The following is a 95,914-nucleotide window of genomic DNA, read 5'->3' as shown; positions in this document are numbered from 1 at the left end:
CGGGGGGAAAAGGCGGAGCCTTGTCCCCCGGGACGGCGCAACGCCAAAGCCGTGAAGCGCGGACCGGCAGCCGCCCGCGTCATCCCGGGCGGGCCGTATCGGGAGCCGGGCTCGGAAGGCCGGTTCGCCAAGGGCGAAGGGTTGCCGACGGCGGGCTGTCTTCCTCAGGCCCCCGCCAGCACCAGCAGCACCCCCGCCACCACCGTCACCGCCCCGATCACCTCCGAGCGGGTGAAGCTTTCCCGCAGGTAGAAGCGCCCCAGCGCCATGGTCATCAGGATCTCGACCTGTCCCACTGCCCGCACCAGCCCCAGCGGCGCCAGGGCGAAGCCGGTGAACCAGCAGGCCGAGCCCAGTGCCGAGAGTGCCCCCACCGGCGCCGCCTTGCGCCAGCCGCGGAAGACCGCGCGCAGATGTTCCGGCTCGCGCCACAGCATCCAGCCGCCCTGCATCAGCGATTGCAGCGTGGTCATCACCGTCAGCGCCACCAGCGCCCCGCGCACGGCGTCCGTGCCCGGAGGCAGCATCGCCATGGCCAGCTTGGTGAACATGCCGGTGGCGGCGAAGGCCAGTCCCGCCCCCAGGCCGCAGAGCGCCGCCGGCTGCACCGTGGCGCGCAGCAGGTCGCGCGGCCCGCTGGCCTTGCCCGCCAGCGAGAGCACCAGCACCCCCGCCACGCTGACCAGCACGCCGAGCCAGGCCAGAGGCCGCAGCACCTCACCCAGCACCAGCGTGCCCAGGATCGCCCCCTGCATCGCATCCGTCTTGCTGTAGGCGGTGCCGACCACGAAGTTGCGGTAGCCGAAGCTCATGATCAGCAGGTTGGTGCCGAGGATCTGCACCAGCCCGCCCACCAGCGCCCAGCCGAGGAAGCCCCAGCCCGGCCGCGGCATCCCGCCGCCCAGCAGCAGCCAGTGCAGCAGCAGCAGCGTCAGCGCCGTGGGCGCGCCATAGAGGAAGCGCACCAGTCCGGCGGCATTCACCGACATCGTGCCGCGCAGCCTCTGCTGCATCGCCGTGCGCCAGGACTGGAAGAAAGCGGCCCCGAGCGTCGCCGGCAGCCAGAAGACGGAAAGGATCACACGGACATCCAGCGGAAGGGGAGGCGGTGGCCCGCCATCCCGGCAGGCTAGGCAAATCGCGCGCCGCCAGGCATGGCCCGGGCCGGGACCCAGCCATCCGCGCCCGCCTGCCCCGTCCGGCCTGTCCGGGGCAGGCTGTCCCATCCTGCCCTGGCGAACCGCTCCTCCTCGGGAACCTTCGGCCATTTCGGCGTTTCCTATCCGGGCGGCACGTGCCAGGGAGGGCAGGGACCGCAAAGGCAAGGAGGGAGGACCGGACCGATGGAGGGACGCGCCAGCACCACCGCGGCGGCCAGTGGGAAGGCCAGCTTCGAGACGGACATCCCCGCGCGACTGGACCGCCTGCCCTGGTCGCGCTTCCACTGGCTGGTGGTCGTGGCGCTCGGCATCACCTGGATCCTGGACGGGCTGGAGGTCACCCTTGTCGGCTCGCTCGGCGGCGCCATCCACAACAGCCCCGTCCTGCGCCTGACCGAGACCCAGATCGGCCTCAGCGCCTCCGCCTACCTCATCGGCGCCGTCCTGGGCGCCCTCTTCTTCGGCCGCCTCACCGACAGCCTGGGCCGCAAGAAGCTCTTCACCGTCACCCTGCTGGTCTACATGGTGGCGACCATCGCGACGGGCTTCTCCTGGAATTTCTGGAGCTTCGCCTTCTTTCGCTTCCTCACCGGCGCGGGCATCGGCGGCGAGTACGCGGCGGTGAACTCCACCATCCAGGAGCTCATCCCCGCCCGCCGCCGCGGCGTCACCGACCTGGCGGTCAACGGCACCTTCTGGGCCGGCGCCGCCTTCGGTGCCCTGGGCGCGGTGGTGCTGCTCGACCCGCGCGTGATCGACCCGGAGATCGGCTGGCGCCTCGCCTTCGGCATCGGCGGCGCCCTGTCGCTCATCGTGCTCTTCCTGCGCCGCTGGATCCCCGAAAGCCCCCGCTGGCTGATGACCCATGGCCGGCAGCACGAGGCCGAGCGCATCGTCGGCGACATCGAGGACTGGGTGCGCGACAACCGCGGCCCGCTGCCGGCGGCGGAACACCGCACCATCCGCCTCACGCCCCGCACCCATACCAGCCTGCGGGAAGTCGCGGCGACCATGTTCCGCACCTATCCGGAGCGTTCGGTCCTGGGCATCGTGCTGATGGCCTGCCAGGCCTTCTGCTATAACGCGATCTTCTTCACCTATGCCCTGGTGCTCACCCGCTTCTATGGCATCGAGCCCAACCATATCGGCTGGTTCATGCTGCCCTTCGCGGTTGGCAACCTGATGGGGCCGCTGCTGCTCGGCCATTTCTTCGACAGCATCGGCCGCCGGCCGATGATCACCGCCACCTATGCCCTGTCCGGCATCCTGATGGCCGCCACCGGCTATGCCTTCGCCCAGGGCTGGCTTTCCGCCTGGGAGCAGACGGCGGCCTGGACGGTGATCTTCTTCTTCGCCTCCGCCGCCGCCTCGGCCGCCTATCTTACCGTGGGCGAGAGCTTCCCGCTGGAGATGCGCGCCATGGGCATCGCCCTCTTCTATGCCTTCGGCACCGGCATCGGCGGCGTCGCCGGCCCTGCGCTGTTCGGCGCGCTGATCGAAGGCGGGGCGCGCGACAACATCATGTGGGGCTACATGCTGGGCGCCGCGCTGATGCTGATCGCCGCCGCCACCGAATGGAAGCTGGGCTTCGCCGCCGAGCGCCGCTCGCTGGAGGATGTGGCGACGCCGCTGTCGCGGGCCGCGGAATAGCCGCCGCCGTCGCGGATCGCGGCTTTTCCCGTGCCGTTCGTCTTGCGGCATCCCCTGGGAAAGCGCCTCCTCTCCCGGCCTTCGGGCTTTCGCTGGTGTCTGTGGACGCTGTCAGGGCCATAGGTTACGCGGGAGGGCAGGCGCCCGCATCGCCTGTCCTCCTCCGCATCGCTGCCCGAGCGAAAAATGGGCAGCCTGAGCGGGGTGTGTCCGCTTGGCAGGCGGGCAACCTGGACTGCCACTGGCCTGTGGCTGGCCGCCCCGTGCCTCCGCCGCCTAAGCTGCGCCGGGGTACGTACGGAGGAGGATCGGGCGGATGATGGCGGAAGAAGGCTACGTCACGGATCTCGCCCCGGTCGTCATCCTGCTCGGGGCGGCGGTGGTGGCGGTCCCCGTCTTCCGCCGCCTGGGCCTGGGCTCCGTGCTCGGCTACCTCGCCGCCGGCCTCGCCATCGGCCCCTTCGGCCTGCGCTTGGTGGCGGAGCCGGGGGCCGTGCTGCACATCGCCGAGCTCGGCGTGGTCATGTTCCTCTTCATCATCGGGCTGGAGATGCAGCCCTCCCGTCTCTGGAGCCTGCGGCGGGAGATCTTCGGCCTCGGCGTCGCCCAGGTCTGTGCCTGCGGCGTCGTGCTGACCGCCATCCTGTGGCTCGCCGGCTTCGCCCCGGCCGTGGCCTTCGTGGCCGCCATGGGCTTCGTCCTCTCCTCCACCGCCATCGCCATGCAGGTGCTGGAGGAACGGGGCGAGGTCTCCACACCCGCCGGCCAGCGCATCGTTTCCATCCTGCTGCTGGAAGACCTGGCCATCGTGCCGCTCCTCGCCCTGGTCGCGATCCTCGCACCGGGCCATGAGGCGGAAGGCTCGCGCTGGGTTTCCGTCGGCCTCGCCCTGCTCTCGCTCGCCGCCCTGGTCGCGGCCGGCCGCTGGCTGCTGAACCCGATGTTCGCCCTGCTCGCCCGCGCCGGGGCGCGGGAGGTGATGACCGCCGCCGCCCTGCTCGTCGTCCTCGGCGCTGCGCTGGCCATGGAGCTCGGCGGCCTGTCCATGGCCATGGGTGCCTTCCTGGCCGGCGTGCTGCTCTCGGAATCCACCTTCCGCCACCAGCTCGAAACCGACATCGAGCCTTTCCGCGGCATCCTGCTCGGCCTCTTCTTCATGGGCGTCGGCATGAGCCTCGACCTCGGCGTGCTGCGCAGCGACGGGCTGCTGATCCTGGCCGGCGTGGTGCTGCTGATGCTGGCCAAGTCCGCCATGGTCTTCCTGGTCGCCCGCCTCTTCGGCGCCGGAACGCGGGAGGCCGTGCGCCGCGCCGCCGTGCTCGCCCAGGGCGGCGAGTTCGCCTTCGTCCTCTACGCCGCCGCCGGCGGCGCCGGGCTGGTCGATGCCCGCACCGGCGCCATGCTCACCGCCACCGTCATCCTCTCCATGGCGCTCACCCCGCTCGCCGTGCTGCTGGCGGAGCGGTGGCCGGAACGCGACGCCCCCTCGATGGAGGGCATCGAGCGCGCCGAATCCCTGCACGGCGACGCGCTGATCATCGGCTTCGGCCGCTTCGGCCAGGTCGCCAGCCAGGCCCTGCTGGCGCGCGGCTTCACCGTCTCCACCATCGAGACCGATGTGGAGATGATCCGCGCCGCCGCCCGCTTCGGCTTCCAGGTCTACTACGGCGACGGCACCCGCCTCGACGTGCTGCGCACCTCCGGCGCCGGCCGCGCCCGCGCCATCCTGGTCTGCACCGCCGACCGCGCCACCACCGACCGCATCGTCACCCTGGCGCAGGAGGAATTCCCCCAGGCCAGGCTCTATGTCCGCGCCTATGACCGCGGCCATACGCTGGATCTCATCAAGCGCGACGTGGCCTTCGAGGTCCGAGAGACCTTCGACGCCGCGCTCGCCATGGGCCGCGCCGCGCTGGAGGGGCTGGACGTACCGGAGGAGGAGGCCGCCGGGATCACCGACGACGTCCGCCGCCGTGACCGCCAGCGCCTCGACATCCAGCTCTGCGATGGTCTGCTGGCCGGGCGGGAACTCATGTACGGCAACCGCCCCGTCCCCGGCCCGCTGATCCCGCCCCGCCGCACCGGCCAGCCCCTCAACCCCGAGGCCGAGGCCGCCATGCGCGCCGCCGAGAACGCCCGCGCCGCGGAGGATGCCCAGGAGACTGGAACCGGACGCTGATCCGTGCTTCAGGGCTTTGGCGTTGCGCCGTCCCGGGGGAAAGGCGCTGCCTTTCCCCCGGACCCCCTATCCGCCAGGACCCTGCGGGCCCTGGACCCGATGAGTTGGTTCTCGCTGTGGCCGGATCGCGCCGGAGAGCATGGCTCTCCGGCGGACTGCCGATGCCACCCGCGCGGACACGATGTCTTTCTATTCGGGTGCCCCGCGTCGCCACCTGCTCCCAGGGATCAAGCCGCAGGCTGGCGGCCACCATGGAGAGCCAACGCAAGCCCCGGGGTCCGGGGACCGGCTTCGGTCCCTGGCGGAGTGGGGGTCCGGGCGGAGAGGCGGCGCCTCTCCCCCGGGGCGGCTGCCAGCACGGCACGGTCAGGAAAGGCCGTCCTCCGCGTGAACCCGGTCGCATGCCCGGGACAGGCGATGGCATGCGGCTTGCGTGGCATTCGCCGGCCGACCGGCCATCCGGAACGAGGAAACCCGTGCCATGCCCATCAAGCCTGTCATCCCCGCCGGTTCCGGCAAGCCGCTGGCGCCTTATTCCCCCGGCGCCATGGCGCATGGCGTGCTCTACGTCTCCGGCACGCTGCCCTTCGACAAGGACAACAACGTGGTCCATATCGGCGATGCCGCCGCCCAGGCACGCCACGTGCTGGAAACCATCAAGGGTGTGGTCGAGGCCGCCGGCGGCACCATGGCCGACATTGCCATGAACCATATCTTTCTCACCGACTGGGCGAACTACGGCGCCATCAATGCCGTCTATGCGGAGTACTTCCCCGGGGACAAACCCGCCCGCTATTGCATCCAATGCGGGCTGGTGAAGCCCGACGCCCTGGTCGAGATCGCCAGCGTGGCCCATATCGGCCACCCTGCGTGACGGCGCTCCGCCACGAGGTCACCGGCAGGCCCGGCGCCGCGGCGGTGGTCCTGTCCGCCGGCCTTGGCGGCCTCGCCGGCTTCTGGAAGCCGCAGCGCGCCGCGCTGGAGGAACATCTCCAGGTCGTGGCCTTCGACCAGCGCGGCACGGGAAGCAACGCCGGGCCCCTGCCGGGTGCCTATGCCATCGCCGACATGGCCGATGACGTGGTGCGGGTTCTCGACGCCGCCGGCATCGCCCGTGCCCATTTCCTGGGCCACGCCCTGGGTGGCCTGGTCGGCCTCGAACTCGCCCGCCGCCATCCCGGACGCCTCGCCCGCCTCGTCGCGGTCAATGCCTGGGCGAAGGTGGAGCCGCATTCCGAGCGCTGCTTCGACATCCGCCTCGGCATCCTGGAAGCGCAGGGTCCTGCCGCCTATGTCGCGGCCCAGCCTCTCTTCCTGCATACCGCCCCTTACATGGCGGAGCATTCCGGCAGGATGGATGCCGAGATCGCCCGGGGCATCGCCGGCTTCCAGGGCGAGCGCAACCTCCGCCGCCGCATCGCCGCCCTCCGCGCCTTCGATGCCCGCGCCGACCTACCTGCCATCGCCGCGCCCACCCTGGTCGCGGCCTCCCGCGACGACCTGCTGGTGCCCTGGACCGCCTCCCGCCACCTCGCCGAAGCCCTGCCCGATGCGAGGCTCTGGCTCACGGAGCACGGCGGCCATGCCTTCACCGTGGAGCAGCCGGAACCCTTCAACCAAGTGCTGCTGGACTTCCTGCTGGCGGGCTGATGGCCTCCGACCGTTGAAAGGCAGCGCCTGCCCCTGGGGGCCGCCTCGCTATTCCGCCGCTTCCGCCGCCACCGCGGCCTTCGGCGGTGGCGGCAGGCGGCGCAGCAAATAGAGCATCAGCACCATGGCCGGCAGCGCGGCCAGGGTGGTCGTGATGAAGAAACTCTCCCAGCCCAGCCGGGCGGCGAGCCAGCCGGAGGAGCCACCGATCGTGTGCAGCGGCAGGGCCGCCAGCGAGGACAGCAGGGCATACTGGGTCGCCGTGAAGGACCGCCTGGTCAGGCTGCCGAGATAGGTGAGGAAGGCCGCATCGGCGAGGCCGCCGGTCACGTTCTCCACCCCCACCTGCAGCCACAGCATCCCCATGTCGTGCCCGGCCCGCGCCAGGGCCACATACATCAGGTTGGACAGCATCTGCCCCAGCCCGGTGACCACCAGCGCCTTGGCCACGCCGATGCGCCGGATCAGCCAGCCGCCCGCCAGCGCGCCCAGCAGCGTGGCGAAGAGCCCGAAGACCGAGGAGACCTGCGCCACGTCGAGGCGCGAGAAGCCGAGTTCGCGGTAGAAGGGCGTGGTCATCACATGCGCCAGCGCCTCCCCCAGCTTGTACAGCGCGACAAAGCCCAGGATGGCCTGCCAGGCCGGGCGACGCATGAAGTCCAGGAACGGGTCCACCATGCCCGAGCGCATCCGCCGGGCCCAGGGCAGCGCCCGCAGCGCCACCTCCGCCGGTCGTGGCGCGAAGCCGGTGGCGACGAAGCCCACCATCAGGATCAGCGCCGCGCACATCGCATAGGCCCCGGCCCATCCGGCGAAGCCCACCGTGGCCAGCGCCCCGGCCCCCGCCACCAGCAGCGCGCCGCGATAACCCCAGACATAGCAGGCCAGCCCGTAGCCCTGCTGCGTCTCCTCCAGCACCTCGATGCGGTAGGCGTCGATGACGATGTCCTGCGAGGCGGACAGGAAGGCCACCAGCACGGCGAGCGCCGCCATCCAGCCCGGATGCTCCACCGGATCGGTCAGCCCCACGCCCAGGATGGCCAGCGCCAGAAGCGGCTGGATCGTCCCCAGCCAGCCGCGCCGCCGCCCCCAGCGCCGGAACAGCGGTGGCGGCGCCTGGTCCAGAAGCGGCGACCACAGGAACTTCAGCGAATAGGACAGGCCGATCAGCGCCGTCAGTCCGATGGCGGTCAGGTCCACCTGCGACTCGGCCATCCATTGGCGAAGGACGAAGGCGGTCAGCGGAAAAGGAAGCCCGGCGGAAAAGCCGAGCGCCAGCATGACAAGGAAGCGGCGGTCGATGATCTTCACCGCCCCAGCCTGCCCCAACCCGCGCGCCGCTGGAAGCGCCACGCCGCGCCATCCATCGCGCGGCTGTCCGGACCAGGGCGGGTGTGGCTGTTCCGGCCGCCGGAACAGCCTGCGGGACGCGGCCTCTTACGCCGCCATGCGCGCGTCCCTCAGCGCCTCGTAGGCCTCCCGCACCGTGGCGGGCCCATGTGCCCGCTCCAGCCGCCGCACGGTGAAATGCGCCCGCGCCACGTTCCGGAAATGCTCCAGGAAGGAAATGTTGATCGCCGCCCCGGCCGCGGCCCCCAGCACCGGCACCGCCTGGGCCGAGAGCTTCAGTCCCACCGCGGCGGCGAAGCGCCCGGCGATCCGCGCCAGGAAGCCCGGCATCACCGCAGCGCCCAGGTTGGTCACCGCATTCGGCAACACCTGCGCCAGGGCGATGCGGGCGGCGAAGTAGCTGCTCTGGGCCGGGTCCTCGTCCAGGTCCTCGCTGCCCAGGGCGAAGACCTTCAGGCATTCCGCCTGCACCATCGGGTCGGTGAGGTCCTCGCCCTGTTCCGCCGCCTCGGAGGCGATCTGGCGCAGCAGGATGGTGGTGGTGACCGGCAGTTCCGTCAGGGTTCCCGCCAGGCCGAAGGCCCCGCCCGCGACGCCGGAGGCCGCCGCCAGCCCGCGATGCAGCCAGTCCGGCGCCAGCCCATGCGGCGCCCGCCCGGGCCTGGAGCGCAGCGCCGCCTTCCAGGCGGCCTCGATCGCCCGCCGCACGGCGCCATCCACGCCCGACTGCACGAATTCCGGCAACCGGCGCTTCAGCGCGGAAACGGGCGTGCCCGCCATCGCCGCCATGCGGGCGGCGATGGATGGGTTCTCCAGGATCCGCACGGCTCCGGCCAGTTCGGCGCGGGCCTCGGGGGTGAGCGGCGCGGCGGTGAGGGCGGTGGAAGGGGATGTGTTCATCTCGGCATGCAAATGGCCCTGGCGCCCCCCGGTTTCAGCAGGCCGCGCCGGCGAAACCCGGTTTTCGCAATCCCTCTCCCCACGGCTCCCGTGTCCCGCCGGCCACGCCGCCCCACCGTTCCGCTTCCGCACCTCCGCCGCGGCGGCCCCCGTGCCGTCCGCCACGCCTTGTTGATGCCGCGATCCCGGTGCATGCGGAGGAGGATGGGTGCCGAGGGGGAACGAGTCGTCGCCTGTGGGCTGTGGCCTTGCCGCAACCATTCCGAAGCCATTCCCCCGCTATAGCCTGTCCCGGGAGCGGGACCGCGCCACGAGCCGTCCCATGGCCCGTGGTCCTTCCCGGCGCCCGTTCCCCCGACGATCCGGGGGATCGTCGGGTTTGACCATTGGGGGAGGTCATCGGAGGACCATGGCGAGACGCGCGCTCTCCCTGTTGCCGCTCCTGCTGCTGCTCTCGGCCTGCGGCCCGCCCGCCTATACCAGCCGCTTCGTCTGGGACGGCCGGCGCGGCTATGACGGCAACGGCGACTACGGCTACGACACCGCCGCGGCCGGGGCCTCCCGCGCCGAGGCCAGCAGCTATCTCTCCCACGCCGCGCGTTCCTACCGCGCGCCCGGGCCCGAGGGCGATCCCTGGGGCCCGCATGTCCGCGAGGCCGCCAGCCGCTTCGCGATCCCGGAACGCTGGATCCGCGAGGTCATGCGCCAGGAATCCGCCGGCAATCCCACCGCCACCAGCCGGGTCGGTGCCATGGGGCTGATGCAGGTGATGCCCGCCACCTACGACATCCTGCGATCCCGCTACGGCCTGGGCTCCGACCCCTACGAGCCGCGCAGCAACATCATGGCCGGCGCCGCCTATATCCGCGAGATGTCGGACCAGTTCGGTGCCCCGGCCTTCCTCGCCGCCTACAATGCCGGGCCGCAGCGCCTTTCCGACTACCTTGCCGGCAACTCCGAACTGCCGGGCGAGACGATCAACTACCTCGCCCGCATCGCCCCGCGCCTGGGCACGGAGGTCGCCATGACCGGCCCGCTCGCCGGCTTCGCCACCGGCTCGGGCACGGCCTATGCCTATAACGACCCGGCCAACCGCGCCTATGACGGTGGCGGGCTGGTCACCGCCTCTGCCCCGACGGGCAGTTACACCGGCATGGGCGGCGCCTCCCAGGCCGGCCGCGCCCCGGCCGGCACCCGCCTGGCCAGTGCTCGCCGCCCGGCCACGGGTGCCTACGCCACCCCCGGCTACGCCTCCGCGCCACCCGGCCCTGCGGCGGAGGACCCCGCCAACCGCGCCTATGAGGGCGGCGGCCTGGTCACGGGTGGCGGCGCCTATGCCTATGACGACCCGGCCAACCGCGCCTTCGACGGCGGCGGCCTCGTCACCGCCTCCACCCCGACCGGCAACCGGACCGGGGAGGAGGGAAGCAGCCCGGTGATCCCGGCCGCCTACGCGGTCCGGGAATCCGCCTACGCCTCTCCGCCTCCAGCCCTGTATCCGAACGTCCCCACGGAGTCCCGCGGTTCCCTCCCGTCCTGGACCGGCACCGCCCAGGCCGCCGAGGCACCGCCGGTGCAGCGCCCGGCCGCCGCGCCTCCGGGCACCCTGGCCCTGCCGGCCCGCTATGGTGGTGGCATGGGGGGAGGGGGCGGCTGGGGCATCCAGGTCGGCGCCTTCCCCGACCCCGCCATCTCCCGTGCCGCGCTTTCCGTCGCCCGGTCGCGCACCGGCGGCCTGCTGGCCAGCGCCCGGGACAGCATTACCCCGGTCAGCCATAACGGCACGCTCTACCGCGCCCGCCTGACCGGCCTTTCCGCCGATGGCGCCGGAAGTGCCTGCCAGCGCCTCCAGGGCAGCGGCATGCCCTGCTTCACCGTTCCGCCGGGCTCCTGAACGCTTCCGGCGCCTGGCGGCGCACGGATGACCGGTTCGGGGGCGCGTTTTTGCCTTTGCTCCCGGGGACGCGGCGCCGGCGGGGAAACCTTCCCGGGAGGTGTCCTATTCCCCGCCCAGCATGCTGCCGCCGACGGTGCGGGACTGGCCCCGGAAGGTGGCGACGACCTGCTCCTGCTCGTCCAGCACCAGGACATCGTAGATCCCGCTGCGCCCGGCCTCGGCGAGGCGCCGGGCGCGGGCGGTCAGCACCGTGCCGGCCGTGACGGGGCGGATGTAGTGGATGGTGCAGGACTGGCCGACCGTGAGGCGGTCGAAGCTGTTGCAGGCACAGGCGAAGGCCGAATCCGCCAGGGTGAAGATGAAGCCGCCGTGGCAGTTCTGGTGGCCGTTCAGCATGTGCGGCACGATCCGCATCGACAGTTCCGCCTCGCCGGGCGCCACGCGCAGCAGCCGCATGCCGAGGCCGCTGCTGGCCGGATCGCGCTCCAGCATGGCGGCGACGCACCGTTCCGCCAGGCGCTGCGCCGGGTCCTGCGCTTCCATCTCCATTCCGGTTCCTCCTGGCGTCGTTTTCACCGGTCGCCCGGTCAGGGATACTCTGCGCGTCCGGCCAGGGCGGGACAAGACGGCCGCGATCCGGCCGGTTCCGTGCCGGCCCCGCGCTGGCTATGCAGGGGGAGATGTCCTCCCCGTTCCTCGAACCGATCCTGCGCCACCTGAACAGCGAGCCGTCGCGCACCTGGTCGTTGGTCATCACCTTCTACGGCGACGCCATCCTGCCGCGCGGCGGCTCCGTGGGGCTGCAGACCCTGGCCGAAGTCCTTGGTGGGATGGGGGTCAACGATGCCGCCGTGCGGGCCGCCGTGTCGCGCCTCGCGGCGGATGGCTGGCTGGAGCGGCGGCGGCTGGGACGGAACAGCTTCTACCGCCTCGCGGAAAAGGGCGCGGGAACCTTTGCCGAGGCGGCGCGGCGCATCTACGGCCCGCATGCGGCCGGGGTGGAGGATGACCGCTTGCGCCTGCTCCTCCTGCCGCCGGAGATGGCGCGGGAGCCGGCGCGCGAGGCGCTGCGGGCGGCAGGCTATGGCGCCGCGCTGCCGGATCTCTGGCTGGCGCCCTGGGACCGGACGGTTCCCGCCGAGGCCCGGACCGCGATCGCGCTGGAGGCGCGGGCGGGAACGGCGGAGGCGAGGCGGCTGGCTGCCCTGGCCTGGGACCTGGAGGGTATCGCCGCCAGCTACCGGCGCTTCCTGGAACCCTTCGGAGAGGTGTCGGGGCGCATGCCGGAGGCCGGGCTCCCGGGGCTGGAGTCGCTGGTGGCGCGGCTGCTGCTGATCCATGAATACCGCCGCGTGGTGCTGCGCGATCCGTTCCTGCCGCACGGCATGTTGCCGGCGGACTGGCCAGGCGGGGAGGCGCGGCGGGCCTGCGCCGATCTTTACGCCCGGCTCCTGCCTGCCTCCGAGGCCTGGCTCGATGCCCATGCGGCGGACGAGGACGGGCCGCTGCCCGCGCCGGGAGCGGAACTCTGGCGGCGCTTCCGCGATGACATGTGACGAATAATCCTTGAAGACATAAATTCCGTCACATATGATCCTCCCAACCAAGGACGTCAGGGAGGCCGGCCATGTACACGCAGGCGCTCAACCAGAAGGACGAGCCGCGCGACATCCCCCTGCTGGAGGATGCCGGGGCGGCTGCGCGCTTCCAGGCGCGTGTCGATGCGGAGGAGCGCATCGAGCCGAACGACTGGATGCCCGAGGCCTATCGCCGGACGCTGGTCCGGCAGATCTCCCAGCACGCGCATTCCGAGATCGTCGGCATGCTGCCGGAAGGCAACTGGATCACCCGCGCCCCCTCCCTGCGCCGCAAGGCCGCGCTGCTGGCCAAGGTCCAGGACGAATGCGGCCACGGCCTCTACCTCTACGCCGCCGCCGAGACGCTGGGCGTGACGCGGGAGGAGCTGACGGAGCAGCTTCTCGCCGGCAAGGCCAAGTATTCCTCGATCTTCAACTATCCGACCCTCACCTGGGCGGATATCGGCGCGATCGGCTGGCTGGTGGACGGCGCGGCGATCATGAACCAGATCCCGCTCTGCCGCTGCTCCTACGGCCCCTATGCCCGCGCCATGATCCGCGTCTGCAAGGAGGAAAGCTTCCACCAGCGCCAGGGCTACGAGATCATGCTGACGCTGTGCCGCGGCTCCGGGGAGCAGAAGGCCATGGCGCAGGACGCGCTGGACCGCTGGTGGTGGCCCTGCCTGATGATGTTCGGCCCGCCGGATGCGGCCAGCCAGCATTCCGACCAGTCCACGCGCTGGAAGATCAAGCGCTTCTCCAATGACGAACTGCGACAGCGCTTCGTCGATGCCACCGTGCCGCAGGCGCGGTATCTCGGCCTGGTCATCCCCGATCCGGAGCTGCGCTTCGTGCCGCCCCCGGCCGATGCCCCGGAAGGCGCGCAGGGCCACTGGCAGTATGGCGCGATCGACTGGGCGGAGTTCAAGCAGGTCCTGGCCGGCAACGGCCCCTGCAACCGCGAGCGCCTGGCCGCGCGCAACAAGGCGCATCGCGAGGGCGCCTGGGTGCGGGAGGCCGCGCTGGCCCATGCGGCCAAGCGCAGCGCACGCCGCCGCGCCGCGGCCTGAGCGGAGGGAGGAAGCCATGAAGGAACAGGCCACGCCTCTTTGGGAGGTCTTCATCCGCAGCCGCAACGGCCTGTCGCACAAGCATGTCGGCTCGCTGCACGCGGCGGATGCCACGCTGGCGCTGCAGGCGGCGCGGGACGTCTATACGCGGCGGGGGGAAGGGCTCTCGGTCTGGGTCGTGCCTTCCAGCGCCATCACCGCCTCCGACCCCTCGGAGAAGGGCATGATGTTCGAGCCCACCGCCTCCAAGATCTACCGGCACCCGACCTTCTACGAGGTGCCGGACGAGGTCGGGCATATGTGACGCGGCGGGGGGAAGGAAGCACACATGGCCACGAGTTCGATCCGTGTCCGCGAGACGCCGCCGGTGCTCCATGCCCTGCGCCGGGCGGATGACGCGCTGGTCCTGGGCCATCGCCTGTCGGAATGGTGCGGCCACGCGCCGATGCCGGAAGAGGACATGGCGCTGGCCAACATCGCCCTCGACCTGATCGGCCAGGCGCGCTCGCTCTACGCCCATGCGGCGGTGCTGGGCGACGAGGGGCATGACGAGGACGGCTTCGCCTATCTGCGGGAGTCCGGCCAGTACCGGAACCTGTTGCTGGTGGAGCAGCCGAACGGCGATTTCGCGCGGACCATCCTGCGGCAGTTCCTCTATTCCGCCTTCGCCGATCCCTATTGGCGGGCAATGATGCGCTCCGCCGACCCCACGCTCGCCGCCATCGCCGCGAAGTCGGAGAAGGAGAGCGCCTATCACCTGCGCCACAGCGCGGAATGGGTGATCCGCCTGGGTGACGGCACCGCCGAGAGCCATGCCCGCGCCGCCGAGGCGCTGGCGCTGCTCTGGCCCTATACCGGCGAGATGTTCGAGGCCGATGCGGCCGAGCGCGCGCTGATCGAGGCGGGTGTGGCGGTGGACCCGGCCACGCTGCGCGGGACCTGGCTGGCGACGGTGCGGGAGGTGCTGGAACAGGCGACGCTGTCCATGCCCGCGCCGGAGGCCTGGATGCAGAGCGGCGGCCGCAGCGGCCGGCACAGCGAGCATCTGGGGCACCTGCTGGCGGAGATGCAGCATCTCCAGCGCACCTATCCGGGCGCCGTGTGGTGAGTGCCGCGGAAACCCTGCGCGACCGTGCCCTGCGCGCCGCGGCGGAGGTGGTGGACCCGGAGATCCCCGTCCTCACCATCGCCGACCTGGGCGTGCTGCGCGACGTGCGGGAGGTGGATGGTGCGGTGGAGGTGCTGATCACCCCGACCTATTCCGGCTGCCCGGCGATGAACATGATCGCGGTGGAGGTGGAGATGGCGCTGGAGCGCGCGGGCATTCCGCGGGCGCGCGTGCGCACGGTGCTGTCCCCCGCCTGGACCACGGACTGGATGACCGAGGAAGGGCGGCAGAAGCTGCACGACTACGGCATCGCCCCGCCCGGCCGGACAGGCGGGCGGCGTGCCCTGTTCGGGGAGGAGGATGAGGTGGCCTGCCCGCGATGCGGCTCCGCGCGCACGGAGCGGATCGCGGAATTCGGCTCCACCTCCTGCAAGGCGCTGTGGCGCTGCCTCGCCTGCCGCGAGCCCTTCGACCATTTCCGCTGCCACTGAGGACGCTTTCATGTCGAGCAGCCTGCCGCGCTTCCACAGCCTCCGCGTCGCGGACCTGCGGCGCGAGACGCCGGATGCCGTCTCCATCGCCTTCGAGGTGCCCGAGGCGCTGAAGCCGCTCTACGGCTTCAGGCCGGGCCAGTACCTGACGCTCCGGCGGGACTTCGAGGGCGAGGAGGTCCGCCGCTCCTATTCCATCTGCTCCGGCCCCGATGACGGGGAACTGCGCATCGCCGTGAAGCGCGTGGAGGGTGGCAGCTTCTCCGGCTGGTGCAACACGGCGCTGCGGGCGGGCGATGCGCTGGAGGTGATGGTACCGACCGGCCGCTTCGGCATCGCGCCGGAGCCGGGGGAGGCGCGTCTGCATCTCGGCTTCGCGGCAGGGTCGGGCATCACGCCGATCCTTTCGATCATCCGCTTCCTGCTGGCACGGGAGCCACGCAGCCGCTTCTTCCTTTTCTACGGCAACCGCACCGCTGGCGACATGCTGTTCCGCGAGGCGCTGGAGGAGCTGAAGGACCGTTTCCTCGAACGCTTCTCCGTCTTCCATGTCCTGTCGCAGGAGGAGCAGGACCTGCCGATCCTGAACGGACGGCTGGATGGGGAGAAGGTGCGCCTGCTGCTGCGCCACCTCGTGCCAGCCGCGGGCGTGGACCATGCCTTCCTGTGCGGCCCCGCCGGGATGAGCGAGGATGTCGCCGCCACGCTGCGCGAACTCGGCATCCCGGAGGAGCGCGTGCATGTGGAGCGCTTCGTCTCCGCCTTCGACGGCCGCCCGCGCCGTGCGGTGGTGCCGAAGCCCGCCCAGGACGCACCGCCCGCGCACACCGCCGCGCTGATCGTCGATGGCAAGCGGCGCGAGGTGCCCGTGGCCGAGGGCGAGGCCGTGCTCGACGCCGCGCTGCGGGCGGGGATGGACCTGCCCTATGCCTGCAAGGGCGGCATGTGCAGCACCTGCCGCGCCCGGGTAGTGGAGGGCACGGTGGAGATGGAAGTCAACTACTCGCTGGAGCCCTGGGAGATCGAGGCCGGCTATGCCCTGACCTGCCAGGCGCGCCCCACCAGCGCGCGCGTGGTCATCGACTACGATCAGATGTGACGAGTTCCGGCAAGGCCATCTTGCTGGGAGCGCCATCCAGCACGAGGCCGACCGCGAGGCGGGCATAGTCCTCCCGCCCGAGCGGGCCGCCGGGGCGGAACCACATGTAGTTCCAGTTCAGCATGCCGAAGAGCGACATCGTGAGCGGCTTCAGCAGCAGCCGGTTGCCGGCGAGGTCCGGCCTCGCCGCCAGCAGCGCCTCGGCGAAGACCGCGACGAGGCGGCGTTCCAGCGCCACCAGCTCGCGCTTCTTCTCCTCCGGCAGCAGGCGCAACTGCCCGATCTGCACCTGATGCGCCGCATCCGCGCCGGCATAGGCGCCGAGCAGCGCCACGGCGAGGTCCTCCAGATAGCGGCGCGGCGGCGCCCCGGGCTGCGGCGAGACGGCCTCCACCACCTCCACCAGCTCCTCCAGGTGGAAGCGGATGATGTCGTGCAGCAGTTCCAGCTTGTCGCGGTAGTAGTGGTAGAGCAGCGCCTTCGACACGCCGCAGGCCTGGGCGATCATGCTGGTCGAGGCGCGGTCATAGCCGTGCTCGGCGAAAAGCCGCGCGGAGCGGTCCAGGATCGCACGGCGCTTGTCGTCATGGTCGGATGCGCGCGGGCGGCTCATCGGCAATTCCTGCTGCGGATCGGGACACCGGCCGGAATCCGGCCTGGGTCCTGTCGTGTCAAGCTTCCGGCCGCGCCGCCATGGCCGGGAGAGGGCAACGCCTCCCCGGTGGCGGGGGGAGGCAAGGCCTCTCCCGCGGGGCTGTCGCGAAAACGCACCCCTATCCCCGCCGGTCGATCACGCGGCGGATCTTGCCGATGGAACGTTCCAGCGTGCCGGGCTGTTCCACCACGACGCGGGTGGTGATGCCGACCATGTTCTTGATCAGGCGGACGATCTCCCCGGCCTCGTGCAACATGCCCTCGCCGTCCCAGTAGCCGCCCTGGCATTCCACATGCACCGCCATCTGGTCGAGCCGCCCCTCGCGCGTCAGGTGGATCTGGAAATGCCCGCTGCACCAGTTCTGGCCGAGCAGGATCTCCTCGATCTGGGACGGGAAGACGTTCACGCCGCGCAGGATGATCATGTCGTCGCTGCGGCCGGTGATCTTCTCCATCCGCCGCATGCCGGGCCGCGCCGTGCCGGGGAGGAGGCGCGTGAGGTCCCGGGTGCGGTAGCGGATGACGGGCATCCCCTCCTTGGTCAGGGTGGTGAAGACCAGCTCGCCCTTCTCGCCATCGGGCAGCACCGCGCCGGTGCGGGGGTCGATCACCTCGGGCAGGAAATGGTCCTCCCAGACATGCAGCCCGTCCTTGGTTTCCACACATTCCTGCGCCACGCCGGGTCCCATGACCTCGGACAGGCCGTAGATGTCCACCGCCTGCATGTCGAAGGCCTGCTCGATCTGCTGGCGCATCGCGTTGGTCCAGGGCTCGGCGCCGAAGATGCCGATCCGCAGCGAGCTCTGCCGTGGGTCGAGGCCCTGGCGGTGGAACTCGTCCAGCAGCGCCAGCATGTAGCTGGGCGTGACCATGATGATCCCGGGCCGGAAGTCGTTGATGAGCTGCACCTGCCGCTCGGTCATGCCGCCGGAGACCGGCACCACGGTACAGCCGAGCCGCTCGCCGCCGGCATGGGCGCCGAGCCCGCCGGTGAAGAGCCCGTAGCCATAGGCGTTGTGCAGCATCATCCCCGGCCGCCCGCCGGCGGCATGGATGGAGCGCGCCATCAGGTCGGCCCAGCGGTCCAGGTCCCCCTGGGTATAGCCGACCACGATCGGCTTGCCCGTGGTGCCGGAGGAGCCGTGCAACCGTGCGATCCGGTCCCGCGGCACGGCCAGCATGCCGAAGGGATAGGTGTCGCGCAGGTCGGTCTTCACCGTGAAGGGGAATTTCGCGAGGTCCGGCAGGTCCCGGAAGTCGCGCGGATGCACGCCCGCGGCGTCGAACTTCGCGCGGTAGAAAGGGACGTTCTCATAAACGTGGTGCAGCGTCCGCGCGAGGCGCTCGCGTTGCAGCGCCTGGATCTCGGCCCGGCTGGCGCCTTCCACCGCGTGCAGGAACGGGACGGGGGCAGCGCTGCCGGACGGTTCCGTGGCCAAAGGGGTGCTCAGGCTTGGGGCGCTCATGGTTTCCGTTCCTCCAGGGGCCTCTTGGCGAGGGCCATTGTCGCGAAAGCCTATCCGGCGCGGCCGGTGAAGCGCGGCGGCCGCTTCTCCAGGAAGGCGCGCACGCCCTCGGCGTAATCCGGCGTTCGCCCGGCCCGGCGCTGCAGGTCGCGCTCCAGGTCGAGCTGCGCGGCGAGCGTGTTGGTGGCGGAGGACTCCAGCGCCTGCTTGGTCAGGGCCAGGCCCTGGGTCGGCTGGGTGGCCAGACGCGCCGCCAGGGCCTCGGCCTCCGGCATCAGCGCCTCGTCCGGCAGCGCGCGCCAGATCATGCCCCAGGCCTCGGCCTGTCGTGCCTCGACGGGTTCGCCCAGCAGCATCAGCGCGCGGGTCCGTGCCTCGCCCACCAGGCGCGGCAGGGTATGGGTGCCGCCGGAATCCGGGACCAGGCCGATGCGGGCGAAGGCCTGGATGAACTTCGCCGAATGCGCCGCCAGCACGATGTCGCAGGCCAGGGCGATATTGGCCCCGGCCCCCGCCGCCACGCCGTTGACGGCGCAGACCACCGGCTTGGGCAGGCCGCGCAGCCGGCGCACCAGGGGGTTGTAGAGGCGCTCCAGCGTATCGCCGAGATCGGGCGGTCCGTCCTCGCCCCGCCGGTCGCCGAGATCCTGCCCGGCGCAGAAGCCGCGACCGGCGCCGGTCAGCAGCACGGCGCGGCAATCGGCATCGGCGGCGGCCCCGTCCAGCGCCGCGGCCAGGGCGGCGTGCAGTTCCTCGTTGAAGGCGTTGAGCTTGTCCGGGCGGTGGAGCGTGATCTTCCGCCAGCCTCCCCGGTTCTCGACCAGCACCGTGTCGCTCATCGACGCGTCTCCCCCCTATGATGGCGCGGGCTTATGCCGCCCGTGACCATTTTCCTGTTTTATTGACCGTCTGGACGGTCGATTAACCCCCCGGCGCCTGTCTCCTGTCAATGACGGATCGCGTGCTGGCTGATCTCGTGCTGTGCGGTGCAGCAGAGGAACTCCCGAGGAAAAGCTTGCATTGACCGTCCGGACGGTCAAATAATTTTCGCCATCCCCATCGCACTGCCGGAACCGCCAGGCCAGGGAAAGGGCCCGCAGAGCCCGGAACGACGGGATGTACCCAGGGGAAGGAAACCGTGCCGATGCCGCTCACCCTCCGCAGCTATGCCCAGGACCGCTGGATCGCCCCCTCTGGCCCGGGTGCCGAGATCCGCGGCGCCGTTGATGGCCGGGTGGTGGCCACGGCCTCCAGCGCGGGCCTGGATTTCGCCGCCATGGCCCGCCATGCGCGGGAGGCGGGCGGCCCCGCCCTGCGCCGCCTGGGCTTCCATGCGCGGGCGGAGATGCTGAAGCGCCTCGCCACCTTCCTCGGCGACCGCAAGGAGGCGTTCTACGAGCTCTCCTTCGACACGGGCGCGACACGGCGCGACAGCCTGATCGACATCGACGGCGGCATCGGCACGCTCTTCGCCTATGCCTCGCGCGGCCGCCGCGAGCTTCCCGCCGGACGCTTCGTGGTGGAGGGCGAGGTCGAGAGGCTTTCGCGCAACGGCAGCTTCGCCGGGCTGCACATCCTGTCGCCGCTGCAGGGCGTGGCGGTGCATGTGAACGCCTTCAACTTCCCCTGTTGGGGCATGCTGGAGAAGCTGGCGCCCGCGATCCTGGCCGGCATGCCGGTGATCGCCAAGCCGGCCACCGCCACCGCCTATGTCGCCCATGCGGTGGCGGAGGCGATCGTGGCATCCGGCCTCCTGCCGCCGGGCGCCTTCCAGTTCGTGGCCGGCGGCACGGGCGACCTGCTGGACCATCTGACGGGGCAGGACCTGCTCTCCTTCACCGGCTCCGCCGCCACCTCGGTGAAGCTGCGCGACAACCCGGCGGTGTCGCGCAACGCGGTGCGCTTCGTGGCGGAGCGGGACTCGCTGAACGCCGCCATCCTCGGCCCCGACGCGACGCCGGAAACACCGGAATTCGACCTCTTCGTGAAGGAGGTGGTGCGCGAGATGACGGCCAAGGCCGGGCAGAAGTGCACCGCCATCCGCCGTATCCTGGTGCCGCGCGAAAGGGTCGGGGCGGTGGCGGAGGCGCTCGCCGCCCGGCTGGGCAAGGTCACCGTCGGCGATCCGCGGCGCGACGACGTGCGCATGGGGCCGCTCGCCAGCCTGGACCAGCGCCGCGACGTGCGCGCGGCGGTGGCGCGCCTCCGGGCCGAGGCGACGATCCTTTGCGGCGATCCGGACCATTGCGAGGTGCTGGGCGGCGATGCGGAGAAGGGCGCCTTCATGGCCCCGGTGCTGCTCCATTGCGAGCACCCGTTGCAGGCCAGCCTGGTTCATGAGCTGGAAGCCTTCGGCCCCGTGGCGACGCTGATGCCCTATGACGGGGTGGAGGAAGCCGTCGCCCTGGCAAGGCGCGGCGAGGGCAGCCTGGTGGCTTCCGCCTTCTCCTACGACCCCACGGTGACGGCGGAGCTGGTGGCGGGGCTGGCGCCCTATCACGGCCGCCTCTTCCTGCTCGACCGCGACAGCGCGGCGGAATCCACGGGCCATGGCTCGCCCTTGCCGGCGCTGGTGCATGGCGGCCCCGGCCGCGCGGGCGGCGGCGAGGAGATGGGCGGCCTGCGCGGCGTCTTCCACCACATGCAGCGCACGGCGCTCCAGGCCTCGCCCGCCAAGCTCGCCGCGCTGGGCGAGGGATGGATCAAGGGCGCGCCCACGCGCATCCCGGAATCCCATCCCTTCCGCCTGGACTACGACGCGCTTTCCGTCGGCGACACGGTGGAAACCGGGCCGCGCACCATCACGCTGGCGGATATCGAGCACTTCGCCGCATTCACCGGCGACAACTTCTACGCCCATATGGACGAGGCGGCGGCGAAGGCGAACCCCTTCTTCCCCGGCCGCGTCGCGCATGGCTACCTGATCCTGAGCTTCGCCGCCGGGCTCTTCGTCGATCCTGCCCCCGGGCCGCTCCTCGCCAATTACGGGCTGGACCGGCTGCGCTTCCTCAAGCCCGTCTCGCCCGGGGATTCGATCCGCGTGCGGCTGACCGTGCAGCGGAAGAACCCCGCGCGGAAGCCGGAATACGGCGAGGTGCGCTGGGATGTGGAGGTCTTCAACCAGGAGGACGAGACGGTGGCGCGCTACGAACTCCTGACCATGAGCGCGCGGATGCCGTGAGCGCGAAGGATGGCTCGCCGGTGCGGCGGTGTGTTGGGGGCAAGTCGCTGCCTCGCCCCGGCACTCCCTCCTCGGTCCCTACTTCGCCAGGACACGGCGTGCCCTGGTCCCGGTTCGTTGGCGCCTGCTGACACCGGATCGCGCCGGAGGGCATGGCTCTCCGGCGGACTGCCGGCACCGCCAACGCTGACAAGGTGCCCAGTCTTCTTTCCGGGAGCCCCGCCTTTCCACCTGCTCCCAGGGATCAGGCCGCAGGCTGACTGCCGCCACGGGAACCCACGAAAGCTTGGGGTCCGGGGACCGGCTCCGGTCCCCGGCGGAGAGGGGGGCCGGGGTGAGAGGCGGCGCCTCTCCCCCGTGGGCCAGCCACGGGTGCGACGCCGCGGCCCGGCTTTGCGGCTACTGGCGGACCCAGCGGATATCCGGTGAAAGGCGCCCGCCGTCGATGTGGCGGGAAAGGGTGTGCAGCCGGATATAGGGCGAGCTGCGGAATTCCGGATCGTTGAACCCGATCCGGCGCAGGCCCTCAATCAGCCCGGCGATCGCCTCGTCCAGCGTCACCTGCGGCTGGTGCTGCGGCGCCAGCTCACGGAACAGGCCGAAATCCACGCGGTAGGAGCGACGGTCGGGCGGGGCGTCGGTGTTGATGCTCACCTGCGTGCCGGGAAGCTGCGCCGCGACTTCCTGCGCCAGGTCGCGAACCTGATAGTTCCACGGCTCGCTGCCGGCATTCACCACCAGGAACGGGCCGCCATTCTCCGGCTTGCGGGTGGCTGCCCATTCGATGGTGCGCGCCATGTCCTTCACATGGATCAGCGGGCGCCAGGGCGAGCCGTCGCTCAGCACCGTGATCCGGCCGGAGGTCAGGGCGCAGGCCACGAAGTCGTTCAGCACGAGGTCGAGGCGCAGCCGGTCCGACATGCCGCAGGCGGTGGCGAAGCGCAGGCAGGTGACGGTCATGTCGCCCGCGTCGAACTGGCGCAGCCCGTCCTCGGTGCCGACCTTGGAACGGGCATAGGCGGTCAGCGGGTCGGTGCTGTCGCCCTCACGCTTCGCGCCTTCCGAGGCCGCGCCATAGACGCTGCAGGAGGAGGCGAAGACGAAGTGCTTCACCCCGGCATCACGGGCGAGCTCCGCCATCTTCAGGCTGGCGCGGTAGTTGATGGCCTCGGTGGGCGCCTCGAAATTCTTGCCCATCGGGTCGTTGGACAGGGCGGAAAGGTGCACCACCGCATCCACACCCTTCAGCAGGATGGCGGGAAAGGCCCGCACGTCGCCGAAATGCTGCGCGTCCAGCAGCACCTCCGGTACGGCGTCGGGGGTGGTCAGGCAATGGGCGAACAGCCCGCTGTCGAAGCCGATGAGTTCGGCCTGCGGGAAACGCTGCCGCAAGTGCCGAACCAAGACAGGGCCGACATAGCCCATGTTGCCGGTGATCAGAATGCGCATCCTGGTCCTTGCCCCTGATGGAAGCTGCCATGCCCCGTGAGGAGGGGCGCCATGGAAACCGGGCCGGGCAGCACGGGCCGGGTCTCCTCCGTTGAAAGCCGCATCCGCTTCAGGCCCGTCGCGCGGTGCCGAAACGGCGCAAGTGCCGCACGCCCGGCAGGGCGGTCAGCACGAGGTGGTAGAGGGTCTTCGGCAGGTCCTGCCGCCAGGCGTAGTGCCCGGACAGGAGCACGCGCACCGCCTCGCGCCGCCGACGGCCCAGGGCATGCTCCAGCACCGCCTGGGGCGCGAGATCCCGCCAGAGCCGATCCCGGGCCTGGGCCTCGGCGGGCGACAGGTCGTGGAGGCTGGCGAGATGGTCATAGAGGCGCGCCACGACATCGCCGCTCATCCCGGTCTCCTGCCGCGCCGGGAGGCGGTGGAGGCTGGTCGGCCGGTCGATGAAGGAGAAGGCGTGGCCGCGATACGCCATGGCCAGCCGGATGCCGAAATCCGTGTCGCCCGCCAGCCCGACCTCGGACACGTCGCGGTAGCCGATCTGCCTCGCGACATCGCTGCGGATCAGGACGCCGTCGCGGGGGATCTGCCGCCACAGGGCGCAGACCAGCAGGTCATAGCGGGTCCCGGCCTCGGCGGCGATCCGCCGGTGGCGCCCGTTGTGGCGCGCCGTGTCCTCGGCAGAGAACTCGCCGGAGGCCAGGATGCAGTGCTGGAGGCCATAGGCGGCGACCACGTCCGGATTGGCGCGGTAGGCGGCGTCCAGCGCCGTGACGGCGCCGGGCAGCAGCGCGTCGTCGTCCTGCAGGATGACCAGCCTTTCGCCCCGCGCGTGGTCGATCAGCCGGTTCAGGCAGCCGTTGAGGTCGGTCGCCAGCCGGCTGCGGCAGTGGCGGAGGGTGATGCCGTCCGGCAAGGGCAGGGTGCGCAGCAGCCTGCCCACCTCGTCGCCCGGCGAAGCGTCGCAGACATCGATCTCCAGGGGGCGGTAATCCTGTTCCAGGCAGGAGCGCATCGCCTGGAGCAGCGAGGGCCGGCCGCGGGCCGGGATGCCGATGGTGATGAGACCGCTCATGTCCTGCACCTGCACCTGCACCTCCCGTCCCTCCGCTCCGTTCCGCACGCGATCCCTGCCTGTTTCCGGACATGCCATGGGCAGGCTCGCCGCCTGCCCATGGCTTCGGGCCTCAGAGGATCTTCAGCTCCGGGATCGGCACCACGAACTTCCCGCCCCATTCGCGGATCGCCGCCATCTGCTCGACGATCTCGTCCTTGAAGTTCCAGGGCAGGATCAGGACGTAGTCGGGCTTGGCGTCGAGGATCGCCTGTGGCGCCTTGATGGGGATCCGTACGCCCGGCAGGAGATGGCCCTGCTTGTGGTGGCTGCGGTCCACGGTGAAGGGGACCAGCTCCGGACCCACGCCGCAGTAGTTCAGCAGCGTGTTGCCCTTGGCCGGGGCGCCGTAGCCGGCGACGACCTTGCCCTCGGCCTTGGCCTGGATCAGGAAGCGCAGCAGATCGCACTTGATCTTGACCGTGCTGGCCGCGAAGGCGCGATAGGCGTCGAGGCCGTAGAGCCCGTAATCCTTCTCGGCATCGCGGATCTTCTGTACCGAGGGCAGCTCAGGAAGCGCCGTGTTCCCGGCATGGCGCGCGAAGACGCGCAGCGAGCCGCCATGCGTCGGCACTTCCTCGATGTCGAAGACGGCCAGCCCGTGATCCGCCAGCGCCCGCTCCACCGCCAGCAGCGAGAGGTAGGAGAAGTGCTCGTGGTAGATCGTGTCGAACTGGTTCTCCTGCATCAGCTTCAGCAGATGCGGGAACTCGAAGGTCACCACGCCGTCCGGCGCCAGGAGGATGCGGAAGCCCTCCAGGAAGTCGTGCATGTCGGGGACATGCGCCAGCACGTTGTTGGCGGCCATCTGCTTCGGCGCGTGGCCGGCGGCGCGCAGGCGACTGGCCGTCTCGGCGCCGAAGAAGGCGACCTCGGTCGGGATGCCCTTGGCGATCGCCTCCTGCGCCACGTTGGCGGCCGGATCGACGCCGAGCACCTTGATGCCCATCGCCTTGAAGTACTGCAGCAGGTAGCCGTCGTTGCTGGCGATCTCGACCACCAGCGAATCCGGCGTCAGGCCGAAGCGCTCGGTCATGCGCTTCGCATAGGTCTCCGCATGGCGCAGCCAGGCGTCGGAGAAGGAGGAGAAGTAGAGGTAGTCGCCGAAGATGGCCTGCGGCGTCTCGAACTCGGAAAGCTGCACCAGCTTGCACTCGTCGCAGACAAAGGCGTGCAGCGGGTAGAAGGGCTCCATCGCATAGGCACGGTCCGCCGGCACGAAGGAGTTCGCCAGCGGCGACATGTTGAGGTCGGAGAAGGTGGTGCGCAGCGGCGCGTTGCAGAGGCGGCAGCAGCCGGCCTTGGCCGCACCCGCGATAAGCTGTTCGGTCATCACGTTGTCCATCGTTGCGCTTCTCACCAGACCTTCCAGGGTGCCCGGCCGGTGGCCCAGAGCTCCTCCAGGTGCTTCTTGTCCTTCAGCGTGTCCATCGAGTACCAGAAGCCCATGTGCTTGTAGGCCATGAGCTCGCCATCGCGGGCCAGGCCCTCCATGGGGGTGCGTTCGAAGATCGTGCTATCGCCGTCCAGGTAGCGGAACACATCCGGCCCGAGCACGAAGAAGCCGCCATTGATCAGGTTGTTGTCGCCCAGCGGCTTCTCGCGGAACTGGGTCACGCGGTCGCCGTCGAGCTCCAGCGAGCCGAAGCGGGCGGGCGGCGGCACGGCGGTGACGGTGGCGTGGCGGCCATGGGCCTCGTGGAAGGCGACGGCCTGCCGGACGTCGAGGTCGGTGACGCCGTCGCCATAGGTCATGCAGAAGCTTTCGCCCTCCAGATGCTCGCGCACCCGGCGGAGGCGGCCGCCTGTCATGGTCTCGATGCCGGTATCGACCAGGGTGATCTTCCAGGGCTCCGCCGTGTGCCGCAGCATGGTGGTCGTGCCCGAGGTCAGGTCCACCGTCAGGTCCGAGGCATGCAGGTAGTAGTCGGCGAAGTACTGCTTGATCATGTGACCCTTGTAGCCGAGCGGGATCACGAATTCGGTGATCCCCGCCGCGGCATAGATCTTCATGATGTGCCAGAGGATCGGGCGGCCCCCTACCTCCACCATCGGCTTGGGACGGGTGTCGGTTTCTTCCATCAGGCGCGTGCCGTAGCCGCCTGACAGGATGACCGCTTTTCTGACCATGAACCGAACCTCTCTCGGAATTCGCGACGTTGCCCGGTGGAAGCGCCCCACCGGCGCGTTCCAGCTTCGTTGGACAAGCGATTTAAAGAGACGATACCGAGAGGCGAGCCAAAATTCTAGCCTGATTTGCGCTTCAACAACTTTTCCATGACCTAATCTCATAAATGACACGTTCTTCGCGGTTTCGTGATGGCTGCCGGAAGCATTCCGGGCCTGCTTTGCCGGGAAAATCGCCGGAACAGGCGGTTGGAACCGATTCGGCCACAACCTCGCCTTGCCGGCGCCCGCGTGGAGACCAACGCCACGCGAGCCATGTCGGCCCCACGAGGGCCGGTCCCGGCCGCTCGCCCTCCGGAAGGAACCGGGCCGGCAACGGCTTTTCCGGCTGGACTTCGCGGCGGTCCGTGACGACCCTACCGGCATCGCCGGGGAACCCGCCATGAAAGTCGCCGTGTTCAGTGCCAAGCGCTACGACCGGGTCCTGCTGACCGAGGCCAACCGCAGCCATGGCCACGCGCTGACCTTCCAGGAGGCGATGCTGGGGCCGGATACGGTTGTCCTGGCTGCCGGCTACCCGGCCGTCAGCGTCTTCGTGAACGACCAGGTGGATGCCGGGGTGCTCGCTGCCCTGGCCAGGGGCGGCACCCGGCTGGTTGCCACCCGCTCGACCGGCTTCAACCAGATCGACCTGGAGGCTGCCCGGGAACAAGGCATCCGAGTGGTCCGGGTGACAGTCTATTCACCCTATTCCGTGGCAGAGTTCGCGGTCGGCCTGCTGCTGACCCTGAACCGCCGCATCCACCGGGCCTACGAACGCACCCGCGGCGGCAATTTCGAGCTGGACGGGCTGATGGGCTTCGACCTGCACGGCCGCACCGTCGGGGTGATCGGCACCGGCAAGATCGGCAAGGTCTTCGCCGGGATCATGCGCGGCTTCGGCTGCACCGTCCTGGGCTACGACGCCTATCCCGCCCCGGAGTTCGAGGCGCTGGGCGGCCGCTATGTCCCGGTGGACCAGCTGATGCGGGAAAGCGACGTCATTTCCCTGCACTGCCCGCTGACACCCGAAACCCGCCATATCATCAACGAAGGCAGCCTGGCCGTGGTGAAGCCCGGGCTGATCCTGGTGAACACCAGCCGCGGCGGGCTGGTGGACACCAACGCGGCCATCGGCGCGCTGAAGAACGGCCTGCTGGGTGGCCTGGCCATCGATGTGTACGAGCAGGAGGCCGACCTGTTCTTCCGCGACCTGTCGAGCGACATCATCGCCGACGACGTGATCCAGCGCCTCGTCTCCTTCCCCAACGTGCTGCTGACCGGCCACCAGGCCTTCTTCACCCGCGAGGCGATCGGCACGATCTGCGCGACCACGCTGGACAGCATCAGCGCCTTCGAACGCGGCGAACCCCTGGTCAACGAGATCCGCGCCCCGGACTGAGGCGGCGGCCTTTCCTGGCTGCGTTGCGCTTCGAGCCCGCCTCCGGGGGGGAGAGGCGCCGCCTCTCCCCCCGGCCCCGCCACTCCGCCGGGGACCGAGCCGGCCCCCGGGCCCCGGGCCTCGGACCCCGGGACAGCGCAACGCCGGAGGCTTGGTGCCCAGGGCATCCGCCGGGTCCGTTTCTTGCTGTGCGGTGGAAGTCTGCTACAGCCTCTTTCCGAGGCCGCACCGAGAGACCGTCCATGACGCTGCACGTCGCGCTGAACCACCGCACGTCCTACCGCTATGACAGGCCAGTCAATCTCGGCCCCCAGACCATCCGCCTGCGGCCGGCGCCGCATGCGCGCACGCCGATCGTCTCCTACAACCTGACGGTCGAGCCCAAGCCGCATTTCATCAACTGGATGCAGGACCCGTCGGGCAATTTCCAGGCCCGGGTGGTCTTTCCGGAACGGGTCACGCATTTCGACGTGACGGTGGACCTCGTCGCCGACATGGCGACCATCAACCCCTTCGACTTCTTCCTGGAGCCCCAGGCCGAGACCTGGCCCTTTGCCTACGACCCGGTCCTGGCGGAGGAGCTGGCGCCCTATCGCCGCATGGACACGCCCGGGCCGCTGCTCCAGGCGCTGATCGACGGAGTGCCGAAGACCGAGCAGCGCACCGTGGACATGCTGGTGGGGCTGAACCAGAAGGTCCAGGGGCAGATCGCCTATATCGTGCGCATGGAGCCCGGTGTCTGGTCACCGGAGGAGACGCTGGGCCATGCCCGGGGCTCCTGCCGCGACAGTGCCTGGGTGCTGGTGCAGCTCCTGCGCAACCTGGGCTTCGCCGCCCGCTTCGTCTCCGGCTACCTGATCCAGCTCACCGCCGACGTGAAGTCCATCACCGGCCCCGCCGGGCCGGAGGCCGACTTCACCGACCTGCATGCCTGGTGCGAGGTCTATCTCCCCGGCGCCGGCTGGGTCGGCTTCGACGCGACCTCGGGCCTGATGGCCGGGGAGGGGCATATCCCGCTCGCCGCCACGCCGGAGCCTTCCTCGGCCGCGCCGATCAGCGGGCTGATCGAGAAGTGCGAGACCGTCTTCGACTTCTCCATGTCCGTGACCCGCGTGGCCGAGACGCCGCGCACCACCCGCCCCTACACCGAGGCGGCATGGCAGGGCATCCTCCAGGCGGGGCGGGAGGTGGACCGGCAGCTGGAGGCCGGCGGCGTGCGCCTGACCATGGGCGGCGAGCCGACCTTCATCGCCGCCGACGACATGGACGGCGCCGAATGGAACACCGACGCCCTGGGCCCGACCAAGCGCGCCTATGCCGGGCGGCTGATCCGTCGCCTGGCGGAGCTATGGTCGCCGGGCATGGTGCTGCAGCACACGGTGGGCAAGCACTATCCGGGCGAGCAGCTGCCGCGCTGGGCGCTGCACTGCCACTGGCGCAAGGACGGCGAGCCGGTCTGGACCGACCCCTCCCTGCTGGCATCGGATGACGACCGCGACGACGCCACCGCCGCGGATGCGAGGCGCTTCGGCCAGGCGCTGGCGGAGCGGTTGCAGGTGGACCCCTCGCTGGTCCAGGGCGCCCATGAGGACATCCACTACTACCTGTGGCGGGAGCACCGGCTGCCCGCCAATGTCATCGCCGAGGATGCGAAGCTCAAGGACCCGCTGGAGCGCGAACGCCTCGCCCGCGTCTATGGCCAGGGGCTGAACGCCGAGGCCGGCAGCGTGCTGCCGCTGCGCCGCATCGCGATGGACGGGGTGAAGCGCTGGCAGTCCGGCCGCTGGTTCATGCGCGGCGACCATATCTTCCTGGTGCCGGGCGACAGCTCCATCGGCTTCCGCCTGCCGCTGCAGAGCCTGCCCTGGGTCAGCGACGGCCGGCGGCCGCTGGAGGTGGAGCGCGACCCCTTCGCCCCGCTCGGCACCCTGCCGTCGCATCCGCGCCATGCCGGGCAGCCGGTGCAGCATGTCGGCCGCGGCGGCAATGGCGGCCCCGGCGCGGCGCCCTTCGGCCCGCTGGGCCAGCGCGTCGCCGGACCCGGTGGCGGCGACGGGCTGGAGGGGCCCTATGCCAGCGATCCCGGCCCGCTGCCGCGAACCCGCGGGCTTGGCCTCGGCGGCAATGGCAGCGGCAACGGCTACACGCCCCCGGCGGCGGACTGGCGGCCGGAGGTGGGACGCGAGGAGCCGGATGTCGTCCGCACCGCGCTCACCGTCGAGGCGCGCGGCGGCATCCTGCACGTCTTCTTCCCGCCGCTCACCGAGGCCGAGGACTGGCTCGACCTCTGCGCCGCCGTCGAGGACACCGCTGCCGAATTCGGCCGCAAGGTCTTCCTGGAAGGCTATCCGCCGCCGCGCGACCCGCGCCTGCTGTCCTTCTCCGTCACCCCGGACCCGGGCGTGATCGAGGTGAACGTGCATCCTTCGGCGAGCTGGAACGAGCATATCGAGCGTTCCGAGCAGCTCTACGAGGAGGCGCGGCAGATCGGGCTGATCGCCGAGAAGTTCCTGCTCGACGGCCGCCATGTCGGCACCGGCGGCGGCAACCACGTGGTGATGGGGGCCGAGCGCGCGGCGGACAGCCCCTTCCTGCGCCGGCCCGACCTGCTGAAGTCGATGCTGGGCTTCTGGCACAACCACCCCAGCCTCTCCTATCTTTTCAGCGGCCTCTTCATCGGCCCCTTCTCGCAGCACCCGCGCGTGGACGAGGCGCGGGAGGACAGCGTGAACGAGCTGGAGATCGCCTTCGGCGAGGTGTCGCGCGACCGGCCCACGCCGCCGTGGCTGACCGACCGGCTGTTCCGCAACATCCTCGCGGACATGACGGGCAACACGCACCGCACCGAGTTCTGCATCGACAAGATGTACGCGCCGGAAAGTTCCTCCGGCCGGCTCGGGCTGGTGGAGTACCGCGCGCTGGAGATGCCGCCGCACCACCAGATGTCGGCGGCGCAGATCCTGCTGATGCGGGCCTGCATCGCGGCCTTCTGGCAGCGCCCCTACGAGCGCCGGCTGGTCCGCTGGGGCACGCGGCTGCATGACGACTTCATGCTGCCGCATTTCGTGGAAGAGGATTTCCGCGACGCGCTGGAGGAGCTGCGCGGCCTTGGCGCGCCGCTCGACCTGGAGTGGTTCCGGCCGCATTTCGCGTTCCGCTTCCCGCAGATCGGCGAAGTCTCGCTGCGCGGCATGAACCTCGACCTGCGCTATGCCCTCGAACCCTGGCATTCCCTAGGCGAGGAACCCGGCATCGGCGGCACGGTGCGCTATGTGGACAGCTCGCCGGAACGGGTGCAGGCGCGCGTCAGCGGCTGGGTGGACGAACGCTTCATCCTGGCCTGCAACGGCCGCGCCGTGCCCCTCACCGCGACGGAGCGGCAGGGCGAGTATGTCGGCGGCGTGCGCTTCAAGGCCTGGAACCCGCCCTCCTCGCTGCATCCCACGGTGCGGGCGCAGTCGCCGCTGGTCTTCGACATCTACGACCGTTGGACCGGGCGTTCCCTGGGTGGGCTGACGCATCATGTCTCCCACCCCGGCGGCCGCAACTACGACACCCGGCCAGTCAATGCGAACGAGGCCGAGGCCCGCCGCCGCACCCGCTTCTTCGCCTTCGGCCATACGCCCGGGCCGATGGCGGAGCCGGTGCTCTCGGTCGGGCTGGAGCATCCGCGCACCCTGGACCTGCGCCGCCCGGTCTGACACACCCGTCCGCCTTACGCCGGGGGCGCGCCGGGGAGCCACGCTCTCCGGCGACTGCCAGTACCGCCAGCGCAGGCAGGGTGCTTTTCTTTCTTCTTCGGGAGCCCTGCGTCTCCACTTGCTCCCGGGAAGCAACCCTTCGGTCTGACGGCAGCCACGGAAACCGACTCAAGCCCGGGGTCCGGGGACCGGCTTCGGTCCCTGGCGGAGAGCGGGCTGGCGGGAGAGGCAGAGCCTCTCCCCAGGGGACCGATCAGGAAGCGGAACAGCCAGAGAGCCCGCCGCCCGCAGGATCACTTTCCCGGGTGGCACTTCCCGGACCGGCCCTGGTTCTGCCGCCAGGATCGACCCAGGGCGGGAGGGTTTCCATCAGGGCCCTTGTTAGTGCGAGTGGTTCTCATTAAAACGCGCCTCCGAGTGGATGGGCCCTCTTTCCGGGGCATGACCGGCCGCGAGCGAACGTGGGTCTGGGTTCATCCGCGCGCACAAGGGCCGACCTTACCGGTCGTCCATCAGGATCAGCGGACGGAACCACGCATGATGACGCACCCGACGACGCTTCCGGCTCCTTTCGGGCTTTCGCGGCGTTCCCTGCTGGGCCTGGTGACCTCGGCCGCCGTGATGAGCCGCATCGCCCCGGCCTTCGCCGCGCCGGCGATCGGCGGCAACCGCCGCATCGCGCCGGGCCTCTACGAGATCGTGGTGAACCCGACCACCAATCGCGTCTATGTCGCCGCGGCCGGCCAGCGGGGCGCCAACGACGCCAGCATCATGGTGCTGGATCCCGTGACGCTGGAGGCGAGCTCCGCCATCGAGCTGCGGGACGAGCCGGCCTTCGGCCTCGCGCTGAACAACAGGACGCAGACGCTCTACACCACCAACACCCGCAGCGGCTCCGTCTCCGCCATCGACCTGCGCGACAACAGCGCGGTGAAGATCAGCGAGGGCGAGGGTGCGCATCTGCGCCAGGTGCTGGTGGACGAGGACAGCAACACCGTCTACGCCTCCGCCTTCGGCGCGAAGGAGAAGCCCAGCGCGGTCTGGATCATCGACGGCGCGACGAAGAAGGTGGCCGGCACGGTTGGCGACCTGAAGGGCGGCATCTCCGGCCTGGCGCTGGACAAGGCGGGCAAGCGCCTCTTCGCCGCGGCCATGGGAGATAACGAGATCGTCGAGATCGACCTCGCCGGCCGCGCCGTGAAGCGCCGCTTCGCCTCCGGCGGCGAGAGGCCGGCCAACCTCGTCTTCGATGCCGCCAATGGCCGCCTGCTGGTCACCAACCAGGGCAGCGGCGACGTGACCGTGCTGAACGCCGCGGACGGCAAGCTGCTGAACACCGTCAAGACCGGCGAGGGAGCGCTGGGCATCACCCTGTCGCCCAACAACGGCCTGATCTATGTCGCCAACCGCGGCGCTGGTACGGTCAGCGTGATCGACGGCAAGAGCCTGTCGGTGCTCGCCAGCCTCGCCACCGGCACGCATCCCAACACGGTCGCCGTCGATCCGCGCACCAACTTTGCCTATGTCACCAACAAGGCGAAGATGTCGCCGCGCGGCCAGCCGCCGGTCGAGGACCCGAACGGCGACACCGTCACCATCATCAAGCCCTGAGCGGCGGGGACGGGTGATGGGGGACGGATCGATCCCGGCGGAGGGCGGGGCTTCCCCGTCCGCCGCCTCCGCTGGGCGGGCCACGGGCTTCGCCTTCCTGTCCGGGCGGCGGCGCCTGCGGGGGGACGGGATGGCCGGCCTGTTGCCGCGCGGCCCGGCGGCGACGCTGGGCGAGCGCGTGCGCGGCTTCTTCCGTGCGCAGCCGGAGGCCCCGCTGCTGGCCGGCGCGCTGCCTTTCGACCGCGCCGCCCCGGACTACCTGACCGCGCCCCGGCGGGTGGCGGAACCCGCCGGGGCTGCCGCCCCGCCCGACGCGGTCGCCCCGCGCTGGTCCCTGCGTCCGGAGCCATCGGCGGCCGTCTATGCCGCCTCCGTCTCCCGCGCGCTGGAGGCCATGGCGGCGGAGCCTGCCCTGGCCAAGCTGGTCCTGTCGCGCCGCCTCCTCGCCACGGCGGACCGGGACATCGACCCGGAGGCCCTGCTGCGCCGGCTGGACACCGACCCGGCCGTCACCGCCTTCCTGGTGCCGCTGCCGCCCGCCGGGGGCGGCACGCCGCGCCTGTTGGCCGGAGCGACGCCGGAGCTGCTGGTCGCCCGCCGGGGCCGTGCCGTCCTGTCGCATCCCCTGGCCGGCTCCGCGCGGCGGGAGGCCGATCCGGCGGCCGACCGCGCCGCCGCCGAGGCGCTGGGCCGTTCGGGCAAGGACCGGCGGGAACATGCGCTGGTGGCGGAGTTCATCCTCGACATGCTGGGCCCGCATTGCCGGAACCTCGCCGCGCCGGAGGGCACCACCGTCACCGCCACCCGCAGCATGTGGCATCTCGGCACCCGCATCGAGGGCGAGCTGAAGGACCCCGATACCTCCGCCGCCGACCTCGCCGCGCTGCTGCACCCCACCCCCGCCGTCTGCGGCGTGCCGCGCGACCGGGCGGCGGAGCGCATCCAGGCGCTGGAAGGCCATGACCGGGACTTCTACGCCGGGGCGGTGGGCTGGTGCGACCGCGACGGGGATGGCGCCTGGCATGTCTCCATCCGCTGCGCCCAGATTGCCGGGAACCGGGCGCGGCTCTATGCCGGGGCCGGCATCGTGCCGGGCTCCGATCCGGAGGCCGAGGCGCGCGAGACCGCGGCCAAGTTCCGCGCCATGTTGAATGCCCTGGGCGTGCCGCCAGGGCAGGAGTTCGATGCATGATCCCCCCCGTGGCCCCCTTGCGCCAGGAATGGCCGGAGGCATTCGCCCGGCGCTACCGCGAGGCGGGCTACTGGCGCGGCGAGACCTTCCCCGGCTTTCTGCGCCAGCGCGCGGCGGAGCATCCGGACGCGGTGGCCATCGTGGACGGCGCACGGCACTGGACCTATCGCCATCTCTGGGAGCGGGCGGAGCGCCACGCGGCGGGCTTCCTGAGGCTGGGCCTGCGCCCCGGCGACCGGGTGGTGGTGCAGATCGGCAATGTCGCGGAGTTCTTCTCCGTGGTCTTCGGCCTGTTCCGCGCCGGGATGATCCCGGTCTATGCCCTGCCGGCGCACCGCATCACCGAGATCGCGCATTTCGCCCGCCGTGCCGAGGCACGGGGCTATGTCACCATGGAGCGGGCGGACGGCTTCGACTACCGCACCCTGGCGCGGGCGCTGCGCGCGGAAGTGCCGGCGGTGGGGCATGTGGTCATCATCGGCGCGGCGGAGGAATTCACCGCGCTGGAGGATTGCGTGGCCGAGCCGCGCGACGTGGTGGGCGGCCTGCCCGCCGATCCGGATCCGTCCTCGGTCGCCTTCCTGCAGATCTCCGGCGGCAGCACCGGGCTGTCGAAGCTGATCCCGCGCACGCATGACGACTACATCTACAGCTTTCGCGCCAGCAACGGGATCTGCGGCGTCACGGCGGAAAGCGTCTTCCTCGTGGCCCTGCCGGCGGCGCATAATTTTCCGATGAGCTCGCCCGGCCATATGGGCGCGCTCCATGCCGGCGCGCGGGTGGTGCTGAGCCCCAATCCGAGCCCCGAGACCGCCTTTCCGATCATCGCGCGGGAGCGTGTGACCATCACCGGCCTCGTGCCGCCGCTCGCGCTGCTCTGGATGCAGGCGGCGCCGAACACGAAGCACGACCTCGGCAGCCTCAAGGTGCTGCTGGTCGGCGGCGCGAAATTCACGCCGGAGGGGGCGAAGCGCGTGCGCGCCACGCTCGGCTGCACGCTGCAGCAGGTCTTCGGCATGGCGGAGGGGCTGGTGAACTACACCCGCCTCGACGATCCCGAGGAGATCATCGTCAACACCCAGGGCCGCCCGATCAGCCCGGATGACGAGGTGCTGATCGTGGACGATGCCGGCGAGCCGGTGCCGGAGGGCGAGCCCGGGCACCTGCTGACGCGCGGCCCCTATACGATCCGCGCCTACCACAACGACGACGCGGCGAATGCGCGCTCCTTCACCGGGGACGGCTACTACCGCACCGGCGATATCGTGCGCCGCCTGCCGGGCGGCTATCTGGAGGTGCAGGGCCGGGCGGGCGACCACATCAACCGCGCCGGCGAGAAGATTTCGGCCGAGGAGGTGGAGGACCATCTGCTGGCGCATCCGAACGTCTTCGACGCCGCCATCGTCTCCGTGCCTGACCCCTATCTGGGCGAGCGCATCTGCGCCTTCGTGATCCCGCAAGGGGAGAGGCCGAAGCCGGCGGCGCTGAAGGCCTGGATGCGGAGCCGCGGCATCGCCGATTTCAAGGTGCCGGACCAGGTCGTCTTCGTGGAACGCTTCGCCACCACCGCGGCGCTGAAGATCAGCCGCAAGGAGCTGCGCGCCCGGCTGCGCGCGCAGTTCCTGGAACAGCAGGAATCGTGATGTCGAGTGCCAAGGGCCTGCCGCGCATCCCCGCCTATCCGTTGCCGCGCGCGGAGGAGCTTCCCGCGCCGCGCGCGCCCTGGCGGCTGGAGCGCGACCGCGCCGCGCTGCTGGTGCATGACATGCAGCGCTATTTCGTCGGCCCCTTTACGCCCGACGAACCGCCGATCGAGCCGGTGCTGGCCAATATCCACGCCCTGGCCGCCAAGGCGCGCCGGGCCGGCATCCCCGTCTTCTACACGGCGCAGGAAGGCGACCAGGACCGGCGCGACCGCGGGCTGCAGGCCGATCTCTGGGGCCGGGGCATGAGCTGGTCGCAGGACCATCAGCCGATCCTGGACGAGCTGGCGCCGCAGCCGGACGATTTCGTGCTGGTGAAACATCGCTACAGCGCCTTCCAGCGCAGCAACCTGGAAACGCTGATGCGCGCGCGCGGCCGCGACCAGATCATCGTCTGCGGCATCTACGCGCATATCGGCTGCCTGCTGACGGCGGCGGAGGCCTTCATGCGCGATATCGAGCCCTTCTACGCCGCCGATGCGGTGGCCGATTTCTCGCGCGAGAAGCACGACATGGCGCTGCGCTACGTCGCCGATGTCTGCGGCGTGCCGATGACCACCACGCAGATCCTGGAGGTCCTGTGAGCCACGCCCCGCTGACCAGGGAGGGCATGCGCGCCGATATCGCGCGCCTGCTGCACGAGGACCCGTCGGAGATCGGCGATGATGACAGCCTGATCGACCTGGGCCTCGATTCCATGCGGGCGATGAACCTTCTCCTGCTCTGGAGCGAGCGCGGCCTGTCGCTGGATTTCGGCGAGTTCGCCGAGGAGCTGACGCTGAACACCTGGTGGGCGATCGTGGAGCGCCGCCAGAAGGCGCAGGCCGGGGGCTGAGATGGGCACGGCCCCCCAGCCGCCCCTGTCCTGGCTGGGGCTGACCGAAGCCCAGGCCGGACTCTGGTACGCACAGCGCCTGGACCCGCAGAACCCGGTCTTCAACACCGGTCAGTTCATCGCCCTGCACGGGAAGCTCGACCTCGGCGCCTTCCGCGCCGCGCTGTCCCAGGCCGTGGCGGAGTCCGAGGCGCTCTGTCTGCGCTTCGAGGAACGCGACGGGCAGCCGGTGCAGGCCATCGATCCCGCACTGCGCCCGGAGGTGAAGGTCATCGACCTGTCCGGCGATCCGGAGGGCGAGGCCAAGGCCCGTGCCGCCATGCGCCACGACATGGACACGCCGCGCGGCCTGAAGGGCGAGGCGCTGGCGGCGGAGCGCATCTACCGCCTCGGACCGGAGCGGCATCTCTGGTACCAGCGCGTGCACCACCTGGCGGTGGATGCCTTCGGCACCGAGCTGATCACCCGCCGCACCGCCGCCCTCTATGCCGAGCGCCTCGGCGGGCCGGAGGTGGGATCGCCGCCGCCGGGGCTGGAGGCCGCGCTGGGCGAGGATGCCGTCTATCGCGCCTCGCCGAGGCGCGAGGCCGATGCCGCCTATTGGCGCGAGGCGATGGCGGGGCTGGGCGAGGTGGCGAGCCTCGTCCCCGGCGCCGCCCCTTCCGGCCACCACGCCATCCGCCTCGCCCGCGCCGTGGAGGGCGGCGTGGTGGAGCGGCTGCGCGCGCGGGCGGAGGTCACCTCGCTGCCCTGGCCGGACATCCTGTCCGCCCTGATCGGCGCCTATCTCCGCCGCCATGCCGGGGGCGGGGAGGCGGCGATCGGGCTGGGCTTCATGAGCCGCCTCGGCAGCCCGGCGGCGCGGTTGCCCTGCATGCTGATGAATGTCCTCCCCGTGCGCCTGCCGGTGCCGGAGGACGCGCCGCTCGACGAGTTCCTGGCCGCCTCCGCGAAGCGCTTCGCCAAGGCGCGGCGCCACGGGCGCTATCGCGGCGAGCAGATCCGCCGCGACCTCGGGCGGATCGGTGCCGGGCGCCGGCTCTACGGCGCCCTGGTCAATATCCTGCCCTTCGAGGAGGCGCCGGACTTCCCGGGCCTCGCCACGGAGATCGAGATCCTCGGCACCGGGCCGGTGGACGACATCACCATCACCCTGCGCGGCGATGCGCGCGCCAGCCGGCTGCGGCTGGAGCTGGAGGCCAACCCCGCCCTCTACGACGAAGCGGCGCTTGCGGCGCATGCGGAGCGGCTGGTGCATTTCCTGGGCGCCGCCCTGGGCGCGGACAAGCTGGCCGATGTGCCGACCGCCACGCCGGCCGAGGCCGCCTGGGCGCTCCGCACGCTGAACGCCACCGCCCATCCCGTGCCCGACACGACGCTGGCCGCGCTGATCGAGCGCCGGATGGCCGAGACGCCCGGGGCCATCGCGCTGGAGGGCGAGGGCCGTCGCCTCACCTATGCGGAGCTGGAGCGCCGCAGCCGTGCCCTGGCGCTGGAACTGCGCGCGCGGGGTGCCGGGCCGGGCCGCGTCGTCGCCGTGGCACTGGAACGGTCGCTGGCGCTGGAGATCGCGCTGGTGGCGATCCTCCGCGCCGGGGCGGCCTATCTGCCGCTGGACCTTTCGCACCCGCCCGCGCGCATCGCCCGTATCCTGGCCTCCGCGCAACCGGTGCTGGCCCTGGCGCCCCCGGGGCAGCCGGCGCTGGAGGGCCTGGCCTGCCTGCCGCCGGAATCCTGGCACCTGGACAGCGAGGCATCCTTGCCGCCCGGCCCGGAGCCTGGCGACCTCGCCTATCTGCTCTACACCTCCGGCTCCACCGGCGAGCCCAAGGGCGTGATGGTCGGGCACCGGGCCATCGTGAACCGCCTGGAATGGATGCGGCAGCACTACGGCTTCGGCCCGGGCGACCGCATCCTGCAGAAGACGCCAATGACGTTCGACGTCTCGGTCTGGGAGTTCTTCCTGCCGCTGCTCAGCGGCGCCACGCTGGTGATGGCCCCGCCCGGCGCGCACAAGGACCCCGCGGCGCTGGCGGCGCTGATCCGGGACGGCGGGATCACCACGGCGCATTTCGTGCCCTCGATGCTCGCCGCCTTCCTGGCCGAGCCGACGGCGCGGGGCCTATCGCCGGCCCGCGTCTTCTGCTCCGGCGAGGCGCTGCCGCCCGAGCTGCGCGACCGCTTCCACGCCACGCTGCGGTCCGAGCTGCACAACCTCTACGGCCCGACCGAGGCGGCGGTGGATGTCTCCTTCTGGCCCGCCGGGCCTGAGGACCGCTCCCGCCCCGTGCCGATCGGCTTTCCCGTCTGGAACACCCGGCTCTACGTGCTGGACGAGTCGCTGCGCCCGCTGCCGCCGGGCGTGACGGGGCAGCTCTTCATCGCCGGGCGGCAGCTCGCGTGCGGCTATCTCGGCCGCGACGACCTGACGGAAGGCGCCTTCCTTCCCGACCCCTTCCATCCGGGCGAGCGGATGTACCGCACCGGCGACCTTGCCAGCCTGCGCGCGGACGGGGCGATCCTGTTCCATGGCCGCGCCGACGACCAGGTGAAGCTGCGGGGCCTGCGCATCGAGCTGGGCGAGATCGAGGCCGTGCTCGCCACCGCGCCGGGCGTGGCGCAGGGCCGCGTCGTGGCGCGGGAGGACAGGCCGGGCGACCGGCGCCTCGTCGCCTATCTCGTTCCGGGCGAGGGCTATGCGGCGGAGGCGGTGCGCGCCCATGTGGCGGCGCGCGTGCCGGACTACATGCTGCCCGCCGCCTTCGTGGCGCTGGAGGCGCTGCCGGTGAATGCCAGCGGAAAGCTGGACCGCCGCGCCCTGCCGGCGCCGGACTATGGCGGCGAGACCGGACGCGAGCCCGTCACGGAGACCGAGCGCCGCCTCGCCGCCCTCTTCGCCGAGGCGCTGGGCCTGCCGCGCGTCGGGGCGGAGGACGACTTCTTCGCCCTGGGCGGCCATTCCCTGCTGGCGGTGGAGATGACCCTCCGCATCCGTGAGGAATGGGGCTGGGACCCCGGGCTGGGCGCGATCTTCGAGCATCCGGCCGTGGCCGCGCTGGCCCGGGTGATCGACGAGGGCGCGCGCGTCGCCGATACCGGGCTGGGGCCGCTGATCCGCCTTTCGGATGGCGATCCCGCCCTGCCGCCCCTCTTCGTGGTGCATCCGGCGGGCGGCATCTCCTGGTGCTACGGCACCCTGGCCCGCGCCCTTTCGCCGCGCCGTGTGGTCTATGGCCTCCAGGCCCCGGCGCTGGAGGCATCGCAGCCCCCGCCCGAAAGTCTCGATGCGCTGGCCGCCGACTATGTCGCGCGCATCCTGGCGGTACAGCCGGCCGAGGGGGAAGAAGGCGTGGTGCATCTCCTCGGCTGGTCGGTGGGCGGCATCATCGCCCAGGCCATGGCGGTGCGGCTGCGGGCGCTGGGCCATCCGGTGGGGCTGGTGGCGCTGCTCGACGCCTATCCGGCGGATGTGTGGCGCGACCAGCCCGATCCCGGACCGGAAGGCGGTCTCCGCGCCCTGCTGGCCATCGCCGGGCACGATCCGGAGCGCCTGCCGCCCGGTCTCGTGCTGACGCGGGAGGCGGTGACGGAGTTCCTGCGCCGAGGCGACAGCCCGCTGGGGCGCCTGCCGGAAGCAGCGCTGGATGGCGTGGTGCGCGTGGTGCAGTCGAACAACCGCCTGGTGCGCGGCCATGTTCATGGCCGTTTCGACGGGCGGCTGACCCATGTCCGGGCGGCGCGGGACCATCAGGCGCGGCTGGAGATCCGGCCTGAGCTCTGGCGTCCCTACGCGACCCGGCTGGAGGTGCTGGACATGCCGGCGCTGCACCAGGAGCTCGTGGGCGAGCGCATCGTGGCGCGGATCGCCCCGCTCCTGGCCGAGCGGATGGCCCGTTTCGAGACGGAAGGAGGAAGCGGATGCGCGGCAGCGGAATAGCGGGACGCATCGCCCTGGTCACAGGCGCCGGCGGCGGCATCGGCGCCGCCGTGGTGCGGGCCCTGCGGGAGGAGGGCGCGCGCGTCGTCGCCACCGACCTGGACCCCGCCGCCATCGCCCCCGGCGAGAACATCCGGGCCGAGGCCCTGGACGTCACCGACAGCGCCGCGGTGGAGGCGCTGGTGGAGCGGGTGGAGCGCGACTGGGGGCCGGTCGATCTCGGCGCGAGCGTCGCGGGCGTGCTCTCCACCACCCTGGTCACGGAGACCACGGATGCCGAATGGCGCCGCGTCTTCGCGGTGAACGCGGAAGGTGTGTTCCACATCTCCCGCGCCCTGGCCCGGCGGATGCAGCCGCGGGGGCGCGGCAGCCTCGTCACCGTCAGCTCCAATGCCGCCGGCATCCCGCGCCATGCCATGGCGGCCTATGCGGCCTCCAAGGCGGCGGCGACCATGTTCACCCGCTGCCTGGGGCTGGAACTGGCGCCCCACGGCATCCGCTGCAACATCGTGGCTCCCGGCTCGACGCTCACGCCGATGCAGACGGGGATGTGGTCGGATGCGGACGGCGCGGCGCGGGTGATCGCGGGTGTGCCGGAAGCCTTCAAGACCGGCATCCCGCTGGGCAAGCTCGCCACGCCGGAGGATGTCGCGGAGGCGGTGGTCTTCCTGCTTTCCGACCGCGCCGGGCATATCACCATGACCGATCTCTACGTCGATGGCGGCGCGACGATGCGCGCGTAAAACCCCTCCGCCGCGGCCGGGGGCGGGCAACGCGCCGCGCGGCGGGGATCGAGGAGTTCACGACGAGCATGGCCGAGGTCAGCCTGCCCGGGACCACAGCGCTGGCGCTGGACGGCCCCTCGGGTGCCTATCGCATCTTCCTGTCCGTCCCGCAGGCACCCCCGCCTCCGGAGGGCTTCCCGCTCCTGGTCCTGCTGGATGCCAATCTCTGCTTCGGCACCGTGGCGGACCTGCTGCGGCAGGGCAGCTTCCGCCCCGGCGTGTCGCGCCTGTGCCCGGCCGTCGTGGCGGGCATCGCCTATCCGACCGACCAGCCGCTGGACCGTCTGCGGCGCAGCCTGGACTACACGCCCGGCCCCTCGGTGGAGGGCCCCGGGCGCGGCGCCCCGAGCGGCCCCCCCACCGGCGGGCGGAATGCCTTCCTGGCCTTCCTGCAGGAACAGGTGAAGCCGCTGGTCGCCGCGCGCCATCCGCTGGACCCGGCGCGGCAGGCGATCATCGGCCACTCCCTGGCGGGCTTCTTCGCCCTCGACGTGCTGGCGCAGGACCCGGCCTGCTTCTCCGCCTATCTCGCGATCAGCCCCTCGGTCTGGTGGAACCGGCCGCGCCTCATGGCCGGGCTGGAATCCCGGAAGGGCAACGGCCTGGCGCCCCGGGCCTGGATCGGCGTCGGGGAATGGGAGGAGGCGCTGGCCCCCTGGGAGGACACCCTGCCGGACCGCGAAGCCACCGACCGCCGCCGCGCCTCCCGCGCCATGGTGGGGAACGCCCGGACGATAGCCGACACCATCGCCCGCCGCTTCGGCCCGGCCGCGCGGGTGGAGTTCGAGTGCCTGCCCCGGGAGACGCATATCTCCGCCGTGCCGGTGGCGCTGAGCCACGGGCTTCGCTTCCTGCTGGGGCCCGAGGGATTCGGCGGGCCGTGACCGTTCCGCTCCGTGGCCGGTCCCCGGGGGAGAGGCGCCGCCTCTCCGCCCGGACCCCCTCTCCGCCGGGGACCGAAGCCGGTCCCCGGACCCCGGGCTTTCGTGGGTTCCCGTGGTGACCGTCATCCTGGGGCTTGGTCCCTGGGAGCAGGTGGAGAGGCGGGGCTCCCGAAAAGAAGGACACCGTGTCCGCGCTGGTGGCACCGGCGGTCCGCCGGAGAGCGATGCTCTCCGGCGCGATCCGGCGTCAGCAAGAGCCAACTCACCGGGTCCAGGGCCCGCAGGGTCCTGGCGGATAAGGGGGTGCGGGGGAAAAGGCGGAGCCTTGTCCCCCGGGGACAGAGCAACGCCAAACATGGAGCGCAACCGGAAAGCCATCACCCTGCCGGACCGCGCCTCAGCCTGGCAGGGCGGCGATGGCCTGGATCTCGAAGCGCATGCCCGGCGCGACCAGCCCGGCCACCACGACGCTGGCCCGGTTGGGATAAGGCGGCTGGAAGAATTCGCGATAGACCTCGTCCACCGGGGCCATGTCGGCCGCGTCGAGCAGGTAGACGGTGGCCTGCACCACGCCGTCCAGGCTGCCCCCCGCCTGCTCCATCGTCCGGCGCAGGTTCTCCAGGGCCAGCCGGGCCTGTTCCCGGATTCCCGCCTGGAGGATCGTGCCATCCGGCCGCACGGGGCCATGGGTGGTGAAGATCAGCCCGCCGCTGCGGATCGCCCAGGCGAAGGGCTGCCGCGGCTCCGGCAGGCCCGCATCGATCTCCTGTCTCATCGCCTCTCCTCCATGCCCAGCAGTTCCGCGATGCCCCGGCCCAGGGGCGAGGACGGGTCGCCCGCATCGTCCAGCAGGCTGAAATGCGTGTGACGCGGCAGGAGCCGCCACTCCACCGGGCAGCCGGCCTCGCGCCAGTTCCAGGCCAGCAGGCGGCCCTGCTCCTGGAAGGCGACAGGCTCGCGCTCGCCCACCGCGACCAGCAGGGGCAGCGGGCGGGCGGGGTCCTGGCGCGCCGGGCTGAGCGCCGCCGCCGCCGCCTCGTCCATGCCCACGGCCTCGTTGACATAGCTTCGCCGGACCGGCTCCAGTTCGAAGACGCCGGACAGCAGCGCCAGGCCGCGCAGCGGCACCGCCGCGCCGATCTGGGTCATGGCGGCGAGATGCGCCCCCGCCGAATGCCCCGCCACCACCACCCGCCCCGGATCGAAGCCCAGGGTGGCGGCCTCGGAGAGCAGCCAGGACAGGCCGCGCCGCGCCTGCGCCACGATGGCGGGCAGCGTGACCTCCGGCGCCAGGGCATAGTCCATCACGGCGACATCGACGCCCGCCTCCACCCAGCCGGGGGCGAGGAAGCCGGATTCCTCCTTCGAGACATGCTGCCAGAAGCCGCCATGCAGATAGACCAGCAGCGCGCCGGAGGGATTCGCCGCGCGGAAATAGTCGATCCTTTCGCGCGGGTGCGGTCCATAGGCCAGGTCGGAGCGCAGGCGTCCGGCGTGGCGGGCCTTGACCAGGGCGGTGCGCCGCCCCCAGTCCCCGATCACCGCCGGCAGGGAATCCACGAAGAGGCTGGGGCTGTAGTCGCGGTCCAGCTCCTCCCGGCTGCGGGCGGAGGACAGGAAGAGCGAACTGGTCCGGGAAAGGGTCATCGGGTCCGGCGCATCGGGGGTGACGGTGCTATCCTGGCCGCGGTCACGGCCGGCCGCAAACCGGCACCCTTTTCCAGCCCCGATCCGGAGCCCGCCCCGATGAGCGCCCCGACGAATGCCTCCCTGAGCTCTCCCACGGACTCCCCCGGGGCCGAACCCCTGCCCAGCCGCGTCACCGAGGGCATCCACACCGATTTCGCGCGGAGCATGGGCTATGGGGAGTACCTGCGGCTCGACCTGCTGCTCTCGGCACAGCAGCCACTCAGCACGCATCACGACGAGATGCTGTTCATCACCATCCACCACGTGCAGGAAGTCTGGCTGAAGCTGATCACGCACGAACTCGGCCTGGCGCTGGATTCCATCCGCCGCGACGCGCTGGACCCGGCCTTCAAGGCGCTGGCCCGGGTCTCGCGCATCCAGTCGCAGATGATCGGCGCCTGGGACGTGCTCTCCACCATGACGCCGGCGGACTATCTCAGCTTCCGCGGCGTGCTGGGCAAGTCCTCCGGCTTCCAGTCCTTCCAGTACCGGATGCTGGAATTCCGCCTGGGCGCCAAGGACGCGAAGATGATGCTGCCGCACCGGCACGACACGGCGGCACACGCGGCGCTGGACGCGGCACTGCGCGCGCCGAGCCTCTACGACGAAGCCATCCGCCTTCTGGCACGGCGCGGCTTCGCCCTGCCGGCGTCGCTGCTGGAGCGCGACCTGACGCAGCCGCACCGGCACAGCCCGGAACTGCAGGCGGCCTGGCTGCGGATCTACCGCGAGGCGGAGACGCATTTCGATCTCTACCAGCTCGCGGAGGAGCTGGTGGATGTGGAGGATTCCTTCCAGCAATGGCGCTTCCGCCACATGAAGACGGTGGAGCGCATCATCGGCTTCCGCGCCGGGACCGGTGGTTCCGCCGGCGTCGCCTTCCTGCGCACGGCGCTGGAACGCTCCTTCTTCCCGGAGCTCTGGCAGGTCCGCACCGAGATCTGACGCGCGCCCATGAGGCATCGTCGCGAGAGGTTGAAGCACCCCCCGCATGGACGCGTGGGACGGGCCGCCCCATAAGTCCGCGGCAAGTTATCGGGCAAAGCCGGGAGACTCGAATACTTGTGATCGACATGAACGATTGGTCACACGGAGTATAACTCATGAATTCGGTCTCCCGCCGGAACGTCATCGCCGGAACCGCCGCAGCCGCCGCCCTGGTGCCCGCCGCGGCGGGCGCGCAACAGGCCGCGCAGACCCCGCAGCCCAGCCGCGCCCCCAACACCGGCGGCACCGATCCCGGCCCGCGTGACCTGTCGCGCACGCGGCAGAATCCGGACATGCTGAACCCGCCCTCCACGGATCACGGGACGCTGCCGAACCTCCGCTTCTCCTATGCCGACGCGCATGTGCGGCAGGAAAGCGGCGGCTGGACGCGGCAGGTCACGGTGCGCGAGCTTGGCGTGTCGCAGGACATCGCCGGGGTGAACATGCGCCTCAATGCCGGCGGCGTGCGCGAGCTGCACTGGCACAAGGAGGCCGAGTGGGCCTACATGCTCTACGGCAGTGCCCGCATCACCGCGATCGATACGCAGGGCCGGCAGTTCGTGGACGATGTCGGCGTCGGCGACCTCTGGTACTTCCCCGGCGGCATCCCGCATTCGATCCAGGGCCTGGGCGATGACGGCTGCGAGTTCCTGCTCGTCTTCGACGACGGGCATTTCGACGAGGACAGCACCTTCCTGATCAGCGACTGGTTCCGCCGCGTGCCGGCCGAGGTGCTGGCCAAGAACTTCGGCGTGCCCGCCAATCTCTTCGGCCATACGCCGAGCCCGGACGAGCTCTATATCTTCAAGGCGGACAAGCCCGGGCCGCTGGCGCAGGACCGCCTCGATGGCGTGACGCAGGTGCCCTCGGCCGGGAGCTTCAGCCACCGCATGCTGGCGCAGGACCCGATCCGCACGAAGAGCGGCACGGTGCGCATCACGGATTCCTCCGTCTTCAAGGCCTCGAAGACCATCGCCGCGGCCCTGGTGGAAATCGAGCCCGGCGGGCTGCGCGAGCTGCACTGGCACCCGAACACCAACGAATGGCAGTACTACATCGAGGGGCAGGCACGCATGGGCGTCTTCGCCGCCTCCGGCCAGGCGCGCACCTTCGACTACGTGGCGGGCGATGTCGGCTACGTGCCCTTCGCCATGGGCCACTACGTCGAGAACACCGGCAGCACCACCCTGCGCTTCCTGGAGATGTTCCGCAGCGACCACTACGCCGACCTGTCGCTGAACCAATGGATGGCCCTGACGCCGCAGCAGCTCCTGCAGTCGCACCTGCATCTGGACAAGCAGGTGATCGGCGCACTGCGCCGCGACAAGGCACCGGTCGTGCCGGCCTGATGCGCAATGCCGCCCGGCCGTGGATGATGGCCGGGCAGCATTGCGCCGTCCCGGAGGAAAGGCGCTGCCTTTCCCCCGGAACCCCCTATCCGCCAGGACCCTGCAGGCCCTGGACCCGACGAGCTGGTTCTCGCTGCGGCCGGATCGCGCCGGAGAGCCTGGCTCTCCGGCGGACCGCCGGTGCCACAGGCGCGGACAGCATGTCTTTCTCTTCAGGTGCCCCGCGTCTCCACCTGTTCCCGGGGAGCAACCCACAGTCTGACGGCTACCACAGGCACCAACGAAAGCCCGGGGTCCGGGGACCGGCTCCGGTCCCCGGCGGAGAGGGGGTCCGGGGTGAGAGGCAGCGCCTCTCCCCCGGCGGCCAGCCACGAAGCGCAACGCAAGAACAGGGGAAAAGCGGCGGGTCGGATCAGCCCATCGATGGCACGATCGTCCCCGGCTGCGTCAGGGGTGCGCGCGTCAGCAGGTCGGCGAAGGTGAGCAGGAAGAGGAAGGCGAGCCACAGCATCGTGGCGCAGGCGGCGATCCGCACCAGCGGTATCGCGTCGCGCAGCTTCATGAAGAAGACGCCGATCAACACCGTCTTCACGCCGGAGATGCCGAAGGCCACCGCCGCACTCCAGCGACCGAGCGGCACATAGGCGAGGCCGAGTGTCGCGGCGAGCAGCAGCATCAGCGCCAGCCACAGCGGCAGGGTCGCGCGCAGGATGTCGCGCGTGCTGCGCGGACCGGCCTCGGCTAGGCCGTGCGGCGCGGTCACGAGCGTCCCCCGAGATAGAAGAGCGGGTAGAGGAAGACCCAGACGATATCGACCAGGTGCCAGTAGAGCGCCACCACCTCATAGGCCGGGCTGCGCAGCGCGCGGCGGCGCGTCCAGGCCTGCCAGCCCAGCCAGCCGACCACGCCCAGCCCCGCCGTCATGTGCAGCGCGTGCAGCGCGGTCATGCCCCAGTAGAAGCCGAAGAAGATCTGCGAGGCCGGGTCGGGCAGCGGAAAGCCCGGCCCGGGCACGAGACGCTCCGTGATGTCCTTGTGGTACTCGAAGCCCTTCACCGCCAGGAAGGCCAGGCCCAGCAGCAGCGTCAGGGCGAAGCCGCGCAGGGCCGTGCGGCGCAGCTCCGCCTGGGCGGCCTCGGAGGCGATCGCCATGGTCAGGCTGCTGGTCAGCAGGATCGCGGTGTTGAGCGTGCCCAGCACCACGTCCGTCTCGTGCCCGGCGGCGGCGAAGGCCTGCGGATGCAGCGCCCGGTTCGCCACCACGGCCATGATCAGCCCGCCGAAGAGCATCGCCTCGCTGCCCAGGAAGATCCAGATGCCGAGGCTGGAGCCCAGGCGCTGCCGGTGCAGGCTCTCCCAGGGTTCGCGGATCGGATCGGGCGCGGGCGCCGCGGGGAGGTCCGCCGCGCTCACCGGGGCTCGTCCTGGTTCCGGTGCGGCTCCTCGGTGCGGCGGTCCGGCCCGAAATCCTCGTCATGGTAGACGTAGGGGCCGGTCTTCACGACCGGAGGGACGCGGAAATTGTCGCGCGGCGGCGGCGAGGTGGTCTGCCATTCCAGCCCCGTGGCGTTCCAGGGATCGTTCCCCGCGCGCTGCCCGCGGAACAGCGACCAGGCGAGATAGCCCATCGGCAGCAGATAGGCTCCCGCCAGCAGCACCGCGCCGCAGGAGGACATGACGTGATAGACCTGGAACTCCGGCGGATAGGCGCCGTAGCGCCGGGGCATGCCGAGATAGCCCATGATGAACTGCGGGAAGAAGGTGAAGCCGAAGCCGAAGAACATCAGGATGGCGGCGAAGCGCGCCCAGCCATCCGGGTAGAGGCGCCCGGTGATCTTCGGCCACCAGAAATGCAGCCCGCCATAGAAGGCCGTGACCGCGCCGCCCACCATGATGAAATGGAAATGCGCCACGACGAAATAGGTGTCGGTCACGTGCACGTCGATCGGGATGGAGGCCAGGAACAGCCCGGTCAGCCCGCCGATGGTGAAGAGGCCGATGAAGCCGATGGCGTAGAGCATCGGCGACTCGAAGACGATCTCGCCCCGGTAGAGGGTGAAGGTCCAGTTGAAGACCTTGATGGCCGAGGGCACGGCGATGACGAAGGAGAGGAAGGAGAAGACCAGCGAGGCATAGAGCGACTGCCCCGAGACGAACATGTGGTGGCCCCAGACCAGGAAGCCGATCACCGAGATCCAGAGGATCGCATAGACCATGAAGCTGTAGCCGAAGATCTGCCGCCGGGCGAAGCAGGTGACGATCTCGCTGATCACGCCGAAGGAAGGCAGGATCATGATGTACACGGCCGGGTGGCTGTAGAACCAGAAGAGGTGCTGGAACAGCAGCGGGTCGCCGCCCCGCGCCGGGTCGAAGACGGGCAGGCCGAAGGCGCGCTCGGCGAAGATCAGCAGCAGCACGGCGGTCAGCACCGGGGTCGCCAGCACCATCACCAGGCTGGTGCCGTAGATCGCCCAGACCAGCAGCGGCAGGCGGAACCAGTGCATCCCCGGCGCGCGCAGCATGTGCACCGTGGCGATGAAGTTCAGCCCCGTCATGATGGAGGAGAAGCCCACGGCGATCACCGCGAAGACGGCGGCGAGCACGTAGGAGTTGGAGAACATCGTGGAATAGGGCGTGTAGAAGGTCCAGCCCGTGTCCACCCCGCCGGCGATCAGCGCATAGACCAGGAAGGCGCCGGCGCCGACGAAGAGATACCAGGAGGACAGGTTCAGCCGCGGAAAGGCGAGGTCCTTCGCCCCGATCATCAGCGGCAGCAGGAAGTTGCCCAGCGTGTTGGGGATGGAGGGCACCAGAAAGAACCAGACCATCACCGTGCCGTGCAGGGTGAACATCCGGTTGTAGGTGTCCGCCGACATCAGGTCCTGCTGCGGCGTGAAGAGCTCCATCCGGATCGCCACCGCCCCCGCCCCGCCAATGAAGAAGAAGGCGGTCAGCGCCGCCGCGTAGAGCAGGGCGATGCGCTTGTGATCGGTGGTCAGCAGCCAGGAGGCGATGCCCCGTTCCGCCGTCAGGTAGCTTTCCTCTTCCGCCGGGCGGGCACGGGGCGCCATGGCGGCGTCGGCGGCGATGTCGCTCACGGTGACTTCTCCTCCCGCAGGGAGCGGATATAGGCGACGAGGCGCTGCAGCTCGTCCTCTCCCACCAGCCCGGCGAAGGAGGGCATCAGCGGCGCGAAGCCGGCCACGACCTGCTTCGCCGGCTGCAGGATGGAATCGCGCAGATAGGCCTCGTCGGCGGTGACGAAATGCCCGTCCGAGAGCGGCACCTGGCGGCCGTAGAGCCCCTCCAGCCGCGGCGCGTGGACGGTGGCGCTGCCGGCATGGCAGCCGGAGCAGCCGAGCGCGGTGAAGAGCACCCTGCCCTCCCCGGCCAGGTCGTCGGCCTCCGGCTGCGCCGCCAGCCACCGCGCGTAGTCGTCCGGCTCCAGCACCGTGACCGTGCCGCCCATGCGGGCGTGCAGCGTGCCGCAGTACTCGGCGCAGAAGAGCTCGTAGGTGCCGGGCTTGGTGGGGGTGAAGCGCAGCTCGGTCAGGCGGCCGGGCAGGACGTCCTGCTTCACCCGGAAGGCCGGGACGAAGAAGGAATGGATCACGTCCTGCGAGGTCATGATCAGCCGCACCCGCTGGCCCAGCGGCACGTGCAGGGCGTCGATCTCCTGCGCCCCGTTGGCGTGCCGCGTCTTCCACATCCACTGCTTGGCCTGGACATGGATCTCCACCGCGTCCCCCTGCTCCGCGCCGCCGAAGGACAGCATGGTGGCGCCGCCCCAGGCGAAGAGCACGAGCGCCAGCAGCGCCGTGGCCACGGTCCAGCCGACCTCCACCTCCCGTTGCAGGATCTCCGGCAGCGGCCCGCGCGGCGCCTTCGAGCCGCGGCGATAGCGGATGGCGAAGCCGAGCAGCAGGCAGGTCACCAGCAGCAGGATGGCGCCCGAGAGCACCAGCATGATCACCACGATCAGGTCGGTGCGCTGCGCGACGTCCGAGGCGGCGTCGGGCCAGAGGCGGAACCCGCTCATGGGCGCATCCCGCCCGGCACCCGCCGGCGCGAGACGAGGAACAGGAACAGCCCCAGCCCGCCCAGGGTCAGCACCGTGCCCATCGTCAGCGCCCGCTTCACCACGCCGTTGTAGATCCCGTGCGCCGGGTCGAGCCCGTAGCAGAGCAGGCGGATGCGGTCCCCCAGCGTGCCGACGCGGCCCTGCGAGGCCTCCACCAGCGCCAGCCGCAGCACGCCGGGATCGGGCGCCAGCCCGTCCAGCAGGCGCGAGACATGCCCGTCGCCGGTCAGCACCAGGATACCGGTGGGATGGGCATAGCGGTCGGCCTCCCTGTCGAACTGCGCCCGGTAGCCGAGCGCGGACTGCACCTCGGCCAGCGGGACGGCCGGGCCGGTCAGGAAATGCGTGGCGGCCAGGAGCTCCGGCGGAAGCCCGCCCAGATGCGCCGCCTTCATCGCCCGCGCCTCGGCCGGCCCATCCCGGGAGCCCAGGGCGATGGCGAGCGACACGACGTCCCGCCCCGGCCGCAGCCCGGTCTCCGCCAGGGCATGGGCGGCGATCCCGAGCGCCGGGCCGCAAAGCGTGACGCAGGTGAAGTCGGCCAGCACCAGCACCGCCGGCAGGCCGTGCTGGAGGGCGGCGGGCGTGACATCGCGCCCGTCCTCGTCCCGCAGCGCCAGACCGGGCGGCAGGCGCGCGCCCGGCGGCGGCGCCAGCTCCACCTCGGCCAGTTGCGCCTCGGTCAGGGCCGCCCGGGCCGGGCCGGCCAGGGCGAGCAGCAGCACGGCCACCAGGAAGCCTGGCCGCATCCGGGAAAGCCTCATGGCCCCGCCTCCCCCCTGCGGGCCGCCTCGGGGCGCACCGGCAGCGGCACACCCGGCTCCGGCGCCTCCAGCGGCCCATAGGCCTCCGCGCCGCGCCCGGCCTGGATCTCCATGGCCCGCTGCACCGGGATGCGGACCAGGCCCCGCGCCCGGTCCACCCAGCCGTAGCCCTCCAGTCCCTGGCGCTGCTCCGCCAGGAAGCGCGCGAGGTCGCCGCGCGGATCGGTCTGCAGTTCCGGCGCCGGGAAATCCTGCGGCGGGGGCGGCTGGTTGGTGCGGATGCCGGTGCGGCTATAGACCCAGAACAGCCCGCCCATGCCCAGCAGCAGGAAGAGCAGCGTCCCGAACCCCACCAGCAGCACCGCGCGGGGGTACAGGTCCAGCGGCTCGCGCGTGCGGATCTCCTCAGCCATGGCGCAGCCCCTCCCGCGCCGGCGCGGCGGGGCGCCGCAGGCGGGGTGCCAGCACGCCCCGCACCAGCCCGGTCCAGGCGCCCCCCACGGCGACGAGGCCGAGGGCCCCGCTCAGCAGGCTCCAGGCGCCGAAGCCCGGGCCGGCCAGCCAGAGCAGGTGCAGCCAAAGCCCCGCCAGCACCCCCAGCCCGATGCGGGCCAGCGCCCCGGGGCTCCGCCGCCAGGAACGCAGCATCGGCCCGCAGAGCGGCAGCAGGCCGGACAGCAGCAGCGCCGCCGCCAGCACCCAGGGCCAGGGCGCCTCCCGCCGCAGCAGGAACCAGGCGGCCTTGTCCGGCAGGTTGCCGTACCAGGCGGTGAGGTACTGGACATAGGTGAGGTAGAGCGTGCCCAGCGCGGCAGCCACCAGCATCCCGGCGAGATCCCCGGCCCGGCCCGGCTCGCCGCCGCCGGCTTCGGGCCGCAGGACGGCCGCCCAGGCGAGGCCCGCCAGCATCTGCATCACCAGCAGCCCCAGCGCGAAGGCGGTGGAGTGGTAGCGCGGGTCGATGGACAGCAGCCAGTCCACCGACAGCATGGTGAGCAGCACCACATGCAGCAGCAGCGCCACCGCCCCCAGCGCCGTCCGCGCCGCGCCGCGCAGCAGCACCAGCAGCGGCGCCAGGGCGGACCAGAGCAGCAGCGAGACCCCGCCGCGCAGCAGGGCGCCGGGCGGGTTCAGGTAGAGCGCCGCCACATCCGCATGCAGGACCCGTGACGGGTCCGCCACCCAGGGAAAGAGCGCCGGCATGGCGAAGGCCAGCGGCAGGGCGAGCAACAGGAAGAGCGGCAGCGCCGCCACGGCGGGCACCAGCGCCCCGTCCAGCGCCGCGCCCCAGTGGCCGCCGGTAAGGGCATGCACCGCCAGCAGCACGAAGGCGCCCAGGGAGATGCCCAGCCAGAAGAGCAGCCCGGCCAGCCAGCCCACCGCCGCCAGCCCCGGCGAGAGCAGCAGGCCCCAGCCGAGCAGCAGCAGCGCCGCCACAAGGCTCGCCAGCACCGGATGCCAGCCGGAAAGCAGGGCAGGCGCCCTCAAGGCCCCGCCTCCCGGATTGCCCCGGCGGCTTCCGGCGCCTCGGCCAGGGTGGCGTGGCGGGAAAGCTGCAGCGTGCGGAGATAGGCCACGATGGCCCAGCGGTCCTCGGGTGGCACGCGGGCGGCATAGGAATACATCACGCCATAACCCTCGGTGATGACGTCGAAGAGATAGCGGGCGGGCACCGCGCGCAGGCGGCGGGTGTGGAAGGAGGGCGGCGGCGGGAAGCCGCGCTGCACGATCATGCCGTTGCCCTCGCCCGACAGGCCGTGGCAGGGCGTGCAGAAGATGCCGAACCGCTCCTGCCCGCGCGCCAGCAGCGCCGGGGTGACGGGCGGCGGCGCGAGGGCGGCGGCATCGCGCGCCCGGTCGCCCCGCGCCACCGTGCCGGCCGGGATGGGGCGCGCGGTGGTGCCGTCCTTCCAGACCCCGGTCTGCTCGTAGGTGTCCATGCGGCGCTGCTGCGCCATCTCCTGCTTGCAGCCCCCCAGCAGGAGAGACGGCAGGAGCAGCGGCAGCAGGAGGACCGGCGCCCTCACGCCGCCACCGCCCGCACGGAAAGCGGCCCGAGCCCGTCCAGCAGCGCCGCGAGGCGCGCCTCGTCGGCCCGTGGATCGGCCACGGAAAGAAAGAAGCGGTCCTGGCTGGCGCGCTCGAAATCCTTTGCCTCGAAGAGCGGATGGTGCAGGCGCGGCAGGCCGCTGGCGAAGAAGAACCCGGCCACCCCGGCCAGCACCGCGGCCAGGATGCCGCCCTCGAAGCTCAGCACCAGATAGACCTGCCAGGCATGGTGCGGCCGCCCGCCGACCAGCAGCGGATAGCCGTGCACGGAGGCGTACCAGCACATCAGATAGGCCAGCGCCGCCCCCGCCAGCCCGGCGGCGAGCATCAGCACCCGCAGCCGGGAGCGCGGCAGGCCCAGCGCCTCGGGCAGCCCGTCCACGGCAAAGGGCGTGTGCGCGTCGATCGGGTGCAGCCCGGCCTCCCGCGCCCGCCGGGCGGCGGCCAGCAGCGTGTCCGGATCGCGGAACTCGGCGAGGAGCAGCGGCGGCGGGCTCATCCCTCCCGCCTCCGCCGGTGCAGCAACTTGCCCATGTCGTGCATCGCCACCACCGGCAGCAGGCGCGACGCGGTCAGCATCAGCAGCGCGAAGAAGCCCAGCGTGCCCGCCAGCAGCCCCCAGTCCCAGGGCGTCGGGTGGAAGACGCTTTCCGTCGCCGGCAGGTGCGTGTGGGACAGCGTGTTCCAGATGATCAGGATGCGTTCCAGCCACATGCCGATGTTCAGCACCACCGCCACCAGCACCACGAACCAGATCCGCCGCCGCAGCGCACCGATCCAGAAGAGCTGCGGCACCAGCACGTTGCAGGCGAGCATGGCGAGGTACAGGGCCGTATAGGGGCTGTTGAACAGGAAATGCAGGTGCGCGCGTTCCGACGCGTCGCCGCCATACCAGTCGTTGAACCATTCGGTGCCATAGGACAGGCCCATGGCCAGCGCCCCGGCCAGCACCACCCGCGCCATCACCTCGAAATGGCGCGGCGTGATCACCGCCTGCAACCCCAGCCCCCAGCGCATCGCGGCGGCAAGCACGATCACCATGCCGAACCCGGAAAAGAGCGCGCCCACCACGAAATAGGGCGGAAAGATCGACTCCGACCAGCCCGGCATCAGGCTCGCCGCGAAATCCAGCGCCGCGACGCTGTGCACGGAAACCACCAGCGGCAGGGCGATCATCGCCATGGCGCGGTACACCGTGTCGTGCAGCTGCCAGTGCCGGGCGGAGCCGCGCCAGCCCAGCGCCAGCACGCCATAGACCCGCCGCCCCGCCCGCGTCTGCGCCCGGTCGCGCAACGTGGCGAGGTCCGGGATCAGGCCCAGGAAGAAGAACAGCACCGAGAAGACCAGGTAGGCGACGATGGAGGCGGCATCCCAGACCAGGGCGCTGTCCCATTGCGGCCAGAGGCCCATCGAGTTCGGATAGGGGATCACCCAATAGGCGCGGTAGGGCCGGCCCAGGTGCAGGATCGGGAACAGCCCGGCGATGGAGACGGCGAAGATCGTCATCACCTCGGCGAAGCGGTTGATCGCCGCGCGCCAGGGCTGCCGTGTCAGCAGCAGCGCCGCCGAGATGAAGGTCCCCGCATTGCCGATGCCGATCCACCAGACATAGTTGGCGATGGGGAAGCCCCAGACCACCGAGGTGTTGTTGCCGAAGATGCCGATGCCCTGGGCGAAGAGCCAGGTGATGATGGCGGCCATCATCAGCGTCACCAGCAGGGCGAGCAGGAAGGCGATGCGGTAGCGTCCGCCCGCCTTCTCCCGCAGCAGCGGGTCGGCGACGGTGCCGACCAGGGAGCCGTAGCTGGCCTCGCGCGGCAGCAGCCCGTCGGTGGCGCCACTCATGCCCCGTCCTCCAGCCCCGGATGAGGGTTTCGCACGGCGCCGAGATAGGTGGTGCGCGGCCGCGTCCCGAGCTCGCCCAGCAGCGCGTAGTGCTGCGGCTCCCGCCGCAGCGCCGCCACGGCGGAGCCCTCCGCCTTCAGGTCGCCGAAGCCGATGGCCTGGGCCGGGCAGGCATTCTGGCAGGCGGTGCGCACCTCATCGGCGTGGAGCGGCCGGTCCTCCTTCTCCGCGACGCGGCGGGCGGCGCTGATGCGCTGGGTGCAGTAGGTGCATTTCTCCATCACCCCGCGCGCCCGCACCGTCACCTCCGGATTGTGCTGCGCGGCCACCACCGGATCGCCGAGGTTCGCGTATTCCTGCCCGTCATTATAGCCGAAGAAGTTGAAGCGCCGGACCTTGTAGGGGCAGTTGCCCTGGCAGAAGCGGGTGCCGATGCAGCGGTTGTAGACCTGCACGTTCAGCCCCTCGCTGTCGTGCACCGAGGCCGCGACGGGGCAGACCGGCTCGCAGGGCGCCTGCTCGCAATGCATGCAGGGCACGGGCTGGAAGCCGGGGCGCGGGTCCGCCTCCGCCTCGCCCTGCCAGTAGGTGTCCACCCGCAGCCAGGCCATGTGGCGGCCCCGCGCCACCTCCTCCGGCCCGACCACGGGCACGTTGTTCTCCGCCTGGCAGGCGATGACGCAGGCGTTGCAGCCGATGCAGAGCGTGGTGTCGATCACCATCGCCCAGGCCGGGAAATCCGGGGCGGGTTGCCGGGGCAGCAGGCTGGGCAGCAGGCTGGGCGGCGTGGCCGACGGCGGCGCCTCGCGCCCGGCCAGCTCCTCCAGGCCGAAGGCGCGGAACAGGCTGTGCCGGTCGCCCTCCAGCCCATGCGCGTCGAGCGGGCGCAGCACCTCGCCCCGGTGGCCGGTCTTCGCCAGGGCGAGCCCCGCGCCGCCCCAGGGCGCCCGGCTGTCGCGCAGCGCATAGGCATCCGCGCCCAGCCCGTCGCCGATCGAGCCCGCCCGCCGCCGCCCATAGCCGAGGCTGAGCGCCGCCACGCCCGGCGCCATGCCGGGCAGCGGCAGGACCGGCGCCTCCAGCCGCCGCCCGCGCCAGTCCAGCGCCACCCGGTCGCCCGCCTCCAGCCCGCGCCGCCGCGCTTCCTCGGGCGCGAGCAGCAGGGCATTGCCCCAGACCTGCCGGGTCAGCGGCTTCGGGCATTCCTGCAGCCAGGCATTGTTGGCGAAGCGCCCGTCCCAGCAGGCAGGGTCGGGGCGCAGCGCGAGGACCAGCCCGGCCTCCGGCAACACGGCGCGGAGTTCCGGCAGGCGCGGCTCCGGCGGCGCCACCGGGGCGGGCGCGCTGTCCGGCAGCACCCCGTCATGCAGCGCCTGCCGCCACCAGTCCTCGAACTCCGCCCCGGGCCCCGTGCCCCGCCAGGTGGCGCGGAGCTCCGCATACGGGTCGCTGTCCAGCCGCCCGAGCAGCGCGGCCAGGGCCTGGGCGGGCGAGACCGTGTCGTGGAGCGGCTTGATCAGCGGCTGCGCGAGGCTGGCCGTGCCCTCCGTGGCCCGGGCATCGCCCCAGTCCTCCAGCGGATGGGTCATCGGCACGTGCCAACGGCAGGCGGCGGCGGTCTCGTCAAAGGAGCCGCCGAGATGCAGGGTGAAGGCGCCGCCCTTGCCCAGCGCCTCCGCGAAGCCGAGATCGGCGGGCGCGTCGTAGACCGGGTTGCGGTCCAGGATCAGCAGCGTCTCCACCGCCCCGCCGCGCAGGGCCTCCGCCAGCGCGGCGAGGTCCTCCGGCGCCCGCTCCGCCAAGGGCTCGCGGTACTCCACCGGGGCGCCGAGACGGTGGTTGGCCCAGTGCGCCAGCGCCTGCACCTCCGGCGGCTGCCAGGGGCCGGCCAGCACCAGCCCTTCCCCGGGGCGGGCCCGCAGATCGGCCAGCGCGGCCTCTAGCCAGCGCGCCACGGCGGGGTCCAGGGCCGGGGCCTCCAGCGGCGCGCCCAGCCCGGCCGCCAGGGCGATGGCGAGGTCCCGCAGCCCGGCGGGCGGCAGGGCGAGGCGGTGATCGGCCTTGGCGCCCGTCAGGCTCGGCACGGATTCCGCGACATAGAGGCGCGAGAAGTCCCCGGACTGCCCCCTCCGGGCCTGCCGGTGCGCGGCGAAGCCCCGCGCGTGGCGTGGCTGGTCCGGCCCGGGGCCGAGCGGATCGGCATCCAGCGCCAGGATGGTGGTGGCCCGGTCCAGGCGCGGCAGGGCGGAAAGCGGCCGCCCGAAGGCCAGCGCGGCGCCCGCGCGGAGGTTCTCCTCCCCCACCGGCTCATGCGCGTGCCAGCGCAGGCCCGGGAAGCGGGTACGCACATCGCCGATCAGCCGCAGCAGGGTGGGCGAGGTGAGGTGCCCCGTCAGCAGATGCAGCCCCGCCCCGCCACGCGCCTCCGCCTTGCGGATCTGCGGCAGCAGGGCGGTGAAGAGCGCGTCGCGCGGCGCGATCCGGATGCCCTGGCGCACAGCGCGGGAACGGTCCGGGTCATAGAGCGAGAGGATTGCCGCCTCGGTGAAGGCATCCGTGCCGCCGAGGCTGCCGGGATGCGCGGCATTGCCCTCCAGCTTCACCGGGCGGCCCTCGAAGCAGGTGGCGATCACGCCGCGCGCATAGCCGTTCAGCGTCAGCGCCGTGGCATAGCGCATCGGCACGCCGGGGACGACGTTCTCCGGCTGCTCCACATAGGGGACGATCTCCTCCGCCGGCTGGCCGCAGGCGGTGAGGCTCAGCGCCGTGCCCAGCAGCGCCAGCCCGGCCCGGCGCCGGCTCATCACCGGTCCGCCCTCCGGAATATCGGACGGAGGATCGCTCAGCGGTGGCAGCGGGAGCATTCCGTCAGCCCTTCCGTCTGGATCATGTAATGGCGGATCAGCGCCTCGCCCTGCCGCCGCCGGTCGGCGGGCGGCGTCCAGTCCATGCGGGTGATGGCATCCTCCGGCCGCAGGTTCGGCGCCGGGTCGCGGTGGCAGTCCAGGCACCAGCCCATGGTCAGCGGCGCCACCTGCCGGACCTGTGGCATCCGCCCGATATCGCCATGGCAGGTGGCACAGCCGACGCCGTTGTGCACATGCACGCTGTGGTCGAAGAAGACATAGTCCGGCAGGCGGTGGACGCGCTGCCAGGCGATCGGCACATGCTTCGCGAGGCTTTCGCGCACCGGCGCCAGGATCGCGGCATTGGTCCAGATCTGCGAATGGCAGGTCATGCAGGTCTCGGTCGGCGGTACCCCCGCGAAACGGGATTCCGTGACGGAGGTGTGGCAGTAGCGGCAGTCGAGGCCGAGGCTACCGACATGATGCGCGTGGCTGAACTGCACGGGCTGTTCCACCACCATGTCCTGCCGCGTCACATGCGCGGTGAAAGGCAGCCAGAGCAACAGGCCGAGCCCAGCCAGGATGAACAGAAGGACACCCAGCAGCCCGGCGCGGGCCAGCGTGTCGGCCTGGGGAGAGAAGATCTGCGGCACGGCGCCGGTCAGGAGACGGTGGACGGGCCGTGGCCGGACAGGCGCGCCCGCGCGGGGGATGGCGGGCGTGGGCCCATCGTGAATCGCATCGTGACGTTCGGTGATCCGTTGTTGCGGCGAGGCTGAACCAGCCATCCGCGGATGAGAACGGGCCTGCCCGCCCCGGCCGATCAACAGGATGAGATGACGGGCACGGAAACCGGCCTGCCTCGCGTGGTGGTGATCCGGAACGCACTTCCGCCGTCGCCCGCCAACCCCCTGGCCCGCCGCGGCAGCCTCGGGCTATGAGGGGGCCGGCCCCCGGAAGCTGGCCGGCGGCCCGGTCGCGACAACCGTCAGGAACCGGCGGGAACGCGGCCCCCATGCCGTGGCGCGGACCGGGCCATGCCCGGCGGCACGCCCGCCCGGCCTTCACCAGCCATCGGACGCCACATGACAGCCACGCAATATATCCTGACCCTGTCCTGCCCCAACCGGCCCGGCATCGTGGCGGCGGTGGCCGGCTGCATCTTCGAGCACGGCGGCAACATCCGCGAGGCGCAGCAGTACGACGACACGGAAAGCACCCGCTTCTTCGCGCGCATCACCCTCGACCATCCCGAGGACCGGCTGGACCTGGCGGCGCTGCGGCAGGGCTTCGGCGCCGTGGCGGAACGCTTCGGCATGGCCTGGAGCCTGCGCGACCGGGGCGAGCGGCAGCGCGTCATGCTGCTGGCCTCCCGCTTCGACCACTGCCTCGCTGACATCCTCTACCGCTGGCGCATCGGCGAGCTGCCGATGATCCCGACAGCCATCGTCTCCAACCATCCGCTGGAGACCTATGCGCATCTCGACTTCGCCGGCATCCCCTTCCACCACCTGCCGGTGACGAAGGCGAACAAGCGGGAGCAGGAGGAGCGGATCTGGTCGCTGGTGCAGGAGACCGGCACGGACCTGGTGGTCCTGGCGCGCTACATGCAGATCCTCTCCGACGACCTCGCCGGGAAGCTGGCCGGGCGCTGCATCAACATCCACCATTCCTTCCTGCCGGGCTTCAAGGGCGCGCGCCCCTACCACCAGGCGCATGCGCGCGGCGTGAAGCTCATCGGCGCCACGGCGCACTACGTCACCGCCGATCTCGACGAAGGGCCGATCATCGAGCAGGACGTGGAACGCATCAGCCACAACGACACGCCCGATGACCTGATCCGCCAGGGCCGCGACATCGAGCGCCGCGTCCTGTCCCGCGCCCTGCTCTGGCAGCTCGAAGGACGCATCCTGCTCAACGGCAGCCGCACGGTGGTGTTCCGCGACTGATCCGGCCCCGCATATGGCGTCCCGGCGAGCATGCACTCCATGAGTTGAGCAGCGGCGGGGTTCGCAGGTGGGAATACCGGACTAGGCTCCATCCCCCATCACACGGAGGCCAGAAGAACCTCGATGAAACGATCCCTGCTTCCCGGCCGCGGCGCATTCCTGGCCCTCGCGACGAGTGGCCTGTTCGGCCTCGCCGCCTGCGCCGATCCCTCCGCCCCCCCGCAAACCGCCACGGCCCCCGCGCCCGCGAATGCCGCACCAGCAGCCCAGCCCGTGGCCGCCACGCCGGATCAGCCCCTGGAAGGCGTCGCCTGGCGCCTCACGCAACTGGACGGGAAGCCTGTCTCCCCCGGCCAGAACCAGCGCGCCCCCTTCCTGCAGTTCGACGCGCAGAACAAGCGGGTTTCCGGCTCCGGAGGCTGCAACCGCCTGACCGGCACCTATCTGTCCGGACCGGGCACGCTGCGGATCGGCCCCGTGGCCAGCACCCGCATGGCCTGCCTCGACCGGGACACCGGGGAACGCGAGAACCGCTTCTTCGCCGCGCTGGAGGCGGCCAGGGGCTACCGGATCGCCGGGCGCGTGCTGACCCTGACCGATGGCGGCGGCCAGACCCTGGCGGTGCTGGAGGAAGCGACGCTGCGCTGAGGCGGATGCGGGCGGCGTCCGGATGCTTCCATCCGGACGCGATCCGCCCTAGCGGCCCAGCCCGTCCCAGAACTCCTTCACCTTGGCGAAGAAACCCTCGGATTCCGGCGAGGACCGGTCGCCCTCCCGCGCCTCGGCCTCGAACTGCTCCAGCAGCTCGCGCTGGCGGGGGGACAGGTTCTGCGGCGTCTCGACGCTGACCTGCACGTACATGTCGCCGCGCGCCGCCGAGCGGAGCACGGAGAAGCCCTTGCCGCGCAGGCGGAACTGGTCGCCCGCCTGGGTGCCCTGCGGGATGGTGACGCGGGCGCGGCCGCCATCGATGGTCGGCACCTCCACCGCCCCGCCCAGCGCCGCCTGGGTCATGCGCAGCGGCACGCGGACGAAGATGTTGTTGCCGTCGCGCACGAAGAGCGGGTGCGTACGCACGCCGATATCCACATAAAGATCGCCCGCGGGCGCGCCGCGGAGCCCGGCCTCGCCCTCGCCGGACAGGCGGATGCGCGTGCCGTCCTCGACACCCGCCGGAACGGTGACGTTGAGGGTGCGGTCGCGCTGCACGCGGCCGGCGCCCTGGCAGACCTTGCAGGGGTTCTTCACCGTGCGGCCGGTGCCGCCGCAGGTCGGGCAGGTGCGCTCCACCAGGAAGAAGCCCTGCTGCGCCCGGACCTTGCCCGCGCCATGGCAGGTGGCGCAGGTCTGCACGGAAGCCTTGCCGCCCTCGGCGCCCGAGCCGTCGCAGGCCTCGCAGGCCACGGAGCTGGGCACGCGGATGGTCTTCTTGACCCCGGCGAAGGCTTCCTCGAGGCTGATCTCGATGCTGGTGCGCAGGTCCGACCCACGGCCCGCCGCCGCGCCGCCCCGGCCACGGCCGCCGCCGCCCGCGCCGCCGCCGAAATTGGCGCCGAACATCTGCTCGAAGATGTCCTCGAAGGGCGAGCCGGCGAAGCCGCCGCCGCCAAAGCCCCCGGCCCCGCCGCCACCCCCGCCCTCGAAGGCAGCATGGCCATAGCGGTCATAGGCGGCGCGCTTCTCGCCGTCCTTGAGGACGTCGTAGGCCTCGTTGAGCTCCTTGAACCGCGTCTCGGCGCCCTTGTCGCCCTGGTTGCGGTCCGGATGGTACTTCATGGCGAGCTTGCGATAGGCCTTCTTCAGCTCGTCCTCGCCCGCGTCACGGGCACAACCCAGAATTTCGTAGTAATCGCGCTTTGCCATCGTCGTCCCGTTCGCAGGGCGGGCCTGGTCCGGCGATCCCGATCACCGAACCGGCCAATTTTCCCTGTGGCCTGCTGATCCGCGGCTGCCGCGGGCAGGACACCAGAGGCGCTTCATAGCAAAACGCCCGGCCCGGGGGGCAAAATCCCCACGGGCCGGGCGCCGTGCCCTACAGCGCCGGCAGGCCTCTCAGCCCGTCAGCCCTGGTTCTTCTTGTTGTGGTCCACGTCCTCGAACTCGGCGTCCACCACCTTGCTGCCGTCGCCCGGCTGGCCCCCGGCCGCACCACCGGCGCCCTGCCCCGCGCCCGGCGCGCCCTGGGAGGACGGGCCGGAGGCACCCTGGGCCTCGGACTGGGCGCGGTACATGGCCTCGCCCATCTTCATGGCCGCCGCGGACAGCCGCTCGGTCGCCTGCTTCAGCGTCTCGGCATCGCCGTTCTCGCGGGCCGACTTCGCCGCTTCCAGCGCGCCCTCGACCTCGCCCTTCTCCGCCGCGCCGACCTTGTCGCCGGCCTCGGCCAGCGTCTTCTCGGTCTGGTGGATCAGGGCCTCCAGGTTGTTGCGCGCCTCGACCGCCTCACGCCGCTTCTTGTCCGCCTCGGCATTCGCCTCGGCGTCCTTGACCATGCGCTCGATGTCGTTCTCGCTCAGGCCGGAGCGGGCCTGGATCTTGATGTTCTGCTCCTTGCCGGTGGCCTTGTCCTTGGCGCTCACGGAGACGATGCCGTTCGCGTCGATGTCGAAGGTCACCTCGATCTGCGGCACGCCGCGCGGCGCGGGCGGAATGCCCTGCAGGTCGAAGTTGCCGAGCAGCTTGTTGTCCGCCGCCATCTCGCGCTCGCCCTGGAAGACCTTGATGGTCACCGCCGTCTGGTTGTCGTCGGCGGTGGAGAAGGTCTGGGACTTCTTCGTCGGGATGGTGGTGTTGCGGTCGATCAGCCGGGTGAACACGCCGCCCAGCGTCTCGATGCCCAGGCTCAGCGGGGTCACGTCGAGCAGCAGGACGTCCTTCACCTCGCCCTTCAGCACCGCGCCCTGGATGGCGGCGCCGATGGCGACCACCTCGTCCGGGTTCACGTTGCGGGCGGGCTCCTTGCCGAAGAACTGCTTCACCGTCTCGATGATCTTGGGCATGCGGGTCATGCCGCCGACCAGGATCACCTCGTCGATCTCGTTCGCGGCGAGGCCCGCATCCTTCAGCGCGTTGCGGCAGGGCTCCAGCGTCCGCTGCACCAGGTCATCGACCAGCGCCTCCAGCTTCGCGCGCGTCAGCTGCAGCACGAGGTGCTTCGGGCCGGTCGCGTCGGCGGTGATGAAGGGCAGGTTGATCTCGGTCTGCTTGGCCGAGGACAGCTCGATCTTCGCCTTCTCGGCGGCCTCCTTGAGGCGCTGCAGGGCGAGCTTGTCGCCGCGCAGGTCGATGCCGTTCTCCTTCTTGAACTCGTCGGCCAGGTAGTCGATCACCCGCTGGTCGAAGTCCTCGCCGCCCAGGAAGGTGTCGCCATTGGTGGACTTCACCTCGAAGACGCCGTCGCCGATCTCCAGCACGGAAACGTCGAAGGTGCCGCCGCCGAGGTCATAGACCACGATCGTGCCGGAGTTCTTCTTGTCGAGCCCATAGGCCAGCGCGGCGGCCGTCGGCTCGTTGATGATGCGCAGCACCTCGAGGCCCGCGATGCGGCCGGCCTCCTTGGTGGCCTGGCGCTGGGCGTCGTTGAAATAGGCCGGGACGGTGATCACGGCCTGGGAGACGGGCTCGCCGAGGTAGTTCTCGGCCGTCTCCTTCATCTTGCCCAGGACGTAGGCGCTGATCTGCTGCGGCGCCATCTTGTCGCCGCGCGCCTCCACCCAGGCGTCGCCGTTGTCGGCGCGCACGATGTGGAAGGGGGCGAGGCTCTTCTCCTTCTGCACCATGGCGTCGTCGAAGCGACGGCCGATCAGGCGCTTCACGGCATAGAGCGTGTCGGTGGGGTTGGTCACCGCCTGGCGCTTCGCGGCCTGGCCGACCAGGCGCTCGCCATTCTTGGTGAAGGCGACCATGGAGGGCGTCGTGCGCGCGCCCTCGGCATTCTCCAGCACCCGGGCCTCGCCGCTTTCCATGATGGCGACGCAGGAATTCGTGGTGCCGAGATCGATGCCGATAACTTTGCTCATCCGTCTCTCCTCTGCGGCGGATCGGGACGGCCCTGCTCAGGCGCCGTGCCGGTCCCCATTTGCTCGGATGTGGGGAATTGGTTCGGACCGGGACCGGTCCGCGACCAAGGATGTATTGTTCCAGGGCTTTGGCAACAAGAGGGCAACACCCGCAAAGCGGCCCCTCCTTGCGCGCTTCCCGCGAGTCAGACCCCCGGATTCCGCCGGAAACCGCCGGTCAGGGCCGGGATGGCCCGAAAGGCGGTCCAGGAGGCGGCGCTCCGGCAGACGGCGGGGCGGCCGGGCCGGGGCCTGCTCCGCGGAACAGGTAGAGGACGCGCTTGCCGTTCCGCGGGTCCCGCGCCTCGCCCACCGGGCGGAAGCCCAGCCTCGCATGGAAGGCGAGGCTGCCGGGGTTGGGCGGGTCCAGGTTGACCTCGCAGCCCACGCCGCAGCGCCCGGCGGCCAGGAGGCCCGCCGCCAGATCCTCGTAAAGGCGGCGGGCGATCCCCTGCCCGCGGGCCGCGGCGGCGACGGCCACGCGGTCCACATAGACCGCACCCGGACGATGGCGGTGGACCCAGCCATGGTTCGGCCCGCGCAGCGGCAGGCCAGCGAAGGCGAGCAGGAAACCCAGGGGCCTGCCCGCCTCCCCCACCGCGACGCGGGCGCGGAAGGCGCCACGCGCCAGATCCGCGAATCCCGTCTCCCCGACCGCGTTCAGCTCCGCCGCATGGGCGTCGTTCAGCCTGGCCAGGGCGGGGATGTCGGCGGCCCGGATGTCGCGGCGGCGGATCAGGCCGGCTTGCCCGCGACCACCACCATGGCGGGGCGCAACAGGCGGCCGTTCAGCGTCCAGGCCGGGGTCCAGGCCTGGATCACCGTGCCCGGCTCCACGCCCGGCGGGGCCGGCTGCTCGGCCATGGCCTGGTGCAGCGCCGGGTCGAAGGGCCGGCCGGCCGCCTCCACCCGCTGCACGCCATGGCGCTCCAGCATGGAAAGGAAGGAGCGCTCCACCCCCTCGAAGCCGCCGCGCAGCTTGCCCAGCAGCTCGGGCTCGCCCGGCTCGGGCTGCGGCAGGGCATCGAGGCCCCGGCGCAGGTTGTCCGCCGCCTCGGCCACGTCGGTGGCGAATTTCTGGATGGCGTAGTTGCGGGCGTCCTCCACCTCCTTGCGCTGGCGGTTGCGGGCGTTCTGGGCCTCGGCCTCCGCCCGCATCCACTTGTCGCGCAGGGCGGCGAGCTCCTCCTCCAGCGCCGCGACGCGCTCCGATTCGGGCTGCGGCGGCAAGGCTTCCGCGGCCTCCCCCGCCTCCGGGGCCGGTGTCTCGTGGACGGGAATGGCGATGTCGTCCTCGGGGTGGGCCTGGCCTTGCCGCTCAGCCTCGGAAGGGTGCTTCCAGTTCGAATTGCTCATGAAAAATCCAGGTCGTCCGTGTGGGGCACCGGTCCATGCGGGACCGGAAACATGTCCTGTCCCACCTAGGGTCCGGAAGCCTTCGCGGCAAGGCGCGGGCTTGGCGGAGCGGGGCAGCGGGCTCATCTTCCCGGTCCACATGACCGAGCCCTCTCCCGAGATTTCCCCGATGGCCGAGCGGATCGAGGCACGGCTGGAACGCCTGGACCTCGACCCCGCCAGCGCTACGAAGAAGGCGGGACTGCCACCCGGGAGCATCGAGCGCATCCTGACGGGACAGGCGCCCAGCCCGCGCGGCACGCCGCTGCGCAAGCTGGCGGAGGTGCTGGAATGCTCGGTCTCCTACCTCGTGGGGCTGGACCCGGACGCCCCGCCCCCGCCCGAGCTGCTGGCGGAGGAACAGGGGGATTTCGGCCTGCTGTCCGGCGACCAGGAAGCCCTGCTGCGGGCCTATGGCCGGCTGGACATGGCCTCCAAGCAGGCCCTGCTGCATGTCGCCCGGAAAATGGCCGGACCGGAGCCGGAACCGGAGGCGAAGCCGGCCAGGAGCCGGCGCAAGGCCTGATACGAACGGCGGCCCTTCCCTTCACCCATGGGCTCCGGCGTGGTTTCGTCTGGCCACCCCCGGGGGAGAGGCCCTGCCTCTCGCCCCGGCCCCCTCTCCGCCAGGACCCTGCGGGCCCTGGACCCGATGAGTTGGTGCTTCCGGCAAAGGCCGGTGCCGGGGGCCGGTCCCGCAGGGCTGGTGCACGCGGCAGTGCCGGCAGCGGAAGAAAACACCCTTTCCCATGCTGGTGGCGCCGACAGCCCGTCGGAAAGCCATGCCCTCCGGCGCGATCCGGCCACAGCCAAGGCCGGAGAACGGAAAGTCCAGTGTCAAACATGTGCGTTTGACCAGGTTCCTGGCGAAGGCAGAGCCCTCCCCTCGGGCCAAGAGTACCCTCGCCGGCCTCACCGCCACCCGGACAGGTCACGGCCACCGCAAACGTTCCTTGCTTCCCTGCCCGCCCGGCGATATAGGAATATAATCAACGCCACCCCTTTGCAGCGTCGTCTGCCCCTGTGGCGGTCACTTGGCCAACCCTACCCGCCACCCAGGACAAAGCCCTGCACCTGCCAAGCCGCATAAAGGACTAAAAACCTAAAACACTAAAATCCTAAAGCGTCACAGCCGGTGACGATAACCTCCGGGGCACGGGGGCATGGCAAAGACCCACCCCCTGACCCGCGGATACGAAGCGCGGCGGCCGTCACGCCGGACGAAGGCGCCGGACGAGACGGACCAGGAAGGGCAGGAAGGCGAGCGCCAGGGCCACCAGGGCCACCCACTGGGCGGGGCGCAGGCCATAGCCGAGGGCCAGGTTGGCCCGCAGCACCAGCGCGGCGGGGACGCGGGTAGCCAGGGCGTACCAGCCGTATTCGATGACGGCGGTGCCGAGGGTGGCGAGGGGCACGAGGGCAAGCAGGGGCAGGAAGCCGGTCCGCCGCGTGGCCGGAAGCAGGCGCCAGAGGATGAGCCAGAGCAGGAAGCCTGCCATGAGCACGGCCTCGGAGACATCGACCTTCGACTGCATGAAGAAGTGCAGCGCGCCCAGGCCGGCGATCGGGAAGACCAGCCGGTGCAGGCGCTTCCAGTTGCGGCCCATGCGGCGGACCGCGGCGTCGGTGGAGGTCCAACCCAGGACGCAGAGGCCGAGCACCGCCGCGAAACCGATGGTGAGGTAGGTGCGCTTCAGGATCTCGCCGGCGACGTGGAGCAGGTCGAAGCGCTGGTCGATCACGTAGAGCATCAGGTGCGCCAGGGCATAGGCCAGGGCGGCGAGGCCCAGCATCCGCCGCAGCACCACGACACGGGGCCATTCCGCCAGGTAGCGCAGAGGCGTGACGGCGAGCGAGATCAGCAGGAAGCGGATGGCCCAGAGGCCGGTCTGGTGCGTCGCCTCCATATAGGGCTCGGCGCCGAGCGTGCCCGTGCTCCAGCGCAGCCCGGCGATCAGGCCGGGCAGCAGCGTGGCCAGGAAGACGGCGGTCTTGAAGGGCGAGACGCGGCCGCCCCGGTCCAGCCAGGGCCAGGGAGCCACGGAAGAAACGGCCCGGGAGGAACCCCGGGAAGCCGGGCGGCCCGCCTCGGCGGGGGCGCCTTCCGGGCGGGTGCCCCCCGGGCGCGGGCGGCGCGGGCGGGTGGCCCCCGCGGGAAGGTCGGGCGGAGGGCCCGGGGAAAGGTCGGAGGACATGCCGCGGCCTCAGTTGGACGGGGAAACGCCGTCCTTGGCGACCGTGACGCGGGTTGCGGTAAGGCGGCCCTCGGCGTCGCGGGTGGCGCCGAACATCACCGCGGCGCCGGGCTTCAGGTCCTCGCGCGTGGCGGGGACAGGGGTGACGACCGGCGTGCCGGGCGGCACATGGATGCGCAGCGTCTGGCCCTTGTAGGCCATGGTGAGTTCGCGGCCGGAGGTGGCGGAGACGGCGGCATCGACCGTCGCATTGGTCATGCTGGTGCCCGGCAGGTCCCAGGGATAATGCCCCTCGCCGACGCCGCGCATCGCCTCGGGAAAGACCTGGACGGCGCGAGCCTCCAGAGTCGCGCCCTCGCCCGGCACGCCGACGATGCCGAGATAGTCGCCAGGCTTGATGCTGGAAAGCTCCACCGGCCTGGGCGAGACGACGGTCAGGTTGCCGGCGAGGGTCACGGGCAGCGTGTCGCCGTCGCGGCTCTTCACCACCATCGAGGCACCCTCGACCGAGACGATGCTGCCCCGGATGCGGACGGGCGCGGCCTGCGGGGCGGTGCCCGGCTGAGCCAACCCAGGGGCCACCCCTTGCGCCAGGGCCGACACCGGCCATGCCTGCGGCAGGACGGCCAGGGATGCGGCCAGGACCGCGGGCAGGATGCGGGAAGAATCGGGCATCGGCGTTCGGAAGCTCCAACGGCGGCACGCCGTGCAGGCCGGAACGCCGCTGAACAGCTCGCCCGCACGGCGTGCCGCCGGGGGCTGCGCGGGACATCTGCGGGGATCAGGCACGCGGCGCGGACCGGGGTTAGGTGTGGGAGCCCCACGGGGATGCAAGGGCCGGCCCCGGGCCTGTCGGATAATTCACGCCGCTCCCCGGCGCCCCCCCCTTGCCGCGGCGGGCCGCTAGCCGCAGCCGCAGCCGCCGGGCTTGCGGGCGCCCGCCGCCCCGGCATGGTCCGGCCGGGTGGAGGGATCGCGCGACAGCCCCTTGGCCGCCAGCTCGGCTTCGTAGGCCGGCCACCAGCCTTCCTGCTCCTCCCCCAGCCGGCGCAGCACCGTCCAGCTGTAGATGCCGGTGTCGTGCAGGTCGTCGAAGACGATCCGGACCGCGTAATGGCCGACCGGCTCCAGCGCCATGATGCCGACATGGCGGCGGCCCGAGACCAGCTTCTTCTGGCCCGGACCGTGGCCCTGCACCTCGGCGGAGGGGCTTTCCGCCCGCAGGTACTCGGCCGGCAGGCTGTGGCGCACCCCATCCGGCCAGGCGACCTCCAGCCGCTTCTCCGCCCGGCGGAGGCGTAGCTCCGTCGGGACCAGGGGCGCGGCGATGCTCACCCGTCGAGCCGGCGCGCCTCGTCCGGCAGCATGATCGGAATGCCGTCGCGGATCGGATAGGCCAGCCCGGCCTTGTCGCTGATCAGTTCGCCGCGCTCGCGGTCATAGCGCAGCGGTCCCTTGGTCACGGGGCAGACCAGGATCTCCAGCAGGCGGGGATCGACCGGGGCGGATGTCTTGGTGTCGTTCATCGTCTCGTTCTCGTTCAGCTCGGCCTGCCGGACGGTGAGGCGTCCGGCCCGCCGAGGGCATCCATCTGCAACAGGGTCACCAGCGTCCTCGCCCGGTCTTCCGGAGTCGGGGCCTCCAGCAGCGCCTGCTTCTCGCGCGGATCGAAGGGACAGACCATGGCCAGCGTGGTGACCAGCATCGGGTCCGGCAGCTTCTCGATCGCTTCCCAGTTCGCCTCGATCCGCCGCGCCCGGAAATAGGGGTGCAGCGCCGACATCAGCGCCGCGCGGTCGAGCAGGGGCTCCGCGCCGCCGGTCTCCAGATCGGCAAGCCAGGGGCGGTAGTCCGCCCGGACCCGCCGGTAGCCCCCCGGATGCAGGGGCAGCTCCTGGCGCACCTGGAAGCGGAGCAGGCCGGTCAGGGTGATCAGCAGCCGCCCGTCCTCCGTCTCGGAGAAGGAGGAGACGCGGCCCAGGCAGCCCGTGCCGTAGAGACCGGGCGGGGTGACCCCCGGCGCGCTGGGATCGGGCTGGATCATGCCGAAGAACCGCCCCCGGCCCAGGCTGTCCTGCACCATGGCGAGGTAGCGGGGCTCGAAGATGTTCAGCGGCAGCCGGCCTTGCGGCAGCAGCAGCGCGCCCGTGAGCGGAAAGACCGCGATCTCTTCCGGCAGGCTTTCGGGCCCGGGATGGAAGGCGGGCACGGGCGCGCCACCGTTCAGCTGAACAGCAGGGTCGAGAGCTTGCGCCGCGCCGCGACCGAGGCCGGGTCGGCGAAGCCCCAGGCTTCCAGGAACTTCAGCAGCTGCTTGCGCGCCGCCTGCTCGTTCCATTCGCGGTCGCGCCGGATCGAATCGATCAGCGCATCCACGGCGGCGGCCTTCTCCCCGGCGGCGTTCAGCGCCACGGCAAGATCGATCCGGGCGGCGTGGTCGTCCGGATCGGCGGCCACGCGCTGCTCGAACTCCGCCAGCCGGGCGCGGGCCTCGCGGCCCTGCTTCGCGAGTTCCAGCGCCGAGCGGACCGAGGCGATCTCGGCATGGTTGGCGATCTTGGCCGGGATCTGGTCGAGCACGGCCTCTGCCTGGTCTTCCTCGCCCAGGGCCATGAGGGCGCGCACCAGCCCGGCATAGGCTTCCGCATTCTCGGGCTCCGCCTGGATCAGCTCGCCGAAGAGCTGCAGGGCGCCGGCGTGGTCGCCCTCCTCGGCGGCGGCCTTGGCCTCGCCCAGCAGGTCGGCCGTGGGCATCTGCCCGCCGGCCAGCTTCAGCAGCGCCTCGACGAAGCGCTTGACCTCGCTTTCCGGCAGGGCGCCCTGGAAGAGATCGGCGATCTGCCCCTTCCAGAAGGCCACGACCGTCGGCACCGACTGCAGCGGCAGGCCCATCTGGGCAAGCTGCCGCACCAGCGCCTGATTCTTGTCGATGTCGATCTTGACCAGCTTCACCCGGCCGCCGGCGGCGCGGGTGACCTTCTCCAGCGTCGGCGTGAGCTGCTTGCACGGACCGCACCAGGTCGCCCAGAAATCCACCAGGATAGGCGTCTGGCGCGAAGCCTCGACCACATCCTGCATGAAGCTGTTCTGGTCGCTGTCGCGGATGATGTCGGCGTCGCCGCCGCCCGCGGCGGGGCGATTCGGGTCCAGGATAGTGTCCATGTGGGTGGGTTCCCCAACTTCGTTTGCGCTCATAGATGCGCCTGTGGAGCCCGGACGCAATGGCCCAGGGCATAGATCGCCCCTCCGCCTGGGGTTCTGGTGGCCTGGAAGGGCGGGAAGGAACGGCTGGATGGCAGCCCTGCGAAAAACTGGGGCGGGGACCCTTGTCAGCCTGTCACCGGCATGTCAAAAGCCCGGCCACAGACGGAGCGCGGGCGTAGCTCAGGGGTAGAGCACAACCTTGCCAAGGTTGGGGTCGAGGGTTCGAATCCCTTCGCCCGCTCCAGTCTTCCTTCCGAAAGACATTCCTCGCGTTGGCTCAAGCCGCGCGAACGCGCTGGTCAGCCGATGATGCCGTGTATTCCGGCGCATCCGTCAAGGAAGCGTTCGTGATGTTTCCGCCCGGCCCCTTCCGAAACCCAGCCCGGGCCGACCTGCCCTTCCCGAAAATCCATGGGGTTTCCCCTGGCCACCAGGAATTCGGGGAGAATGCCGGTCCCCTCTGCTTTGAAGAAAACTGGCGGAAGCTCCGCATCGGCTTCACCCTGCTCCGGCCGGAGGTGAAGCATGGAAGACCTATTACCCAGAGCCACGCGGCTCGGCGAGTTGCTCAAGCGCCGTGCGGAAACCGTCGCCGTAACCGAATCCTCCGCCGGCGGGCTGGTGTCGGCGGCCCTGCTCGCCATCCCGGGCGCCAGCGCCTACTTCATGGGCGGCGCCGTGGTGTACACGCAGCGGGCCCGCAGCACTCTTCTCGCCATCACGGAGAAGAAGATGGCGGGCCTTCGCCCGGCCACCGAACCCTATGCCATGCTGCTAGCCAGCAGCGTCCAGAAGCGTTTCGCCACGCATTGGGGCATTGCCGAGACCGGTGCGGCTGGCCCGGGCGGCAACCGCTATGGCGATCCCGCCGGCCATGCCTGCCTCGCGGTCGCCGGCCCGATGGCTTTGACGCGGCGATTGGAAACCGGGATCCAGGACCGCCCGGCCAATATGCGGACCTTTGCCGCCGCCCTGCTGGACCTTCTCATCGAAACCATGGAAAGCGGAGCCGGGACGGCACCGCAATCCTGATCGCGCCGGGACACGGCCAGCAGGGCTGCCGTCCCGTTCTGGACAGAGGAGCGGCCTCAGGCCGAAAGGGAACTCCCGGGCTACGAAGGGAGGAAGGCCTGCGCCCCTCCCTTCGCGCAACCCTCAGTGCTTCAGGCTGTCGGGCACCTTGCCGCCATTCTGGGCGAGCTGCTGCCACACCGCCTTCGACAGGGCGATGTTCTGCTCGGCACTGCCATCCGCTCCGGCATGCACGTTGAGCTCGCTCGCGAGCTGCTTGCGCGCATCCAGGCTGGAATCGAGATCCAGCATCTTCAGCAGGTCGACAATCGACGTCCGCCAGTTGCCGCCGCCGCCTTTCTGCGCGGCGATCCCCTCCAGCACGGATTCGACATCCACTTCCTGACCCGAGGACTGGGCCGACCCGGCGCCCGCCGGAGCCGCACCCGCCGGAGCCACGCCTGCCGGCGCCGCCGCAGCAGGGGCGGCGCCCGCATCCGGCGCCTGGTCGGAACCTGCCGGCGTGGCAGCCTGCGCCGCACCGGCGGGGTGGAAGATCTTGTTCAGGATCGAGCTGAAGATGCTCATCTTGCTTCCTTTCAAGAAGATGGACGGGGAACGGACAGACCCGTCAGGAGTTCCGGCGCCTGTTGGGCGAAACGCGCGCCCGCTCCGGCCGGATGGCTGCGACGGGTAACGCGGGATGTCCGGCCGTGTTGCCACGGCAACCGAAGAAGGAGCGCGCCACGATGCCCCTGGAGGCCACCCTGCCGGGAGCTTCCTGCGGCGCAGCCATCAGCGATGGGTCGTCACCCCGACCTGCCGGCACATGCTCAGCAGCAGGCAGGACGAACAGCGGGGCCGCTCGCCCGTGCAGACATGCTTGCCGAAGGGGACGAGGCGCTCGTTGATCTCCACCCAGTAGCGGCGCGGCAGGATCGCCACCAGGGCGGCCTGGGTCCGGTCCGGCGTGCCGGTCGCGACGATGCCCCAGCGGTTGGTCACGCGATGGACATGGATGTCCACGGCGATATGCGCCTGGCCCAGCGCCACGCCGAGCGCGAGGGAGGCGATCTTCGGCCCGACGCCGCGGAAGGCCATCAGCCCCTCGACCGTGTCGGGGACGATGCCGCCGAACTCCCCGGCGATCCGCCGCGACAGGGCGATCAGGTCGCGTGCCTTCGGTTCGGGAAAGGTGGCGCCATGCAGGAGGCGCACGAGCTCCGCCTCCTCCAGCGCCGCCATCGCCTCCGGGGTGCGCGCCGCGGCGAAGAGTCGGAGGCAGACCGGAATCGTGGTCTCGTCGCGGGTGCGGGCGGAGATGAGGCTCGCCACCAGCTGCTCGAACAGGCTGCCATAGCCCCGGTCCCGCAGCTCGAACATCGCCGCCTTCGGCACCTCGGCGACGGCCCGCCGCAGCCGCCGGAACGCTTCGTCGAAATCGAAGGGTTCCCTGGGCGCGGCTTCCGCCACGATCTCGGCTGTGTGGGGCATGCCGCAGAAACGCCGCCCGGCCACGCGGGTTCAGCGCGCGGCGTGCCGCATGCACATCCCGCCGGTCCGGGCCATGGCCGGCGGCCGGGAAATCCCCGGATGCAACCCGTTGAAACGATCCGGCATTCCCCGCATATCGCGCGCCAGCTTGAACCCCTGACCGAGAGGACTGACGGTGAGCGAAACGCTGGAGCGGCACGAATTCGGCACCGAGGTGGGGCGCCTTCTCGACCTCGTGGTGCACGCGCTCTATTCCGACCGCGAGATCTTCCTGCGCGAGCTGGTGGCCAATGCCGCCGATGCCGTGGACCGGCGCCGCTTCGAGGCGCTGACCGACAGCACGCTGGGCCTGCCGGCCGAGGCCAGGGTCCGGATCGTGCCGGACAAGGCGGCGCGGACGCTGACCATCTCCGACCCGGGCATCGGCATGTCGAAGGCCGAGCTGGCGCAGCATCTGGGCACCATCGCCCGCTCGGGCACGCTGGCCTTCACCCGCTCGCTGGCCCAGGCGCAGGCCACGGAGAAGCCCAGCCTGATCGGCCAGTTCGGCGTCGGCTTCTACTCGGCCTTCATGGTGGCGGAGCGGGTCGAGGTCACCTCCCGCCGCGCCGGCGGTGAGGAGGCCTGGTGCTGGGCCTCGGAGGGGCAGGGCAGCTACACGCTGGCCCCCGCCAGCCGGGCGGAACCCGGCACCGACATCGTCCTGCACATGAAGGCGGATGCGGAGGAGTTCCTGGAGCCCTTCCGGCTGCAGGCGGTCATCCGCAAATGGGCCGACCACATCACCATCCCCATCACCGTGGCGCAGGACGGCAAGGACGAGCCGGCCAACGAGGGCACCGCGCTCTGGCGCAAGCCGAAATCCGAGGTGACGGAGGAGCAGTACACCGAGTTCTACCGCCATGTCGCCCATGCCTTCGACCAGCCCTGGGCCACGCTGCACTGGCGCGCGGAAGGGACGCTGGACTACAGCGCCCTGCTCTTCATCCCGGGCATGAAGCCCTTCCAGGCGGTGGAGGGCGAGCGGGAAAGCCGGCTGCGGCTGCATGTCCGGCGCATGTTCATCACCGATGAGGCCGGGCTGCTGCCGCCCTGGCTGCGCTTCGTGGAAGGCGTGGTGGACACCGAGGACCTGCCGCTGAATGTCAGCCGCGAGATGCTGCAGTCCACCCCCGTCCTGGCGCGCATCCGCAAGGCGGTGACGAACCGCGTCCTGTCGGACCTGAAGTCCCGCGCCAAGGATGAGGCGGACTACGCGAAGTTCTGGGAGAATTTCGGCCCGGTCCTGAAGGAAGGCGCCTGGGAGGATGCCGAACACCGCAAGGAGGTCGCGACCCTGCTGCGCTTCCGCTCCTCCGCCGTGGAGGGCTGGACCTCGCTCGCCGACTATGTCGCGCGGATGAAGGAGGGGCAGGAGGCGATCCACTTCCTGCTCGGCGACGACCCGGCCGCCCTGGCGCACTCGCCGCAACTGGAGGGCTTCCGCGCCAAGGGGGTGGAGGTGCTGCTGCTGTCCGACGGCATCGATGCCTTCTGGCCGGAGCGCCTCGCGGAGTTCGAGGGCAAGCCGATCCGCAGCGTCACCCAGGGCATGGTGGACCTGTCGAAGATCGCGGGCGCCCCCGAGGCTGGCGAGGCGTCGGGCGAGGCCGCCGATGTCGCCGAGCTGCTCGCCCGGCTGAAGGAGGCGCTGAAGGACGAGGTCGGCGAGGTGCGCGCGACGGACCGGCTGGTGGAAAGCGCGGTGGTCCTGGCCGCCCCGCAATACGGCCCCGACCTGCAGATGCAGCGCATGCTGCGCCGCGCCGGGCGGGGCAGCGGCGCCGGCCTACCGGTGCTGGAGATCAACCCGCGCCACCCGCTGATCCGCAGGCTGGCCGAGGGCGTGGCGACGGACACGGCGCTGGCGGAAAAGGCGGGCCTGCTGCTCGACCTCGCCCGGGTGCAGGATGGCGACACGCCGCGCGACCCGGCGGGCTTCGCCCGGCGCGTCGCCGCCGCGCTCGCCTTCTGAAAGCCGCCCGGCCCGCCTCCCGGCGGGCCGGGCGCGTGGGGCACCCCGCCGGCGGACCTGGCCTATCCCGGCAGTTGCACAGCATGCCGGTGCAGCTTGGTCAGATGACCCGCCCTTCGGGAACGCCGAGGCCGAACTCCTCCGCATAGCGCGCCGCGAAGGCCTGGCTGACGCTCTCCGCCACCACCGACGGGCGACAGGTCAGGAACTCGGCCAGACACAGCGGGCCGCAGTGCTGGCACAGGGCCGTCGCGGCGCGGCCTTCGGGTCCGGCATCGGGAGGCTATATTATCATGTCATATGATATCATATAGAAGCCCTGGCCATGCCGTCTCCGGTCCGTCACCGGGAACGGCCGCATGAAAGGTCCGGCCCCGGAGAGGGCCGGACCGGGAGAAGGAAATGTCCATGAACGACCACCGCATCACGCGCCGGTCCACCCTGGCGGCGGGCCTGGGTGGCGGCCTCGCCATGCTGCCGCTGCGTCGCGCCCTCGCCGCCTATCCCGACCGGCCGATCAAATGGATCGTCCCCTATGCCGCCGGCGGGGGCTCCGACGTGATCGCGCGGCTGGTGTCCGCCGGCCTGTCACAGCGGCTCGGGCAGTCCTTCGTGATCGACAACCGCCCGGGCGGCGCCACCAATATCGGCGCCGAGGCCGCGGCCAAGTCGCCGCCGGACGGCTATACCGCGCTGACCGCCGACAACGGCACGCTGGTCTTCAACCCGGCGCTGTTCCGGAAGCTGCCCTATGACGTGGACCGCGACTTCCGCCCCGTCGGGCTGCTCGCGCGCTTCCACATGGTGCTGGCCGTCACGAAGGAAGCCCCGGCCCGCAGCGCCCGTGATTTCGTCGAGCGCGCCAGGGCCGCGCCGCGCAGCATCAACTACGGCTCCGCCGGCATCGGATCTCCGCACCATCTGACCATGGCCCGCCTGGCGCGCGAGACCGGGATCGAGCTGACCCATGTCCCCTATCGCGGCGTCGCGCCGGCGCTGAACGACCTGCTGTCCGGCAATGTGGAGGCGATGGTGGTGGACTACGCCGCCGGCGGCGAGTACCTGCGTTCCGGCCAGATCAGGCCGCTGGCGGCCTTCTCGGACGCCCGCATCGCGGGCCTTCCGGACGTGCCGGTGGTGCAGGAGGCGCTGGATCTGCGTGGCTTCGAATCCTACGCCTGGCAGGGCCTCGTGCTGCCGAAGCGCACGCCCGACGCGGAAGCCGGCCGTCTTTCCGCGGCACTCGCCGCGACGCTCCAGGACCCGGCGACCGCCACCCGCATGCGCGAGATCGGCCTTGAGCCGCTGCCGGGCGGGCCCGACGCCTTCCAGTCCCTGCTCGCCAGCGAACGGAAGACCTGGGTGCCGCTGATCCGCGAACTCGGCGTCTCGCTGGACTGACACTCCGCCGGCGTTGTGGCGCAGCGCTTCGTGGCCAGCCCCAGGTGGAGGCTCCGCCTCCCCCGGTCCCCCTCCGCTGGGGACATGGCATGTCACCAGACCCCGCCTTGGGTTGGCTCGGCGTTGCGAGGTCGGCCTGCGACCCGACCCTGCGGAACAGGTGGATCAGCGAGGCTCTCGATAGGAAAGATACCGTCTCCGCGCTGGTGGTGCCGGCAGTCGCCGGAGGGCAACGCTCTCCGGCGCGATCCGGCGTCCGCGAGCGCCAACGACAATGGGTCCAGGGCCCGCAGGGTCCTGGCGGAGTGGGGGTTTGGGGGCGAGGCGGCGCCTTGCCCCCAAGGGCTACGTCAGCCCCCGTTGACGCGGCTCAGGCCGCCTTCTCCATGTTCCAGAAAAACTGCACCGGCGAGAGCACCATGCCCTTGAGGCTGTCGCGATAGGCCATGGGCTGCTGCACCAGCCCGCCCGGGGCATAGGGCACCACCTCGAAGGCGCGGCGCTCGATCTGCGCTGCGAGTTCCTTCTGCCTCGCCTCATTGTCGGTGGCGCTCCACTGGTCGCGCAGTCCTTCCAGCGCCTCGTCCTTCGGCCAGCCGAACCAGGCGGCCTCGCCATTGGCGCGGATCAGCGGGTGCAGCGCCGGGTTCAGCACATCGGCGCCGGACCAGAGCGTGTGGAAGACCGACCAGCCCCCCTGCTCCACCGGGCCACGGTTGGCACGGCGGCCGATGAAGGTGGCCCAGTCCGTGGAGATCAGGTCCACGGTCATGCCGAGGTTCTTCAGCAGCTCCTGCGTCACCAGCGACTGGTTATAGGCAATGGGCTGGTCCGCCGGGGCGAGCAGGACGACCTTCTCGCCCTTGTAGCCCGCCTCCTTCAGCATGGCCCGGCCCTTCTCCAGGCTGCCCTGCATCGCCTCGGTCCCGCCGGCGCCGGTGGACATGGGCGAGCCCGGGGTGAAGAAGGTCTTCGCCTCCTTGTAGTACTCCGCGCTGCCGACCACCGCCTGCATGTAGTCGTCCTGCCGCATCGCCATCATCACGGCGCGGCGGATGCCCGGATTGTCGAAGGGCGGCTGCCCATGGTTGAAGCGCATCAGCAGGATCAGGCCGAGCGGCACGTTCTGGATGCGGATCCGCGGGTTCTGCTTCAGCACCGGCAGCAGGTCGATCGGCGGCTGCTCGTACCAGTCCACCTCCCCTTGCACCATGGCGCCCACGGCGGCGGCGGGCTCGGTCAACGCCAGCCATTCGATGCGGTCGATCTTCGCCACCTTGCCGCCCGCGGCCCAGGAGGGTGCTTCCTCGCGCGGCCTGTAGGCGGCGTTGCGGGTGTAGATGGCGTTCTGCCCCGGGATCCATTCCTTCGCCTCGAAGCGCCAGGGGCCGGAGCCGGTGGCATCGGCGATGGGCTTGCTGGCGTCGGTCTGGGCGACACGCTCCGGCATGATGAAGGGCACGTTGGAGGACAGCTTGCCCAGCGCCGCCGGCAGCATCGGAAAGGGCTTCTTCAGCCGCACCGAGAAGGTGCGCGCGTCATCGGCGTCGTAGCCCTCGACAAAGGAGGCGAAGGTCTGGCCGAAGGCGTCGCGCTTCGACCAGCGCTGGATCGAGGCGATGCAGTCCTGCGCCCGCACCGGTTGCCCGTCATGGAAGGCGAGGCCGTCGCGCAGGTGGAAGGTCCATTTCAGCCCGTCCGGCGCGGTCTGCCATTCGCTCACCATCTGCGGCCGGATCGCGAACGTCTCGTCGGTGGCGAAGAGCGTGTCGTAGATCAGGTAGCCGTGGTTGCGGATGACATAGCTGGTCGCGATGACCGGATCGAGCGAGGGCAGCGGCGTCGAGGGGATGAAGCGCAGCGTGGCGCTCTTGCCGCCCTGGGCGCGCGCGAGATGCGGCCGGGCGAGGCTGGCGGCGCCGGCCAGGCCGGCGGCACCGGAAAGAAGCGTGCGGCGGTGCAGTGTCATGGCGGATGACTCCTGCGCGGCCGGTCCGTCCCGGCACGCGCCTGATGGGGGCTGTGTCGGGACGGGGTAGGCGGGTCAGGCCGCCTGGGGCAGGGCGAGGTCCGCCGGCAGCTTCGGCCGCTTCGCCAGCGCCGCCCGCATCAGCGCCTCGACCTCGGCGCGCTCGGCCTCCGGCAGTTCCAGGCGGGGCGGGCGCGTCAGAGAGGTGCCGCGGCCCATGATGTGCTCGCAGAGCTTGATGCACTGGACGAGGTCCGGCCGCGCATCGAGGTGCAGCAGCGGCATGAACCAGTCGTAGAGCGCCCGCGCCTCGGCATAGCGGCCCGCCTTGGCCAGGCGGAACAGCGCCTCGCCCTCGGCCGGGAAGGCGTTGGACATGCCGGAGACCCAGCCCTCGGCGCCGAGCATCACGCTTTCCAGCACGGTGTCGTCCAGGCCCGCGAACATGCGGAAGCGGTCGCCCACCATGTTGCGCAGGTCGGTGAAGCGGCGCGCGTCGCCCGAGGATTCCTTGAAGCAGACGACCGTCTCGCAATCCGCCAGCGAGGCCAGGATGGCGGGCGTCACGTCGTTCTTGTAGATGGGTGGGTTGTTGTACACCATCACCGGCAGGTCGGTGGCCTTGGACACGCCGCGGAAATGCGCGGCGGTCTCGTGCGGCTTGGAGGAATAGACCAGCGCCGGCATCACCATGATGCCGTCCAGCCCGATGCGCGCGGCCTCCTTCGCCATCGCCGCGGCGAAGGGCGTGGTGAACTCGGCGATGCCGGCGATCACCGGCACGCGGCCGCCGGCGGCATCCTTGGCCGCCTCCATCACCGCCAGCTTCTCCTCCTTCGAGAGGGAGCAGTTCTCGCCCACCGTGCCGCAGACGATCAGGCCCGAGACGCCGTCGCGGATCAGTGCCTGCATCACGCGGTGCGTTGCCTGCACGTCGAGGCTGTGGTCGTCGCGGAACTGGGTGGTCACGGCGGGGAAGACGCCCTGCCAGTCGATCTTGGCGTTCATGGCTCGGTTCCGGTGCTCACGGGATTGCTGGTGGCGTCTTCGTAGATTTTATACAATATCCGAGTCAATGCTTTTCTGCGCCGGATGACAGGCCGCGGCCCCGGTGCCACATCAGGCCCCCGCCTGCCCGGCGGCATGCCGGAAGGGCGGAAAGGAGACAGGATGAACGCGCCGCTGAAGCACCGCACCGTCTCGGCCGCCCTGCTGGAGGAGATCCGCCGCCGCGTGCTGGACGGGCGCTATCCGGCCGGCGCGCAGCTCCGCCAGGACAGCCTTGCCGAGGAATTCGGCGTCAGCCGCATCCCTGTGCGCGAGGCGCTGTTCCAGCTGGAGGCCGAGGGCTTCGTGCGGATATCCCCGCACAAGGGCGCTACCGTCGCGGCCCTTTCGGCAGAGGAGGTGGGCGAGGCCTTCGAGCTGCGCGCGCTGCTGGAGCCGCGCCTGCTGGAACATTCCGCACCGCGCCTGACGGAGGCGGATTTCGCCGCGCTGGACCGCGTCCTGGCCGAATATTCCCATGCGCTGACCGAGGGCGAGACCGGCCGTTGGGGAGAGCTGAACACGCAGCTCCACCGCCTGCTCTACAGCCGTGCCGGCAAGCCGCGCACCGAGGCGCTGGTCGCCAACCTGCTGCAGGAATGCGACCGCTACACGCGGCTGCAGCTTTCCGCCGATCCATCGGAGCTGGCCCGCGCCGACCGCGAGCACCGCGAGATGGTGCGCCTCTGCCGCCAGGGCGAGGTGGCCGCGGCCGTTACCCTGCTGCGCGCCCATGTGGCGCATGTGGCCGGGGCGCTGAAAGTCTTCCTGTACGAGCGCCCGCTGCCCGCCACCCCGGCCTGAGCGGCCGCCTGCCCCCGGGGCGGCTCATCCGCTCATGGGGCGCCGCGCCCGTACCGGGGCGAGGGGCGGAACAAAGCCGCCCTTCGGCTCAGAACGCCGCGCCCAGCCCCACCAGGACCGCGAGGGCCAGACCGCCCCAGAGAGGCAGCAGGGTATGGCGGCCCGAGGCGATGGGCAGGTCCCCGGCCAGCCTTTCCGCCTGCCGCGCCAGGGCCGGCAGCGACAGGGCGAGGGCAAGGCCGAAGGGAAGCAGCAGCAGGGGATGCTGCCGCGCCAGGGCCATGGCCACGGCGAGGAGGGCGGCGAAGCCCGGAAAGGGCGGCAGCCCGGACAGGCCCGCCAGGGCGAGGAGCAGGCCCCAGCGCCCGGCGCGGAAACCCGCCGCGCCACCCGGAAGCTCCGGCGCCGTGCCCCGTGGCTGGAGCGCCAGCCCCGCCGCGCAACGCGACAGCGCCTGCCCGGCCAGCGCCAGGATGCCCGCCAGCGGCAGATCCAGCCCGAAGCAGAGCGCGGCCAGGCCGGTCTGGCCGATCCCGGCCCAGCCGATCAGCCGCCCCGGGTCCTGTCGCCGCCAGAGCGCCAGGGCCGCCGCGAGCAGCGACAGCAGCCCCGCCGCCGCCAGCAGCCCACCCAGCGGCAGGCTCTCGGCCGCGGCGTCCGCCACCCGCCCGACGCGCCACAGCATCGGCAGCGCCATGGCGGGCAGCAGGCCCAGGCACAGCGCGGAGAACACGGCCGCCCCGCGTATGGAGGCGGCAATGCCCCAGCCCTGCCACGGCACCAGCCCCGACAGCGGTCCATAGCCGGCGAGCAGCAGCACGGCGCCCAGCCGCAGCAGCCCGGCCTCTCCCCCGGAGGCGGACAGGATCAGGCCCGGCCAGGACCCTGTCCCCAGCGCGCCCGGGCCGCAGCCCAGCAGAAGCAGCACCACTCCCAGCAGCGCAATGGCGAGCCCGGCACCGCAGGGCAACAGCATCCGCCAGGACAGGGCCAGGGCCTCCGCGCGCCATCGCCCCTCCCCCGCGCCCGACAGGATCGCCGCCGCGGCCAGCAGGGCGGGCACGAAGCCGATCCAGCCCAGCACGGGACCATCCGCCAGCACCGCCAGCTGATAGCCGCCCAGGAGGACCTGCACGGCCAGCGGCAGGCCCGGCATGGGCGGGCCGCTCCGGGTGGCCAGCCTGCCGGACACCAGCAGGCCGATGGCCCCGCCCAGGGCCGGGAGAAGGCGGTTCACCGCGTCCAGCCGCATCACCCCGTCGCCACTTTCCGGCCGCGCCAGCAAGACGAGGCCGAGCAGGAAGCCCAGCGCCGAGGCCAGAAGCCCGGCCTTCGCCGCCGCCGCCGCCATGCCCGGCCGGGACAGCGGCAGGGCCAGCAGCAGCGCCGCCAGGAAGGGCCAGGCCACGGGCGCCCAGAGCGGCAGCACGGCGGGAAGCCAGGAAGGCAGTCCGGCCTCCATCAGGTTCCTTCCTCCATGGCCTTCCCGCTTCCGGCATCCTCGATGGGGGCACCCCCCTCCGGCCCATGGGGCATCCATGCCGCGAGTTCGAAGCGGAGATGGAAAAGAAAGGCCCCCGCCACCATGGCCAGGGCGAGGATCAGGCTGGCCAGGGTGAGCTCCAGCACCTCCGGCAGGCCCGGCACCGCCAGGGCTGCCAGCACCAGCCCGTTCTCCAGGCTGAGGATGCCGAGCCCCTGGCTCAGCGGATCGCGCCGCAGCAGCACCGTCGCCAGCCCCAGCAGCAGCAACGCCAGGGCCACCGCCAGAGTGGCGCGCGCCGCCATGCCGCCCGCCCCCATGGCGGCGGGCCAGACCACCACCGTGGCGAAGCCCAGCAGCACGGTCCCCAGGATCAGCGAGGACCCGATGCCGAGATGCAGCGCCGCCTCCCCCGGCAGGCCGAGGCGGCGCGACAGGCGGCGCAGCCCCAGCGGCACGGCCAGCGCCCGCCCCAGCAGCGCCACTGTCGCCACGGCCAGGAGCTCCGCGCGCCACATGCTCCCGCTGCGGGCCAGCCAGCCGGCGAGCAGGGCGAGCAGCAGGGATTGCAGCGCATAGGCCAGGATCGCCCCGCCGCTGCGGCGCAGGCAGAGCAGGGCGAAGCCGCAAAGCAGCATGCCGCCGGCCAGGAGCTGCGGCAGGTCCGCGGATACCGGCTCGAACCTCATCGTCACCCCCCCTGCATGAAAGGCGTTGCGTTGTCCCGGGGGGGGGACAAGGGCAAGGCGGAGCCTCGCCCCCGGGCGCCGGCCACGAAGCGCAACGGCCGGAACGGGCCGCCACCCGTATCATGCGACGCGGGCGCCCAGGAAGAGCAGCACCGCGCCGAGCACCGCCAGCAGCAGCGCCGCACCCAGCAACTCCGGCAGGCGCTGCCGTCGCATCCCGGCCACCAGCGCCCCCGCCAGGGCGAAGACGGCCCCAACCGCCAGCAGCTTGGCGGCCCAGGCCAGCAGGCCGAGCGGCCAGGCCAGCCAGGGTGCCTCCACCGCCTCCGGCGCCAGACCGAGGGGTAGGAAGACCGCCGCCAGCAGGTCCAGCCAGAAGAGCAGCCAGAGGTCGCGCGCCAACGACCACAGTGCCAGATGCCGCCCGGAAGCCTCGGCCGGCAGCATGGCGCCGGTCTCGGCCCCGCATTCCACCTGCGCCACTGCCAGCAACGCCCCCAGGCAGAGCAGCAGCGGGAGTTGCAGCCCCACCCCGCCATCCCGCACCCCGGCGGCGACGGTGGCAAGCCCGGTGCCGCCCGCCAGCATGGACAGGACCAGCACCACCGCCAGCAGCGCCGGCCCGGCCAGCACCGCGTCGGCCAGCAGCCGCGAGGCCGCCAGCCCGCCCTGGGCCCGCCCCGCCTCCAGCCCCGCCAGGGCCAGGAAGGCCCGGCCCAGCCCCACCAGCCCGGCCAACAGGACCAGATCGGCCAGCGGCGCCAGCAGCATCCCGGTGGTGAAGGCGGGCACCAGCCCGGCCGCCGCCAGCGCCGTGGCAAAGCTGGCATAGGGGAGGATGCGCGACAGGGCGGAGGCGTCCTCCGGCAGGTTGGGCTGCTTCGCCACCAGACGCCGCAGGTCGCGCCATTCCTGCCACGGCGGCGCCCCCCGCCGCCCGGCGAGGCGCAGGCGCAGCCAGCGCGCGCCACCGGCCAGAAGCGGCGCGACGAGCAGGACCAGGCCCCCGTGCAGGAGCTGCGCCAGCAGGGCGGGCAGCAGGTTCATCCCCGCCCTCCGAGCCAGGAAGCGAGCAGCAGAAGCACCACCGCCAGCAGCAGGCCGAGGCCCAGCTCGCCCCGCGCCGAAAGGCGCCGCGGCCGGCGCAGGAAGGGCGCCGAGGCCAGCCAGGGCCCGATGGCCGCCAGCGCGACCGGAAGCCGCTGCCAGCGCGCGAGGCTCTGCGCGATGCCCTTCTCGCCCGGCGCCGGCGACACGCCCAGCAGCCGCCGCAGCGGCTGCGCGAAGCCGCGCCCGCCCGGCTGGGTGGCCGGGTCGCCGAAAGGCAGGTGCGGCGGCGGCGCCATGAAGCCGTCATCCCAGACCGGCCCGGTCACCGGGGGCGGGCCGAGGGCGCGCAGCGCCAGCGCCGCGATCCCGCCCGGCAGCAGCAGCAGCGCCGCCACCGCCAGCGGCTGGTAGGAGGCCGCGCCATCCCCTGCCTGCACCGCCAGCCACCCGGCCCGCCCTTCCAGATCCGCCCGCACCAGCAGGCGCAGGGCCGGGCCCATCAGCTCCAGCAGCGGCCCCGGCAGGATTCCGCCCAGCAGCAGCAGCACCGCCAGCAGCAGCAGCGTGCCGCGCGTCACCCCCGTCACGTCGCCGCCCCCCAGGGTGCGCGGATGCCGTGGCCGGCCGAGGAAGGCGAGCCCCAGGAAGCGCAGCGCCGCCAGGGCCAGCAGGGCCAGCACCGCCCCCGCCCCCGCCAGCACCGCCAGCGCCGCGAACTGCGTCCCGATCTCCCCGACCCTCCAGGCGGCCAGCAGCGCCTGCAGCAGCACCCAGGCCGGGGCGAAGCCGGCGAAGGGCGGCAGGGCGGCCAGCGCCAGCACCGCCAGCGCCGCGCAGCCGGTGGCCCAGGGCATCACCCGCACCAGCCCGCCGAGCCGTTCCAGCGAGCGGAAGCCGGTCATCCGCCGCACCTCCTCCGCCACCAGGACCAGCAGCAGCGTGGCCGGCAGGCCGAGCCCGGCCTGCAGCAGCGCGCCGCCTGAGGCCAGCGCCGCCAGCGCGCTCAGATCAGCGGCCCGGAAGATCGCGGCCAGGCCCAGGCCCAGCACGGCCAGCCCCGCCTGACCGCCGGCGAGCCAGCCCGGCAGGAGGCGGAGATCATCCTCCAGGCTGGCCCGCAGGCCGCAACGGAAGGCCATCGCCGCCCCGGCCAGCAGCGTCGGCAGGCCCCACCAGCCCGGTTGCGCCGGCCCGGTCAGGTCCAGCAGCAGCCGGGCCAGGAGGTAGAGCCCGGCAGTCACCATCAGCGCCGGCAGGGCCGCGCAGGGCCGCCCGGGCCGGGCCGTGGCCAGCAGCGGCATCCAGCTCAGCATGGAGGAGGCGCCCAGCAGCGGCGCGGCCCCGGCCAGGGCCAGGACGAGCAGCAGCCCGGCCCGCCAGCCCTCGGGCGGCACCTGGCGCAGCGAGGCGAAGGACCAGCCGGCCGGTTCCAGCGGAAGAGCCGGCGCCATGGCCGCCCCGGGGGCGGCCGGGGCCATGGGCAGCAGCAGGGCGAAGGCGAGGAGCAGCGCCACCCAGCCGGCCAGGGCCGAGGCCAGGCCCCGCCGGGCCACGGCCCGCCCCCTGGGATACGCCAGCTGCGCTGTGGAGAAGACCAGGACCGGCAGGGCCAGTCCCAGCGCCAGCAGCAGCCCCGCCGCATCCGCCGCCGACAGCGCGAGGGCCAGCAGCGCCGGGCCGATCGGGGACAGGGCGCGCCGCAGCGCATCCGGCTCCTCCGGATCGGGGCCGGAGGCGGCGGCCAGCAGCCCCAGCAGCATCAGGAACCAGCCCGACAGCCCGTCCGGCCGCAGCAGGACCACGCCGCCCGGCAGCACCGGCAGCGCCAGCGCCGGGGAAGGCGGCCCCCAGAGTGCCATCGCCCCGGCCGCCATGAGGGCGAGCCCGGCCGGCAGGCACAGGATGGGTGCCGCCCGGGCCAGAAGCACGGCGGGCGAGGTGGGAGGGGCCACGGTGCGGGCCCGGCCCGGTGGCAGCAGTCCCGGCACCGGGCCGGCCGCCACGCCACGCGGCAGCGCCCCCGCCAGGGCGGCGAGCCCGGACAGGGCCAGGAAGGCGAGCAGCAGGATGGTCACGGCGCCGGACGATAGCAGCCGGGCTTCGCGCGACCAGGGGCCGGCGCCGGGAGAATCCCGTGGCGGCGGAAGCCCCGCCCCTGCGTCAGGCCGTGGCGAACATCACGTTCAGGCGAAAGCGTTCCGCCACCCCGGGCGGCATGGCGACGCGGCCGTGGTAGCGCGCGTGGTGGAGATCCTCGGGCGAAAGCACGGAGAAGCCGTCGCGCCAGCCATGGCGGTCCACCGCATCCGGCCAGTCCTCCCCCCGCCACATCAGGGGGCGGAGGCCGTCGCCATCCTCCACCCAGTGCCAGCCGCTTTCCTCGGGGTCGTCGGGGATGCCGTTCCAAGTCTCGCTCATCGACCAACTCCTCAACCGGACAAACCATATCGTTTGCGAGATAATGCCGCCTTTCTAGACGAAATCACGGCCGTGTGCGCGATTTTTTCCAGACCCGTCCTCCGGTGCCCGGCCTTCCCGGTGCAGCGGGTCAAAGCATCTCCAGGGCCTGCTTGCGCTGCGGCGGCGGGAAGACACGATCCAGCGCCCGCAGGTCCGCCTCCTCCAGCACGATCTCGGCGGCGCCAGCATTGTGCCGCAGGTGCGCCGGGTCGGCGGATTTCGGGATGGCCACCACGCCGGGCTGACGCAGCACCCAGGCCAGCGCGATCTGCGCCGGCAGCCGCCCGTGGCGCTCCGCCACCTCCCGCAGCACCGGATGGCGCAGCAGCCGCCCGCCCTGGCCCAGCGGGGAATAGGCCATCACCGGCATCTGCCGCTCGCCACAGAAGGGCAGGAGGTCGAATTCCACGCCCCGGGCATCGAGGTTGTAGAGGACTTGGTCCGTGGCGCAGTCCGCCAGCGCGCCGCCCAGCTCCCCCAGGTCGGCCACGTCGAGGTTGCTGACGCCCCAGCGGCGGATCTTGCCGGCCTCGCGCAGCCGCCCGAGGGCCTCCACCGTCTCGGCCAGGGGCACGCCGCCGCGCCAGTGCAGCAGGTAGAGGTCGAGGCTCTCCACCCCCAGGCGCCGCAGGCTGGCCTCGCAGGCCGCGGCCATGCGGGCGCGGGAGGCGTTGTGGGGATAGACTTTGCTGACCAGGAAGACCTCGTCGCGGCGCCCGGCGATGGCTTCCCCCACCACCTGCTCGGCGCCGCCCTCCGCATACATCTCCGCCGTGTCGATCAGCGTCATGCCGAGATCGAGGCCGAGGCGCAGCGCCCGGGCCTCGGCTCCGCGATCCGCGCCGCGCTCCCCCAGGTGCCAGGTTCCCTGGCCGAGCACCGGGACCTCCGTCCCGTCCGCGAGCCGCAGTTGCCGCATGCGCTTCTCCTTTGCTTCGGGTCCCATGCCGGCTCCGTCGTGCTCCGCGCCCACCAAGAAGGCGAAGCGGGAGGCCGGGCCTGGACGCCCCGGCCGGACATGCTGTCGGATATGCCTTCCGCCCCCTGTCGGGCCCGATGCACCGGCCGATGGCCGACAGGAAGGCTAAGGCCCGCAAGGCACTAGAGCGGATCGGCACCCGGTGAAAACTCGCAAACCCGTGAGGCGGGATGGCCATTCCCCGGCGCCTCCCCGGCAACTCGCATCCGCCGGCGGCATGCCACTCCCATCGGTGGGCGGGAGCTTCTAGATAATATCGTGATGCGCCCATCCGCCCAGCCTTCCGCCCACCCCGCGCCCAGCGCCGGATTCGCCACGCGGATCGCCCACCGCGCATGGGCAGGGGCCGGACTGCCCGCCGCCCGCCGGCTTACGCCCCTCGAGCTCCTGCTCCTCCCCTTCCTGGTGGCCGCGCTCCCGCCCGGCGAGGCCCGGGCGCAGTCCTCCGCGCCGCAGGCCCAGCCCCCCCAGACCCACGCCCAGCCCAGGCCGGAGCCGGGCGCGGAGGAGATCGGCTCCTGGATCCTCACCTGTGCCGCCGACCGCATGACGGACCAGACGAGCTGCCGCCTGCTGAACCGGCGGCCGGCGGTTCCGGCCTCGGCCGGGCAGGCCGCCCTGACGCTGGAGGTGGTGCGGCGCAATGGCAGGCTGGTGCCGGCCGTCACCGCGCGGGACCTGACGATCGAGGGGATCGGACGCGGCCTTCTCGCCTTCACCGGCACGGCGCAGCTACGCTTCCCGCCGAACCGCTTCTTCGAGATGCCCTGTGGGCTGGAAGGCCGCTCCGTGGTCTGCGCGCCAAGGGCGGAGGACGTGGAGCGGGCGGCCACCGAGCTGCCGGCGGCGGAACGCGCCCTGGTGCGGATCGTCGGGCTGGTGCCGGAGGAATCGGAATCGACCGAGCCCACGGAGCTGCGCCTGTCCCGCACTGGCGAGGCCCTGGCCCGCTTCCGCGCCCGCGCGCCGGAAGGGCCGGGCACGGCCGAGGCCTCCCCCGGCTTCGACCTGCGGGAGATGCTGGGCCGGCTGATGCGCTTCCTGAACCCCTGACCCGCCTTCCCGCCGCGAGTCCCGACGTGTCGTCTCAGCCCCAGCCCAGGAAACCCCGCCGATGACCTCTCGCGACCGGGTGGTGCTGGATGCCTTCGACAAGCGCATCCTGGCCGCGCTGCAGGCCGACGCCACCCTGCCCGTGGCCAAGGTGGCGGAGATGGCGGGCCTTTCCCCCACCCCCTGCTGGCGGCGCATCCAGAAGCTCGAACAGGCAGGGGTGATCCGGAAGCGGGTGGCGCTGCTCGACCGGCGGAAGCTGAATGTCGGCGTCACGGTCTTCATCGCCATCCGCACCAGCCAGCACAACGCCGCCTGGCTGGAACGCTTCCGCCGCGCCCTGGCGGACATCCCGGAGATCGTGGATTTCTACCGGATGAGCGGCGAGATCGACTACCTGATCCGCGCCGTGGTGCCGGATATCGAAGCCTATGACGGCGTGTACAAGCGGCTGATCTCCGCCGTGGACCTCACCGACGTCACCTCCATGTTCGCCATGGAGGAGCTGAAATCCACCACCGAGGTGCCGCTGGACTACGCGGCCGAGGCCTGAGCCGCCCAGCGGGGGGAATGGTGGCCCTGGGAGCAGGGACGCAGGCGTGCTTTGTCGCCAGTGGTGAAGGCCGGGCGAAAGAAAATTCTTATGCGGACGTGATTTCCGGGGTTATTTTCACTGGAAACGCGTATGGAACGGTTTTTTCGACCTATAATTCCCGGAACAGGGGAAGATTTTTCCAGGGAAACCCGCTTTTCGGGGAATCTTGGCAAAAATCCTCCCGCCCGCTGCGCCTAGACTCGCCCCACGCCATTCCGCGCCACCGGTTCCAGCCGGCGGCCATGGAACCGGCCCCGTGCCGAGCAGGACCGCCAACGCATGTTCATCGCCCAGACACGCACCGCCCTGGACCGCCTCCTGGCCGAGATCGCCCTGGCCGCACGGGCGCCGCTGGCATCGCGCCACGCCGCAGTGGCGGAGGTGCTGGGCGAGGCGATGGCCGACCCGCAGCTCCTGCTGGGCCGGCACCTCCCGGGGCGGGCCGAGGGCTATACCCGCCACCTGCTGCAGGCCGATCCGGCGGGAGAATACGCCGTCGTGGCGCTGATCTGGCGCCCCGGGCAGATGAGCCCGGTACATGCCCACCGCACCTGGTGCGCGCTCGGCATCCATGGCGGCGTGCTGACCGAGAGCTTCTACGCGCTGGAGGAAGGCGGGGACCCCGTTCCGGCGGCGGCCTTCCTGCGGCGCCCTGGCGAGACCAGCCATGGCCCCGCCGACCCGAAGCTGGTGCACCGCCTGGCCAATCTCGGCTGCCGCGACGCCCTCTCCATCCATGTCTATGGCGTGTCCTTCGACCGCTTCGGCGATGGAGTGAACCTCGTCTACGCGCATTGATGCGTCGCAGCGAAAATCGTCCTTTTTTCTGGACAGCATAAGAATTTAACGACAATTTGCGCCCGTGGCCCGGCCCCAGCCGAGCGGCTGCCGGGAATTTGACGCGCATCCGACGCAGGACTGTCCGTCAAGCTTTCGGTTGACCCCTCCTGGGGTGGCTGCGAAACACACCCGCCCGCCGGTGACCCGGGGTGGCGCCGTGCAACCAATCGCGACAAGAGGACGAATCCACGCCATGCGCGACAAGGGCGAATACCTTTTTACCTCCGAATCCGTTTCGGAAGGCCATCCCGACAAGGTCGCGGACCGTATCAGCGACACCGTGCTGGACGCCTATCTGACGGCCGATCCCTATTCCCGCGTGGCCTGCGAGACCCTGGTCACCACGAACCGCATCATCCTGGCCGGCGAGACCCGTGGCCCCGGTAGCGTGACGGCCGAGTACCTGATGCACCTCGCCCGCCTCGCGGTGCAGGACATCGGCTATGACCAGGAAGGCTTCTCCTGGCGCAACGCGCATGTCGAGTGCCACCTGCACGCCCAGTCCGCGCACATCGCGCAGGGCGTGGACGCCTCCGGCAACAAGGACGAGGGCGCCGGCGACCAGGGCATCATGTTCGGCTATGCCTGCACCGAGACGCCCGACCTGATGCCGGCGCCGCTGTACTACGCGCACCTCATCCTGCGCCGGATCAGCGAGCTGCGCCGCAACAACGACAAGTCGGTCGCCGGCCTGCTGCCGGACGCCAAGTCCCAGGTCACGCTGCGCTATGTCGACGGCAAGCCGGTCGGCGTCACCTCCGTGGTGGTCTCCACCCAGCACGAGGAAGGGCTGACGCAGGAGCAGGTCCGCGCGCTGGTGGCCCCGATCGTGGCCTCCTCGCTCCCCGCCGGCTGGACCGTGCCGGAGGACGAGCTCTACGTGAACCCGACCGGCACCTTCGTGATCGGCGGCCCGGACGGCGACTGCGGCCTGACCGGCCGCAAGATCATCGTGGACACCTATGGCGGCGCGGCCCCGCATGGCGGTGGTGCCTTCTCGGGCAAGGACCCGACCAAGGTGGACCGCTCGGCGGCCTATGCCTGCCGCTACCTGGCCAAGAACGTCGTCGCCGCCGGCCTGGCCGACAAGTGCACGATCCAGGTCTCCTACGCCATCGGCGTGAGCAAGCCGCTCTCGGTCTATTTCGACCTGCACGGCACCGGCCGTGACATCGACGAGGCGAAGCTGGCCAAGGTCGTGAACGAGATGGTGAACCTCACCCCGCGCGGGATCCGGGAGCACCTGCAGCTCAACCGGGCGATCTACGTGCCGACCTCGGCCTATGGCCATTTCGGCCGCACCCCGGACGAGGACAAGGGCACCTTCACCTGGGAGCGCACCGACATCGCCAACGACCTCAAGCGCGCCTTCGGTCGCTGAGATGACGGCCCCGGTCCTGGAGGACGGGGTCGCGGACCCTGCCCCCGGGGCCGTGGACCCGCATGACCCGCCCGTCGAGGGTGTCCCCAACCGGCTCTATGGCCGGCGCCGGGGCCACCCGCTGCGGGCGCGGCAGGAACGGCTGCTGCAACTCGCGGCTCCGCGCCTTTCCGCCGATCCCGCCGGCATCGCCGATCCGGGCGCGCTCTTCGCGTCCCGGCCGGACGAGGTCTGGGTCGAGGTCGGCTTCGGCGGCGGCGAGCATGCCGAGGCCCTGGCCCGCGCCAATCCGCGGGCGGGGCTGATCGCCTCCGAGGTCTTCGAGAACGGCATCTGCGCCCTGCTGTCCCGGCTGGTGCCGGAAGGCGGGGAGGAGACGGCGCCCGGCCTGCCCAACCTCCGTCTCTGGACGCGCGACGCGCGCCACCTCCTGGCCGGCCTGCCGGAAGGAGCGCTGTCCCGCCTCTACCTGATGTTCCCCGATCCCTGGCCGAAGTCCCGCCACGCCAAGCGGCGCTTCGTCCACCCCGCCATGCTGCCCCTGGTGGCCCGCGTGCTGCGCCCCGGCGGCGAATGGCGCATGGCCAGCGACCACCCGGTCTACCAGGCCTGGGTCGAGGAGGTTTTCGCGGCACAGGAGCTGTTCGAGCCCGTGCTCGATGTCCGGGAACGCCCCGCCGACTGGCCCGGCACGCGCTACGAGGCCAAGGCACACCGCGAAGGCCGCCACCCGCGCTACTGGATCTGGCGCCGGCGCTAGGCTGTTCCGGCGTCGCGCTGTCCCGGGGGGAAGGCTCTGCCTTCGCCCCCGGACCCCCTATCCGCCAGGACCCTGAGGGTCCTGGACCTCCCCTTCGCTGGTTCTCCGCTGCCGGCCGGATCACGCCGGAGAGCACGGCTCTCCGGCGGACTGCCAGTGCCACCAGAGCGGACAAGGTGTCTTTCTTTTCGGGAGTCCCAGGTTGCCGCCTGCTCCCCGGAATCGATGCGAAGACTGACGGCAACCACCGGCGCCAATGAAAGCCCGGGGTCCGGGGACCGGCTTCGGTCCCCGGCGGAGAGGGGGTCCGGCGGGAGAGGCGGCGCCTCTCCCCCGGCGGCCAGCCATGAAGCGCAACGCGAAAGGTTCAGGCCGCCGCGTTGGCCTTGGAAAGCACGCCGCGGCGGAGCTGGTCCTCCTCGATGCTCTCGAACAGGGCGCGGAAATTGCCTTCGCCGAAGCCGTCATCGCCCTTGCGTTCGATGAACTCGAAGAAGACCGGGCCGATCACGTTGCCGGAGAAGATCTGCAGCAGCAGCCGCGCCTTGCGATCCTCCACCACGCCCTCGCCGTCCACCAGGATGCCGTTGGCCTTCAGCCGGGCAAGGTCCTCGCCATGGCCCGGCAGGCGGGCGTCCACTTTCTCGTAATAGGTGGCGGGCGGCGCCGGCATGAAGCTCAGCCCGGCCTCGCGCAGGCCCTCGATCGTGCCGTAGATGTCGTTGCAGCCGCAGGCAATGTGCTGGATGCCCTCACCCTTGTACTCCCGCAGGTATTCCTCGATCTGGCTCTCGTCGTCGGCGCTCTCGTTCAGCGGGATGCGGATACGCCCGTCGGGGCTGGTCAGGGCGCGGGAGAAGAGGCCGGTGTACTCGCCCTTGATGTCGAAGTAGCGGATCTGCCGGAAGTTGAAGAGCTTGCTGTAGAACTCGTACCAGACATCCATCCGGCCGCGATGGACGTTGTGCGTCAGGTGGTCGATGTAGAAGAGCCCGGCGCCCTTCGGAAAGGGTTCGCGCTCGCCGGTCCATTCGAATTCGGCGTCATAGGCCGAGCCATTCTCGCCGTACTGGTCGATGAAGTAGAGCAGGGACCCGCCGATGCCCTTGATCGCCGGGATGTCGATGGTCCTGCCGCCATCGGCGGGATCGGCCGGCTCGGCGCCCAGTTCCAGCGCGCGCCTGTAGGCATGCTGCGCGTCCACCACGCGGAAGGTCATCGACGGCACGCTGGGGCCGTGGCGTTCCGCGAAGCGCGCGGCATGGCTGCCCGGCTCCTCGGTCAGCAGGTAGTTGATGTCGCCCTGGCGGTAGAGGGTGCTGCGCTTCGTGCGGTGCCGCGCCACGGCGGTGAAGCCCATCTGGCGGAACAGGGCGTGCAGCTTCTCCGGCTCCGGATGCGCGTATTCGACGAAGCCGAATCCGTCCGTGCCCATGGGGTTGTGCGCGCTGATCTCGGCACGCGGGGCGTCATGCGGGAAAGGTCCCATTCGTGGATGTCCTCCGTTATGACGCACAGCCTGCCGCAGGCAACGCGCAAGCTGCTTGCGAAACCGTACCGCGTCCCCTTTACCGGCGCACGATCCAGGCATGATGATCCTCATCCATGCACGAATCATCCGCCCTGGACGTCCTAGACCTCCGCCTGCTGCGGGCCTTGCAGGAGGATGCCCGGCTGACCAACCAGCAGATCGGGGAGCGCATCGGCCTGTCCGCCTCGCAATGCTCGCGCCGGCGGGCGGCGCTGGAGGCTGCCGGGCTGATCCGCGGCTACCATGCGGAACTGGATGCGGAGCGGCTGGGGCTGCACCTGCTGGTCTTCATCCAGGTCACGCTGGCCAGCCACAGCGGCGACAATGCCCGCCGCTTCCGCGATCTCGTCTCGCGGCTGGAGGAGGTGCAGGAAGCCTATGCCATGACCGGCGACGCCGACTACCTGATCAAGGCGGTGGTGCCGGACCTCAAGGGCCTGTCGGTGCTGGTGAACGACGTGCTGCTGCCGCACGAGAGCGTGGCGCGGGTCCGCTCCTCCATCGTGCTCGACCGGCTCAAGGCCTCCGGCAGCCTGCCCCTCGGCCGGCGGGGCTGAGCGGGCCCCGGGCGGCGCCGGATCGCCTCATGGCCAGCCGGCGCGGAGCCGCTCGTCCAGGAAATCCAGGAAGAGCCGCAGCCGGGGCGTGACCAGGCGCCCATGCGCATGCACCGCCTGCAAGGGCGGCTCGGGAATGTGCCAGTCGGGCAGCACGATCTCCAGCCTTCCCAGCCGCACCTCCGGCCCGGCATCCCAGTCCGGCTTCACCACCAGCCCGGCTCCGGCCAGCGCCAGGGCCAGCGCGACCTCGCCATGGCTGGTGCTGGCCGGGCCGGCGACCTGCACCGGAGCCTCCTCGCCCGACCGCGAACGGAAGCACCATTGGTCCTGGGGGGCGTCGCCGGACAGGATACAGTCGTGCTGCTCCAGCTCCCGCGGATGGGACGGCCGGCCCCGGCGCGCCAGATAGGCAGGGGCACCGCAGACGACACCGTGGCTGGGGGCGAGCGGATGCACCAGGAGCTGCGAGTCGGGCATGGCGCCGGAGCGGATGGCCAGGTCGAAGCCGCCGCCGATCAGGTCCACCATCGTATCCGTGGCGGTGAGGTGGATGCGCATTGCCGGGTGCAGGCACAGGAATTCCGCGATCAGCGGCGCCAGGACGCGCTGCCCGAAGGCGACGGCGGAGGTGACGCGCAACTGCCCGATCACCTCGCCTCGGCGCAGCGCCAGCGCGGCCTCCATCTCCTCGATCTGGGCCAGGATCCGCCGGCAATGGGCCTGGAAGTCGCGCCCGTCCTCGGTAAGGGCGAGATGCCGCGTGGTGCGGCTCACCAGCCGCATGCCGAGGCGCTGCTCCAGCCGCGCCAGCCGCTTGCTGACGACCGGCAGCGACATGCCGAGCTCGCGGGCCGCCGCGGTCAGGCTGCCCACCTCGGCAACGCGGGAGAAGACCGTGATATCGACGAGATTCTCGGCGATGCGCATGACGGTCTTTCCTCTCCCTGGGACGGACCCGCAAGGGGCGGGCTGGCGTTTTCGCCCCGTAACGATGTGGTGGCCGCATGGTCGTCCGCCATGTGTCCCTCCTTTGACACACAGGCTCCCCCGGCAAAGGCTGGGCGGCACCGGTGGGCCGGAAATGCTCTACCGTCCCCCTCGCCCGGCCCCACCCCGCAATGGGGGACCGGGAAACGGAGGGGAGGCTTCCGACCCCCGGGGCGTGCCGCCGGCCAGCGTGGGCGGCGCGGCGGGCATGGGAGACCGGGCGATGTCCCCGGGGAAAGGACAGGATGCGATGGCCGAAGGGCACCGTTTCGACCGCGTGTGGCTGGGGGGCAGGCTGCTGACCATGGCGCCGGAAGGAAGCTCCGCGGCGGCCCATGGGGAGGCCGCCATCCTGGCGGGCTGCGGCGTGGTGGAGCGGGGCGCCGTCGCCAGCCGGGACGGGCGGATCGCTTTCGCGGGGCCGGAGGATGGGCTCCCCGCCGGCTGGGAAGCCGGAGAGGTCCTGCGACTGGAGGGCCGCTGGGTCACGCCGGGGCTGGTGGATTGCCACACCCATCTGGTCCATGGCGGCGATCGCGCGGCGGAGTTCGAGGCACGGCTGGCCGGCGCCACCTATGCCGAGATCGCCCGTGCCGGGGGCGGCATCCTGTCCACCGTGCGCGCCACGCGGGCGGCGGACGAGGACGCGCTGGTGGCAAGCGCCCTGCCCCGGCTCGACCGCCTGATCGCCGAGGGCGTGACCACGGTGGAGGTGAAGTCCGGCTACGGGCTGGACACGGAGACCGAGCTGCGGATGCTGCGTGCCGCGCGGCGGCTGGGCGAGGCGCGCGATATCGGCGTGGCCACCAGCTTCCTCGGCGCCCATGCCGTGCCGCCGGGCATGACGGCGGAGGACTACACCGCGCTGGTCTGCGACGCGATGCTGCCCGCCGTGGCGGCGGCCGGGCTGGCCGATGCGGTGGACGTCTTCCACGAGAGCATCGCCTTTTCCGCCGCGCAGACCGGGCAGGTCTTCGCCGCCGCGCGGGCCCACGGCCTGCCGGTGAAGCTGCATGCCGACCAGCTGGAGAATGGCGGCGGCGCGGCGCTCGCGGCGCGCTGGGGGGCACTCTCGGCGGACCACCTGGAATGCGCCGACGAGGCGGGCGCCGCCGCCCTGGCCCGTGCGGGGACAGTGGCGGTGCTGCTGCCCGGGGCCGCCTATACGCTGCGCGAGACCAGCCGCC

The 95,914-nt window shown here is 71.4% G+C and carries 85 protein-coding genes, 1 tRNA gene and 1 pseudogene (1 of these 87 cut by a window edge); 39 read left to right on the top strand and 48 right to left on the bottom strand.

Going from position 1 to position 95,914, the window contains the following annotated elements:
- Nucleotides 1-164 precede the first annotated feature (164 nt).
- Nucleotides 165-1,082 carry a DMT family transporter gene (locus BT98_RS0121535; protein WP_019462209.1) on the bottom strand — a complete coding sequence of 306 codons (918 nt, stop codon included), beginning with the start codon at nucleotides 1,080-1,082 and terminating at the stop codon, nucleotides 165-167.
- 261 nt (nucleotides 1,083-1,343) lie between these two features.
- On the opposite strand from BT98_RS0121535, the gene BT98_RS25600 reads away from it, so the two are divergent.
- From BT98_RS25600 to rutD, 4 genes are all read left to right on the top strand, one after another.
- Nucleotides 1,344-2,810, top strand: coding sequence for an MFS transporter (locus BT98_RS25600; RefSeq protein WP_019462210.1), 1,467 nt, complete (start codon nucleotides 1,344-1,346; stop codon nucleotides 2,808-2,810).
- A 316-nt stretch (nucleotides 2,811-3,126) separates the two neighbouring features.
- A complete protein-coding gene (locus BT98_RS0121525; protein WP_019462211.1) occupies nucleotides 3,127-4,989 on the top strand; it encodes a monovalent cation:proton antiporter-2 (CPA2) family protein in 1,863 nt (620 codons plus the stop codon).
- A 481-nt stretch (nucleotides 4,990-5,470) separates the two neighbouring features.
- Nucleotides 5,471-5,863, top strand: coding sequence for a pyrimidine utilization protein C (gene rutC, locus BT98_RS0121520; RefSeq protein WP_019462212.1), 393 nt, complete (start codon nucleotides 5,471-5,473; stop codon nucleotides 5,861-5,863).
- On the top strand, nucleotides 5,860-6,639 hold the full coding sequence (rutD, locus tag BT98_RS0121515; protein WP_019462213.1) for a pyrimidine utilization protein D: 780 nt from the start codon (nucleotides 5,860-5,862) through the stop codon (nucleotides 6,637-6,639). Before rutC ends, rutD begins: the two co-directional genes overlap by 4 nt.
- Nucleotides 6,640-6,687: 48 nt before the next feature.
- On the opposite strand, the gene BT98_RS0121510 is transcribed toward rutD, so the two are convergent.
- Together BT98_RS0121510 and BT98_RS0121505 are read right to left on the bottom strand one after the other, a co-directional pair.
- A complete protein-coding gene (locus BT98_RS0121510; RefSeq protein ID WP_237719393.1) occupies nucleotides 6,688-7,992 on the bottom strand; it encodes an AmpG family muropeptide MFS transporter in 1,305 nt (434 codons plus the stop codon).
- An 84-nt stretch (nucleotides 7,993-8,076) separates the two neighbouring features.
- Nucleotides 8,077-8,889, bottom strand: a complete 813-nt coding sequence (locus BT98_RS0121505) for an EcsC family protein (protein WP_051004944.1) — start codon at nucleotides 8,887-8,889, stop codon at nucleotides 8,077-8,079.
- A 409-nt stretch (nucleotides 8,890-9,298) separates the two neighbouring features.
- Between BT98_RS0121505 and BT98_RS0121500 the strand changes: the two genes are divergently transcribed.
- On the top strand, nucleotides 9,299-10,783 hold the full coding sequence (locus BT98_RS0121500; RefSeq protein WP_081798700.1) for a lytic transglycosylase domain-containing protein: 1,485 nt from the start codon (nucleotides 9,299-9,301) through the stop codon (nucleotides 10,781-10,783).
- 105 nt (nucleotides 10,784-10,888) lie between these two features.
- Here the strand turns inward: BT98_RS0121500 and paaI are convergent, their stop codons facing one another.
- Nucleotides 10,889-11,335: a hydroxyphenylacetyl-CoA thioesterase PaaI gene (gene paaI, locus BT98_RS0121495; RefSeq protein ID WP_019462216.1), complete on the bottom strand. Its 447-nt coding sequence runs from the start codon at nucleotides 11,333-11,335 to the stop codon at nucleotides 10,889-10,891.
- A gap of 131 nt (nucleotides 11,336-11,466) precedes the next feature.
- Between paaI and BT98_RS0121490 the strand changes: the two genes are divergently transcribed.
- The 6 genes from BT98_RS0121490 (at nucleotide 11,467) to paaE (ending at nucleotide 16,131) form a co-directional block, all read left to right on the top strand.
- On the top strand, nucleotides 11,467-12,342 hold the full coding sequence (locus tag BT98_RS0121490) for a PaaX family transcriptional regulator C-terminal domain-containing protein (RefSeq protein ID WP_026033398.1): 876 nt from the start codon (nucleotides 11,467-11,469) through the stop codon (nucleotides 12,340-12,342).
- 71 nt (nucleotides 12,343-12,413) lie between these two features.
- A complete protein-coding gene (gene paaA / locus BT98_RS0121485) occupies nucleotides 12,414-13,433 on the top strand; it encodes a 1,2-phenylacetyl-CoA epoxidase subunit PaaA (protein ID WP_019462218.1) in 1,020 nt (339 codons plus the stop codon).
- A 16-nt stretch (nucleotides 13,434-13,449) separates the two neighbouring features.
- A complete protein-coding gene (gene paaB, locus BT98_RS0121480; RefSeq protein WP_019462219.1) occupies nucleotides 13,450-13,737 on the top strand; it encodes a 1,2-phenylacetyl-CoA epoxidase subunit PaaB in 288 nt (95 codons plus the stop codon).
- Nucleotides 13,738-13,761: 24 nt separating this feature from the next.
- Nucleotides 13,762-14,541 (top strand): 1,2-phenylacetyl-CoA epoxidase subunit PaaC, encoded by a 780-nt coding sequence (gene paaC, locus BT98_RS0121475; protein WP_019462220.1) that lies wholly within the window; start codon nucleotides 13,762-13,764, stop codon nucleotides 14,539-14,541.
- Nucleotides 14,538-15,032: a 1,2-phenylacetyl-CoA epoxidase subunit PaaD gene (gene paaD / locus BT98_RS0121470; protein WP_202801218.1), complete on the top strand. Its 495-nt coding sequence runs from the start codon at nucleotides 14,538-14,540 to the stop codon at nucleotides 15,030-15,032. The genes paaC and paaD overlap by 4 nt, the downstream gene beginning before the upstream one ends.
- Before the next feature lie 10 nt (nucleotides 15,033-15,042).
- Complete coding sequence (paaE, locus tag BT98_RS0121465) at nucleotides 15,043-16,131, top strand: 1,2-phenylacetyl-CoA epoxidase subunit PaaE (protein WP_019462222.1); 1,089 nt, start codon at nucleotides 15,043-15,045, stop codon at nucleotides 16,129-16,131.
- Here the strand turns inward: paaE and BT98_RS0121460 are convergent.
- The 3 genes from BT98_RS0121460 to paaG form a co-directional block, all read right to left on the bottom strand.
- The gene (locus BT98_RS0121460) at nucleotides 16,109-16,744 is read right to left on the bottom strand and encodes a TetR/AcrR family transcriptional regulator (protein WP_019462223.1); all 636 of its coding nucleotides are present in this window, start codon (nucleotides 16,742-16,744) and stop codon (nucleotides 16,109-16,111) included. The two genes, paaE and BT98_RS0121460, sit on opposite strands and share 23 nt — an antisense overlap.
- A 160-nt stretch (nucleotides 16,745-16,904) precedes the next feature.
- Nucleotides 16,905-18,251: a phenylacetate--CoA ligase PaaK gene (gene paaK, locus BT98_RS0121455; RefSeq protein ID WP_081798699.1), complete on the bottom strand. Its 1,347-nt coding sequence runs from the start codon at nucleotides 18,249-18,251 to the stop codon at nucleotides 16,905-16,907.
- Nucleotides 18,252-18,301: 50 nt separating this feature from the next.
- Entirely contained in the window at nucleotides 18,302-19,090 is a 789-nt protein-coding gene (gene paaG / locus BT98_RS0121450; protein WP_019462225.1) for a 2-(1,2-epoxy-1,2-dihydrophenyl)acetyl-CoA isomerase PaaG, read from the bottom strand.
- Between the two features lie 305 nt (nucleotides 19,091-19,395).
- On the opposite strand from paaG, the gene paaZ reads away from it, so the two are divergent.
- Complete coding sequence (paaZ, locus tag BT98_RS0121445) at nucleotides 19,396-21,432, top strand: phenylacetic acid degradation bifunctional protein PaaZ (RefSeq protein ID WP_019462226.1); 2,037 nt, start codon at nucleotides 19,396-19,398, stop codon at nucleotides 21,430-21,432.
- A 399-nt stretch (nucleotides 21,433-21,831) separates the two neighbouring features.
- Here paaZ and BT98_RS0121440 read toward each other — a convergent pair whose 3' ends face one another.
- From BT98_RS0121440 to rfbF, 4 genes are all read right to left on the bottom strand, one after another.
- Entirely contained in the window at nucleotides 21,832-22,881 is a 1,050-nt protein-coding gene (locus tag BT98_RS0121440) for an NAD-dependent epimerase/dehydratase family protein (RefSeq protein ID WP_019462227.1), read from the bottom strand.
- Nucleotides 22,882-22,990: 109 nt separating this feature from the next.
- A complete protein-coding gene (locus tag BT98_RS0121435; RefSeq protein WP_019462228.1) occupies nucleotides 22,991-24,001 on the bottom strand; it encodes a glycosyltransferase family A protein in 1,011 nt (336 codons plus the stop codon).
- Nucleotides 24,002-24,065: 64 nt separating this feature from the next.
- Complete coding sequence (locus BT98_RS0121430; RefSeq protein ID WP_051004946.1) at nucleotides 24,066-25,325, bottom strand: class I SAM-dependent methyltransferase; 1,260 nt, start codon at nucleotides 25,323-25,325, stop codon at nucleotides 24,066-24,068.
- A 23-nt stretch (nucleotides 25,326-25,348) separates the two neighbouring features.
- Nucleotides 25,349-26,122: a glucose-1-phosphate cytidylyltransferase gene (gene rfbF, locus BT98_RS0121425; protein WP_019462230.1), complete on the bottom strand. Its 774-nt coding sequence runs from the start codon at nucleotides 26,120-26,122 to the stop codon at nucleotides 25,349-25,351.
- Between the two features lie 439 nt (nucleotides 26,123-26,561).
- Here rfbF and BT98_RS0121420 point away from each other — a divergent pair, with 439 nt between their 5' ends.
- From BT98_RS0121420 to BT98_RS0121375, 10 genes are all read left to right on the top strand, one after another.
- A complete protein-coding gene (locus BT98_RS0121420) occupies nucleotides 26,562-27,560 on the top strand; it encodes a 2-hydroxyacid dehydrogenase (protein ID WP_019462231.1) in 999 nt (332 codons plus the stop codon).
- 242 nt (nucleotides 27,561-27,802) lie between these two features.
- Entirely contained in the window at nucleotides 27,803-31,261 is a 3,459-nt protein-coding gene (locus BT98_RS0121415; RefSeq protein ID WP_019462232.1) for a transglutaminase family protein, read from the top strand.
- Nucleotides 31,262-31,798: 537 nt separating this feature from the next.
- A complete protein-coding gene (locus tag BT98_RS0121410) occupies nucleotides 31,799-32,872 on the top strand; it encodes a YncE family protein (protein ID WP_019462233.1) in 1,074 nt (357 codons plus the stop codon).
- A 16-nt stretch (nucleotides 32,873-32,888) separates the two neighbouring features.
- Complete coding sequence (locus tag BT98_RS0121405; protein WP_019462234.1) at nucleotides 32,889-34,064, top strand: isochorismate synthase; 1,176 nt, start codon at nucleotides 32,889-32,891, stop codon at nucleotides 34,062-34,064.
- A complete protein-coding gene (locus BT98_RS0121400; protein WP_019462235.1) occupies nucleotides 34,061-35,707 on the top strand; it encodes a (2,3-dihydroxybenzoyl)adenylate synthase in 1,647 nt (548 codons plus the stop codon). Before BT98_RS0121405 ends, BT98_RS0121400 begins: the two co-directional genes overlap by 4 nt.
- On the top strand, nucleotides 35,707-36,351 hold the full coding sequence (locus BT98_RS0121395) for an isochorismatase family protein (protein WP_019462236.1): 645 nt from the start codon (nucleotides 35,707-35,709) through the stop codon (nucleotides 36,349-36,351). Before BT98_RS0121400 ends, BT98_RS0121395 begins: the two co-directional genes overlap by 1 nt.
- Nucleotides 36,348-36,602: a phosphopantetheine-binding protein gene (locus BT98_RS0121390; RefSeq protein ID WP_019462237.1), complete on the top strand. Its 255-nt coding sequence runs from the start codon at nucleotides 36,348-36,350 to the stop codon at nucleotides 36,600-36,602. Before BT98_RS0121395 ends, BT98_RS0121390 begins: the two co-directional genes overlap by 4 nt.
- Before the next feature lies 1 nt (nucleotide 36,603).
- The gene (locus tag BT98_RS0121385; RefSeq protein ID WP_019462238.1) at nucleotides 36,604-40,539 is read left to right on the top strand and encodes a non-ribosomal peptide synthetase; all 3,936 of its coding nucleotides are present in this window, start codon (nucleotides 36,604-36,606) and stop codon (nucleotides 40,537-40,539) included.
- Nucleotides 40,521-41,282 (top strand): 2,3-dihydro-2,3-dihydroxybenzoate dehydrogenase, encoded by a 762-nt coding sequence (locus tag BT98_RS0121380; RefSeq protein WP_019462239.1) that lies wholly within the window; start codon nucleotides 40,521-40,523, stop codon nucleotides 41,280-41,282. The genes BT98_RS0121385 and BT98_RS0121380 overlap by 19 nt, the downstream gene beginning before the upstream one ends.
- Before the next feature lie 68 nt (nucleotides 41,283-41,350).
- Complete coding sequence (locus BT98_RS0121375; protein ID WP_019462240.1) at nucleotides 41,351-42,208, top strand: alpha/beta hydrolase; 858 nt, start codon at nucleotides 41,351-41,353, stop codon at nucleotides 42,206-42,208.
- Between the two features lie 397 nt (nucleotides 42,209-42,605).
- Here BT98_RS0121375 and BT98_RS0121370 read toward each other — a convergent pair whose 3' ends face one another.
- Both BT98_RS0121370 and BT98_RS0121365 read right to left on the bottom strand, forming a co-directional pair.
- Nucleotides 42,606-42,983 carry a RidA family protein gene (locus BT98_RS0121370; protein ID WP_019459302.1) on the bottom strand — a complete coding sequence of 126 codons (378 nt, stop codon included), beginning with the start codon at nucleotides 42,981-42,983 and terminating at the stop codon, nucleotides 42,606-42,608.
- Entirely contained in the window at nucleotides 42,980-43,855 is an 876-nt protein-coding gene (locus BT98_RS0121365; protein WP_019459301.1) for an alpha/beta hydrolase, read from the bottom strand. Before BT98_RS0121365 ends, BT98_RS0121370 begins: the two co-directional genes overlap by 4 nt.
- Before the next feature lie 99 nt (nucleotides 43,856-43,954).
- Here BT98_RS0121365 and kynA point away from each other — a divergent pair, with 99 nt between their 5' ends.
- Nucleotides 43,955-44,842, top strand: coding sequence for a tryptophan 2,3-dioxygenase (kynA, locus tag BT98_RS0121360; RefSeq protein WP_019459300.1), 888 nt, complete (start codon nucleotides 43,955-43,957; stop codon nucleotides 44,840-44,842).
- A 158-nt stretch (nucleotides 44,843-45,000) separates the two neighbouring features.
- The gene (locus BT98_RS0121355; protein WP_019459299.1) at nucleotides 45,001-46,233 is read left to right on the top strand and encodes an oxalate decarboxylase family bicupin; all 1,233 of its coding nucleotides are present in this window, start codon (nucleotides 45,001-45,003) and stop codon (nucleotides 46,231-46,233) included.
- A 412-nt stretch (nucleotides 46,234-46,645) separates the two neighbouring features.
- Here BT98_RS0121355 and BT98_RS25595 read toward each other — a convergent pair whose 3' ends face one another.
- From BT98_RS25595 to BT98_RS0121295, 12 genes are read right to left on the bottom strand one after another with little or no spacing between them, the layout of a single operon-like run.
- Nucleotides 46,646-46,996: a cytochrome C oxidase subunit IV family protein gene (locus BT98_RS25595; RefSeq protein WP_019459298.1), complete on the bottom strand. Its 351-nt coding sequence runs from the start codon at nucleotides 46,994-46,996 to the stop codon at nucleotides 46,646-46,648.
- Nucleotides 46,993-47,646, bottom strand: coding sequence for a cytochrome c oxidase subunit 3 (locus BT98_RS0121345; RefSeq protein ID WP_019459297.1), 654 nt, complete (start codon nucleotides 47,644-47,646; stop codon nucleotides 46,993-46,995). Before BT98_RS0121345 ends, BT98_RS25595 begins: the two co-directional genes overlap by 4 nt.
- The gene (locus BT98_RS0121340; protein ID WP_019459296.1) at nucleotides 47,643-49,331 is read right to left on the bottom strand and encodes a cytochrome c oxidase subunit I; all 1,689 of its coding nucleotides are present in this window, start codon (nucleotides 49,329-49,331) and stop codon (nucleotides 47,643-47,645) included. Before BT98_RS0121340 ends, BT98_RS0121345 begins: the two co-directional genes overlap by 4 nt.
- The gene (gene coxB, locus BT98_RS0121335; RefSeq protein ID WP_019459295.1) at nucleotides 49,328-50,272 is read right to left on the bottom strand and encodes a cytochrome c oxidase subunit II; all 945 of its coding nucleotides are present in this window, start codon (nucleotides 50,270-50,272) and stop codon (nucleotides 49,328-49,330) included. The genes BT98_RS0121340 and coxB overlap by 4 nt, the downstream gene beginning before the upstream one ends.
- A complete protein-coding gene (locus BT98_RS0121330; protein WP_147292458.1) occupies nucleotides 50,269-51,078 on the bottom strand; it encodes a thioredoxin domain-containing protein in 810 nt (269 codons plus the stop codon). Before BT98_RS0121330 ends, coxB begins: the two co-directional genes overlap by 4 nt.
- Nucleotides 51,075-51,491 (bottom strand): hypothetical protein, encoded by a 417-nt coding sequence (locus tag BT98_RS25590; protein WP_019459293.1) that lies wholly within the window; start codon nucleotides 51,489-51,491, stop codon nucleotides 51,075-51,077. The genes BT98_RS0121330 and BT98_RS25590 overlap by 4 nt, the downstream gene beginning before the upstream one ends.
- On the bottom strand, nucleotides 51,484-52,566 hold the full coding sequence (locus tag BT98_RS25585; RefSeq protein WP_019459292.1) for a hypothetical protein: 1,083 nt from the start codon (nucleotides 52,564-52,566) through the stop codon (nucleotides 51,484-51,486). Before BT98_RS25585 ends, BT98_RS25590 begins: the two co-directional genes overlap by 8 nt.
- A complete protein-coding gene (locus BT98_RS0121315) occupies nucleotides 52,563-53,105 on the bottom strand; it encodes a c-type cytochrome (RefSeq protein ID WP_019459291.1) in 543 nt (180 codons plus the stop codon). The genes BT98_RS25585 and BT98_RS0121315 overlap by 4 nt, the downstream gene beginning before the upstream one ends.
- A complete protein-coding gene (locus BT98_RS0121310; RefSeq protein ID WP_019459290.1) occupies nucleotides 53,102-53,626 on the bottom strand; it encodes a DUF3341 domain-containing protein in 525 nt (174 codons plus the stop codon). The genes BT98_RS0121315 and BT98_RS0121310 overlap by 4 nt, the downstream gene beginning before the upstream one ends.
- Nucleotides 53,623-54,972 (bottom strand): NrfD/PsrC family molybdoenzyme membrane anchor subunit, encoded by a 1,350-nt coding sequence (nrfD, locus tag BT98_RS0121305; RefSeq protein ID WP_019459289.1) that lies wholly within the window; start codon nucleotides 54,970-54,972, stop codon nucleotides 53,623-53,625. The genes BT98_RS0121310 and nrfD overlap by 4 nt, the downstream gene beginning before the upstream one ends.
- Nucleotides 54,969-57,776: a 4Fe-4S dicluster domain-containing protein gene (locus tag BT98_RS0121300; RefSeq protein ID WP_202801160.1), complete on the bottom strand. Its 2,808-nt coding sequence runs from the start codon at nucleotides 57,774-57,776 to the stop codon at nucleotides 54,969-54,971. The genes nrfD and BT98_RS0121300 overlap by 4 nt, the downstream gene beginning before the upstream one ends.
- 38 nt (nucleotides 57,777-57,814) lie before the next feature.
- On the bottom strand, nucleotides 57,815-58,471 hold the full coding sequence (locus BT98_RS0121295) for a cytochrome c3 family protein (protein ID WP_019459287.1): 657 nt from the start codon (nucleotides 58,469-58,471) through the stop codon (nucleotides 57,815-57,817).
- A 432-nt stretch (nucleotides 58,472-58,903) separates the two neighbouring features.
- Here BT98_RS0121295 and purU point away from each other — a divergent pair, with 432 nt between their 5' ends.
- Both purU and BT98_RS25580 read left to right on the top strand, forming a co-directional pair.
- On the top strand, nucleotides 58,904-59,767 hold the full coding sequence (gene purU, locus BT98_RS0121290) for a formyltetrahydrofolate deformylase (protein ID WP_019459286.1): 864 nt from the start codon (nucleotides 58,904-58,906) through the stop codon (nucleotides 59,765-59,767).
- Between the two features lie 123 nt (nucleotides 59,768-59,890).
- Complete coding sequence (locus tag BT98_RS25580) at nucleotides 59,891-60,415, top strand: META domain-containing protein (protein WP_019459285.1); 525 nt, start codon at nucleotides 59,891-59,893, stop codon at nucleotides 60,413-60,415.
- Nucleotides 60,416-60,463: 48 nt separating this feature from the next.
- Here the strand turns inward: BT98_RS25580 and dnaJ are convergent, their stop codons facing one another.
- The 4 genes and pseudogenes from dnaJ to BT98_RS0121265 all read right to left on the bottom strand — a co-directional run bounded on the left by dnaJ (nucleotide 60,464) and on the right by BT98_RS0121265 (nucleotide 65,181).
- Nucleotides 60,464-61,630 carry a molecular chaperone DnaJ gene (dnaJ, locus tag BT98_RS0121280; protein ID WP_019459284.1) on the bottom strand — a complete coding sequence of 389 codons (1,167 nt, stop codon included), beginning with the start codon at nucleotides 61,628-61,630 and terminating at the stop codon, nucleotides 60,464-60,466.
- 197 nt (nucleotides 61,631-61,827) lie between these two features.
- A pseudogene (dnaK, locus tag BT98_RS0121275) lies at nucleotides 61,828-63,801 on the bottom strand (molecular chaperone DnaK); the annotation flags it as partial.
- 202 nt (nucleotides 63,802-64,003) lie between these two features.
- Nucleotides 64,004-64,423: a GNAT family N-acetyltransferase gene (locus tag BT98_RS25575; RefSeq protein ID WP_019459282.1), complete on the bottom strand. Its 420-nt coding sequence runs from the start codon at nucleotides 64,421-64,423 to the stop codon at nucleotides 64,004-64,006.
- 137 nt (nucleotides 64,424-64,560) lie between these two features.
- Nucleotides 64,561-65,181 carry a nucleotide exchange factor GrpE gene (locus BT98_RS0121265; RefSeq protein ID WP_019459281.1) on the bottom strand — a complete coding sequence of 207 codons (621 nt, stop codon included), beginning with the start codon at nucleotides 65,179-65,181 and terminating at the stop codon, nucleotides 64,561-64,563.
- 139 nt (nucleotides 65,182-65,320) lie between these two features.
- On the opposite strand from BT98_RS0121265, the gene BT98_RS0121260 reads away from it, so the two are divergent.
- The gene (locus BT98_RS0121260; RefSeq protein WP_099782188.1) at nucleotides 65,321-65,746 is read left to right on the top strand and encodes a helix-turn-helix domain-containing protein; all 426 of its coding nucleotides are present in this window, start codon (nucleotides 65,321-65,323) and stop codon (nucleotides 65,744-65,746) included.
- A 685-nt stretch (nucleotides 65,747-66,431) separates the two neighbouring features.
- Here BT98_RS0121260 and BT98_RS0121255 read toward each other — a convergent pair.
- The 6 genes from BT98_RS0121255 to BT98_RS0121230 all read right to left on the bottom strand — a co-directional run bounded on the left by BT98_RS0121255 (nucleotide 66,432) and on the right by BT98_RS0121230 (nucleotide 70,577).
- Entirely contained in the window at nucleotides 66,432-67,262 is an 831-nt protein-coding gene (locus BT98_RS0121255; protein ID WP_037252038.1) for a protein-methionine-sulfoxide reductase heme-binding subunit MsrQ, read from the bottom strand.
- A 162-nt stretch (nucleotides 67,263-67,424) separates the two neighbouring features.
- A complete protein-coding gene (locus tag BT98_RS0121250; protein WP_019459278.1) occupies nucleotides 67,425-68,090 on the bottom strand; it encodes a hypothetical protein in 666 nt (221 codons plus the stop codon).
- Nucleotides 68,091-68,318: 228 nt separating this feature from the next.
- On the bottom strand, nucleotides 68,319-68,750 hold the full coding sequence (locus tag BT98_RS25570; RefSeq protein ID WP_019459277.1) for a gamma-butyrobetaine hydroxylase-like domain-containing protein: 432 nt from the start codon (nucleotides 68,748-68,750) through the stop codon (nucleotides 68,319-68,321).
- Nucleotides 68,747-68,941: a Trm112 family protein gene (locus BT98_RS0121240; RefSeq protein ID WP_019459276.1), complete on the bottom strand. Its 195-nt coding sequence runs from the start codon at nucleotides 68,939-68,941 to the stop codon at nucleotides 68,747-68,749. Before BT98_RS0121240 ends, BT98_RS25570 begins: the two co-directional genes overlap by 4 nt.
- Before the next feature lie 14 nt (nucleotides 68,942-68,955).
- Nucleotides 68,956-69,624 carry an LON peptidase substrate-binding domain-containing protein gene (locus BT98_RS0121235; RefSeq protein ID WP_019459275.1) on the bottom strand — a complete coding sequence of 223 codons (669 nt, stop codon included), beginning with the start codon at nucleotides 69,622-69,624 and terminating at the stop codon, nucleotides 68,956-68,958.
- A gap of 14 nt (nucleotides 69,625-69,638) precedes the next feature.
- Nucleotides 69,639-70,577, bottom strand: a complete 939-nt coding sequence (locus BT98_RS0121230; RefSeq protein ID WP_019459274.1) for a thioredoxin family protein — start codon at nucleotides 70,575-70,577, stop codon at nucleotides 69,639-69,641.
- Nucleotides 70,578-70,788: 211 nt separating this feature from the next.
- On the opposite strand from BT98_RS0121230, the gene BT98_RS0121225 reads away from it, so the two are divergent.
- A tRNA-Gly gene (locus tag BT98_RS0121225) sits at nucleotides 70,789-70,863 on the top strand.
- Nucleotides 70,864-70,918: 55 nt separating this feature from the next.
- Here the strand turns inward: BT98_RS0121225 and BT98_RS27520 are convergent.
- A complete protein-coding gene (locus BT98_RS27520) occupies nucleotides 70,919-71,146 on the bottom strand; it encodes a hypothetical protein (RefSeq protein ID WP_139341693.1) in 228 nt (75 codons plus the stop codon).
- Between BT98_RS27520 and BT98_RS0121220 the strand changes: the two genes are divergently transcribed.
- The gene (locus tag BT98_RS0121220) at nucleotides 71,145-71,651 is read left to right on the top strand and encodes a CinA family protein (RefSeq protein ID WP_026032891.1); all 507 of its coding nucleotides are present in this window, start codon (nucleotides 71,145-71,147) and stop codon (nucleotides 71,649-71,651) included. The two genes, BT98_RS27520 and BT98_RS0121220, sit on opposite strands and share 2 nt — an antisense overlap.
- 123 nt (nucleotides 71,652-71,774) lie before the next feature.
- Here BT98_RS0121220 and BT98_RS0121215 read toward each other — a convergent pair whose 3' ends face one another.
- Together BT98_RS0121215 and BT98_RS0121210 are read right to left on the bottom strand one after the other, a co-directional pair.
- Nucleotides 71,775-72,218, bottom strand: a complete 444-nt coding sequence (locus BT98_RS0121215; protein ID WP_019459272.1) for a DUF3597 domain-containing protein — start codon at nucleotides 72,216-72,218, stop codon at nucleotides 71,775-71,777.
- A 207-nt stretch (nucleotides 72,219-72,425) separates the two neighbouring features.
- On the bottom strand, nucleotides 72,426-73,124 hold the full coding sequence (locus BT98_RS0121210) for an endonuclease III domain-containing protein (protein ID WP_051004712.1): 699 nt from the start codon (nucleotides 73,122-73,124) through the stop codon (nucleotides 72,426-72,428).
- Between the two features lie 175 nt (nucleotides 73,125-73,299).
- Here BT98_RS0121210 and htpG point away from each other — a divergent pair, with 175 nt between their 5' ends.
- Nucleotides 73,300-75,138 carry a molecular chaperone HtpG gene (htpG, locus tag BT98_RS0121205; protein ID WP_019459270.1) on the top strand — a complete coding sequence of 613 codons (1,839 nt, stop codon included), beginning with the start codon at nucleotides 73,300-73,302 and terminating at the stop codon, nucleotides 75,136-75,138.
- 408 nt (nucleotides 75,139-75,546) lie between these two features.
- Nucleotides 75,547-76,539, top strand: a complete 993-nt coding sequence (locus tag BT98_RS0121195) for a Bug family tripartite tricarboxylate transporter substrate binding protein (RefSeq protein ID WP_019459269.1) — start codon at nucleotides 75,547-75,549, stop codon at nucleotides 76,537-76,539.
- Between the two features lie 370 nt (nucleotides 76,540-76,909).
- Here the strand turns inward: BT98_RS0121195 and BT98_RS0121190 are convergent, their stop codons facing one another.
- Together BT98_RS0121190 and BT98_RS0121185 are read right to left on the bottom strand one after the other, a co-directional pair.
- Nucleotides 76,910-78,508 carry an ABC transporter substrate-binding protein gene (locus BT98_RS0121190; protein WP_019459268.1) on the bottom strand — a complete coding sequence of 533 codons (1,599 nt, stop codon included), beginning with the start codon at nucleotides 78,506-78,508 and terminating at the stop codon, nucleotides 76,910-76,912.
- A 75-nt stretch (nucleotides 78,509-78,583) separates the two neighbouring features.
- Nucleotides 78,584-79,516: a dihydrodipicolinate synthase family protein gene (locus BT98_RS0121185; protein ID WP_019459267.1), complete on the bottom strand. Its 933-nt coding sequence runs from the start codon at nucleotides 79,514-79,516 to the stop codon at nucleotides 78,584-78,586.
- A 162-nt stretch (nucleotides 79,517-79,678) separates the two neighbouring features.
- On the opposite strand from BT98_RS0121185, the gene BT98_RS0121180 reads away from it, so the two are divergent.
- On the top strand, nucleotides 79,679-80,359 hold the full coding sequence (locus tag BT98_RS0121180; RefSeq protein WP_019459266.1) for a GntR family transcriptional regulator: 681 nt from the start codon (nucleotides 79,679-79,681) through the stop codon (nucleotides 80,357-80,359).
- Nucleotides 80,360-80,447: 88 nt separating this feature from the next.
- Here BT98_RS0121180 and BT98_RS0121175 read toward each other — a convergent pair whose 3' ends face one another.
- The 6 genes from BT98_RS0121175 to BT98_RS0121150 all read right to left on the bottom strand — a co-directional run bounded on the left by BT98_RS0121175 (nucleotide 80,448) and on the right by BT98_RS0121150 (nucleotide 86,960).
- Nucleotides 80,448-81,821 (bottom strand): hypothetical protein, encoded by a 1,374-nt coding sequence (locus BT98_RS0121175; RefSeq protein WP_019459265.1) that lies wholly within the window; start codon nucleotides 81,819-81,821, stop codon nucleotides 80,448-80,450.
- On the bottom strand, nucleotides 81,821-82,531 hold the full coding sequence (locus BT98_RS0121170; protein WP_019459264.1) for a hypothetical protein: 711 nt from the start codon (nucleotides 82,529-82,531) through the stop codon (nucleotides 81,821-81,823). Before BT98_RS0121170 ends, BT98_RS0121175 begins: the two co-directional genes overlap by 1 nt.
- A gap of 120 nt (nucleotides 82,532-82,651) precedes the next feature.
- Nucleotides 82,652-83,578: an NADH-quinone oxidoreductase subunit H gene (locus BT98_RS0121165; protein ID WP_019459263.1), complete on the bottom strand. Its 927-nt coding sequence runs from the start codon at nucleotides 83,576-83,578 to the stop codon at nucleotides 82,652-82,654.
- Nucleotides 83,575-85,656, bottom strand: coding sequence for a proton-conducting transporter transmembrane domain-containing protein (locus BT98_RS0121160; protein ID WP_019459262.1), 2,082 nt, complete (start codon nucleotides 85,654-85,656; stop codon nucleotides 83,575-83,577). Before BT98_RS0121160 ends, BT98_RS0121165 begins: the two co-directional genes overlap by 4 nt.
- Nucleotides 85,657-85,741: 85 nt before the next feature.
- A complete protein-coding gene (locus BT98_RS0121155) occupies nucleotides 85,742-85,999 on the bottom strand; it encodes a hypothetical protein (RefSeq protein ID WP_019459261.1) in 258 nt (85 codons plus the stop codon).
- Between the two features lie 130 nt (nucleotides 86,000-86,129).
- Entirely contained in the window at nucleotides 86,130-86,960 is an 831-nt protein-coding gene (locus BT98_RS0121150) for an aldo/keto reductase (protein ID WP_019459260.1), read from the bottom strand.
- Nucleotides 86,961-87,281: 321 nt separating this feature from the next.
- On the opposite strand from BT98_RS0121150, the gene BT98_RS0121145 reads away from it, so the two are divergent.
- From BT98_RS0121145 to trmB, 5 genes are all read left to right on the top strand, one after another.
- A complete protein-coding gene (locus tag BT98_RS0121145) occupies nucleotides 87,282-88,073 on the top strand; it encodes a hypothetical protein (RefSeq protein WP_019459259.1) in 792 nt (263 codons plus the stop codon).
- A gap of 61 nt (nucleotides 88,074-88,134) precedes the next feature.
- On the top strand, nucleotides 88,135-88,626 hold the full coding sequence (locus BT98_RS0121140; protein WP_019459258.1) for an Lrp/AsnC family transcriptional regulator: 492 nt from the start codon (nucleotides 88,135-88,137) through the stop codon (nucleotides 88,624-88,626).
- A 321-nt stretch (nucleotides 88,627-88,947) separates the two neighbouring features.
- A complete protein-coding gene (locus BT98_RS0121135) occupies nucleotides 88,948-89,466 on the top strand; it encodes a cysteine dioxygenase family protein (RefSeq protein ID WP_019459257.1) in 519 nt (172 codons plus the stop codon).
- A gap of 235 nt (nucleotides 89,467-89,701) precedes the next feature.
- Nucleotides 89,702-90,889 (top strand): methionine adenosyltransferase, encoded by a 1,188-nt coding sequence (metK, locus tag BT98_RS0121130; protein ID WP_019459256.1) that lies wholly within the window; start codon nucleotides 89,702-89,704, stop codon nucleotides 90,887-90,889.
- Nucleotide 90,890: 1 nt separating this feature from the next.
- A complete protein-coding gene (gene trmB / locus BT98_RS0121125) occupies nucleotides 90,891-91,649 on the top strand; it encodes a tRNA (guanine(46)-N(7))-methyltransferase TrmB (protein WP_019459255.1) in 759 nt (252 codons plus the stop codon).
- 367 nt (nucleotides 91,650-92,016) lie between these two features.
- Here the strand turns inward: trmB and hppD are convergent, their stop codons facing one another.
- On the bottom strand, nucleotides 92,017-93,138 hold the full coding sequence (hppD, locus tag BT98_RS0121120; RefSeq protein WP_019462943.1) for a 4-hydroxyphenylpyruvate dioxygenase: 1,122 nt from the start codon (nucleotides 93,136-93,138) through the stop codon (nucleotides 92,017-92,019).
- A gap of 116 nt (nucleotides 93,139-93,254) precedes the next feature.
- On the opposite strand from hppD, the gene BT98_RS0121115 reads away from it, so the two are divergent.
- A complete protein-coding gene (locus BT98_RS0121115; RefSeq protein ID WP_019462942.1) occupies nucleotides 93,255-93,737 on the top strand; it encodes an Lrp/AsnC family transcriptional regulator in 483 nt (160 codons plus the stop codon).
- A gap of 27 nt (nucleotides 93,738-93,764) precedes the next feature.
- On the opposite strand, the gene BT98_RS0121110 is transcribed toward BT98_RS0121115, so the two are convergent.
- Nucleotides 93,765-94,667: a LysR family transcriptional regulator gene (locus tag BT98_RS0121110; RefSeq protein ID WP_019462941.1), complete on the bottom strand. Its 903-nt coding sequence runs from the start codon at nucleotides 94,665-94,667 to the stop codon at nucleotides 93,765-93,767.
- A gap of 310 nt (nucleotides 94,668-94,977) precedes the next feature.
- On the opposite strand from BT98_RS0121110, the gene hutI reads away from it, so the two are divergent.
- A protein-coding gene (gene hutI / locus BT98_RS0121105; RefSeq protein ID WP_027297498.1) for an imidazolonepropionase crosses the window boundary here: on the top strand, nucleotides 94,978-95,914 show its 5' portion. The gene runs 314 nt beyond the window's last position; the window shows 937 of its 1,251 coding nt (coding positions 1-937); its start codon is at nucleotides 94,978-94,980; the stop codon falls past the right edge of the window.

Source organism: Roseomonas mucosa ATCC BAA-692 (genome assembly GCF_000622225.1).
Lineage (GTDB): Bacteria > Pseudomonadota > Alphaproteobacteria > Acetobacterales > Acetobacteraceae > Roseomonas > Roseomonas mucosa.
This window is presented reverse-complemented; position numbering and strand designations above follow the sequence as displayed.

Excerpts from the sequence above, each read along its gene's own strand:
- BT98_RS0121395 (WP_019462236.1), top strand. The coding sequence starts at position 35,707 with ATGTCGAGTGCCAAGGGCCTGCCGCGCATCCCCGCCTATCCGTTGCCG.
- BT98_RS0121230 (WP_019459274.1), bottom strand. The coding sequence starts at position 70,577 with ATGGACACTATCCTGGACCCGAATCGCCCCGCCGCGGGCGGCGGCGAC.
- BT98_RS0121310 (WP_019459290.1), bottom strand. The coding sequence starts at position 53,626 with ATGAGCCCGCCGCCGCTGCTCCTCGCCGAGTTCCGCGATCCGGACACG.
- trmB (WP_019459255.1), top strand. The coding sequence starts at position 90,891 with ATGACGGCCCCGGTCCTGGAGGACGGGGTCGCGGACCCTGCCCCCGGG.
- BT98_RS0121140 (WP_019459258.1), top strand. The coding sequence starts at position 88,135 with ATGACCTCTCGCGACCGGGTGGTGCTGGATGCCTTCGACAAGCGCATC.
- BT98_RS0121215 (WP_019459272.1), bottom strand. The coding sequence starts at position 72,218 with ATGAGCATCTTCAGCTCGATCCTGAACAAGATCTTCCACCCCGCCGGT.
- BT98_RS0121300 (WP_202801160.1), bottom strand. The coding sequence starts at position 57,776 with ATGAGCCGGCGCCGGGCCGGGCTGGCGCTGCTGGGCACGGCGCTGAGC.
- BT98_RS0121380 (WP_019462239.1), top strand. The coding sequence starts at position 40,521 with ATGCGCGGCAGCGGAATAGCGGGACGCATCGCCCTGGTCACAGGCGCC.
- paaG (WP_019462225.1), bottom strand. The coding sequence starts at position 19,090 with ATGAGCGACACGGTGCTGGTCGAGAACCGGGGAGGCTGGCGGAAGATC.
- BT98_RS0121155 (WP_019459261.1), bottom strand. The coding sequence starts at position 85,999 with ATGAGCGAGACTTGGAACGGCATCCCCGACGACCCCGAGGAAAGCGGC.
- BT98_RS0121170 (WP_019459264.1), bottom strand. The coding sequence starts at position 82,531 with ATGAGGTTCGAGCCGGTATCCGCGGACCTGCCGCAGCTCCTGGCCGGC.
- rutC (WP_019462212.1), top strand. The coding sequence starts at position 5,471 with ATGCCCATCAAGCCTGTCATCCCCGCCGGTTCCGGCAAGCCGCTGGCG.
- BT98_RS0121355 (WP_019459299.1), top strand. The coding sequence starts at position 45,001 with ATGAATTCGGTCTCCCGCCGGAACGTCATCGCCGGAACCGCCGCAGCC.
- BT98_RS25580 (WP_019459285.1), top strand. The coding sequence starts at position 59,891 with ATGAAACGATCCCTGCTTCCCGGCCGCGGCGCATTCCTGGCCCTCGCG.
- BT98_RS0121220 (WP_026032891.1), top strand. The coding sequence starts at position 71,145 with ATGGAAGACCTATTACCCAGAGCCACGCGGCTCGGCGAGTTGCTCAAG.
- BT98_RS0121180 (WP_019459266.1), top strand. The coding sequence starts at position 79,679 with ATGAACGCGCCGCTGAAGCACCGCACCGTCTCGGCCGCCCTGCTGGAG.
- BT98_RS25600 (WP_019462210.1), top strand. The coding sequence starts at position 1,344 with ATGGAGGGACGCGCCAGCACCACCGCGGCGGCCAGTGGGAAGGCCAGC.
- rfbF (WP_019462230.1), bottom strand. The coding sequence starts at position 26,122 with ATGGTCAGAAAAGCGGTCATCCTGTCAGGCGGCTACGGCACGCGCCTG.
- BT98_RS27520 (WP_139341693.1), bottom strand. The coding sequence starts at position 71,146 with ATGCTTCACCTCCGGCCGGAGCAGGGTGAAGCCGATGCGGAGCTTCCG.
- BT98_RS0121370 (WP_019459302.1), bottom strand. The coding sequence starts at position 42,983 with ATGAGACAGGAGATCGATGCGGGCCTGCCGGAGCCGCGGCAGCCCTTC.
- BT98_RS25590 (WP_019459293.1), bottom strand. The coding sequence starts at position 51,491 with ATGGCTGAGGAGATCCGCACGCGCGAGCCGCTGGACCTGTACCCCCGC.
- paaB (WP_019462219.1), top strand. The coding sequence starts at position 13,450 with ATGAAGGAACAGGCCACGCCTCTTTGGGAGGTCTTCATCCGCAGCCGC.
- BT98_RS0121135 (WP_019459257.1), top strand. The coding sequence starts at position 88,948 with ATGTTCATCGCCCAGACACGCACCGCCCTGGACCGCCTCCTGGCCGAG.
- BT98_RS0121525 (WP_019462211.1), top strand. The coding sequence starts at position 3,127 with ATGATGGCGGAAGAAGGCTACGTCACGGATCTCGCCCCGGTCGTCATC.
- BT98_RS0121150 (WP_019459260.1), bottom strand. The coding sequence starts at position 86,960 with ATGCGGCAACTGCGGCTCGCGGACGGGACGGAGGTCCCGGTGCTCGGC.
- paaZ (WP_019462226.1), top strand. The coding sequence starts at position 19,396 with ATGCCGCTCACCCTCCGCAGCTATGCCCAGGACCGCTGGATCGCCCCC.
- BT98_RS0121385 (WP_019462238.1), top strand. The coding sequence starts at position 36,604 with ATGGGCACGGCCCCCCAGCCGCCCCTGTCCTGGCTGGGGCTGACCGAA.
- BT98_RS0121400 (WP_019462235.1), top strand. The coding sequence starts at position 34,061 with ATGATCCCCCCCGTGGCCCCCTTGCGCCAGGAATGGCCGGAGGCATTC.
- paaI (WP_019462216.1), bottom strand. The coding sequence starts at position 11,335 with ATGGAGATGGAAGCGCAGGACCCGGCGCAGCGCCTGGCGGAACGGTGC.
- BT98_RS0121260 (WP_099782188.1), top strand. The coding sequence starts at position 65,321 with ATGACCGAGCCCTCTCCCGAGATTTCCCCGATGGCCGAGCGGATCGAG.
- coxB (WP_019459295.1), bottom strand. The coding sequence starts at position 50,272 with ATGAGCGGGTTCCGCCTCTGGCCCGACGCCGCCTCGGACGTCGCGCAG.
- BT98_RS0121210 (WP_051004712.1), bottom strand. The coding sequence starts at position 73,124 with ATGCCCCACACAGCCGAGATCGTGGCGGAAGCCGCGCCCAGGGAACCC.
- BT98_RS0121405 (WP_019462234.1), top strand. The coding sequence starts at position 32,889 with ATGGGGGACGGATCGATCCCGGCGGAGGGCGGGGCTTCCCCGTCCGCC.
- BT98_RS0121195 (WP_019459269.1), top strand. The coding sequence starts at position 75,547 with ATGAACGACCACCGCATCACGCGCCGGTCCACCCTGGCGGCGGGCCTG.
- BT98_RS0121250 (WP_019459278.1), bottom strand. The coding sequence starts at position 68,090 with ATGCCCGATTCTTCCCGCATCCTGCCCGCGGTCCTGGCCGCATCCCTG.
- BT98_RS0121190 (WP_019459268.1), bottom strand. The coding sequence starts at position 78,508 with ATGACACTGCACCGCCGCACGCTTCTTTCCGGTGCCGCCGGCCTGGCC.
- dnaJ (WP_019459284.1), bottom strand. The coding sequence starts at position 61,630 with ATGGCAAAGCGCGATTACTACGAAATTCTGGGTTGTGCCCGTGACGCG.
- nrfD (WP_019459289.1), bottom strand. The coding sequence starts at position 54,972 with ATGAGTGGCGCCACCGACGGGCTGCTGCCGCGCGAGGCCAGCTACGGC.
- BT98_RS0121500 (WP_081798700.1), top strand. The coding sequence starts at position 9,299 with ATGGCGAGACGCGCGCTCTCCCTGTTGCCGCTCCTGCTGCTGCTCTCG.
- BT98_RS0121165 (WP_019459263.1), bottom strand. The coding sequence starts at position 83,578 with ATGAACCTGCTGCCCGCCCTGCTGGCGCAGCTCCTGCACGGGGGCCTG.
- metK (WP_019459256.1), top strand. The coding sequence starts at position 89,702 with ATGCGCGACAAGGGCGAATACCTTTTTACCTCCGAATCCGTTTCGGAA.
- BT98_RS0121185 (WP_019459267.1), bottom strand. The coding sequence starts at position 79,516 with ATGAACGCCAAGATCGACTGGCAGGGCGTCTTCCCCGCCGTGACCACC.
- paaK (WP_081798699.1), bottom strand. The coding sequence starts at position 18,251 with ATGAGCGCCCCAAGCCTGAGCACCCCTTTGGCCACGGAACCGTCCGGC.
- BT98_RS0121420 (WP_019462231.1), top strand. The coding sequence starts at position 26,562 with ATGAAAGTCGCCGTGTTCAGTGCCAAGCGCTACGACCGGGTCCTGCTG.
- BT98_RS0121415 (WP_019462232.1), top strand. The coding sequence starts at position 27,803 with ATGACGCTGCACGTCGCGCTGAACCACCGCACGTCCTACCGCTATGAC.
- BT98_RS0121145 (WP_019459259.1), top strand. The coding sequence starts at position 87,282 with ATGCGCCCATCCGCCCAGCCTTCCGCCCACCCCGCGCCCAGCGCCGGA.
- BT98_RS0121175 (WP_019459265.1), bottom strand. The coding sequence starts at position 81,821 with ATGGAGGCCGGACTGCCTTCCTGGCTTCCCGCCGTGCTGCCGCTCTGG.
- BT98_RS0121490 (WP_026033398.1), top strand. The coding sequence starts at position 11,467 with ATGTCCTCCCCGTTCCTCGAACCGATCCTGCGCCACCTGAACAGCGAG.
- paaC (WP_019462220.1), top strand. The coding sequence starts at position 13,762 with ATGGCCACGAGTTCGATCCGTGTCCGCGAGACGCCGCCGGTGCTCCAT.
- paaE (WP_019462222.1), top strand. The coding sequence starts at position 15,043 with ATGTCGAGCAGCCTGCCGCGCTTCCACAGCCTCCGCGTCGCGGACCTG.
- BT98_RS0121240 (WP_019459276.1), bottom strand. The coding sequence starts at position 68,941 with ATGAACGACACCAAGACATCCGCCCCGGTCGATCCCCGCCTGCTGGAG.
- paaA (WP_019462218.1), top strand. The coding sequence starts at position 12,414 with ATGTACACGCAGGCGCTCAACCAGAAGGACGAGCCGCGCGACATCCCC.
- BT98_RS0121265 (WP_019459281.1), bottom strand. The coding sequence starts at position 65,181 with ATGAGCAATTCGAACTGGAAGCACCCTTCCGAGGCTGAGCGGCAAGGC.
- BT98_RS0121440 (WP_019462227.1), bottom strand. The coding sequence starts at position 22,881 with ATGCGCATTCTGATCACCGGCAACATGGGCTATGTCGGCCCTGTCTTG.
- BT98_RS0121460 (WP_019462223.1), bottom strand. The coding sequence starts at position 16,744 with ATGAGCCGCCCGCGCGCATCCGACCATGACGACAAGCGCCGTGCGATC.
- BT98_RS0121115 (WP_019462942.1), top strand. The coding sequence starts at position 93,255 with ATGCACGAATCATCCGCCCTGGACGTCCTAGACCTCCGCCTGCTGCGG.
- BT98_RS0121375 (WP_019462240.1), top strand. The coding sequence starts at position 41,351 with ATGGCCGAGGTCAGCCTGCCCGGGACCACAGCGCTGGCGCTGGACGGC.
- hppD (WP_019462943.1), bottom strand. The coding sequence starts at position 93,138 with ATGGGACCTTTCCCGCATGACGCCCCGCGTGCCGAGATCAGCGCGCAC.
- purU (WP_019459286.1), top strand. The coding sequence starts at position 58,904 with ATGACAGCCACGCAATATATCCTGACCCTGTCCTGCCCCAACCGGCCC.
- BT98_RS0121330 (WP_147292458.1), bottom strand. The coding sequence starts at position 51,078 with ATGAGGCTTTCCCGGATGCGGCCAGGCTTCCTGGTGGCCGTGCTGCTG.
- BT98_RS0121505 (WP_051004944.1), bottom strand. The coding sequence starts at position 8,889 with ATGAACACATCCCCTTCCACCGCCCTCACCGCCGCGCCGCTCACCCCC.
- BT98_RS0121430 (WP_051004946.1), bottom strand. The coding sequence starts at position 25,325 with ATGACCGAACAGCTTATCGCGGGTGCGGCCAAGGCCGGCTGCTGCCGC.
- BT98_RS0121110 (WP_019462941.1), bottom strand. The coding sequence starts at position 94,667 with ATGCGCATCGCCGAGAATCTCGTCGATATCACGGTCTTCTCCCGCGTT.
- BT98_RS0121410 (WP_019462233.1), top strand. The coding sequence starts at position 31,799 with ATGATGACGCACCCGACGACGCTTCCGGCTCCTTTCGGGCTTTCGCGG.
- BT98_RS0121365 (WP_019459301.1), bottom strand. The coding sequence starts at position 43,855 with ATGACCCTTTCCCGGACCAGTTCGCTCTTCCTGTCCTCCGCCCGCAGC.
- kynA (WP_019459300.1), top strand. The coding sequence starts at position 43,955 with ATGAGCGCCCCGACGAATGCCTCCCTGAGCTCTCCCACGGACTCCCCC.